Origin of the sequence: Anabaena lutea FACHB-196 (assembly GCF_014698305.1) — a bacterium.
Classification (GTDB): domain Bacteria; phylum Cyanobacteriota; class Cyanobacteriia; order Cyanobacteriales; family Nostocaceae; genus Anabaena; species Anabaena lutea.
In genome coordinates this window covers 115343-230685 of the sequence record NZ_JACJST010000005.1, presented here as the reverse complement: position 1 = coordinate 230685, position 115343 = coordinate 115343, and the positions used below count along the sequence as shown (strand labels likewise).

General features: G+C 39.7%; 105 protein-coding genes, 2 tRNA genes, 3 pseudogenes and 1 other annotated feature (2 of these 111 running past the window's edge). Of the genes and pseudogenes, 59 read left to right on the top strand and 51 right to left on the bottom strand.

Going from position 1 to position 115343, the window contains the following annotated elements; all coding sequences use genetic code 11:
- From H6G59_RS08060 to H6G59_RS08035, 6 genes are all read left to right on the top strand, one after another.
- A protein-coding gene (locus H6G59_RS08060) for an ATP-binding protein (protein WP_190713189.1) crosses the window boundary here: on the top strand, positions 1 to 563 show its end. Its footprint begins 2572 nt before the window's first position; only the last 563 of its 3135 coding nucleotides appear in the window; its start codon lies off the left edge, out of view; it ends in the stop codon at positions 561 to 563.
- Positions 564 to 696: 133 nt separating this feature from the next.
- Complete coding sequence (locus tag H6G59_RS08055; RefSeq protein ID WP_190713187.1) at positions 697 to 1074, top strand: hypothetical protein; 378 nt, start codon at positions 697 to 699, stop codon at positions 1072 to 1074.
- 15 nt (positions 1075 to 1089) lie between these two features.
- Positions 1090 to 1635, top strand: a complete 546-nt coding sequence (locus H6G59_RS08050) for a hypothetical protein (RefSeq protein WP_242038817.1) — start codon at positions 1090 to 1092, stop codon at positions 1633 to 1635.
- A 143-nt stretch (positions 1636 to 1778) separates the two neighbouring features.
- Entirely contained in the window at positions 1779 to 3056 is a 1278-nt protein-coding gene (locus H6G59_RS08045; protein WP_190713185.1) for a M16 family metallopeptidase, read from the top strand.
- A 100-nt stretch (positions 3057 to 3156) separates the two neighbouring features.
- Positions 3157 to 4026: a fructosamine kinase family protein gene (locus tag H6G59_RS08040; RefSeq protein ID WP_190713184.1), complete on the top strand. Its 870-nt coding sequence runs from the start codon at positions 3157 to 3159 to the stop codon at positions 4024 to 4026.
- Between the two features lie 51 nt (positions 4027 to 4077).
- Positions 4078 to 4698, top strand: coding sequence for a 2OG-Fe(II) oxygenase (locus H6G59_RS08035; protein ID WP_190713182.1), 621 nt, complete (start codon positions 4078 to 4080; stop codon positions 4696 to 4698).
- A 130-nt stretch (positions 4699 to 4828) separates the two neighbouring features.
- Here H6G59_RS08035 and H6G59_RS08030 read toward each other — a convergent pair whose 3' ends face one another.
- A complete protein-coding gene (locus H6G59_RS08030; RefSeq protein ID WP_190713180.1) occupies positions 4829 to 5674 on the bottom strand; it encodes a LolA family protein in 846 nt (281 codons plus the stop codon).
- Between the two features lie 281 nt (positions 5675 to 5955).
- On the opposite strand from H6G59_RS08030, the gene H6G59_RS08025 reads away from it, so the two are divergent.
- Positions 5956 to 7818 carry a serine/threonine-protein kinase gene (locus tag H6G59_RS08025; protein WP_190713178.1) on the top strand — a complete coding sequence of 621 codons (1863 nt, stop codon included), beginning with the start codon at positions 5956 to 5958 and terminating at the stop codon, positions 7816 to 7818.
- A gap of 414 nt (positions 7819 to 8232) precedes the next feature.
- Here H6G59_RS08025 and rplL read toward each other — a convergent pair whose 3' ends face one another.
- From rplL to rplS, 8 genes are all read right to left on the bottom strand, one after another.
- Complete coding sequence (gene rplL / locus H6G59_RS08020; RefSeq protein ID WP_190713176.1) at positions 8233 to 8622, bottom strand: 50S ribosomal protein L7/L12; 390 nt, start codon at positions 8620 to 8622, stop codon at positions 8233 to 8235.
- Between the two features lie 97 nt (positions 8623 to 8719).
- Positions 8720 to 9298 (bottom strand): 50S ribosomal protein L10, encoded by a 579-nt coding sequence (rplJ, locus tag H6G59_RS08015; RefSeq protein ID WP_190713174.1) that lies wholly within the window; start codon positions 9296 to 9298, stop codon positions 8720 to 8722.
- 97 nt (positions 9299 to 9395) lie between these two features.
- Positions 9396 to 9565, bottom strand: a sequence feature (ribosomal protein L10 leader region).
- A gap of 108 nt (positions 9566 to 9673) precedes the next feature.
- On the bottom strand, positions 9674 to 10390 hold the full coding sequence (rplA, locus tag H6G59_RS08010) for a 50S ribosomal protein L1 (protein ID WP_190713172.1): 717 nt from the start codon (positions 10388 to 10390) through the stop codon (positions 9674 to 9676).
- Between the two features lie 108 nt (positions 10391 to 10498).
- Positions 10499 to 10924: a 50S ribosomal protein L11 gene (gene rplK, locus H6G59_RS08005; RefSeq protein WP_016950740.1), complete on the bottom strand. Its 426-nt coding sequence runs from the start codon at positions 10922 to 10924 to the stop codon at positions 10499 to 10501.
- Positions 10925 to 10930: 6 nt separating this feature from the next.
- The gene (nusG, locus tag H6G59_RS08000) at positions 10931 to 11581 is read right to left on the bottom strand and encodes a transcription termination/antitermination protein NusG (protein ID WP_190713170.1); all 651 of its coding nucleotides are present in this window, start codon (positions 11579 to 11581) and stop codon (positions 10931 to 10933) included.
- Positions 11581 to 11802: a preprotein translocase subunit SecE gene (gene secE / locus H6G59_RS07995; RefSeq protein WP_127053427.1), complete on the bottom strand. Its 222-nt coding sequence runs from the start codon at positions 11800 to 11802 to the stop codon at positions 11581 to 11583. Before secE ends, nusG begins: the two co-directional genes overlap by 1 nt.
- Before the next feature lie 186 nt (positions 11803 to 11988).
- A tRNA-Trp gene (locus tag H6G59_RS07990) sits at positions 11989 to 12061 on the bottom strand.
- A 150-nt stretch (positions 12062 to 12211) separates the two neighbouring features.
- Complete coding sequence (rplS, locus tag H6G59_RS07985; protein ID WP_190713168.1) at positions 12212 to 12574, bottom strand: 50S ribosomal protein L19; 363 nt, start codon at positions 12572 to 12574, stop codon at positions 12212 to 12214.
- A 1084-nt stretch (positions 12575 to 13658) separates the two neighbouring features.
- Here rplS and H6G59_RS07980 point away from each other — a divergent pair.
- Positions 13659 to 14714 carry a glycosyltransferase family 4 protein gene (locus tag H6G59_RS07980; RefSeq protein ID WP_190713166.1) on the top strand — a complete coding sequence of 352 codons (1056 nt, stop codon included), beginning with the start codon at positions 13659 to 13661 and terminating at the stop codon, positions 14712 to 14714.
- A gap of 26 nt (positions 14715 to 14740) precedes the next feature.
- Here H6G59_RS07980 and H6G59_RS07975 read toward each other — a convergent pair whose 3' ends face one another.
- Positions 14741 to 17956 carry an efflux RND transporter permease subunit gene (locus tag H6G59_RS07975; protein WP_190713164.1) on the bottom strand — a complete coding sequence of 1072 codons (3216 nt, stop codon included), beginning with the start codon at positions 17954 to 17956 and terminating at the stop codon, positions 14741 to 14743.
- 15 nt (positions 17957 to 17971) lie between these two features.
- Complete coding sequence (locus tag H6G59_RS07970) at positions 17972 to 19318, bottom strand: efflux RND transporter periplasmic adaptor subunit (protein WP_190713162.1); 1347 nt, start codon at positions 19316 to 19318, stop codon at positions 17972 to 17974.
- Between the two features lie 445 nt (positions 19319 to 19763).
- Here H6G59_RS07970 and H6G59_RS07965 point away from each other — a divergent pair, with 445 nt between their 5' ends.
- The 3 genes from H6G59_RS07965 (at position 19764) to H6G59_RS07955 (ending at position 22502) form a co-directional block, all read left to right on the top strand.
- Entirely contained in the window at positions 19764 to 20300 is a 537-nt protein-coding gene (locus tag H6G59_RS07965; RefSeq protein ID WP_190713160.1) for a phycobiliprotein lyase, read from the top strand.
- Between the two features lie 412 nt (positions 20301 to 20712).
- Complete coding sequence (locus tag H6G59_RS07960) at positions 20713 to 21045, top strand: RNA recognition motif domain-containing protein (protein ID WP_190713159.1); 333 nt, start codon at positions 20713 to 20715, stop codon at positions 21043 to 21045.
- A gap of 341 nt (positions 21046 to 21386) precedes the next feature.
- A complete protein-coding gene (locus H6G59_RS07955) occupies positions 21387 to 22502 on the top strand; it encodes a radical SAM protein (RefSeq protein ID WP_190713157.1) in 1116 nt (371 codons plus the stop codon).
- Positions 22503 to 22568: 66 nt separating this feature from the next.
- Here the strand turns inward: H6G59_RS07955 and hpnI are convergent, their stop codons facing one another.
- Entirely contained in the window at positions 22569 to 23729 is a 1161-nt protein-coding gene (gene hpnI / locus H6G59_RS07950) for a bacteriohopanetetrol glucosamine biosynthesis glycosyltransferase HpnI (RefSeq protein ID WP_190713155.1), read from the bottom strand.
- Here hpnI and H6G59_RS07945 point away from each other — a divergent pair, their 5' ends adjacent.
- Positions 23730 to 25358: a cyclic peptide export ABC transporter gene (locus H6G59_RS07945; RefSeq protein WP_190713143.1), complete on the top strand. Its 1629-nt coding sequence runs from the start codon at positions 23730 to 23732 to the stop codon at positions 25356 to 25358.
- Between the two features lie 34 nt (positions 25359 to 25392).
- A complete protein-coding gene (locus H6G59_RS07940; RefSeq protein ID WP_190713140.1) occupies positions 25393 to 25764 on the top strand; it encodes a DUF2237 family protein in 372 nt (123 codons plus the stop codon).
- Between the two features lie 5 nt (positions 25765 to 25769).
- On the opposite strand, the gene hpnK is transcribed toward H6G59_RS07940, so the two are convergent.
- The 3 genes from hpnK to H6G59_RS07925 form a co-directional block, all read right to left on the bottom strand.
- The gene (gene hpnK / locus H6G59_RS07935) at positions 25770 to 26675 is read right to left on the bottom strand and encodes a hopanoid biosynthesis-associated protein HpnK (protein ID WP_190713115.1); all 906 of its coding nucleotides are present in this window, start codon (positions 26673 to 26675) and stop codon (positions 25770 to 25772) included.
- 181 nt (positions 26676 to 26856) lie between these two features.
- A complete protein-coding gene (hpnJ, locus tag H6G59_RS07930) occupies positions 26857 to 28317 on the bottom strand; it encodes a hopanoid biosynthesis associated radical SAM protein HpnJ (RefSeq protein WP_190713113.1) in 1461 nt (486 codons plus the stop codon).
- A gap of 115 nt (positions 28318 to 28432) precedes the next feature.
- On the bottom strand, positions 28433 to 28996 hold the full coding sequence (locus tag H6G59_RS07925) for a Uma2 family endonuclease (protein ID WP_190713110.1): 564 nt from the start codon (positions 28994 to 28996) through the stop codon (positions 28433 to 28435).
- Positions 28997 to 29165: 169 nt separating this feature from the next.
- Between H6G59_RS07925 and H6G59_RS07920 the strand changes: the two genes are divergently transcribed.
- Together H6G59_RS07920 and H6G59_RS27570 are read left to right on the top strand one after the other, a co-directional pair.
- The gene (locus tag H6G59_RS07920; RefSeq protein WP_190713108.1) at positions 29166 to 29306 is read left to right on the top strand and encodes a hypothetical protein; all 141 of its coding nucleotides are present in this window, start codon (positions 29166 to 29168) and stop codon (positions 29304 to 29306) included.
- Positions 29307 to 29751: 445 nt separating this feature from the next.
- Positions 29752 to 29883 (top strand): hypothetical protein, encoded by a 132-nt coding sequence (locus H6G59_RS27570; RefSeq protein ID WP_277924621.1) that lies wholly within the window; start codon positions 29752 to 29754, stop codon positions 29881 to 29883.
- Between the two features lie 117 nt (positions 29884 to 30000).
- Here H6G59_RS27570 and H6G59_RS07915 read toward each other — a convergent pair whose 3' ends face one another.
- The 4 genes from H6G59_RS07915 to H6G59_RS07900 form a co-directional block, all read right to left on the bottom strand.
- Positions 30001 to 30339 (bottom strand): type II toxin-antitoxin system PemK/MazF family toxin, encoded by a 339-nt coding sequence (locus tag H6G59_RS07915; protein ID WP_190713106.1) that lies wholly within the window; start codon positions 30337 to 30339, stop codon positions 30001 to 30003.
- Positions 30326 to 30550 carry a ribbon-helix-helix domain-containing protein gene (locus H6G59_RS07910; RefSeq protein ID WP_190713104.1) on the bottom strand — a complete coding sequence of 75 codons (225 nt, stop codon included), beginning with the start codon at positions 30548 to 30550 and terminating at the stop codon, positions 30326 to 30328. Before H6G59_RS07910 ends, H6G59_RS07915 begins: the two co-directional genes overlap by 14 nt.
- Positions 30551 to 30824: 274 nt before the next feature.
- Positions 30825 to 32534, bottom strand: coding sequence for a diflavin flavoprotein (locus tag H6G59_RS07905; protein ID WP_190713102.1), 1710 nt, complete (start codon positions 32532 to 32534; stop codon positions 30825 to 30827).
- 197 nt (positions 32535 to 32731) lie between these two features.
- Positions 32732 to 34480 (bottom strand): diflavin flavoprotein, encoded by a 1749-nt coding sequence (locus H6G59_RS07900; protein ID WP_190713100.1) that lies wholly within the window; start codon positions 34478 to 34480, stop codon positions 32732 to 32734.
- A gap of 161 nt (positions 34481 to 34641) precedes the next feature.
- Here H6G59_RS07900 and H6G59_RS07895 point away from each other — a divergent pair, with 161 nt between their 5' ends.
- The gene (locus H6G59_RS07895) at positions 34642 to 35403 is read left to right on the top strand and encodes a pantothenate kinase (protein WP_199331987.1); all 762 of its coding nucleotides are present in this window, start codon (positions 34642 to 34644) and stop codon (positions 35401 to 35403) included.
- Positions 35404 to 35495: 92 nt separating this feature from the next.
- Here the strand turns inward: H6G59_RS07895 and H6G59_RS07890 are convergent, their stop codons facing one another.
- Entirely contained in the window at positions 35496 to 35990 is a 495-nt protein-coding gene (locus H6G59_RS07890) for an NUDIX hydrolase (RefSeq protein WP_190713096.1), read from the bottom strand.
- Between the two features lie 969 nt (positions 35991 to 36959).
- On the opposite strand from H6G59_RS07890, the gene H6G59_RS07885 reads away from it, so the two are divergent.
- Positions 36960 to 37124, top strand: coding sequence for a hypothetical protein (locus H6G59_RS07885; protein WP_016860072.1), 165 nt, complete (start codon positions 36960 to 36962; stop codon positions 37122 to 37124).
- Positions 37125 to 37227: 103 nt separating this feature from the next.
- Here the strand turns inward: H6G59_RS07885 and argH are convergent, their stop codons facing one another.
- The 8 genes from argH to trmD all read right to left on the bottom strand — a co-directional run bounded on the left by argH (position 37228) and on the right by trmD (position 44186).
- The gene (argH, locus tag H6G59_RS07880) at positions 37228 to 38613 is read right to left on the bottom strand and encodes an argininosuccinate lyase (protein ID WP_190713094.1); all 1386 of its coding nucleotides are present in this window, start codon (positions 38611 to 38613) and stop codon (positions 37228 to 37230) included.
- Positions 38614 to 38690: 77 nt separating this feature from the next.
- Positions 38691 to 38897: a hypothetical protein gene (locus H6G59_RS07875; RefSeq protein ID WP_190713265.1), complete on the bottom strand. Its 207-nt coding sequence runs from the start codon at positions 38895 to 38897 to the stop codon at positions 38691 to 38693.
- Positions 38898 to 38999: 102 nt separating this feature from the next.
- A complete protein-coding gene (gene larB, locus H6G59_RS07870; RefSeq protein WP_190713091.1) occupies positions 39000 to 39788 on the bottom strand; it encodes a nickel pincer cofactor biosynthesis protein LarB in 789 nt (262 codons plus the stop codon).
- 104 nt (positions 39789 to 39892) lie between these two features.
- Positions 39893 to 41680, bottom strand: a complete 1788-nt coding sequence (locus tag H6G59_RS07865) for an ABC transporter substrate-binding protein (protein WP_190713089.1) — start codon at positions 41678 to 41680, stop codon at positions 39893 to 39895.
- A gap of 20 nt (positions 41681 to 41700) precedes the next feature.
- Complete coding sequence (locus tag H6G59_RS07860) at positions 41701 to 42327, bottom strand: PIN domain-containing protein (RefSeq protein ID WP_190713086.1); 627 nt, start codon at positions 42325 to 42327, stop codon at positions 41701 to 41703.
- A gap of 51 nt (positions 42328 to 42378) precedes the next feature.
- Positions 42379 to 42855: a hypothetical protein gene (locus H6G59_RS07855; RefSeq protein ID WP_190713083.1), complete on the bottom strand. Its 477-nt coding sequence runs from the start codon at positions 42853 to 42855 to the stop codon at positions 42379 to 42381.
- A gap of 34 nt (positions 42856 to 42889) precedes the next feature.
- Entirely contained in the window at positions 42890 to 43372 is a 483-nt protein-coding gene (ispF, locus tag H6G59_RS07850) for a 2-C-methyl-D-erythritol 2,4-cyclodiphosphate synthase (protein ID WP_190713263.1), read from the bottom strand.
- 55 nt (positions 43373 to 43427) lie between these two features.
- Complete coding sequence (gene trmD / locus H6G59_RS07845) at positions 43428 to 44186, bottom strand: tRNA (guanosine(37)-N1)-methyltransferase TrmD (protein ID WP_190713081.1); 759 nt, start codon at positions 44184 to 44186, stop codon at positions 43428 to 43430.
- 746 nt (positions 44187 to 44932) lie between these two features.
- Here trmD and H6G59_RS07840 point away from each other — a divergent pair.
- Complete coding sequence (locus tag H6G59_RS07840) at positions 44933 to 45796, top strand: cyanophycinase (RefSeq protein ID WP_016950702.1); 864 nt, start codon at positions 44933 to 44935, stop codon at positions 45794 to 45796.
- 173 nt (positions 45797 to 45969) lie between these two features.
- A complete protein-coding gene (gene cphA, locus H6G59_RS07835; RefSeq protein ID WP_190713261.1) occupies positions 45970 to 48672 on the top strand; it encodes a cyanophycin synthetase in 2703 nt (900 codons plus the stop codon).
- Positions 48673 to 48727: 55 nt separating this feature from the next.
- Here the strand turns inward: cphA and tatA are convergent, their stop codons facing one another.
- The 3 genes from tatA to H6G59_RS07820 all read right to left on the bottom strand — a co-directional run bounded on the left by tatA (position 48728) and on the right by H6G59_RS07820 (position 51940).
- A complete protein-coding gene (tatA, locus tag H6G59_RS07830; protein WP_190713079.1) occupies positions 48728 to 48886 on the bottom strand; it encodes a twin-arginine translocase TatA/TatE family subunit in 159 nt (52 codons plus the stop codon).
- Positions 48887 to 48925: 39 nt separating this feature from the next.
- Positions 48926 to 50323, bottom strand: a complete 1398-nt coding sequence (locus H6G59_RS07825; RefSeq protein WP_190713076.1) for a serine/threonine protein kinase — start codon at positions 50321 to 50323, stop codon at positions 48926 to 48928.
- Positions 50324 to 50548: 225 nt separating this feature from the next.
- On the bottom strand, positions 50549 to 51940 hold the full coding sequence (locus H6G59_RS07820) for a serine/threonine protein kinase (protein WP_190713259.1): 1392 nt from the start codon (positions 51938 to 51940) through the stop codon (positions 50549 to 50551).
- Positions 51941 to 52120: 180 nt separating this feature from the next.
- Between H6G59_RS07820 and cbiT the strand changes: the two genes are divergently transcribed.
- Together cbiT and H6G59_RS07810 are read left to right on the top strand one after the other, a co-directional pair.
- A complete protein-coding gene (gene cbiT / locus H6G59_RS07815) occupies positions 52121 to 52723 on the top strand; it encodes a precorrin-6Y C5,15-methyltransferase subunit CbiT (RefSeq protein ID WP_190713074.1) in 603 nt (200 codons plus the stop codon).
- Positions 52724 to 52787: 64 nt separating this feature from the next.
- Positions 52788 to 53663 (top strand): phosphatidate cytidylyltransferase, encoded by an 876-nt coding sequence (locus tag H6G59_RS07810; protein ID WP_190713072.1) that lies wholly within the window; start codon positions 52788 to 52790, stop codon positions 53661 to 53663.
- 39 nt (positions 53664 to 53702) lie between these two features.
- On the opposite strand, the gene H6G59_RS07805 is transcribed toward H6G59_RS07810, so the two are convergent.
- Positions 53703 to 54416 (bottom strand): LmeA family phospholipid-binding protein, encoded by a 714-nt coding sequence (locus H6G59_RS07805; RefSeq protein ID WP_190713069.1) that lies wholly within the window; start codon positions 54414 to 54416, stop codon positions 53703 to 53705.
- Positions 54417 to 54548: 132 nt separating this feature from the next.
- On the opposite strand from H6G59_RS07805, the gene H6G59_RS07800 reads away from it, so the two are divergent.
- Together H6G59_RS07800 and H6G59_RS07795 are read left to right on the top strand one after the other, a co-directional pair.
- Positions 54549 to 55343: a pseudouridine synthase gene (locus H6G59_RS07800; protein WP_190713068.1), complete on the top strand. Its 795-nt coding sequence runs from the start codon at positions 54549 to 54551 to the stop codon at positions 55341 to 55343.
- Complete coding sequence (locus H6G59_RS07795) at positions 55340 to 56152, top strand: helix-turn-helix domain-containing protein (protein WP_190713065.1); 813 nt, start codon at positions 55340 to 55342, stop codon at positions 56150 to 56152. The genes H6G59_RS07800 and H6G59_RS07795 overlap by 4 nt, the downstream gene beginning before the upstream one ends.
- A gap of 213 nt (positions 56153 to 56365) precedes the next feature.
- Here H6G59_RS07795 and malQ read toward each other — a convergent pair whose 3' ends face one another.
- Positions 56366 to 57874 (bottom strand): 4-alpha-glucanotransferase, encoded by a 1509-nt coding sequence (malQ, locus tag H6G59_RS07790; protein ID WP_190713063.1) that lies wholly within the window; start codon positions 57872 to 57874, stop codon positions 56366 to 56368.
- 140 nt (positions 57875 to 58014) lie between these two features.
- Between malQ and H6G59_RS07785 the strand changes: the two genes are divergently transcribed.
- Both H6G59_RS07785 and H6G59_RS07780 read left to right on the top strand, forming a co-directional pair.
- The gene (locus H6G59_RS07785) at positions 58015 to 58446 is read left to right on the top strand and encodes an NUDIX domain-containing protein (protein WP_190713061.1); all 432 of its coding nucleotides are present in this window, start codon (positions 58015 to 58017) and stop codon (positions 58444 to 58446) included.
- Positions 58447 to 58581: 135 nt separating this feature from the next.
- On the top strand, positions 58582 to 59706 hold the full coding sequence (locus H6G59_RS07780) for a Rid family detoxifying hydrolase (RefSeq protein WP_190713059.1): 1125 nt from the start codon (positions 58582 to 58584) through the stop codon (positions 59704 to 59706).
- Between the two features lie 78 nt (positions 59707 to 59784).
- Here the strand turns inward: H6G59_RS07780 and H6G59_RS07775 are convergent, their stop codons facing one another.
- Positions 59785 to 60402 (bottom strand): (2Fe-2S) ferredoxin domain-containing protein, encoded by a 618-nt coding sequence (locus H6G59_RS07775; RefSeq protein WP_190713057.1) that lies wholly within the window; start codon positions 60400 to 60402, stop codon positions 59785 to 59787.
- A 40-nt stretch (positions 60403 to 60442) separates the two neighbouring features.
- Positions 60443 to 60700 (bottom strand): Asr1405/Asl0597 family protein, encoded by a 258-nt coding sequence (locus tag H6G59_RS07770; protein ID WP_190713055.1) that lies wholly within the window; start codon positions 60698 to 60700, stop codon positions 60443 to 60445.
- Positions 60701 to 61098: 398 nt separating this feature from the next.
- On the opposite strand from H6G59_RS07770, the gene dpsA reads away from it, so the two are divergent.
- The 7 genes and pseudogenes from dpsA to H6G59_RS07735 form a co-directional block, all read left to right on the top strand.
- Complete coding sequence (gene dpsA / locus H6G59_RS07765) at positions 61099 to 61653, top strand: DNA starvation/stress protection protein DpsA (protein ID WP_071188235.1); 555 nt, start codon at positions 61099 to 61101, stop codon at positions 61651 to 61653.
- A gap of 635 nt (positions 61654 to 62288) precedes the next feature.
- On the top strand, positions 62289 to 65588 hold the full coding sequence (gene carB / locus H6G59_RS07760) for a carbamoyl-phosphate synthase large subunit (protein WP_190713052.1): 3300 nt from the start codon (positions 62289 to 62291) through the stop codon (positions 65586 to 65588).
- A gap of 653 nt (positions 65589 to 66241) precedes the next feature.
- Positions 66242 to 67198 carry an RNA polymerase sigma factor, RpoD/SigA family gene (locus H6G59_RS07755; RefSeq protein WP_190713049.1) on the top strand — a complete coding sequence of 319 codons (957 nt, stop codon included), beginning with the start codon at positions 66242 to 66244 and terminating at the stop codon, positions 67196 to 67198.
- 27 nt (positions 67199 to 67225) lie between these two features.
- Positions 67226 to 67438 (top strand): hypothetical protein, encoded by a 213-nt coding sequence (locus tag H6G59_RS07750; protein ID WP_190713047.1) that lies wholly within the window; start codon positions 67226 to 67228, stop codon positions 67436 to 67438.
- Between the two features lie 87 nt (positions 67439 to 67525).
- A complete protein-coding gene (locus H6G59_RS07745) occupies positions 67526 to 67873 on the top strand; it encodes a DUF760 domain-containing protein (protein ID WP_190713044.1) in 348 nt (115 codons plus the stop codon).
- 204 nt (positions 67874 to 68077) lie between these two features.
- Positions 68078 to 68500: an 8-oxo-dGTP diphosphatase MutT gene (gene mutT / locus H6G59_RS07740; protein ID WP_190713041.1), complete on the top strand. Its 423-nt coding sequence runs from the start codon at positions 68078 to 68080 to the stop codon at positions 68498 to 68500.
- Between the two features lie 81 nt (positions 68501 to 68581).
- Positions 68582 to 68710 (top strand): annotated as a pseudogene (locus H6G59_RS07735) (Uma2 family endonuclease); the annotation flags it as partial.
- 153 nt (positions 68711 to 68863) lie between these two features.
- On the opposite strand, the gene H6G59_RS07730 reads toward H6G59_RS07735, so the two are convergent.
- Together H6G59_RS07730 and H6G59_RS07725 are read right to left on the bottom strand one after the other, a co-directional pair.
- Positions 68864 to 69442: a hypothetical protein gene (locus H6G59_RS07730; protein WP_190713039.1), complete on the bottom strand. Its 579-nt coding sequence runs from the start codon at positions 69440 to 69442 to the stop codon at positions 68864 to 68866.
- A 95-nt stretch (positions 69443 to 69537) separates the two neighbouring features.
- Complete coding sequence (locus tag H6G59_RS07725) at positions 69538 to 70335, bottom strand: SH3 domain-containing protein (protein ID WP_190713037.1); 798 nt, start codon at positions 70333 to 70335, stop codon at positions 69538 to 69540.
- Positions 70336 to 70589: 254 nt separating this feature from the next.
- Between H6G59_RS07725 and H6G59_RS07720 the strand changes: the two genes are divergently transcribed.
- Positions 70590 to 72893 carry an NB-ARC domain-containing protein gene (locus tag H6G59_RS07720; protein WP_190713034.1) on the top strand — a complete coding sequence of 768 codons (2304 nt, stop codon included), beginning with the start codon at positions 70590 to 70592 and terminating at the stop codon, positions 72891 to 72893.
- 73 nt (positions 72894 to 72966) lie between these two features.
- Here the strand turns inward: H6G59_RS07720 and H6G59_RS07715 are convergent, their stop codons facing one another.
- A complete protein-coding gene (locus H6G59_RS07715; RefSeq protein WP_190713032.1) occupies positions 72967 to 73728 on the bottom strand; it encodes a glycine-rich domain-containing protein in 762 nt (253 codons plus the stop codon).
- 205 nt (positions 73729 to 73933) lie between these two features.
- Between H6G59_RS07715 and H6G59_RS07710 the strand changes: the two genes are divergently transcribed.
- The 7 genes from H6G59_RS07710 (at position 73934) to H6G59_RS07680 (ending at position 83338) form a co-directional block, all read left to right on the top strand.
- Entirely contained in the window at positions 73934 to 74476 is a 543-nt protein-coding gene (locus H6G59_RS07710) for a hypothetical protein (protein ID WP_190713030.1), read from the top strand.
- Positions 74469 to 75182: a hypothetical protein gene (locus H6G59_RS07705; RefSeq protein ID WP_190713028.1), complete on the top strand. Its 714-nt coding sequence runs from the start codon at positions 74469 to 74471 to the stop codon at positions 75180 to 75182. Before H6G59_RS07710 ends, H6G59_RS07705 begins: the two co-directional genes overlap by 8 nt.
- A gap of 217 nt (positions 75183 to 75399) precedes the next feature.
- Entirely contained in the window at positions 75400 to 79899 is a 4500-nt protein-coding gene (locus H6G59_RS07700; protein WP_190713026.1) for an IMS domain-containing protein, read from the top strand.
- A 101-nt stretch (positions 79900 to 80000) separates the two neighbouring features.
- A complete protein-coding gene (locus tag H6G59_RS07695) occupies positions 80001 to 80720 on the top strand; it encodes a M15 family metallopeptidase (protein WP_242038816.1) in 720 nt (239 codons plus the stop codon).
- 282 nt (positions 80721 to 81002) lie between these two features.
- On the top strand, positions 81003 to 81461 hold the full coding sequence (locus H6G59_RS07690; RefSeq protein ID WP_190713024.1) for a CBS domain-containing protein: 459 nt from the start codon (positions 81003 to 81005) through the stop codon (positions 81459 to 81461).
- Positions 81462 to 81534: 73 nt separating this feature from the next.
- Positions 81535 to 82188: a phycobilisome degradation protein NblB gene (gene nblB / locus H6G59_RS07685; RefSeq protein ID WP_190713023.1), complete on the top strand. Its 654-nt coding sequence runs from the start codon at positions 81535 to 81537 to the stop codon at positions 82186 to 82188.
- A gap of 424 nt (positions 82189 to 82612) precedes the next feature.
- The gene (locus H6G59_RS07680) at positions 82613 to 83338 is read left to right on the top strand and encodes an LEVG family PEP-CTERM protein (protein ID WP_190713020.1); all 726 of its coding nucleotides are present in this window, start codon (positions 82613 to 82615) and stop codon (positions 83336 to 83338) included.
- Positions 83339 to 83504: 166 nt separating this feature from the next.
- Here H6G59_RS07680 and H6G59_RS07675 read toward each other — a convergent pair whose 3' ends face one another.
- The 4 genes from H6G59_RS07675 to rpaB all read right to left on the bottom strand — a co-directional run bounded on the left by H6G59_RS07675 (position 83505) and on the right by rpaB (position 85742).
- A complete protein-coding gene (locus tag H6G59_RS07675) occupies positions 83505 to 84023 on the bottom strand; it encodes a DUF456 domain-containing protein (protein ID WP_190713018.1) in 519 nt (172 codons plus the stop codon).
- 87 nt (positions 84024 to 84110) lie between these two features.
- Entirely contained in the window at positions 84111 to 84749 is a 639-nt protein-coding gene (locus tag H6G59_RS07670; RefSeq protein ID WP_190713016.1) for a cofactor assembly of complex C subunit B, read from the bottom strand.
- Between the two features lie 115 nt (positions 84750 to 84864).
- Positions 84865 to 85008: a hypothetical protein gene (locus H6G59_RS07665; protein WP_190713014.1), complete on the bottom strand. Its 144-nt coding sequence runs from the start codon at positions 85006 to 85008 to the stop codon at positions 84865 to 84867.
- Positions 85009 to 85013: 5 nt separating this feature from the next.
- Positions 85014 to 85742 carry a response regulator transcription factor RpaB gene (gene rpaB / locus H6G59_RS07660; protein WP_071188248.1) on the bottom strand — a complete coding sequence of 243 codons (729 nt, stop codon included), beginning with the start codon at positions 85740 to 85742 and terminating at the stop codon, positions 85014 to 85016.
- A gap of 170 nt (positions 85743 to 85912) precedes the next feature.
- On the opposite strand from rpaB, the gene radA reads away from it, so the two are divergent.
- Positions 85913 to 87481 carry a DNA repair protein RadA gene (gene radA / locus H6G59_RS07655; protein WP_190713012.1) on the top strand — a complete coding sequence of 523 codons (1569 nt, stop codon included), beginning with the start codon at positions 85913 to 85915 and terminating at the stop codon, positions 87479 to 87481.
- Positions 87482 to 87705: 224 nt separating this feature from the next.
- Positions 87706 to 88698 carry a glycosyltransferase family 10 domain-containing protein gene (locus H6G59_RS07650; RefSeq protein WP_190713010.1) on the top strand — a complete coding sequence of 331 codons (993 nt, stop codon included), beginning with the start codon at positions 87706 to 87708 and terminating at the stop codon, positions 88696 to 88698.
- A gap of 188 nt (positions 88699 to 88886) precedes the next feature.
- On the opposite strand, the gene H6G59_RS07645 is transcribed toward H6G59_RS07650, so the two are convergent.
- Positions 88887 to 89546 (bottom strand): peptidoglycan-binding domain-containing protein, encoded by a 660-nt coding sequence (locus H6G59_RS07645; protein WP_190713009.1) that lies wholly within the window; start codon positions 89544 to 89546, stop codon positions 88887 to 88889.
- Positions 89547 to 89775: 229 nt separating this feature from the next.
- On the opposite strand from H6G59_RS07645, the gene H6G59_RS07640 reads away from it, so the two are divergent.
- The 8 genes and pseudogenes from H6G59_RS07640 to H6G59_RS07610 all read left to right on the top strand — a co-directional run bounded on the left by H6G59_RS07640 (position 89776) and on the right by H6G59_RS07610 (position 100431).
- Entirely contained in the window at positions 89776 to 91173 is a 1398-nt protein-coding gene (locus tag H6G59_RS07640) for a hypothetical protein (RefSeq protein WP_190713007.1), read from the top strand.
- 167 nt (positions 91174 to 91340) lie between these two features.
- Positions 91341 to 91802, top strand: coding sequence for a ribosome maturation factor RimP (gene rimP, locus H6G59_RS07635; protein WP_127053479.1), 462 nt, complete (start codon positions 91341 to 91343; stop codon positions 91800 to 91802).
- Between the two features lie 267 nt (positions 91803 to 92069).
- Positions 92070 to 93347, top strand: coding sequence for a transcription termination factor NusA (gene nusA / locus H6G59_RS07630; protein WP_190713005.1), 1278 nt, complete (start codon positions 92070 to 92072; stop codon positions 93345 to 93347).
- Positions 93348 to 93488: 141 nt separating this feature from the next.
- Positions 93489 to 93758, top strand: coding sequence for a YlxR family protein (locus tag H6G59_RS07625; protein WP_127053480.1), 270 nt, complete (start codon positions 93489 to 93491; stop codon positions 93756 to 93758).
- Positions 93759 to 94245: 487 nt separating this feature from the next.
- Positions 94246 to 97383 (top strand): translation initiation factor IF-2, encoded by a 3138-nt coding sequence (gene infB / locus H6G59_RS07620; protein ID WP_190713003.1) that lies wholly within the window; start codon positions 94246 to 94248, stop codon positions 97381 to 97383.
- A 243-nt stretch (positions 97384 to 97626) separates the two neighbouring features.
- A pseudogene (locus H6G59_RS27280) lies at positions 97627 to 97722 on the top strand (low-complexity tail membrane protein); the annotation flags it as partial.
- 271 nt (positions 97723 to 97993) lie between these two features.
- Positions 97994 to 98191, top strand: a complete 198-nt coding sequence (locus H6G59_RS07615; RefSeq protein ID WP_190713001.1) for a hypothetical protein — start codon at positions 97994 to 97996, stop codon at positions 98189 to 98191.
- Between the two features lie 608 nt (positions 98192 to 98799).
- Complete coding sequence (locus H6G59_RS07610; RefSeq protein ID WP_190712999.1) at positions 98800 to 100431, top strand: DUF1565 domain-containing protein; 1632 nt, start codon at positions 98800 to 98802, stop codon at positions 100429 to 100431.
- 89 nt (positions 100432 to 100520) lie between these two features.
- Here the strand turns inward: H6G59_RS07610 and H6G59_RS07605 are convergent, their stop codons facing one another.
- A complete protein-coding gene (locus H6G59_RS07605; RefSeq protein WP_190712997.1) occupies positions 100521 to 100790 on the bottom strand; it encodes a DUF3493 domain-containing protein in 270 nt (89 codons plus the stop codon).
- A gap of 33 nt (positions 100791 to 100823) precedes the next feature.
- Here H6G59_RS07605 and H6G59_RS07600 point away from each other — a divergent pair.
- From H6G59_RS07600 to H6G59_RS07580, 5 genes and pseudogenes are all read left to right on the top strand, one after another.
- Positions 100824 to 100895 (top strand) — tRNA-Thr (locus tag H6G59_RS07600).
- Between the two features lie 221 nt (positions 100896 to 101116).
- Positions 101117 to 101311 (top strand): annotated as a pseudogene (locus H6G59_RS27810) (type I restriction-modification enzyme R subunit C-terminal domain-containing protein); the annotation flags it as partial.
- Positions 101312 to 101353: 42 nt separating this feature from the next.
- Positions 101354 to 102541, top strand: a complete 1188-nt coding sequence (locus H6G59_RS07590; RefSeq protein ID WP_190712994.1) for a hypothetical protein — start codon at positions 101354 to 101356, stop codon at positions 102539 to 102541.
- A gap of 278 nt (positions 102542 to 102819) precedes the next feature.
- A complete protein-coding gene (locus H6G59_RS27275) occupies positions 102820 to 102990 on the top strand; it encodes a hypothetical protein (RefSeq protein ID WP_242038814.1) in 171 nt (56 codons plus the stop codon).
- 598 nt (positions 102991 to 103588) lie between these two features.
- Positions 103589 to 104356 (top strand): class II aldolase/adducin family protein, encoded by a 768-nt coding sequence (locus H6G59_RS07580; RefSeq protein ID WP_190712992.1) that lies wholly within the window; start codon positions 103589 to 103591, stop codon positions 104354 to 104356.
- On the opposite strand, the gene H6G59_RS07575 is transcribed toward H6G59_RS07580, so the two are convergent.
- The 4 genes from H6G59_RS07575 to H6G59_RS07560 all read right to left on the bottom strand — a co-directional run bounded on the left by H6G59_RS07575 (position 104298) and on the right by H6G59_RS07560 (position 109946).
- Entirely contained in the window at positions 104298 to 105395 is a 1098-nt protein-coding gene (locus H6G59_RS07575; RefSeq protein WP_190712990.1) for an SGNH/GDSL hydrolase family protein, read from the bottom strand. The two genes, H6G59_RS07580 and H6G59_RS07575, sit on opposite strands and share 59 nt — an antisense overlap.
- Before the next feature lie 515 nt (positions 105396 to 105910).
- Positions 105911 to 107257: an S-layer homology domain-containing protein gene (locus H6G59_RS07570; protein ID WP_190712987.1), complete on the bottom strand. Its 1347-nt coding sequence runs from the start codon at positions 107255 to 107257 to the stop codon at positions 105911 to 105913.
- A gap of 64 nt (positions 107258 to 107321) precedes the next feature.
- Positions 107322 to 108179 carry an LPS biosynthesis glycosyltransferase gene (locus tag H6G59_RS07565; RefSeq protein ID WP_190712986.1) on the bottom strand — a complete coding sequence of 286 codons (858 nt, stop codon included), beginning with the start codon at positions 108177 to 108179 and terminating at the stop codon, positions 107322 to 107324.
- Positions 108180 to 108431: 252 nt separating this feature from the next.
- Positions 108432 to 109946: a hypothetical protein gene (locus H6G59_RS07560; RefSeq protein WP_190712983.1), complete on the bottom strand. Its 1515-nt coding sequence runs from the start codon at positions 109944 to 109946 to the stop codon at positions 108432 to 108434.
- A 126-nt stretch (positions 109947 to 110072) separates the two neighbouring features.
- On the opposite strand from H6G59_RS07560, the gene H6G59_RS07555 reads away from it, so the two are divergent.
- Genes H6G59_RS07555 through H6G59_RS07545 form a run of 3 tightly spaced genes read left to right on the top strand, consistent with a single transcriptional unit; the run spans position 110073 to position 111724 of the window.
- Positions 110073 to 111278 (top strand): histidine kinase, encoded by a 1206-nt coding sequence (locus tag H6G59_RS07555; protein ID WP_190712981.1) that lies wholly within the window; start codon positions 110073 to 110075, stop codon positions 111276 to 111278.
- A gap of 42 nt (positions 111279 to 111320) precedes the next feature.
- Positions 111321 to 111581 carry a CRR7 family NDH-1 assembly protein gene (locus H6G59_RS07550; protein WP_190712979.1) on the top strand — a complete coding sequence of 87 codons (261 nt, stop codon included), beginning with the start codon at positions 111321 to 111323 and terminating at the stop codon, positions 111579 to 111581.
- Positions 111578 to 111724 carry a hypothetical protein gene (locus H6G59_RS07545; RefSeq protein ID WP_199331970.1) on the top strand — a complete coding sequence of 49 codons (147 nt, stop codon included), beginning with the start codon at positions 111578 to 111580 and terminating at the stop codon, positions 111722 to 111724. The genes H6G59_RS07550 and H6G59_RS07545 overlap by 4 nt, the downstream gene beginning before the upstream one ends.
- 59 nt (positions 111725 to 111783) lie before the next feature.
- Here the strand turns inward: H6G59_RS07545 and H6G59_RS07540 are convergent, their stop codons facing one another.
- On the bottom strand, positions 111784 to 112332 hold the full coding sequence (locus H6G59_RS07540; RefSeq protein ID WP_190712977.1) for a DUF2854 domain-containing protein: 549 nt from the start codon (positions 112330 to 112332) through the stop codon (positions 111784 to 111786).
- A 144-nt stretch (positions 112333 to 112476) separates the two neighbouring features.
- Between H6G59_RS07540 and H6G59_RS07535 the strand changes: the two genes are divergently transcribed.
- Entirely contained in the window at positions 112477 to 112659 is a 183-nt protein-coding gene (locus tag H6G59_RS07535) for a hypothetical protein (RefSeq protein WP_190712976.1), read from the top strand.
- 284 nt (positions 112660 to 112943) lie between these two features.
- On the opposite strand, the gene H6G59_RS07530 is transcribed toward H6G59_RS07535, so the two are convergent.
- Together H6G59_RS07530 and ppk1 are read right to left on the bottom strand one after the other, a co-directional pair.
- Positions 112944 to 113360, bottom strand: a complete 417-nt coding sequence (locus tag H6G59_RS07530) for a response regulator (RefSeq protein WP_190712974.1) — start codon at positions 113358 to 113360, stop codon at positions 112944 to 112946.
- 201 nt (positions 113361 to 113561) lie between these two features.
- Positions 113562 to 115343, bottom strand: the 3' portion of a protein-coding gene (ppk1, locus tag H6G59_RS07525; protein WP_190712973.1) for a polyphosphate kinase 1. It continues 384 nt past the right edge of the window; 1782 of the gene's 2166 nt are visible here — the last part of the coding sequence; the start codon falls outside the window, past its right edge; its stop codon occupies positions 113562 to 113564.

The following is a 115343-nucleotide window of genomic DNA, read 5'->3' as shown; positions in this document are numbered from 1 at the left end:
TATTATCAAATTTAAAACAGGAAATCTTTCATCGGTTAGCTGGAGAGTTACGTTTTGATTTAAACCCTGTTCCCGATGAGTTATCACTGCAAATAGATAGAAGAATTGATGCGAATAATATTCGCAGTTTTAAATATTTACAACTTGCTGCTGATTTAACTTTAACAGATTTGGTAGACTTAGAATCTTTGGTAAATCAAAGGTTGGATATATTTGACAAATCTTATCAAGAAGTATTGGATAAGAATAATAAAATTCGTCGCAGTCATTATAAACAACTTTGGCAAAAAACATCTCGTCAGATGCAAACTATTCAGCAACAGATTATAAATTTAGCCCAGATTTTAGGTAGAGAATCACAGGTTGCAGATATTCAAAAACTAAAAGACAATCTTGATTATGAACAAAGACGTATTACTGATGTTGAAGATTTCTCTTTAAAAGAGATTCTAAAGCGTTTGCAAAATGAGAAACGAGAATTACAAGATAAGTTAACGGAAGTATTGAGTTTAGCTATTCAGCAAGCAAAAATTAATAAGGTTAAACGTGATTTACAAATATGAGAAAATAGTACATTTGTAGGTTGGGTTGACGTAAGGAAACCCAACGTTTCAAGAAGTTTTATACAATGTTGGGTTTCGCTATCGCTCTACCCAACCTACAATTTATGAAATTTATAAATAGGAGAAAATCATTTTGGATATAGCAGTTAAAAATCTAGTTTTATCTTACGAAACTTTAGCAAATCAGGCTATAAGGTTCAATCATGCTTATTTACAATTGTTAAAAATATATGAAGAACTAATTTTTACTCCTGGCTGGATTTCTGAATTAGAAAAATCTGGAAGTTCACCATTAAAAACTGTTGTTTCAATGCAGCAAGAACAGCAGATAATAATATCTAAATTTCAGGAATTATCACAGTTACTTGCTAAAGCACAATTACATTTTACCACTAATACTGAAGCGGAAGAATTGAGAAATATTGCTCATGATTGCCAAGTAATGATAGATTTTCTGAATAGCATAGATTTAATGGATTTGCAAGATATGTTTAGGGAAATTAAGAAATAATTGATATTAAGAATTATGTCACAAATGGAATATAATGATCGCCAAGATTTAGAAAGTGAAATTAAAGATAATAGTCAACAAATTGAAACCTTGGGAGAATCACAAAAAGAGTATCAGGAAGATATGGAAAGTCTTCAGGAAAAACTGAAGATGCTGAAAAGTAGTAAAGGAGTTTATGCAAATTCAGATAATAACTTAATTGCTAGTGTAGAAGCAGCAATTCAAACTCGTGAAACTAATGTAGAGGAGTGTAAAGAAAAAATTGGTGAAGTCAAAACTCAGATAGATAGTAAGTTAGAAAATCTCAAAAAACGTATCTCTACACAAGAGCAACATATTAAAAAAATGGAGAATTTAGTTGATTCTCTAAATCACAAAGATAATCATATAGTTATTGAAATTAAAAATCAAAAAGATGATTTAGATGATGCAAAATATAAGTCAAGTGGGTTGCTAAAAATTATTGAAATTGCATCTGCTTTAGCTGTTGGTGTTGGACTAGCTGCACAAGGTATTGCTGAGTTAGTTAGCAGTTTGCAATCAATAGGATTATTTAGATAAATAAGATTTTAACGATGAACAACAATATCCCCCACTTTTTAAAGAAGTGGCTAGTCTAAATTGAAACTTCTCTACAGGGTTTACACCATCGAGGGGGTTGTAAGATATAAGAAGTAACCTAGCTCTTCACCTCACCACTACCAATGACATCCACTTTACTGAAATTTCCTCGCCTGAATGCGCCAACGCTACATCATTTACCTAATGGTTTAACAATTATCGCCGAACAAATGCCCGTGGAAGCAGTGAACCTCAGCTTATGGGTAAAAATTGGCTCTGCTGTAGAGTCAGACGCTATTAACGGAATGGCTCACTTTTTAGAGCATATGATTTTTAAAGGAACACAGCAATTAGTTAGTGGTGAATTTGAACGGCGAATTGAAGAACGGGGTGCGGTGACTAATGCGGCTACGAGCCAAGATTACACTCATTACTATATAAATACCGCTCCTCAGGACTTTGCGGAACTCGCTCCGTTACAAATGGACGTTGTATTTAATGCAAGTATTCCTGATGATGCTTTTGAACGGGAACGTTTGGTAGTTCTGGAAGAAATCAGGCGTTCAGAAGATAATCCCCGTCGTCGTACTTTTCGCCGAGTAATGGAAACTGCTTTTGATTCTTTACCCTACCGTCGTCCGGTACTGGGGCCAGAAGAGGTAATTTCTCAAGTTAAACCGCAACAAATGCGGGATTTTCATGCTCATTGGTACCAACCGCAATCAATTACTGCGGTAGCTGTGGGTAATTTACCTGTAGAAGAATTAGTAGAAATTGTAGCTGAGGGATTGGGTAAAAATAGGGAATTTTCAACTGTGAAGGGGGAACGGGAAACAGTTATTCCTGAACCAGCCTTTACAGAAATTGTCCGTGGGGAATTTATTGATGAAAGTCTCCAGCAAGCCAGGTTGGTGATGATTTGGCGAGTACCTGGTTTGATGGAGTTAAATGAAACTTATGCACTTGACGTTGTCGCGGGAATTTTAGGACATGGACGCACATCAAGGTTAGTCCAGGATTTACGAGAAGAACGGGGATTGGTATCTTCAATTTCTGTGAGTAATATGAGTAATTTGTTGCAAGGTGTATTTACTATTTCAGCAAAGTGTGATGTAGAAAATTTAGTAGTAGTAGAGGAAGCGATCGCACAACATCTGCATATACTACAAACAGAGATGGTAAAAGAGTCGGAAATTGCCCGTGTGCGGCGACGTGTAGCCAATAGATTTGTGTTTGGGAATGAAACCCCAAGCGATCGCGCTGGCTTATATGGTTATTATCAATCTTTAATTGGTGATTTAGAACCTGCATTTAACTACCCAGATTATATTCAAGCCCAGGATGCAAATCATCTTCTACAAGCAGCACAACAATATCTTTCCCCCAATGCTTATGGTGTAGTTGTCATCAAACCAGCGTAGGGTAAACCCCGTCCTTAATTTTACAATATCCATTGGTAATCTCTTCTTAACAACTGACAAGTAAGGGCGAGTTTTAATTCGCCTCCATAACTAACAAACTATGATTTGGCAAGAAATTGATACTCATATTAGCCAAGTGACTGGCCAAAAATTCCACACTCAGCAACATTTATCCGTAAGCGGTGGGTGTATTAATCAAGGTTATGCTGTGAGTGATGGTAAGCTGACTTACTTTGTTAAGCTTAACCAAGCATCCCAAGTGAGGATGTTTGAAGCCGAAATGCTGGGTTTACAGCAAATGTATCATACCAATACAATCCTTGTTCCTCAACCTTTATGTTGGGGAACTGCGAGCAATTCTAGTTATATTGTGTTGGAATGGCTAGAAATGCGAGATAGTGATAGCAAATCTTGGCAAGAAATGGGGCGTAAATTAGCAGCAATGCACAAAGTTACCAGTCAAAAGGGTTTTGGCTGGGATATGAATAATACTATTGGTTCAACACCACAAATTAATACTTGGACTGATGATTGGGCAGAATTTTATACTAAACATCGCTTAGGTTATCAATTTCAGTTAGCAACGCGACGTGGTGGAAGTTTCCCTCTCAAAGATAAGTTATTAGCCGCTATCCCAGAATTATTGGCAGATCATCATCTCCAACCATCTTTAGTACATGGTGATTTATGGGGAGGAAATGTAGGTTGTACAGTTGATGGTGAACCAGTGATTTTTGATCCGGCAACTTATTTTGGTGATAGAGAAGTTGATATAGCAATGACAGAACTTTTTGGTGGGTTTCCACCGACTTTTTATCAAGGTTATAAAGAGGTGTTTCCCTTAAATTCAGGATACGAAAAACGAAAAACTATCTATAATCTTTATCACGTTTTAAATCATTTTAATTTGTTTGGTGGTGGTTATTCTTCTCAAGCAAATCAGATGATTGAACGAATTTTGCGTGGTTGATAACAAATTTATTGATCTCACTAAATACTGGAATATTTTCTTCTATTCATCGTGAAATATTATCAACTACAAACAAGCGTTTTACCTAATAATTACCTTAATGACTTGTGGGGAGAAATCCAAGCTAGTCCTTATTTTGCTATCAACAACCTCAACCGCGATTTTATCAACACCAAAGGCTTTTCTGTAGTGTTTCAGCGTCAGGGATTAAAAACAGTTGAACAAAAATTTCCTTTTTTTAAGCCTTATTTGGATTTAGCAATCCAGCCTAACTGTAATGCTTTTTATCTCAATCCGTTGCTGCTAAAAGAAGGCTCTCGTGTTGATCCGCACATAGATCGTTCTTTGCGTTCTTACTGCAAAACCATTGAACCACCTCACCTTGTCAGTGTTCTCTATGTGCGTGTACCAGAAAACATGGAGGGAGGAGAATTGGTGCTAAAATCCCCTAAACGCCAAATTGGACAAATTAAACCGCAAACTAACACCTTGGTTTACTTTCAAGGTGATTTAACCCACTCTGTTAATGCTGTGAAAACTCCTGGAAATCGCTTAAGTTTAGTTTGTGAACAGTATAATTTAAGTGAAGCTGAACTTGAAGAAATTCCAGAATTTACCTTAGAATCAAGGGCTACTCAATCTGCAAATAAGAAACGAAAGTATGGCTATTAGAGATATCAGATATAAATAGACTATATCGCCTATCAAGACTGTTATAACCTGAGATATTTGAGGAAATAAGGTTGTTTATCAATAACAAATAATGCTCTGATGATCTTTCCTATTCCCTCTTGTTACATCTTTAAAATGGTGAGATAGAAATAGAGCTTACTTTTTTTACCCCTTCTGGTGGTGTAAAAGTGAAAGTTTGAGCGTCTATAGCTGGAGCGGTTGTTCTTGCCAAGATTTTTTCTGTTATCATAATGTCTAACCCTTCGCTGTTACCCCTCATTTCTAGTTGCTTGAGGTTTGCAGTTTGTGGTTGAATGAAACCACTAAAGGTCAAGCCATCTTTTGAATTTTTATAAGTATAGATAGATAACTCCTCACCAACAACTGTACGTTTTTCCTGTTGTAATTCCTTTAGGTTAGTCAAGCCAAATCCTTGTACAATGGATTGGCTGTTCTCAGCTTGAGCAATTTCTTCTCTAGCATCTTCTGGAATTTCTACAAACATTAAGGATGAAAGACCTATAAAAAATGATTCATTGAAAGCAGCATAGGAAGTTACAGCATATTGTTTCAAATCAGGTTTGTAAATCCAAACTTTTTTCCCATCAGAAATTACTAAATAGTTGATCTGTTTTGATTCTCCCTGTTGTCTCAAAGTAATTTCCGAGCGAAATTTTTTACCTGACTGGGCGATAGTTTTAGTTTTAATCTTAAATATGATATCAAAACCGTTCGTCTTAGCAGTTAAAAGGGATTCAGATTCAGTGAGATAGCGATCGCTCTGGAAAAAGTCCCTTATAGTTTTAGCTAGTAAGTCAAGATCCGGTTTTGTCTCAGTTTGAGCAATGGTTGTAGCTGGGTAATTAGCAATCTGTAAAGGTGGTTCTGTGATAGCAGCCACTTTCCCCGCTAGTAGGGTGATTAAGCTAACAGATGAGATGATAGTTAGTGTAAGTTTGATGGGGTAAATTTTCATTTAGGTTTGGTTTGGTTAGATGCTTGGAGAAAAAATACTATCTACTCTCATCCCGCCTTGATATTGCTGTTTGAGCAGGGGAAAATAAATCACTACAGTGATTATACAGTTAATGGATGGTTTTAATACAAACCATACTCAGCAAGTTTAGACTAAATCTTTCTTCTCGGTACAGTTAATAAGCGACAATTTTTCCAAATGTCTCGTATCGGATACATCTCATCTCTACATCATCAAAGTATCTGGTATACATTGGGAAGGGTTGTCGTTTGTAACCGAGCATGACACAAACACTGCTAAACAATCGCTATCAAGTTATTCAGGTACTCGGTGCTGGTGGGTTTGGTGAAACCTTTCTAGCCGAAGATACCCATATGCCTTCTCTTCGTCGGTGCGTTATCAAGCAACTCAAACCGATTAGCAATGATGCAAAAACCTATCAAATAATTCAAGACAGGTTTAAACGAGAAGCTGCTACTTTGGAACATCTAGGTGAAGCTAGTGACCAAATTCCTAAACTCTACGCTTACTTTCCTGAAAATGGGCAGTTTTACCTCGTTCAAGAATGGATTCAAGGTCAAACGCTAACGCAAATGGTTGAAGCTAAAGGATATATAGCTGAAACAACTGTTCGGGAAATTCTTTTAAGCTTGCTGTCAGTTTTAGATTATGTCCACAGTAAAGGCATTATTCATCGAGATATCAAGCCTGATAATATTATCCTTCGCCATCAAGATAACAAACCAGTTTTAATTGATTTTGGTGCAGTTAAGGAAACTATCCGTACTGTCATTAATCCTTCAGGACAGCCCCTGCAATCCCTAGTCATAGGGACACCAGGGTATATGCCGAGTGAGCAAGCCATTGGTCGTCCAGTTTATGCTACTGATATCTATAGCTTAGGCTTAACGGCGATTTATCTACTCACTGGTAAACAACCCCAAGAATTAGAAACTCACCCCCAGACGGGGCAAATACTGTGGCAACAATACGCTTCTGGTATATCCCCAGAATTATTTAGGGTACTCTCTCAAGCAATTGAACCACGTCCGAGCGATCGCTATAGCACTGCCAGTAAAATGCTATACGCTTTACAATCTCCCAGTGTTATCCCCTCACAGTCTCCCACTACTAGGGCTACAATCAGCCTCAGCCCACCCCCTGCTACCATTCAGCCCACTCAGCCAATATCTTCATCTCCCAAAATTCCCGTCATCAAAACAGCTAACAATTCTGAAAACTGGCAAAAACCAGCTTTGATTGTTGGTAGTTTGTTAGTGATAAGTTTAGTCACGAATGCAGCTATTTCTAGCATTAACCGTCAGCAAGAACCCGCTGTCCCCATTGCTACTAATCCGACTGTCTCACCGGAACTGCCAACTCCTAGTGTTTTACCCACAAATTCTCCTGTTTTTGAGCAACCTTCCCCAAGTCCAGTTGCACCTAGACCCTCAACGCAACAGCAAATTATTTCTAATCCTGCACCGGAGGACACTGCTTCAGAGGCATTGACACCAAGACCAGTCGAAGAACCTGTTAGTCAAGCTACTCCTACTCCGACAGTCATATCAACACTACCACCCGAAACAGAAGATAATCAGGTTCAACCGGAAGCAGTCCCCACAGTAGATGTATCTACCGCTTCCCAGAAAAAGCCAGATCAGAAAAAACAAGATTTAAGTAATCAATTAAATGCTAATAATATCAGTCAAACTGTGCCAGCATTTCCTACAGGTACATCAAGAAGCACCGTAGAAGCAACACTTGGAAAGAAAAAAGATTTAAGAGGCTTGTGGAGTAATACTCGTGCTGTCACTTATAAGGTAGTACCAAACCAAATTGATTTAGGTTACTTATTTGACCGTAAATCTGGAGTTTTGCGGCAAACTGAGGCAGCTTTTGCCCAAACAGTAAACCCCCAACTCATGCAGTCAACATTGAATGGAATGTTAGGTGGACAAGCGACAGGAGAAATTCAGCAAGGACTAAAACAGGTACAACAGCGTCAGTTAGATAATTTCCAGTTTAGTAAAGGTTCTGTTAAAGGTCAGATAGTCCGGCAAAACTGTGATTTTATTTACATTAGTATTTGGGATGCAGATTTACATGATTTTGTGAATCCGGCGAACGCAAAACAATGTTAAATTCTAAATCAAGATTTACAGGATTTAATGTAGTTATCTTCACTGGATTTTTTTCATCTTTATCCTCTGAATCAGGATTCACAAGAATAGAGGATTTACAGGATTAAATGTAGTTATCTTCACTGGTTTTTTTCATCCTGTACATCCTTAAATCCTAAGCATCCTGATTCAGACATTTGTCGAGGATGTAATGTAGTTATCTTCACTGGATTTTTTTCATCCTGTACATCCTTAAATCCTGATCATCCTGATTCAGACATTTGTCGAGGATGTAATGTAGTTATCTTCACTGGATTTTTTTCATCCTGTACATCCTTAAATTCTGAGTATCCTGATTCAGACATTTATCAATAAAAAAAGGAGCCTGAATCAGACTCCTCACTCAAAAAAGATCAAGTAATTTATAATTACAAATTACTTAATGGTGACTTTACCGCCAGCTTCTTCGATACGTTTCTTGATATCTTCAGCAGCTTCCTTAGCTACAGCTTCCTTAACTGGCTTAGGAGCAGCTTCTACCAAGTCTTTAGCTTCTTTCAGACCCAAACCTGTGATTTCACGGACAATCTTCAGGACAGCAATCTTCTTATCAGCTGGAACTGACTCTAAAATTGCATCAAACTCGGTTTTTTCTTCTACTACTTCAGCAGCAGCAGCACCAGGAGCAGCCATCATCATCATTCCACCAGCAGCTGGAGCAGCACTTACTCCAAAAGCTTCTTCAATTTGCTTAACTAATTCAGAAGCTTCGAGCAAGGTCAATGTTTTCAGTTGTTCTAAAATTTGTTCGGTTGCAGCAGACATTGATTATGACTCCTAAATAATTTTGAATTTTTTGTTGATGATTGGTTGTTGATGATTGGTAATTTGTCATTAGAAAATAACTATTACCCACTACCAATTACTCACTAGCGCTTTCAGCACTGTCAGCACTTTCTGTACTTTCTGTGCTACCACCTTGTTCTTTCTCAGCCACAGCCTGCAAGGCACGAGCCAAAGAACTGGGAACTTCGTTGATACCCACAGCAACTTTGGTAGCCAAAGCGTTGATAGCTCCAGCAATTTGCGCCATGAGTTGTTCCTTAGATGGCAAGTCTCCTAAAGCCTTGACATCAGTTTCTTTCAGCAGGCGACCGTCCATAACGCCACCACGAAGTTCTGTCTTCTTGGTAACTTTTTGGAACTCTTGGTAACTTTTAATTGCAGATGAGAAATCTTCTTTGACTAGCAAAAAAGCGGAAGAACCTTTGAGCAATTCCGACAATGGCTGCCATTTTTCTTGATCTTGAATGGCAATGCCCATAAAGGTGTTTTTCGTCACCTTACAAACTGTGCCACTAGGACGTAAACGCCGCCGTAAGTCACTAATTTCAGCAACTGTTAAACCCTGATAATCAATTACCAGTGCTAAAGTTGATTCACTCAAAGTCTCTTTGAGATCAGCGACAATCTCTTTTTTGTTTTCTAAAGTTCGACCCATACTTTTTTCACCTCCAAGGGCAAAATTTTATCAGTTATCAGTTATCAGTTATTATTATTTACTGTTCACTGTTCACTGTTTAACTGTTTACTGACTAACCGAAAACAATTAACCCCAGCTATCTTAGCCGGGGTTTCACAGTAGTACTTTTAATGCCGCAGTTATCATACATATATGTTGATAAAAAGTCAGGCAATCAAAGCATCAACCTAGGCAGGATATTAAGCTGTTAGCACCTGCTGTCTCCGGCTCTATTAAATTTTGGATTTTGGATTTTGGATTTTGGATTTGAAATTAAAGGTTGATAATGAAGCAAAAAATTCAGTTGCCTATTTACCAACGCTCAATCTAAAATCTCAACTCTCAAATCTAAAATTATGCAGCTTCAGTCAGTTTTAAATCTCGTAGGGCGCTAATGTCGATCTTAATCGATGGACCCATAGTAGCAGAAACGTAAAATGTGCGCCAATAACGACCTTTGGCTCCTGAAGGACGGTTACGGTCAATTGTCTCTTGCAAAGCTTTGAGGTTGACTAACAAATCTTCAGGGGTAAAGGATGCCTTACCAAACATAACATGGACAATCCCAGTTCGATCAGCACGGAATTCTAATTTACCTGCTTTGAATTCTGCGATCGCACTTGCTACGTCAAATGTCACAGTTCCACCTTTGGGTGAGGGCATCAAACCACGGGGACCTAGTAACTTACCAAGCTTTGCTACTTGTGGCATCACATCTGGTGTAGCAATCAGCTTGTCAAAATCCATCCGCCCTTTTTGGATTTCGTCAATTAATTCTTCTGAACCAGCGATATCAGCACCAGCATTTGTAGCTTCGTTGACTTTTTCACCTCTAGCAATCACTGCTACCCGGATGATTTGTCCAGTACCCTTAGGCAATGCTACTGTTGTCCGCAACTGTTGGTCTGTATATTTCGGGTCAATTCCTAGCCGGATATGTGCTTCTGCGGCTTCGGGGAATTTAGCTGTTGCTGTCTCTTTTAACAGAGCTAAAGCCTCTATAGGTGTATAGTCTCTGTCTTCTACTTTATCTTGCAACGCCTCTAATCGGCGTGATATTTTCTTTGCCATTTTCTGCTCCTGGGGTGATATCGAAGTTGCGCTTCTCCCCCAATTAAATTTTGGATTTTAGATTTTGGATTGAAACTGAGTTTTTAACTCCCAATGCCAAATTCAAAATTAGTCTGCTACAGTCACGCCCATATTTTTGGCGGTTCCTTCCACAATATTCATTGCCGCGTCGATATCGTTGGCATTGAGGTCAGGAAGTTTGGTTTGAGCAATTTCTCTCAATTGCGCTCTGGTAATGCTCCCAACTTTCTTTTTGTTAGGTTCATTAGATCCGCGCTCAATTTTCGCTGCCTTGCGAATCAATACTGATGCTGGAGGTGTTTTGAGTACAAATGTAAAACTCCGATCTTCAAAAACCGAAATTTCTACAGGTATTACCATCCCAGCTTGGTCTGCTGTTTTGGCATTGTACTCTTTGCAGAACATCATGATGTTAACGCCATGTTGACCCAATGCTGGGCCTACTGGCGGTGCTGGGTTGGCTTTTCCAGCATTCAGGGCCAGTTTAATGACCGCTACTACTTTCTTCGCCATTTGGATTTAGCTCTGTTTTTCTACCTGATTAAATTCCAATTCTACTGGTGTATCTCGTCCGAAAATCGAGAGTAGAGCTTTTAGCTTACTTCGTTCTGGCGAAACTTCAATCACCTCGCCTTCAAAGTCCTTAAATGGACCAGAAAGTACAATGATTTTATCACCTGTAGCCATGTCAATTTTGACTAATGGCTCTTGTTCACTGGTTTGTTTGAATATACGTTCTACTTCTGAATTGCTCAGTGGTACTGGTTTCACGTGTCCGCGACCCTTGCCGGTACCACGTTTTTGTTCTGCTCCCACAAAATTGATTACGTGAGAGGTATTTCGTACCACCTGCCAAGTATCATCGGGAATTTGCTTAGTTGCCGGATCTAAGATTAACCGCACTAGCACGTAACCAGGAAAAACCTTTTCTTCTGTGTGCTGGCGGCTACCATCTTTTCGGATTTTCACCGCTGGCGTGTGTGGAATTTCCACCTGAATGATTTTGTCAGCGACATCAAAGGTTTGGATGCGCTGCTCTAAGTTGGTCTTCACGCGCTTCTCACAGCCTGAGGCTACTTGCACTGCATACCAGCGTGCTTCCTTGATCGCTGTTTCTAGTGCTTCCTCTGACTGCAACGTATCCAGTGGTTCGTCTGTTGCAAAAGTCATCAGAATACCTGTTTTGCTGCCCAAGCAAACAATCCATCGACCAAATATATCAAAGATGCGGAGAGTGTCACCATTAACAACACAGCTGCTGATTCACTCACCAACTGCTGCCGACTGGGCCAAACTACTTTTTCAAGTTCTTCTTTTGTTCCTTGGAAGAAATTGTTCAAGCTGAACCCATTTCCGGTTTCTGGCATTTCTGCTTCATTTTTTTTGGCCACGGTTGTTATCCCCCCCGTTTCTTACATAGCTACACCTTGCTAGTTTTCGTCAAGGTTTACAGCTTCGACCCCATTTAATGGAAACAAATAAGCTGCAAGCAAAAATAATTATACCCGAAATTATCAACACTAACTGCCATTTTGGCAGATGCGTTTTCGTTTCGGGCTATATTTTTTGCTTTTAAGCGCGCCCTGGAGGACTTGAACCCCCGACATCAGGTTTTGGAGACCTGCGTTCTACCAACTGAACTAAGAGCGCACAAGCTGTCTTTGTTCCAGTCATTGCGCTGAACTTTTTTAGTTTAACGCAATTTCGACTTTGATTATAACTTAATTTTCTTGGGAAAGCAAGTGAGCGGCAGATGCCGCTTGGAGGCTGAGATTTCTCTCCTCGCTTTGGCGGATTGAATCACAAAGAGCGGTCAAACCGTTGTTTAATCCGGGTGGCTTTGCCGACGCGATCGCGCAGGTAATATAGTTTAGCACGTCGCACTTTACCACGTCGCAATACTTTGATACTGTCAATCCGAGGAGAATGCAACAAAAATACGCGCTCAACGCCGACACCTTGGAAAACCTTGCGGACGGTGATGGTTTCATTAATTCCGCCGTTGCGTCTAGCGATTACCACTCCTTCATAAGGTTGGACGCGGTATTTATCGCCTTCTTTAATTTTTACTCCTACCTTGACTGTGTCGCCCACATAAATTACGGGCAAATCTGACCTTAGTTGTTCCGCTTCAATCGAGCGAATAATTTCTTGAGCGTTCATAGTTTCTCCAATTTTCTGAAAAAAACTCACGATCATCAATCATAAATCCATAACTGCCTGACAGTCCAGCTATTTTCAATTATTGATGTTGGTTGTTGAAAATGCCGAACAACGTCTTCTGAGGACATCAACGTAAGTGGCTAGTTTAAGAAGAGGAGTCAGGAATCAATTTTGACCCTTGAAACCGTGAATTTCGAGTTTATTTTCCCTAAACTCGTCATTTTCTCGTCCTTATTATAGACAGGATTTACGCAAAACCGAACGAACGTAGTGGTAATTCATGAACTACTACTACGCAAGAATCAGGTTTTCAGTTATATTTTGCGTAAGTCCTAATAGAGGTCTTTTGGTAAGGTTTATGGCTTTCTAAACATTTTCTCAAACTTAGGTTAGATATAAACACGCGGATATAACTGCACTATAGCAAGTTTCAACCCATCTTTGTTATCCGGATAAAGAGTCGGTTACGAAACAACATGAGCAAATTTTGATGTTTGTTATCTTATTTTGTGCGCCTAACCCACCCTATCAAGCTGTAGCAATCTCCGTCCGCAATATATCTAAATTTTTCTCAGTTATGACACCAAAATAGTTTTCACTGATTGCACTATCAGAGAATATGGGGATGAGTTCAATTACATTTATAAAAATATAAAAAATAAAATCAGGCTGTATATAATCGAGCAGAAATAAAGATTGCAATAACCTAAAACTGATGAATAACATTAACTTTGGCAGAAGAAGAAAATAAGGATACTTGTTTTCTTTTCGATTGTGCTTATTTAGTTCAGATCAGCGGATGTAATGAATTACGTCCAAATGTTTAGGCTACAGATTTGAAAAAATTTTGTAGCTTGATTTTCCACTAGTACAACACGGCGTAAGTTAAGCAACAATTAAAAATACTGAAAAAGCCTGTTTAATCTACTTTTTTCATTTTTAATTGTTAATTCCGAGAAAGCGGTACTAGAAGTATGGTGGGTTTATTTCCTGCATGACATATAATCTCATATTAAATTACATAGTTATCTTTATTTGTGCCTTTCTACTTAATTAAAAATTTTCAACACCAATTTCCAAGATTATGAGAATTATCCATATATTGAATCATGTTCAAGAAATCGGTAATGGCATTGTCAATGTAGCTGTAGACATTGCCTGTTTACAAGCCAAAAATGGTCATGATGTCGCTGTAATTTCCGGTGGGGGAGAATATGAAACATTATTATATAAATATGGTGTCAAACACTACGAAATAGACCAAAGTCGAAACCCAATAAATATTATTAAAGCAGCGAGGGCTTATGGGAAAATTGTACAACAGTTTCAGCCCGATATTGTTCATGCTCATATGATGACTGGGATAGTTTTAGCAAGTATCTTGAGACTAAGAAATAGGTATGCTTTAATTTCCACAGTCCACAATGAATTCCAGCGTTCTAGTTTGTTAATGGGTTTAGCAGATAGGGTAATTGCTGTTAGTCAGGCTGTGCAAACTTCAATGGTGCGACGTGGTATTCCTGAGAATAAGTTACGGGTAGTACGCAATGGTACGTTGGGGAGTCCTCGCACTCGACAAATATCAGATTATCAACCTTTAAATTTACAACATCCTGCGATCGCAACTGTAGCGGGAATGTATAAACGTAAAGGTATCACCGAATTAATCGCTGCTTTTGAGCAAATTGCCCAGGATTTCCCCACAGCGCATCTTTATCTAGTGGGAAATGGTCCCGATATAGAAATGTTTGCAGCACAAGCACAAGCCACTTCTGTGAGCGATCGCATCCATTTTGAAGGATTTCAACCAGAACCGCAAGGCTATTTACTCTCTTGTGATATTTTTGTTCTTGCTTCTCACCGTGACCCATGTCCTCTTGTGCTTTCAGAAGCCAGGGAAGCCGGGACTGCTATTATTGCTACAGAGGTAGATGGCATCCCCGAAGCCTTAGATCATGGTCAAGCTGGCGTTTTAGTACCGGCTCAAAATAGTCAAGCTTTAGCTGAAGCCTTAGTTAAGCTATTAAGTAACCCAGATATTCTCCAAGATTGGAAACATCGGTCACAGGAAAATTTAGAGTCGCTCAGTATTGCCCGTGTAAATCAAGAAACAATGGCAGTTTATAGGGAATTGGTGTAGGGGCGTATTGCAATACGCCCCTACTTTTACTGATACTTCTTTTTCCAAATCCGCAGCCTAATGTATATGGGTTTTGCCCAACGTCCACCGATTACATCGTGTAGCAAAGTATAAAAACAGGGAATTATAAACAGCGTTAGCAACGTTGCTAAAGACAAACCAGAAAATACGACCACACCCAATGGTTGGAGAAATTCTGAACCTTCTCCAATTCCCAAAGCGAGAGGGAACATACCTAAAACAGTCGTAATGGTTGTCATTAAAATCGGGCGTAAACGTTGGGGTGCGGCTTTTAAAATTGCGGTTTTGCGGTCAATGTGTTCTCGTTCCCGAAGTTGATTAGCTAGTTCCACCATAATAATGGCGTTGTTAACCACAATACCTACTAACAAGACCGCACCAACAACTACTGTTGCGCCAATGGCAGTTTCAGTAATATAAAGCCCAAAAATACCTCCAGCTAATGCTAGAGGAATAGTAAACAAAATTACCAAAGGGTCTACGAGGGAATTGTACTGCACAGCCATGACGACAAAGACTAAGAAGATAGCTAATCCTCCTAACACTTGCAGCGAGTTTTGTAGTTCTTGATTAGATTCAGCTGTCGCACTGGGTAAAAGACTCACCCCTTGGGGGAAATTTGTACTGCTGAGGACTTGATCTACCTGTTCTAATGCTTTAGTTAGGCTTGCTCCTTCTGCCAAATTACCCGCAATTAGGAAGACTTGACGCTGATTAATCCGTTGAATTTCTCCTGGTGCTTGGGCTTCGGCTATTTTTGCTACATCACTCAAACGGATTTGTTGATTACCTTCCACAAATAAAGGTAATCTCTCTAACTGAGAAGTTGATTGTACGGAAGCTTCGTTTAACTGTACTCGGACATCAACTAAACGGTTATTGCGTTGTAGCTGGGTGGGTATACTACCTTCAATTGCGGTCTGGATTGTGTCTCCAATATCTTTGGTGTTTAAACCAACTTTTGCAACTCGTTCCCAGTCGGGTAATATCTGAATTTCTGGTTGACGCGCATCTGCCTCAGGACGGAATCGGACTGCGGTGGCTTTTTGTTCTAAATTTGCTAATAATTCCCGACCGGCTTGTTCCAAAGTGTTGGAGTCATTCCCTTGGAGAATGATGTCAACATCAGCGTTACGGACAGGAGAGTTGTTGAGAATTAAACCCCGCACTTGACCAGGGGTGATACGGAGACGAATATCTACTAAGTTAAGCTTGCTAAACTCTTTGGTGACACGTTCAACATAAGTCTCTACGTTTGAGCCTGGTTTGAGGGTAATGTTGCTGGAACTTCGCAGAGGGTTAGCACTGCTATTGTTACCAAAGAGAAAACCACCAACTGTAGAAAATACATATTCTGTTTCTGGCTGTTGACGGAGAATGTCATCTACAGCTTTCATGACTTTTTGGTTAGTTTCTAAGGGTATACCGGGGGGAAACTGGGCAATTAAGTTGACTTGTCCGGTATTGATACGGGGGAGAATTTCTTGGGGAAGTTGAGGCGCTATCCACCAACTACCACCACCTAATAAGATAATTGTGATCGCAATTGTCAACAATCTCCACCGCAATATCCCACTTAAAAAACTGCTATAAGCTCTTGTCGCGGCCTCAAAACGGCTATTAAATACCCGCAGTGGCCAAAAATTATTGAGGGAACTGGAAAAGGGTAAACTTAATAAACGCGATGTCAGCATAGGAACAACGGTAACGGCGATTAAAATTGAAGCCGCTACGGAAAAGCTGATGGTGAGAATTAACTCGTTGAAGAGTAATGAGATAAAACCACCGATTAATAAAAATGGCAATACTGCAACTAAATTAGTACTAGTGGAAGCGACTAAAGCTGATTCTACTTCTCGGCTGCTGTCTTCAGATTGTTGAATAATTGATGCAGCTGATAATTTTGAGTCTTGATTGCGAATTTTTACTTGACTAATTCCCTCAGCTATGTTTTCTAACATGACGATGGAATTATCAACCACAATTCCCACGCCTAATGCTAAACCACCTAAGCTAAAAACGTTAAGTGACAAGCCAAATAACCCCATTAAGATAATTGCTGTCAAAGATGCTAGGGGAATGGCGACAACAATAATAAAGGTTTGACGTAAAGAACCCAAAAAGAGTAAAACTGCGATCGCTGCTAAACCTGAGCCAATTAACCCCGAAGTGGTCACATTAGCTATAGAATCACGGATAAATTTGGATTCATCTAAGGTAGCCGTGAGAGTTGCTTCTTGAGGAATCACACCCCCTTTTTGCAGTTCTGCTAAACGTTTTTTCACGCCATCGACAACGTTGATGGTGTTAGCATCTGGTTGTTTTTGAACGCTGACTTTTACCGCTTCTTCGCCATTGAGAAAAACATAGACTCGCTGTTTTTCTGACCCATCAATAACTTCAGCAAAGTCTCGCAAGTAAACACGGTTTTTGATATCAGAATTTGGCGCGGATACTTCAAAGGAAAGATTATTAAGTTCATCAGCACTTTGGAAGCGTCCCACAGTCCGGGTTAAAGCTTCTGAATTTGTTCCTAAAATCCGACCACCGGAAATATCTTGGTTGCGGTTTTGGAGTTCATTGAGTACATCCGTCAAACCCACACCAACGGCTTGGAGACGGTCTAAATCAATATTTACCCTGACTTCTTCTTTCACTCCTCCCGATACACTGACCCCAGCAACTCCCTCTACCACACCCAATTCACGGGCTAGTTCTTCTTCGGCAAAAACTCGTAAATCAACACCTTTAAGGGTGGGTGAAGTGATCGCAAATTCATAAACAGGTAATTGGGAAGGATCTATTTTAAATACCCGTGCTTCTTGAATATTATCTGGTAATCGGTTTCTAGATCGGTTAAAGGCCGCTGTGGCATCATTGAGGGCTTGGTCAATATTTCCTCCCGGTCGAAAGTATAAATCCAAACTAATTTGACCTTCACGGGTTTGGGAAAACACCTGAATTACACCTTCAGTCGCGGAAAAGGCTTCTTCTAAACGTTTGGTGACTTCATCAACTGCTACTTCTGGTGAAATTCCTGGGGCTTCTATCCGCACCCCAATCCGGGGATAGGTAATAGATGGTAACAAATCTACAGGTAAACGAATGATGAAAAATACGCCCATGACGATCACAGCCAAGGTGAGCATGAGTGTACCAATGTGTTGGCGGATAGAAGTTGCACTGATACTAAAACCGCTGTTAGTGTTTGTTGTTTGCATTTTTCAAGCTTGTTGTTATTTTTGTGACAAAATTGATAACTTCACAACTGCGCCATCTTTTAATGGCTGACTACTGCGAACAACATAACTTTCTCCTGGTTGTAAGCCAGACATAATTTCCACTTTACCGTTTGCTGTTTTCCCTAAAGTTACGGTTCTTTCTTTGACCTTGGGTTTACCATCTTTTTCATCCACGACAAATACTGTGCCATTGTTGTCTTCTCGTTGTGTTTGTCTTTGGAAATCATTAATTGCTGTTTCTGGAACCACTACTCGCTGTGGTGTTTCGGTGTCAAAATTGACTCGTGCTAGTAGTCCACTGCCAATTTTTCCTCCGCTGTTGGGAATCACTACTTCTATCGGTACTAAACGGGCTGTACTATCAGCTGTTGGAGAAATGCGAGTAACTCTACCCATGATATTTGTCTCCGGAAAAGCATCTAATCGCACTTGTACAGATTGTCCAACCTGAATTTTTCCTAGTTCTAATTCAGAAACTTGAACTACGACTTTAATCCGACTGAAGTCACCTATTTTTAAGACTTCGTTACCTGGTTGGAGGAGATTACCTGGTTCTGTAACTTTTTCTGTGACTATACCAGTAATGGGGGAGATTAAGCGGGAGTATGAACGGCGTTCTTTAGCACCAGAAACTGCTGCTTGCTGGGCAAATACTATACCTTGGGCTGCGGCTACAGCTTGCTTTGCGGTTCTGACTTGTTCAATGGTGGCTTGTAGGGCTTGGGCTGCGGTTTGAGCTTTGGTTTGAGCTTGTTGGGCAGCTTGTTCGGAAATTGCGCCTTCTTTCAATAATTTTTGTTGTCTTTGGGAATCTGCTTTGGCTTGTACTACTTCTAAACGCGCTTTTTCAACTTCGGCGTTTGCATTACTTACCTGGGTCATGGCCCTTGCGACTTCTGATTGACGGGCGGCTAGTTCTGCTTCTGCTTGCTGTAATCCGGTTTTGAGGAGAACATCATCTAATTGGCTGATGATTTGTCCTCGTTGGACTGTATCTCCAACATCTAGATTTAATGCTAGTAGTCGCCCTTCTACTTGCGATCGCACTGAAACTATCCGATATGCTGTGGTGTTACCTATATATTCCGGTGAGGGGCTTAATGAGTTTGTCTGTGCGATCGCTACATCTACAGCAGTCTCACTGTTACCTCTTTCTCTACCTCCGGGCTGTCTAGATTGAGCTTCGGCTGATTCTTTTGGTAGTGACCCACAACTCCCTGTCAACATTGCCAGTCCCAACATACAAGTCATTAATAATGTTTGTCTGTTCATGACTGGGGTGGCAATTAAGGTCGTTGGTATTTTCACCTGTTTTTGCAGCTTTTTTCCATCCAAAATCATGAATTTTTCTCCTATTTGGGAGTTTTTACAGTTAAACAACCGTTTATGAGCAAACTATTTTGCATAAAATAAATCACAGAAAAACAGACGATATTTAATCTTTTTTTCCGCAATTTTTGTAGTTAAAATCACTATTTTTGCTCAACAAAAGTTTCAAAATCCTAATCTATATGAAATCATAAAATTAGTATAAATATTTTTCGGGAAATGGGTAATAGGAAATTAGTCATGGTTAAAAGCGGTCAAAAGGCAGATAATTCTTAATTCTTTCCCTTTTTCGTATTTCCTCAATCCAAAAATTTGTCTCTAAGGCTAGTATTTCTATGATTTTGACTATATATTAAGAATATTAAACAAAGATTGATTTTTGAGCCATTGTACTCATAGCCAGATTGGTGAGCAGATTGACACTACAGCGACTCTATCTATGTAAGGAAGGTAAAGAGTGACATCATCCCTGAAAATTGTCCAAACTACCAATGAACAGCAGATTGCGGAATTTTTCCAAGCATCAGTAGGTGAGTGGCGATCTGAACGGCGATATTACACCCTACCCCAGGGAGAAACCAAAGAGGTGGAGAGTCTAATCACCATCCGGTTTTTAGAACAGGGTTGTGAGGAATTGCACAACCTGGCTCAGTTACATGATTTGTCCAAGTTAGAAATTTTGACCTGTGGTGCCCAAGTGAGTTGGGAAAGTACCGATGTACTAAAACCCGGAAAAGAATCGCAGGGCTGCACGCTGTTTGGTGCTTTGGGAAATATCTTGTACCGCGATCGCGGTTTCGCTACAACCAAACCAGTTACGGCTCAATATTATTTCTCCAATTTCCAAACCCTGTCTTTGCGAACTGAGTACAACAGTTCCGTCTTTGAGGAAGAAATCAAGCTTATTGGCAGCAAATACCGCACCAGACAGAGTATCATTTCCCGTGCTGGTGAGCAGTTGATGATTGGTCAATATTTGGAAAAGCGAGTATAACTCTATATCAATTCACTTAATTAAAGCTACAAATGAATCTCCGCGTCTATCTGTCTCAACCTGAAAGTGAAACGGGATTAGTTGTTGCTGTCGTTAGAGTTGAACTTAATACTGTGTTGCTCTCCAACACATTACTTTTAGTCAGCAGGGGAGAGCAATAGGTCGGTTTTGCCTAAAATAATGATGCAATTTGTAGGCTGGAGAGCTTCTCAAGAGGGGAAATAATTTTTTACAAAAAATTTACAAAAATTTCCCCCAAAATTCTGGCTGGTGTGTCATTATAAAAAGGTGAGACTTGATTTGGCGGCAGTGTGTGTTGTTAGTATTGATAGGTTTTTCCCTTTTGGTATTTACAGACTTCTCTCCAAAATCTAAATCTCTACACCCGATGGTTTTGGACACAAAGTAATCTATGTCAGTTTACGTAGGCAATCTTTCTTACGAAGTTACACAGGACGCTCTATCAGCTGTATTCGCAGAATACGGTACTGTTAAGCGCGTGCAGATTCCCACCGATCGGGAAACTGGCCGTGTTCGCGGTTTTGCTTTCGTGGAAATGGGTACAGATGCAGAAGAAACAGCAGCTATCGAAGCTCTTGATGGTGCTGAATGGATGGGACGTGATTTGAAAGTTAATAAAGCCAAGCCCAAGGAAGACCGTGGTGGTTCCTTCGGTGGTGGTGGCGGCGGCGGACGCGGCGGCTACGGCGGTGGCGGTGGTGGTGGCGGTCGTGGTCGCTACTAAGTAGCCTCCACTCAGCTAAATCACCTAACCCCCTAAATTACATAAAAAAGTAACCTATTCCGGCAGTGGAGTGGGTTACTTTTTTTATAGCGATCTCTTAGGGAACTCTTCACAGGGTTGAAACTCTTGTTTTATATGGCTTTGTTCTTAAATTTTGTACCTCCTGGAACCTGAAATCTGCTGTAAATTATTCGATTTCACCGAATCAAAACGACTTTTCCTCGCTCTGCACCCTTAATGTGCAAACTAGATGTGTAACAGCTTAATATTGATTTTTAGGCTCAAAACTATAGGTATTAGTACATTTACTCAATAAATTATCAAATTACGAGAAAAATTTTATGTCAAAAAGTAGCCCGGTTTTAGGTGCAAAACGGCGTTCATTTTGGGAACTTGCTCGACAAGGATTACTGGATGGGGGGCCTTCGACTTGTCAATTTGCTATTACCAGTGTGTGTAATGCCCGTTGTGGGTTCTGTAGTTTTGCTGTGGATAAGATGCCGATAGATGAGCGGCATTCTGTCACATTGGCACAGGCAAAACAAGCGGCGGAAATTCTTTACCGGAATGGAGTCTATTTTCTTATATATGTGGGTGGTGAACCAATGGCTCATCCAGATTTAAATGAGATGATTGCTCATGCTTCTAGCCTTGGTATGGCAACGATGTTGGTAACAAATGGCTCACTGCTGACACCAAAACGGATTGATGAGTTAGCTGATGCTGGGTTGATGAGTGTGATTATTTCTATTGATGCGGCTGAAGCCCAGAAACATGAGCAAAACCGGGGACTTAGAGGAGTATGCGATCGCATTCAAGAAGCTAATACTCATTTCCAACGACGCAATATCAGTACTACAGCTTCTGTCACTATGAGTAGATTGATAGAAGATTATAATCAACTACCACCTTTTTTGAAGTCTTTAGGGTTTGACAGTGTCACTTTCTCCTATCCTCTAACCACCCTTGGCTCATCCTATCTTGGTTATGCCGAATCGGACTTAGTCAACTACACTGCGGAGGAATTAAATCAACTTTTTGAAACTGTCAAAGCCCTAAAACGCGACTTTGCGGTTGTCAATCCTACCGCCTCTATTGAAGATATGCAGCGTCATTTACGGGGAGAACCAGAGCAATTTGGGTGTCTTGGTGGCTGGAAATTATTTTATCTAGACTGGCATCTTAACCTTTATCGTTGCCACAACTGGGAGAAACCCATGTGTCATATCACAGAGTTTGATGGTTCCCAACGGGTGCGCGATGGTTGTACAGCTTGTATGATTGATTGCTACCGCGACTCTAGCGTCATGCAACATATTGGTGTGGCTGTTAGTGATGGGGTGCAAGCAGCAGCCAAGGGAAATCTGAAAGCGGCTTGGAAACATTGGTTTAATCGCCAAAATCTTGTTTCCCTGCAAGCTGTTTGGGAACAATCTACCTGGTTACGTCGCCTGTAAAAGCCTTGACGATGAAAATCGTCGTTCATATTCTATGTAGGGGCGGGGTTTCCTTGCCTTTACTCCCTATATAGAAATTACCACCAACTTACCCTCTGGAGTCAACTTCATTCGCTGTCCGCGCCATTCAATGGTGTTACCAAAAAAGCTGTAGCACCAGATGAAGAAATGCAGCAAGTCGCGTAGAGGGATTAGCCATAAAAACTTTTTGGCGATGGGATCATGCAAAACATTGACTCCCACAACCCAACCCATAACTAACCGCATTCCCCAGATAATAATTAACGCAGTCCAGCCGAGTATAGAACCACCGCTAGTTATCAACAACAACAAACTAGAAACTGTTCCGTAGGTAAAGACGAGTCCTAAATAACCCCAAGGACGAGAAACACGGATACACCTAGCCCAGCGGATTTGGCGTTTGATGGTATCGCTCAGGTTGCTAGTACCTAAAACATGATCAACTATATAATTAGATAATATGACTTTATAACCTGCTTGGGCTGGGAGGTAGCCAAGTTGAAAATCGTCAGCAAGATAATCTGCGATCGCTTTAAAGCCACCAATTGTTTCCAGCACTTGTTTACGAATGACTATCGTAGAACCGAGAGCAAATTTTATTCCTTCTAATTGATTGCTGACTAAAACGCCTGTATGAAAGTCTGTAGCAGTACCGATTCCGTCTAATGCGGCTACCCATCCCCTGGCTAAGGAACGATATAAGCAAGTGACAACACCAACACCTTGATCAGTTAGCGGTTGGATAATCTGTTGTAAATAATCTTTGTCAACACGAATATCACTATCAGCGATAACTAATATGTCATGTTTGGCTGTGGTGAAAGCATGGGCTAAGTTACTTACTTTCAAGTTTGTGCCAATAATTTCATCCTTGACAACTAAGCTAATATCCACATGGGGAAATTGCTGAATTAGCCTTTCTACAATTTCTATACTGGGGTCGATCAAATCCCTTACCCCGAAGACAATCTGGTATTCTGGGTAATACTGCTGACAAAATGAGGCTAGATTGGTGTAAGTCTCTTCATCTATTCCACAAAGTGGTTTGAGAATGGTTAAAGGTGGATGAAATTCGGGATTGACGGGAGAGGGAAAACGCCGAAATGCGATCGCCGCATAAATCCCGTAACAGTAGAATAAAACTGCTGATAAACAAAAGGAGGCAGTAACTAAAATGGCTGACAACTGATAACTGACAATTCGCACATGAATGTAATTTACTTTCTTCTACGTTCTTCTTGGGTGATGGTAGCGATCGCCATCTTTACCGGTTTTTTGAGTGGTGCTAGTAGTGCTGGACTAATTGCCCTCATTAGCAGTGGCGCAAATCAAGAATATACTTTACCTTTAATATCCATCGCTTGGGGATTTTTGGCTTTAGTAATTATCGCTCTGATTACCAGCATCATTACACAAGTAATGCTAATTCGCCTCTCTCAAAATGCAATTTTACAATTAAGAATGCGCTTGAGTCGGCAAATACTTGCTTCTGAGTTAAGTCATCTGGAACAAATCGGAAATTCTCGACTATTAGCAACTTTAACAGAAGATGTCCAAGCTGTTGCCAATGCTGTATATATAGTACCTTTTATGTGCATTGATTTAGCAACTGTTTTGGGTTGTTTGGTTTATATCACCTGCCTATCTTGGTTAGTATTATTAATGCTAGTTATTTTAATGGTAGTGGGTATCGGTAGCTGCCAATGGTTGTTAAATAGAGGAGCGCAATTATTAGCCCTTGCCCGTGAAGATCAAGATTTACTATTTAAGCATTTAGCAACTATTACAGATGGCATCAAAGAACTTAAACTTAACTATCAACGCCGTCAAGTTTTTTTAACAAAAAATTTACAATCAACTGCCAGCCAATTTCGCCGTCATAATATTGATGGTTTGACTTTATTTGCGGCAACTACTAGTTGGGGTAAGCTGCTGTTTTTTTTCGCAATGGGTTTTTTATTATTTGCATTACCTAAATTTTTGCCTATCAGTCCTCAAACCCTTTCCAGCTATATTCTAACTTTCACTTATTTGATGTTGCCGATGGATAATATTGTTAGTAATCTTCCTCAAATTAGCAAAGCCGATATAGCCTTACAAAAAATAGAATCTCTAGGTTTATCTCTAGGTAATCGGGCAGAAATCTCAACATTACCGCATCCTATTCAATATTTCTGGCAAAGTTTACAACTTCATGGTATTACCCACACTTATTACAGAGAACAAGAAGATAACAACTTTATTCTTGGTTCAATTGATTTGACGATCTATCCTCAAGAAATAATATTCATTGTTGGTGGAAACGGTAGCGGTAAATCTACCCTAGCTAAATTAATTACTGGATTATACATTCCTGAAAATGGAGAAATTGTCTTTGATGGAGAATTAATTAATGATCAAAATCGTGAATGGTATCGCCAACATTTTGCCGTTGTTTTCTCCGACTTCTATTTATTTGAAGAACTTTTGGGTTTAGAAAATAGCGCTCTAGATTTTGAAGCGAGAGAATATATTAAAAAATTACAATTAGACCATAAAGTAAAAATTGAAAACGGGCAACTTTCTACCACAGCACTTTCTCAAGGACAGCGAAAGAGATTAGCTTTGCTAACAGCTTATTTAGAAGATAGACCAATTTATTTATTTGATGAATGGGCAGCAGACCAAGATCCCATATTTAAAGAAATATTCTATACTCAGTTATTACCAGAATTGCGAAAAAAAGGTAAAACCATCCTAGTAATTAGCCATGATGATCGCTATTTTCATCTAGCCGACCGCATCATTAAACTAGACTACGGTAAAATTGAGTATAACAAGGAATATTGCCTTTAAAATTTATAGTTATAGGATAACATTAGGATTAAATATGGCAGACGCTAAAAACGTATTAGGAACAAACTTAGAAATTTGCTGCACTTCTCCCATGACAGGGTTTTACCGCGACGGGTTTTGTACAACAGGTGGCCAAGATATGGGAATGCACGTGGTTTGCGCTCAAGTGACAGCAGAATTTTTAGAATTTACCAAATCTCTAGGAAACGACTTGAGTACCCCTTTTCCTGAATATAATTTTCCCGGTTTGAAACCTGGTGATTGTTGGTGTTTGTGTGCAGCCCGTTGGCAAGAAGCTCTTGAGGCTGGGGTTGCACCTCCAGTTGTCCTCTCAGCTACCCATGCTAGGGCTGTGGAGGTGTGTAATTTGGAAGATTTGCAAAAACACGCCGTCACTAAGAAATGAAGATTTTAGTTGTATTTGAGTGCAGATGACGCAGCTACTGAATTCAACTTTACATAATTCGTCAACTCAAACCCATTCACCACCAACGCCTCACGCACACGTTCACTCAATAACGCCCCAAGTTCGATTTCACCTCCTGGAGTATTTAACGGTTCTCCAGCGTTAACTATTGCGGGGTGAGAATAAATTTCTATGAAATCGGCTTGAATTTGCGGTATCAAACCTAGTAAATATTCTTCTGTAACATTGCTAGTTTGTAATAAGCCATAAACTCGGTTAGCAAATTCAATATTATGAGCTTTTAATAAATTCTCACCATAACGGCGCAATTGTCCAAACACTACAGACCAAACTATTTTAATTAGTAAATTACGTTGATCAAGTTTAAGACTTTTTGCCAATTCTTCAGATGGTAAACGCATTAATTTAATATTAAATTCATTGGCTAAATCAACTAAAATCCCTAAAATCACAGGATGAACATGAAGGTGTAAATGTCCGTCTACATGAGAAAGCTGTAAACCTGAATCGCGGAATTTTTCTAATTGGGCGCGGATTTCTTGACGAAGTTCCTCACGGGTAGCTTGGTTAAATTGATAATTTAAACCTGCTTGGGTAGGATTATCAGAAAAGTTTCCATCTGAATCTACTAAATGGGGAATTTGTGAAGGTGGTAAAACTGATTTACCGCAAACCAACACCAGGTGTAAACCGACTGCTAAATCAGGATAATTTTTGGCCAGTGCGATCGCATCTTCGGCCGCATCACCACTTACCATTAAACTAGTACTAGTCAGCACGCCTTGGCTATGTGCTTGGATAATTGCTTGATTAACACCTTGAGAAAAGCCGAAATCATCACCATTGATAATGGCGAAACGACGATGTTTTTGTTCTTTTTCCTCAACCATTAATATCCATATTTGTCAATTTAATCTTGAATATCTACTCAAAACGGCTAAAAACCTTACTTTTTCATAAGACAAAAACCAAGTTTTAAAGCCTCTCCCCGCCACGGGGAGAGGTTTGGAGAGGGGTTCTTTCGATAAACTTTAAAACTTTTTAAACCTTCTCTGAAACGCCTCCACACTATTACACAACAGCTGTCTGATTTGCTTTAGCGTTAGCGACAGACTGGGTGCGACGTTCTTTCAAGTAAGAGAAAAACTCTCCACCTTCTCGCAGACGACGTACCAACATCTGTCTATCAGTCAACATTTCCCGAACAATGGGAATAATTGCTTTGGGACGGAAGTAGAATTTGCGATACATTTGCTCAACAGCATCTTCAATTTCTGCACTGGAAAGAGTAGGATATTGCAAAGTTGAGGTTTGAATCCCGGAAGTTGCGACTAATGATTCGTTCGCAAACCAACCGTTAGCCCTAGCTTGTTCATACAGTTCTGTACCGGGATAAGGTGCAGCTATAGAAACTTGAATTGTATGGGGACTGAGTTCGCAAGCAAAGCGAATTGTTTCTTCTACAGTTTCTTTGGTTTCAATCGGTAAACCAATGATAAAAGTACCGTGGACGGTGATACCGAGTTTGTGGCAATTTTTCATAAATTCCCGCGCCACTTCTAGCTTGATACCTTTTTTGATGCGGTTGAGAGTTTCTTGATTTCCTGATTCAAAACCCACAAGCAATAAGCGTAAGCCGTTATCCCGTAAAGTTTTTAAAGTATCGTAGTCTAAATTAGCGCGGGCGTTGCAACTCCAAGTCAGTTTTAGCCGCTTCATGTGTTCGCTAATTGCGATCGCTCGATGTTTATCAATAGTAAATGTGTCATCATCAAACATATACTCCCGCACCTTGTCCCCAAACAAGGCTTTGGCTTCTTCCATTTCCCTTCCTACCGCTTCTGGAGTTTTATGACGGTAAAGGTGTCCACCAATGGTTTGCGGCCACAAACAAAAAGTACATTTCGCTGGACAACCGCGCCCAGTGTAAAAAGAAATATAAGGATGCAGCAAATAGCCAATGAAATATTTGCTAATATCTAAATCACGAGCATAAACTGGCAGTACACTGGGCATAGCATCCCAGTCATGAATCAAAGCCCGCTCTTCATTATGGCGAATCTGGGAATTTTGGTCACGGTAGCTTAAACCCGTGATTTCTGACAAAGATTTACCTTCTGCGACTTCTTTACAAGTATAGTCAAACTCATTCCGACAGACAAAGTCGATAACTGGATTTTCCCGCAGTGTCTCTTCTGGTAATACCGCAACGTGCGCCCCCACAAAACCAATCTGCACATTTGGGTTTTGGGCTTTTATGGCTTCAGCACACTTGACATCATTAGCGAGGGAAGGAGTACTAGTGTGCATAATTACCAATTCATAATCTTTGGCAATTTTCAGCACATCTTCTACAGTTTGATTATGGGGTGGCGCATCTACCAGTTTACTACCTGGAACCAAAGCAGCGGGTTGGGCTAACCATGTGGGATACCAAAAGGAAGTAATTTCTCGTTTAGCCTGGTATCGTGAACCAGCACCACCGTCAAAGCCATCAAAGGAAGGTGGGCTGAGGAATAGGGTTTTTTTCATATACAATTTTTTAGTCAGGAACTGTATTTATATTTTCACAAGTCCTGCACAGCAAACTTTTCTAATTGGTACATTTTAAATTTATACTAAATAAGGCTAAAAACTCTCATGTTGTTTAAAGCTGTAATTCAAATCCATGTAAAACGTCTTCTCCAGAAAGTAGCGCGGGAAGTTGAACGATTTCTACAGGTTTTCCGAGTCGGTAAATTTCTGTTTGTTTGTCTTGGGGGTTAATTAACCAACCTAAACGCAAACCATTATCTATATATTCCTGCATCTTTTCTTGCAGGGTTTTCAATCTGTCTGATTTTGATCTCAGTTCAATTATAAAATCTGGTGTAAGTGGGGGAAATTTTTCCCGTTCTTCGTCTGTTAGTGCTTCCCAGCGTTCTAATTTTATCCAAGCTACATCAGGTGAACGTTTTGCGCCATTGGGAAGTCGGAATATTGTTGAGGAACTAAATACAATTCCTAATTGGGTTTGGTGATTCCAATTACCTACACTAGCATTTAAGTTTGCTTCTTGAATACCTTTTTCTCCTCCTGAACCTGGGAGAATAATCAGTTGTCCTGTTGCGGTGAGTTCTAGGTTTAAGTCTTTATTCGCCATACAGAGTTTGTAAAACTGCTCATCTGTAAGGTGAATTATTGGCGCTAGGTTTATTACATAGGTAGTCATAAATATGTATTTCGTTTACTGCTGTAAAAAAAACGAAATTTTTTTTCAAACCTTAGAAAGAGTGCTATACTGAAAAATACATATAAACAGCCAAAGCGCGCCTTGAATGCTATCGAGGCGCTGGTCGAAGTTATGGTTTATGTATAGCTCACCATCGAGGAAAACTAAAGTGATTAAACACTACGCTTTCGCCTTGGCAGCTTTGGCTTTAGTTAGCTATATCACTTTTAACTTAGCTACTACCGCCAAATATACAGATTCTACCTTCCAAAGAGTGGAATCTGTTGTTACGATTATCAAACAGAAGTAAAATCAGAACATACAATTACACAACAGTTCGATGTTTGTGCAAAAAACATCTGTATTATGTTGTTCGCTGTATCAGTCTTATTTAGTACGGGTGGGCTACTTGAATGAGTATTCTACCCGTTTTTTATTGACATATTTAATATAACACATACTTGACGATGATAGAGATAAAATTTTTTTCTCGTTACAGGATTTGTTGAATTATCGTAAGGTTCTTACAGGATTTTTTTCTCGTTCCTAGTCTCTGACTAGGAATGCAGTTGATGAGTCTCTGCCTCAACTACCACGACAAAATCGGGTAAAATGGCTTGTATGCTGGGTTTGAAGGCAGAGCCTTCTGGTAGACATTCCCAGCCGGAGTCTGGGAACGAGCAATTTACCAACGGTTTAATTATTTTATTTTTTTTACAAGCAAGGTTAGTAAGAATAACATAAAAATAAAATTTATGAAATATCTTTTTTATTTTCCTGCATATCGCATTTACATCACCTTTAGACATCTCCAAAAATGCGATGCTTGGGGGGAGGAAAGCGATCGCTATAATCTTAGGACTTACGAAAAAACTCTCAAACTCTGATTACTCCGTGTCCTCTGCGGTTCGTTTTTCGATTATTTGTGCGATCGCAATAAGTTTTTCGATAAAATGAGCTTTTTAAAGTAACAGTATTCATAGTTCATCTCACAAAATCGTAATTTACTCTAAAGAGAGATGTAATTTGAGCGCAGCATTCACTAATGCTATTAATTCTGTATTCAAACTACCCATAGCATCTCCTAAAATTCGCTGTTTAGAAATTGTGCGTACTTGCTGGGCTTGAACTTTAGAAGGTTTAGATAAACCACTATCTTCTGGATTTAGCAAAACCTCGAAGGGATAAACACGGCTAACGTTGGAAGTAATAGGTAAAATTGTGACTACACTAGCAGCATTATTATTAGCATCATTACTGACTATTAGAACCGGACGGCGTTTATCCATTTCAGAACCTACGGCTGGATTCAGATTAGCAAAGTAAATTTCACCACGTTTCATCTGTCAAGCCTTCCCCTGTGGTTAATTCCCAAGCTTCGTCAATTTCTGTTGATGCTTCTCTATATGCTTGTTCTAAGTCTTGATATCGCAGTAAATCTAGTGCTAACTCAATTACTTGAGAACGAGATTTACACCCTTTGGTAATTTTGTAATTCTCAACAAACTGTACTAATGGGGATGGTAAGGAAATTGAGATTTTTTCCGTTTGCATGGTATTGCCATCTGGTAATCTTATTTTTCTTACTTTAAAGTAGCATAAATAGTATTCTCAGGAACATCAAGAGATTTGTAGATATTTTTTCTCGTTCCCAGTCTCTGACTAGGAATGCAGTTGATGAGGCTCTGCCTCAACTACCACCACAAAATGGGATAAAATGACTTGTATTCTGGGATTGGAGGCAGAGCCTCCTGGTAGGCAATTAGTCCAAATGGGTAAATAAATTACCCCTCCTCGCTGTTTCGTGGAGGGGCTAGGGGTGGGGTTCTTAATAATAACTTGCGGATTTCCGATGATGTACAGCAGTCACTGCATCTTGATTTAACACTTTCCCATCATTAACAGTTGCATAAACCAACCAATGATCACCGGCTTCCATACGACTTTGGACAGAACATTCCAGGTAAGCTAAAGCACCGTTGAGAATAATACCGCCATTACTAGCTTCTTCCGTTGCTAAACCCGCAAATCTATCTTGTCCGGGAGTGTAAACCTTCATAAAATGCTTGCGTATCTCCCGACCTTCAGCCAAGATATTGACGACAAATTCATTACCAGTATGTGTGAGAGTTTCCATTGCTCGTTCTTTAGCTACCGCAATAGTTAAACCAGGAGGACTGAAACTAGCTTGTGTCACCCAAGATGCTAACATCCCTGTTTTCACTTCTCCTTGAGTAGCAGTAACTACACACAGAGAACCGACTATCCGACCAACTGCTTGTTCTACATTAGTTGCAGGTTGTTTAGCCACAACGGCTCTTTTTGCAGCGCGTTTTAGTGCTTGGGCGAAATCGGTTCCGGCTTCTTCGCAGGTTTGTAGGGTGACTTCGTTGGGTTTGAATTTAACGCGAATGGTGTCAAAACCAAATCTGTAACCTGCGTCTTTGAGTTTCCCTTCAATTAAATCAACTGCTTCCCCACTCCAACCAAAGGAACCGAAAACCCCAGCTAATTTATTATTTGTAGCGGTAGAAAGAACAATTCCTAAAGCTGTTTGGACTGGTGTGGGTGCGTGTCCACCTAATGTGGGAGAACCAATTACAAAACCGGCGCATTTTTCGATTGCGGCTTTGATTTCTTCGGGTTCGGTAAATTCGCAGTTAATTGATTCGACACTCACACCTGCTTTGGTTATACCACGTGCGATCGCACCAGCTAAAGTCGCAGTGTTCCCATAAGCAGAAGCATAAATCAAAGCTACCTTCATATCAGCATTGGTTTGCTGTTGAATCCATTCCCGATAAGAGTGGGTAAGTTCCTGTAAAGCGTACCTAACTAAAGGCCCGTGTCCAGTAGCGTATAATCTAATCGGCAAATCTGCCAATTTATCCAAAGCTGTTTCTACTTGTCTGGCGTGGGGAGCCATGAGACAATCGAAATAATAACGCCTATCTTCGTTAAAGACTTCCCAACCTTCATCAAATACTTGATCACCACAAATATGCGCCCCAAATAACTTATCAGAAAATAAGATTTCTGTTTGGGGATCATAAGTGCAAAGTTCATCAGCATAGCGGGGATTAGGTGTAGGAATAAATTGCAGATGATGACCTTTCCCTAAATCTAAAGTTTCATCTCCCCGCATTACCAGAATCGGTAACTCCTCATTTTCTAAAGCGGCACGTAAATTTTTTGCGCCTGGATTTGAACAGACAAAAGTAATTTGCGGGGCAATTTCCCGTAAAGCTTTTAGTGTCGCAGCCCGGTTAGGATTGACGTGACCAAGAATTACATAATCAACTGCTTTAATATCAATCCGTTGTTGTAAAGCTTGGAGATAAATTTCGGTGAAAGTTTCCCCCGGTGGGTCAATAATGGCAATTTTATCACCTTGAATGATAAAAGAATTTGCGGTTGTACCCTTAGCTAAAGCATATTCAATTTCAAATCTTAACCTAGCCCAACTGCGCGATCGCAATATTGTTGTATCTGTACCAATGGGCAATATTTGTACATCACGGGGTTTAGTATTTTGCATAATTTACTGATATTCGATTGATAATTCGTAATTTTTCTGGCTGTCTTAAATGATTTGTCAAAAATCTACTTTTCAGTGGTCGGAATTATAGCAATGGTGGGCAATGCCCACCCTACTGGGTAATTAATAATTGATAATTCGTAATTGGCTATTTTAAATTTCTCTTCAATTACGAATTACGAATTACGCATTACGAATTAATAATGGTTTCCGACTTTGCGGTGGTGAACTGCTGTCAGTGCATCGGGTTTTGATACTCTTCCGGCGTAAACGGTGCTGAATACTGCCCAGTGGTCGCCGCAGTCCATTCTGCTGACTACTTCACATTCCATGTAAGCTAGTGCATCACCTAAAATTGGCGCACCATTTTCTGCTGGTTGGGTTCTGACTCCTTCAAAACGATCTGCACCGGGAGGGAACCGTTTTAAGAAGTGTTTCATCAATGGCTGATAATTGCCTTCTTCGAGTACGTTGAGAACAAAGCGATCGCCTACTTGCATGAGTGATTCAATTGCTCGATCTTTGGCTACAGCGATGGAAAACCCTAATGGTTTAAAGCTGGCCTGACTTACCCAAGAAGCTAACATGGCGCTGGATACATCACCTTTTTTAGCTGTGATGATATATAAACCGCCGCTAATTCTCCCCAAGGCTTTATCTAAGTCAGCAGCGAGGGATTTCATGGCTTTGATGCTTTTGTCCCTTGTAACCCACTGTCCTAAGTCGGTTCCTGCTTCTTCGCATTTTTTGAAAGTGTTCTCTGTCGGTGTTTCCCGAATTTCAATTACGGGGAAAGCTACATTCAAACCCGCAGCCCGGAATTGATTTAATAGTGGATAAGTTGGTTCATCATTTCCACCACCGGTTTCAAAAATACCGATCGCTTGTTTTTCTTTGGCAGAACCTAAAACCGTACTCAAGGCAGCTTGAATTGTGGCATTACCAGATGCTGGAGGCATTCCCACAACGATACCTGTACAGCGTCCTACAAGCTCCCTTAACTCTTGTAAATCGACTGTTCCACCCAAATCGACCATTTCCACGGCTACGCCTGTTTTAACGATACCATTGGTGATGGATTGTGCCAGGTGATCGCTATACCCATACTCAGAAACGTAAAATACTCCAACTGTGGTTTCTGCTTTGGTTTGGCTTTGACTCCAATTGCGGTAACGTCCAGTTAATTCTTCAACATTGTGGGATAATAAGGGTCCATGTCCAGTAGCAATCATCTTGATTGCTTTTAATTCTGCCATCCGCTTCAAGGCAGACAAGACCGAACGGGAATTTGGCCCCATCAAGCAGTCGTAGTAATATCGAAAATCTTTTTCAATCGCTGCTAAATCATCATCAAAGGTGTTTTCTGTGCAGTAATGCAAGCCAAAGGCATCGCAGGTAAAGAGAATTTGGGTTTTGTGGTCAAAGCTGAAAATGGTGTCAGGCCAGTGTAAATTCGGGGCAATGACGAACTCAAATTCGTGTCCGTTTCCTAGATCAAGGCGATCGCCATTTTTGACAATTCGGCGTTTAAAGGGTCGATGTACCAAATCTTCTAAAAACTGAATTGCCACTTTAGAACCGACTACAGTAATCTCAGGAGCCATAAACAGCAAATCTTTCACTAAACCGCTGTGATCTGGCTCCGTGTGGCTGATAATTAAATAATTTATTTCCTCAGGATTGATTAAACCCGTGAGTGTATCAAAATAAAGCTGACGAAATTTTTCGTGAGACGTATCAACTAGGGCAGTTTGCTCACCACGGATGAGAAATGAGTTATAAGTTGTACCGTTTTGCAAACCAAACTCGATATCAAAGCGATCGCGATCCCAGTCCAAAGACCTAATCGCTGTCGTATCTTCAGCAATCTCTACAGTCTGTATGGTGAGCCGTTTTTGTGGGGCTGGGTTTTCCTGTCCTTCATGTTTATCGGTGAGCAATACCATAACTCCCCTCCTTGACAAAATGAGTATTTGTTCCTCTCACTTTATTGTGACACGGGTTGAATGTTAGTTTTTCTTAAAAAACCTATGGCTGACTTAAGAAAGTTAAAACTGTGAAACAGAATACCCACCAACAACGCACAGATAATCCTTGGCTAGGATTAATGATTGGTAATTCCCGCTTACATTGGGCGTTATTTGTTGACAATACCCTCAACTCAGCTTGGGATACAGACCATCTATCAGAATCTGATATGCAACAATTAGCTAAAACAAATACTATTCCTCTCTCACCATCTTCTTCTCGTCCCATCTTCCTCTCCCCCAACCTCCCCATCACTCTCGTTTTAGCTTCCGTCGTTCCTAGTCAAACAAAACTTTGGCAAACTTACCCAAATGTGCGCTTAATTACCTTAAACAACATCCCTCTCAAAGGTATGTATCCCACACTAGGAATTGACCGCGCTATTGCTTTATATGGTGCAGGAAAAACTTATGGATTTCCCATTTTAGTAATTGATGCCGGCACAGCACTGACTTTTACAGGTGCAGATGCTAATCAGTGTTTAGTCGGTGGGGCAATTTTGCCAGGACTAAGTTTACAGTTTACCAGTTTGGGGCAGAATACAGGACAATTACCATTATTAGAAACTCGTTTAATCACATCTTTACCTCCACGTTTTGCCATGAATACAACCGAAGCAATTCAAAGTGGAGTAATTTACACATTATTAGCGGGAATTAAAGATTTTATTCAGGCTTGGTTATCCTTATTTCCTGAAAGTAAAATTGCCATTACTGGCGGGGATGGTAATTTCTTTAAAAACTTTCTCCAAACTTATATTCCAGAGATTACAGAAAAATTAATATTAGAAAATAATTTGATTTTTTTGGGTATGGAAAAAATCCTAATTGGAAATAATTAATTAGGAATATGAATTTTAAATATAAGTAAACATCAAAATTTACAAAAGCATAGATTTTAGATTTAGTCTTAAATCCAAAATCCAAAATCTTATTATGCTAATGTTGTTAAGCCATTGAGGTAGTCTTGTAACTGCCGAGAGTGATCATGAGACATATGTGGTTGAGGTAGAGAAGTAGAAGGGAACGCTTGAATTTCCAGAACTTCTAAAGTATCCTTAACCTGCATGATTCCTTGTACTTCAGCTTCAACCACAACACAAATTGAATGAATTCGAGGATCTCGATCTGGTGCGGAGTAAACTCCAACTAAACGCTGAATTTTCACTAATTCTAGTCCAGTTTCTTCCATCAACTCCCGCCGGACTGCATTGGGAATATCCTCTCCCCAGTCAACCATACCACCGGGCAAAGACCAGCAACCATCATCGCTCCGTCGAATTAGCACAATTCGACCATCAGGTAAAATCGGGATAATACTAGTACCAGTAATGGGATGGCGAAAAATAATACCCAATACTGTTTGTCCAACGTGCCATAAGCTACGTGTAGATTTGATGACAGGCGTAAAGAAATCTAAAATTTTCAATCTTCAAATGTTTATGTTGTAGTGTAGAATTCCCTAGCACTTACATCAACTCAAATAATAAAATATTGTTCGAGTTTTGTTTTATACAGAAATGTTTAGTATTAGGGGCTGTAATTCTCGCGAATATACATTGAATAAATCAATTTTAACATCTGCTTTCAGTAAATGCATGACTTTGATCAGTATGGTGGATTGATAAACTGAATCAATATTTATAGTTTTGTCTTAGCATTATTAGCACAGAGCCAAAACCTAATTATAAACTCTAATAAATACGAGGTTGGTAAAGTCAATTCAGGACATTTTGCTTAATAACATGAATTGATGAACTGTCTTCTTGATGAAATTCTTAACTACTTATCTAAAAAAAGTATTTATAATATAGGAATCCGATTTGATTATTGAAAAAATCTCAGTATCTGGAGATGCTGGGCAATGCCCACCAAAATCTGGAGATGCTGCTGGGCATTGCCCACAAAACCATTGCTGCGGTGGGCATATCCCTATCTACCAGACTTAAAATTTTATGGCTACGCCACGCAAGCTATCAGATATCATTGATGATTACTATAATGATCAATTTTTTGTTTAAATCCAGAAAACACGTATAATCTCACAATACCTTCGCCATTTTTGGTAGGTTGGGTTAAGCGACAGCGCAACCCAACGCATTTGTTGGGTTTCATGCTGATTTCTCCGCAACGCTAACGCGAACAACCCAACCTACGAATCAAGACTTTTTTGAATTTGGCTAAGGTAGTGATCTCAAAAATAGATTATTTACGTACAAAGTTGAAATTTTGGGTAAATGATTCTAATTTTTGCTTGACATCACCTATTTTAATACGATAGGATGGTATGCTGTTTCTAATGTATTGATTTTTTGCACTAGGCTAAAAGTATATCAATAATATCGGTAGCTGATATTGCCTAGATGCCAATTTTTTGTTGTTTATTCATGAGGTGAATATGGCCAAGCGCCGTAACCCCAAAAAAGAAAAGGCGCTACGGAACCAGGCATATGCCAGAAAGTTTCGTAAACGGACTACGACAGGAAGAATGCAAAGAAGGTTCCAACAAAGACCTCCTAAGAGTGAAGAAGATGAAGGAGCAGCAGCAGTTGATGCTGAGTAATATGCCTATTTATTTCTCTACTCTTTGAGTCTTTGCACTTTTAGGGTGTACAAAAGTACACCCTAAATTTTGCAATCTGAATTTAATTCTGAGTTACAAATACTCAGTTACTGATATTTGTACGGGCAGTGACGAGCGCTTGTCTAACTTGGGCAAAGCCAGTACCACCGTAACTGTTGCGGGCAGAAACTACTTGACGGGGAGATATTGCTTCATAAATATCAGCGGCAAATACTGGATGCAATTGTTGCCATTCTTCTAACTGCAAATCTTTGAGCAGTTTACCAGCTGCCATGCTGGTTTTTACGACTTTGCCGACGAGGTTGTAAGCTTCCCGGAAAGGTACACCCCGTGCCGCTAGATAATCTGCCACATCAGTAGCATTGGAAAAGTCCTCTGTTACTGCTTCTGCCAAGCGCTGAGTGCGAAATTCTAAACCTTCCCGTAATAAAATAGTCATTGCTTCTAAACAGGCTTTTACGGTATTAACGCTGTCAAAAATACCTTCTTTATCTTCTTGTAAGTCTTTATTATATGCCAGGGGTAGCCCCTTCATAATCACCAACATGGCCTGGAGATGACCAAAGACACGCCCTGTTTTACCACGTACTAATTCTGGTACGTCGGGATTTTTCTTTTGGGGCATGATGCTGGAACCTGTGGCACAGCTATCTTTGAGGGTGACGAAACGAAATTCTTCTGATGACCATAGAATGACTTCTTCGGAAAGTCGGCTGAGGTGAACCATAATCAGACTTGCCGCACAGAGGAATTCGATCGCAAAATCGCGATCGCTCACTCCATCCAAACTGTTAGCATAAACCCTATCAAACTTTAATAATTCCGCTGTGTAATGGCGGTCAATGGGGAAAGTAGTTCCCGCTAAAGCGCCACACCCCAAAGGAGAGATATTCACTCGGCTATAAACATCTTCCAAGCGTTCCCAGTCCCGTTGCGCCATTTGAAAATATGCCAGGAGATGGTGAGCTAAACTCACCGGTTGGGCGCGTTGCAGGTGAGTATAGCCAGGAATCAGGGTTTCAACGTGCTGTTCAGCTATATCGAGTAAAACAGTTTGAAATTCCCGTAAATATTGGCGGATTTGTTGAATTTGATCGCGGAGGTAGAGTCTGGTATCAGTTCCTACTTGGTCGTTGCGAGAGCGTGCTGTATGTAGCTTTTTACCCACATCACCGACAATTTCTGTTAGTCGCTTTTCAACAGCAAAATGTACATCTTCGGCATCGATACCAGGCTGAAATTTTCTTTGGCGGTATTCTTGGCGGACTTGTTCTAAGCCTGTAACTAGTTGCTCTCCTTCTTCTGGGGAAATAATCCCCGTGTGAGCCAGCATTTTGGCATGAGCTTGGGAACCAGTGATGTCATATTCGATTAATTCGATATCAAAACTTATACTGGCATTAAAACGAGCGATAGCTGGATGCAGTGCGGATTCAAATCGCTGGCTCCAAGTTTGTTTTTCGGTCATAAATCTGAAGAAAGAGGAAAAAACAATTTTAGATTTCGGATTGATGATAAATCCAAAATCTAAAATCTCAAATCAATTTAACCGTAACTAGTTAAACTCTTAAGCATATAGCCAATAATCAAACCAGTCAATAAAGCCCAAATTTGTCCGCTTTGGACGAAATGTCCCCAATTTCGTTGAATTTGACCCATAAGATCGGCATCACGAACTTGTTGAGCTAGGAAAGTGATGTCTACAGGCAAATGCCAAATTAGCTGAGATATGGAATCACTCAAGTAGGTCATATTTTCTTTGGGCTGCGTGTTTGAGTTAACAGTAGCAGATGACATCTAAAGTTTAAGCGATAATACCCAATTTTTTACCCTGAATAGTTTAATGTCATAACTTTAAGATGTTTGTGATGCCAAGCGTAATTTCTCTGAAGTCCGCAAAATTTGTCCCGCTAGAACTGCTGCACCAAAGCCATTATCGATATTGACTACACCTATACCAGCAGCACAAGAGTTGAGCATTGTCAATAGAGGTGCTAAACCGGAAAAGCTCGCACCATAACCAATGCTGGTGGGAACAGCAATTACGGGACAATCTGCCAAACCTGCAACCACACTAGGTAAAGCGCCTTCCATACCTGCAACAACTATTAATACTGATGCTGAATCAATCAGGTGACGGTTGTTGAGTAAGCGGTGAATCCCCGCTACACCAACATCCCAAAGACGCTGGACAAGAAAACCAGAAAGTTCAGCTGTGACTGCGGCTTCTTCAGCTACTGGTAAATCAGCAGTACCAGCCGAAAGAATCGTAATTTTGCCAGAAAATCTAGGTTCAATTACGGAGGGAGTTATGGCACAAATTCGCGCTAATTCAAAGTATTGCAGTTCCCGCACCTTTTTTTGCAGTGCGGCATAAACGTCAGGGGAAATCCGGGTGGCCATGACGACAGAACCACGCTGACGCATGACTTCCATAATTTGAGCAATTTGATCAGGTGTTTTACCAGGCCCCCAAATCACTTCTGGGAAACCAGTTCTTAGCTGACGATGGTGATCGATTTTGGCAAAGTCACCTACAGATTCATAGGTTAAGTCTTTGAGTGAGTTTAATGCCATCTCTGGGCTTACTTTACCATTGGCGACGGCTTCTAAGAGCGATCGCAAAGCTTCAGGTTGAGTCACAGCAATTTTTGGTAATGGGTAATGGGTAATCGGTAATTGGTGATTGGTAAAATTCTCACTTGCTGTTCGCTATTTACTCTTAACTTTCACCTGTAACCTATCACCTATTTAGTAATTTTAATTTCATGAATGTTCCAAAAAGCACCACCAAGGGACGAGAATTTTATCCCTTCAAAGCGATCGCGTACAGCTACCAATGAATAAGGATTTACTAAATAAATCGTGGGCAAATATTCTTGGGTAATCTGCTGACTTTTGCTATAAATTACCTTCCGTTTTGCTTCATCTAACTCCTTTGCACCTTGAATATAGAGTTGACCAATTTCTGCTTCCCAAGGAGAAACCTCCCAACCTTGAATTGGTTTTTGTCCAGCTTGTGGTTTCTGATTAAATAAATGCGATCCACCTTCAGGAGACCAAAGATTTGCACTATCATTTGGTTCTAAACCAGCACCAAATCCGATTAAACCAGCATCCCAGTCAAGGGTGTTGGAAATCTTATCTACATATGTATTCCATGCCATTGGTGTAAAATCAACTTGAATGCCAATTTTGCCCAAATTTTGTTTAATTTGTGATCCCATCGCTTCACGAATTTTGTTTCCAGCATTTGTAATTAAAGTGAAGCGAACAACGTTACCCTCAGCATCTAATACTTGACCTTGTTCATTATATTTAAATCCTCCTTTAATCAGCAGTTGCTTGGCTTTTTTTGGATTGTAGTCATAAACTTTCAGTCCTTCTTGAGGCGATAAATAATAGGGACTTTTTTCATAAATAGGTGAATTTTGTAATTTGCCTAAACCTCTAAAAGTATTATTAATCATTGTTTGCCTGTCAATGGCATAGGCTACAGCTTGCCGAAATTCTACCGTATTAAACCAACGTGACTTAACTGGATCAATGAGTGGCTTACCATTCCTTTGCCCTTTATTCAAATTGAAGAACAAAAATGTAGTACTAGAACTAGGCCCACCATTATATATTTTGAAATTACCTTGTTTTTCTTGAACTTTCAGCAAAGAAAAATAATCAGGAGACACCCCTACACTATCTAAACCACCAGAACGAAATTGCAGCAAAGAGGTATCTGTTGATTCGACAATTTGCCAAACTATCCTTTCAATATAAGGTAAAGGTTTACCTTGAGCATCTTTGCGCCAATAGTAAGGATTTCGGCGGAAAATTACACGTTGACTAGTATCATAGCGTTCTAGTTTATAAGGTCCATTGACAATGATTTGTTCTGGTGGAGTATCAACACCCCATTTAGTTAGAAATTTTGGTTTACCCTCATTATCTTTTGTTTTAATTGATTCTTTTAAAGCATGGGCTGGTAAAATACCATATGCTGTAGCACTACGCAAAAATGGTGCAAATGGTTCTGGAACAGTAAACTCAACTCGTCGATTATCAACTTTCCGTACAGCAATCAGCTTGCGATTTTCACCAATTTTAAGCGTGTCTCTTATATCAGTAGGAATATCTTCATTGAGATAAATATCCTTATAAGTAAACACTACATCATCAACTGTCAGCGGTTTTCCATCAGACCATTTTAGATTCTCTCGCAAAGTAAAGACAATTTTTAACTTATCATCAGAAATTTGCCATGATTCTGCTAAAGCTGGCTCAATTTGACCAGTTTCATAGTTTTCGTTAGTTAATCCTTCATAAGTCAAACCAAAAATGTTGGGAGATTCCGCATTTAGCGCATAGTTAAATGTTTTAGGATCACTGAGAATGCTAGTTACTAATTGCGGTATTTGAGCAGCCTGACTTTTCAGCTTTGTTGGATTACAAGCAGTAATTGATATTGCTGTAAATGACAGGAGAGTTATGAGTAATAAAAAGCGTTTTGTGTGATTAAATATCTTTTTAATTAATGTCATAATTTATTCGCAGTAATTAATTAGGATGATTGAGAATTTAGCCAACCTAGAAAGTTTTTAGTATTGCCAAAGTATTCTATACCTGCACTATTTAAAATTTGTTTCACATTCTCTTTCCCAAAGTCCTTAGTGTTACCACTTATGAAGACTTTTCGCTTGTTATGATGCTGATTTGCATGACTCAAAATACACTGTAATATTAAGTTATCCATCAGATCATTCTTGATTAATAATGTTTCTTTCTCTAGGAAAATCTGCTCTGAAATTGCCTTAATTATACTGCCATTAAAATTTATATTTTCTGCATTTTCAATTAGTAAATTTATGATTTCAGAGAAACGGTTTTGAATATTATTTAATAATAGTGTGTTTTCAATTGATGCTTTTTGTAAATGCCGAGAAAAAGATTTAGCGTGAATAGATGTTTGATCACGTATTGATTCGTTAATTTGTTTATCCATTTCTGCTTGAAATTTTAATTGATATTCCTTATCCTTCCTGTATGTATTAATTGCTTCTATATAACAAATAGCAGGTATGGCTATACGCATTGATGGAGGAGGATAACGCAGTAACTTTTCTGCTTCTAAGTCTCTTCCTTTGGCGACAGCCATGATAATATTAGTCTCTATGTATAGTATCAGCACCTAAATTTTCCTAATAACCTAATCAAAAGTATGTAAGTGTAAATATGTTACTCAATTTCTGATTATGTAAGTATGTTCTTCTCCTTCTATTAATGACAACAACCCAATTTTGGCTACTTCATCATACGCTGGTGGCCTATCTGAATTCCAATGATATGCTAAATCTCTTAGCCAAGATTGAACAAGAGTTTCTAGATGAAAATTAAATATTCTTTTTTGACTAAATTCCGGATCGTAGATGCTGAGTATATCATTTGTTTTCAGAGATATTGAATCTTTGATATTTTGCTCTTCAGTCAATGAGAAAATATTAATTTCTTCCAAATCAACTAACATACCGAAAGGAATATCTTTTTTGATATCCTGTTTAATATTCTGCAAGTAGTATGTTTTCAATTGAGAAATAGCATTTTGCTTAAAAACATTTTCTAGGTTTTCGGCTTTTATTTCAACTAATAAAACAATATTTCCATTCCTATTCCTAAAAGGGAGATATTGTGAAATATTATCAGAAAATTTGATGTCCATATCATTGTTTCCTCTAATTCAGTAAATAATTTAACTAATCACCCGCTACCAACAAAACCACAGCGTATGCACAAATACCTTCTTCTCTACCAGTTGGTCCTAATTTTTCATTAGTAGTAGCTTTAACACCAATTTGATTTGGTTCTACTTCTAAAACTGCTGCTAACTTATCCCGCATTTTAGAAATATGAGGTTTCAATTTCGGACGTTCAGCCACAACAACAGAATCAATATTTCCTATTTTCCAACCTTGGTCACGAATGAGTTGATGAACTTGAGTTAATAATACTAAACTATCAGCCCCAGCCCATTGGGGATCAGTAGGGGGGAAATAATGACCAATATCCCCCAAAGATAAAGCGCCTAGCATCGCGTCCATGATGGCATGAGTGAGGACATCAGCATCACTGTGTCCCAATAAACCTAGTTCATGGGGAATGTGAATACCGCCTAAAATTAAATTGCGATCGCTTACCAATCTGTGAATATCGTAGCCGTTACCAATTCTTATGTTCATAGTCGTCATTAGTCATTAGTCATTGGTCATTGGTCATTGGAAATAGGTAATTAAGTTATTCTTCATTTTCCCCGCGTCCCCGCGTCTCCCCATCTCCGCGTCTCCCCATCTCCCCATCTCCCTGCTCCCTCTCTTTTTGCCATTTTGAGAGCAAATCGGGACGACGGGAAGCAGTGCGTTGAATTTGTTGTTGGAAACGCCACTTAGCAATTTCCGCATGATTACCACTCAATAACACATCTGGAACTTTCCAGCCGCGAAAATCAGCAGGACGAGTGTATTGGGGAAAATCCAATAACCCTTCTTCAAAACTTTCTGCTTTGAGAGATTCCACCTTCCCCACAGTTCCTGGCAGCAGACGCACTACCCCATTAATTAAAGCCATAGAAGGGATTTCTCCACCAGTGAGAATAAAATCGCCCAAAGACACCTCACGAGTGACTAAATTTAGCACCCTGTCATCCACCCCTTCATAATGACCACAAATCACAATCAATTGGTCGTAATTTGTCACTAATTCGCGCAGCAAGGGCTGATTAATTGTTTGACCTTGGGGACTCATCAAAATCACTTCTCGGCGCGGTAGAATCGGCAGCGACTCCACAGCCGCAAAAATAGGTTCAGGCTTCATCAGCATCCCCACACCGCCGCCATAAGGTTCATCATCCACCTTTCGATGCTTATCAGTGGTAAAATCCCTGGGGTTGACCAGATGCACTTGGGCAATCTGTTTGGCTAGGGCTTTACCCAAAAGACCGGAACTCAGAACCGAGTGAAAACAGTCAGGAAAAAGCGTAACTATATCAAAACGCACAGTAATTCGTATTCAAGGACACTAATCTTAGATTGGAACATTTAACGTAAATTGCTAAATTATCCGTGTTCGGGCTGGTAATGGGGAATAAGTGAGTGGTGATAAGTAGAATTTTCACCTGTTCACAGATCCATATTTCCTGTTCCCTTAAGTCGAAGAGAGGTAAAACTAGAGTTAAACTTCATCAATAGTATCTAAAAGTACCAGAAGTCTTGGTTTTTTGGTGGGATCAAAAGTTTTTCTAATTACTTAATTTATGTTTAAATATTGTCACAACTAAATTTAAATTAATAATCCCACCAAAGTTAACAACTTCCAGGATGCATCGAGCCAGCCTCAGAATGAAGAGTGTCAAGACCTACTTGCCCCAATCCAGAGGGGAACCCTAGCCCCAAGCAATATCAAAGCCAGTCTGAAGCAAGTGGATAGGTGAAAAACAAGGCGGTGGCGATGAGGAACAGCAACGGACATGATTCGGCTGAGGTATCGTGTGCGTCAAGCAGTGTCCTCTCGAAGAATCAAAAGGCGAAAATCAACAGGCTACTAAACCTTGTTAAATTCACACGCCATTCGCCAAAAGCCGGGAAACCCCTTCGGGTTCGGCAGTCCACTCGGCGGCAAAGCCCTTACGGGTTCAGCAGTCCCTCTACTTGGGGAAACCCCAAGATCGGGCTGTTTCACCGCACGTGTGGCTGCACTCACCGTCCAAGGCGATGGCTCCTGAAGTTGTTGACAGGAGAAACACAATGCAGCAATTAAAAGCTAAATCGCTGGAAATGAGGACACCCCAAGCAACAAAAACCGCCGTTCTGGTTATCGGAGGCGCAGAAGACAAAGTTCACGGACGCGACATCCTACGAACTTTTTTTGGTCGTGCTGGCGCTAACAAGGCGTATATTACAATTATTCCATCAGCCTCCCGCGAACCCGCCATTATCGGTGGTCGGTATATTCGCATATTTGAAGAAATGGGTGCTGAAAAAGTTGAGATTTTAGACATTCGTGAACGGGAACAATGCGAAAATCCCCAAATTAAAGCAGCCCTTGAAGCCTGTACGGGAGTCTTCTTAACAGGAGGAGACCAATTGCGGCTCTGTGGAGTTCTGTCAGACACACCAGCAATGGAAATTATCCGGCAACGAGTCAGAGCAGGACAACTAACCCTAGCAGGAACTAGTGCGGGGGCAGCTGTAATGGGACATCATATGATTGCAGGCGGTGGTAGTGGTGAAACACCCAATCGTTCCCTAGTGGATATGGCAACAGGTTTGGGATTTATTCCTGAAGTGATAGTAGATCAACACTTTCACAACCGTAATCGTATGGGAAGATTAGTAAGTGCGATCGCTGCTCATCCTGATCGTCTAGGCATTGGCATTGACGAAGATACTTGTGCTGTATTTGAACGTGACGGTTGGCTCCAAGTCGTGGGCAAAGGCAGTGTTACCATTGTTGACCCCACAGAACTCACCCATACCAACGAACCCCATGTCAGCGCCAATGAACCTTTAACAGTACATAATTTACGTTTACATATCCTCAGTTACGGAGATCGATTCCATCTATACCAACGGACTGTATTACCTGCTGTGCATCGCATCTCCAGCTGACGGGATAGAGTATCTGAGGTTACACTGTGTTGACCGCACCTTTATTTGTTGCTGCAAAAATCAATTAGATGAATACTATCTAAAAAGAAAAAACTGTTCATGACAAACAGTTTAGCGGTCAATTCCAGTAAGAAACTAGAATTTTGGTTCCGAATCTCCATCTACCTATTCCCATGAGAATCCTCAAGATCCAGACCTTACGCGGCCCAAACTACTGGAGCATTCGACGCCACAAGCTGATCGTCATGCGCCTCGATCTAGAAAACCTTGCCGAGACGCCCTCGAATGAAATACCTGGCTTTTATGAAGGATTAGTTGAGGCGCTGCCAAGTCTGGAAGGTCACTATTGTTCACCAGGCTGTCGAGGTGGTTTTTTGATGCGCGTACGAGAAGGCACAATGATGGGCCATATCGTGGAACACGTAGCTCTAGAACTCCAAGAACTAGCTGGAATGCACGTAGGTTTTGGTCGCACTCGCGAAACTGCCACACCTGGGATTTTCCAGGTAGTAATTGAGTATCTGAACGAGGAAGCTGGACGCTATGCGGGACGTGCCGCAGTTCGGCTGTGCCAAAGTATTGTTGATCGAGGTCGTTATCCCAAGGCAGAACTAGAACAAGATATCCAAGACCTGAAAGACTTTTTGCGCGATGCTTCTTTAGGACCTTCAACAGAAGCAATTATCAAAGAAGCAGAAAAACGCGGCATTCCTTGGATGCCCTTAGCTGCACGCTTTCTGATTCAGTTAGGCTACGGCGTTAACCAGAAGCGAATGCAGGCCACAATGAGTGATAACACAGGCATTCTAGGAGTAGAACTAGCTTGCGATAAAGAAGCCACTAAGCGCATCCTCGCAGCTAATGGTGTACCAGTACCCAGAGGTACGGTCATCAACTTCTTGGATGATTTGGAAGAATCAATTGAGCAGGTTGGCGGTTATCCCATCGTCATTAAACCCCTAGATGGTAATCATGGGCGCGGCATCACCATTGATATCAGAAGTTGGGATGAAGCTGAAGCAGCCTACGAAGCAGCTAGACAGGTTTCCCGTTCTATCATTGTCGAGCGTTATTATGTCGGACGCGACCATCGGGTACTAGTAGTAGATGGCAAAGTAGTCGCAGTCGCTGAACGAGTTCCAGCCCATGTGGTTGGGAATGGTAGATCCACCATTGCTGAACTGATTGAAGAAACAAACCTTGACCCTAATCGCGGCGAAGGTCATGATAACGTTCTCACCAAAATTGAACTAGACCGCACCAGCTACCAGCTGCTAGAAAGACAAGGCTACAATCTCAACAGCGTGCCGCCCAAGGGAACAATTTGTTATTTACGGGCAACGGCAAATTTGAGTACAGGTGGTATTGCCGTAGACCGCACCGACGAAATCCACCCTGAAAATCGCTGGCTGGCACAACGAGTAGTCAAAATTATCGGTTTAGATATTGCTGGACTTGATATTGTCACTTCCGATATTAGCCGTCCCCTCAGAGAATTGGATGGCGTAATTGTAGAAGTTAACGCCGCCCCTGGTTTCCGAATGCACGTTGCCCCCAGTCAAGGCATCCCCCGCAACGTTGCTGGTGCAGTGATGAATATGCTGTTCCCTAATGAACAATCTAGCCGTATTCCCATCCTCAGTATCACAGGCACTAATGGCAAAACTACTACTACTCGCCTGTTAGCACATATCTACAAGCAAACAGGTAAGGTTGTAGGTTATACAACTACAGACGGAACCTACATCGGAGATTACTTAGTAGAGGCCGGAGACAATACAGGACCCCAAAGCGCCCATGTCATACTCCAAGACCCAACTGTGGAGGTCGCTGTATTAGAATCAGCCCGTGGCGGTATTCTCCGTTCGGGGTTGGGCTTTGAATCTGCCAATGTGGGTGTCGTCCTCAACGTAGCCGCAGATCATTTAGGTATCGGTGATATAGACACTATTGATCAATTAGCTAATCTCAAAAGTGTAGTTGCTGAAGCTGTATACCCTGATGGCTATGCGGTACTTAATGCCGATGATAACCGCGTGGCCACCATGTCAGAAAAGACGAAAGCGAATATTGCTTACTTCACCATGAACCCAAGTTCGGAACTGGTGCGAAAGCATATAGAAAAGGGAGGAGTAGCAGCAGTATATGAAAATGGCTATTTGTCAATTGTCAAAGGTGATTGGACACACCGCATAGAAAAAGCAGAAAATATACCCTTGACAATGGGTGGAAAAGCGCCATTTATGATTGCCAATGCTTTAGCAGCAAGTTTGGCAGCCTTCGTGCAGAACGTCACAATTGAACAAATTCGGGCTGGCTTAAAGACTTTCCGCGCTTCAGTTAGTCAAACGCCTGGACGAATGAATCTGTTTAATTTGGGTAAATACCACGCTTTGGTAGACTATGCCCATAATCCCGCTAGTTACGAAGCGTTGGGATCATTTGTTCGCAACTGGACAACTGGACAGAGAATTGGTGTAATTGGTGGCCCTGGCGATCGCCGTGACGAAGATTTTGTTACTCTGGGTAAATTAGCCGCAGATATCTTTGACTACATTATTATTAAAGAGGATGATGATACTAGAGGTCGTCTCCGTGGTTCAGCGTCTGATTTGATTACTCAAGGCATTACTCAAGCCAAGCCTAATTGCCGCTTTGAATCAATCCTTGATGAAACCCAAGCAATCAATAAAGCCTTAGATATGGCTCCTGATGGTAGTCTGGTGGTAATTTTGCCAGAAAGCGTTAATCGGGCTATTAAGTTAATTAAGGTGCGGGGTGTTCACGAAGAAATACAGCCACAAAGTTCAACTACTAATATCAATGATTCCCAAAATGGGGTAGCACCTTCTTCCGTGGTTAATACCCTACTCTAATTACCAGTAGAGACGCAAATCAACTCGTCTCTACTTGTGATTGTTTTTTTTCGTGTTATTGTTTCGTCTCGTCATCGGAATTTTTCATTTCTTCCTTAAAACCCCTGAGGCTTTTTCCCAAAACTCCCCCCAATTCAGGAATTTTCTTCGATCCAAAAATCAAAATAGCAACTATAGCAATAATCACTATTTCCGGCCATCCTAGTCCAAACATCTAACTTTCCTCTTGAGCTACTGTAATTAACTATAGAATTTATTCTGTTCTGATTGGCATATCTAACCACTCACTTAATTCATGTACCAGCCAATCAAGTTCTGATTCAGATATTAATTCGTTATCATTACCAAGAATGTATTGTTTATGTTTACCAGCCCAAATTATAATTTTAGCTTTAATTTCTACTGTACTAACTTGCAAATCTTTATATCCAGCCTTTCTGATTCTTTGGAGTAAACAAATATCTTCTTGTTTCTCTGGTCTGGTAAATTGTATTTTTGTCCCAAACAATTCATGAGTTAACGTAATTTGACGTTGATTGATCAGCAATCTAATTCTACCAAACAATCGAAAAAATAACTTGTACATTAATGTTAATGTTCCACTTAAAAACCCAATTAGTATTATTAAATTTAATTTACTATACAGTGCATATTGTATATAAAATGCAGCATATACCCAAGTTACGAAAGTTAGAGCGACACTGCCGATAAATAAGCCAAATGTAGACATTTTTAAGCCAACTGGCGGAATAATAATTTCTATAAAATCCTGATTTTTAGTCAGATTAATTTTACTATCAGTTGGTTTTTTTAAAGTTAAATTAGTATTTGTTGGTGTTGGTAACAAAGGTTTTTCTAAGGCTTTCAATGCTTCATCCGCAGAACTTAAACGATTTCCTAAACTAGGTGCAGTCATCAATTTTAACCAGTTAGTAAAATTTGGACTCAGATTAGCGAATTCTTCAAATTGAATCTGAAAATCTTTTTCTGGTAAATCTGCGGGATGAGAACCTGTAACTAAATAAATGATTGTGCATCCTAAACTATAAAGATCAGAAGCTGGAACTGTTCTACCTCCAAATTGTTCCTGTGGCATATAACCATAAGTACCCACAATAGTTCTTGTTCCTGTCCCTTCCGTTGCTAAAATTGTTTGTACTGAGCCAAAATCTATCAAATAAATTTCACCAACATTATTACCAGTCCTGTCTCCTAATAAAATATTACTAGGCTTAATATCACGGTGAATTACAAGTGGATTTAAGCTATGTAAATAAATGAGAATATTGAGTACAGATTTAGCAATTTGTTGAACTTCTGATTCTGTAAATTTCCTACTACTTTGTAAGTATTGCTCTAAGGTTTGAGCAGGAATATAAGTTTGAATGAGAGCAAAACCTTTAAATGTAGAGGAGTTGATTTCAAAATAGTTTAAATAGCGGGGTATGCAGGGATGGGATAAAGATTTTAATGTTTCTGCTTCTCGCTCAAATAACTTCAGATCATCCCATTGAAAATCACTATTAAAAGAAAGTAATTTAACAATTACCAGTTCTTCGGTTTTTAAGTCTTTTGCTAACAGCGTGCGTCGTCCGGCTTTTTTGCCTAACTGCTTCTGCACTGCATAGCGATTTGCTAAGATATTGCCCATAAATTTATGAGTTTACACCCTGGTTATTGTGCTAAATAAATCATGGCTTAGATAAGGGGCTATCGCCAAGTAGGTTAGTTAACAAATTTGGAATGCATTAGTCTAAGTAAGTCGGCACGAAAAAACCACAGCAAGTACAAAAATGTAAAATATACTAAAATCCTCTTCCCTCCAGCATAGCTGCCTCTTGCCTTGCCATAACGACAATTTTTAACGCCTACCTATTTAACTGGTGATTTCTATACCTAACCAATCACTTAATTCATTAGCCAACCATTCCAGTTCTGCTTCAGATTGAATAGTCACATTATTAACATCAAACTCAAATTTTTCCACTCCTGCCCAAATTACCAATTTGGCAGGTACTTGAGTTTTATCACCATCTGAGTCTTTAGTAAAATATTTCGGCGTATAAACCAGTTTGTTAATACTTTCTCTAAAAGCTGAACGACGACGGGGAATTTTCCATTTTCCCAACTGATGATTAAGAGAAATTTGTTGGTAATCTATACTAATTTTTAAACTACCAAATAAACCATACAATATACCGTATATCATCGAAAAACCTACGCACCAAAAAGGTAGGGAGAACAAAGCAAAGGGGATATTGCCAGGAAAAGGTGCAGAAAGAGCGCCAATAGTCCAAATTAAGATAAATGAATTCCAAGATGTGGCAAAGAAACCTATAAATATCATCGACGATTGAAAGCCGACAGGGGGAATTGTAATTTCTAAAGTATCTTCATTTTTGGTGAGTTGAATTTTACTACCTACTGGTTTACCAAAAGTTAAAGCTTTGATTTCAGTATATTCTGGCTGTTCTAATGCTGTCAGTGCTTCAGTTGCACTAGGAAAACGCTGTTCTAAATCTGGTTCCGTGATTCGCTGCAACCACTTAGTAAAACTGGTACTAAGATTAGCAACTTGTTCAAATTGAATGCGAAAATTCTTTTGGGGTAAATCTGCTGGGTTAGTACCCGTCACCAAATAAATCAGAGTTGCGCCTAAACTATAAAGGTCAGAAGCTCTAACAGTGCGCCCTCCAAATTGTTCCTGTGGCATATAGCCATAAGTCCCAACAATAGTTCTTGTTCCTATTTCTGCGGCTAAGACGGTTTGGACTGAACCAAAATCTACTAAATACACTTGACCTACACTATTACCTGATCGCTCTCCTAACAAAATATTGCTAGGCTTAATATCACGGTGGATAACTGGTGGATTTAACCGATGTAAATATATGAGAATCTCTAAAACTGATGAAGCAATTTCTTTGACTTCAATTTCTGTAAATTTCCTACCAGCTTGTAAATATTGTTCTAAGGTTTGGGCTGGGATATAAGTTTGAATGAGGGCAAATCCTTTATATGTGGGGGAATTAACCTCAAAATAGTCTAAGTAGCGAGGAATATGGGGATGTGATAAAGATTTTAAGGTTTCTGCTTCCCGCTCAAAAAGTTTGAGATCATCCCACTCAAAGTCACTACTAAAAGCAAGCAACTTGACAATTACCAAGTCACCAGTTACCAAGTCACGCGCTAATAAAGTTCGTCGTCCTGACTTTTTGCCTAACTGCTGTTGAACTTCGTAGCGATTTGCCAATATTTCCCTATTCATCATGATTACTTATAGGGCTATGTAGTTAAACTTTCTCTAGTTTATTACTGAATTCAATAAGTTCAGTCAGTATCCTTATTCAAGGATACCACATCTAAATTTTAGACAGCCTGTAGCCAGAATGCTTACTAAAACTAGGTTTTCCATTTTTAATTTCTAACTTTTAATTTTTAATTGCTTATGCCTTCTCAACTTTGGCCTTACATTACTCCCGGTATTCCTGACGAATTATTTGAGAATTTACCAGGTATTCCCCTGAGTCAGCGAGAACTAAGATTGTTGTTAATCTCCCAACTGCGACTAAAACCAGATTCAGTGTTGTGGGATATTGGTGCGGGTACAGGTACAATTCCTGTAGAAGTGGGGTTGCTTTGTCCACAGGGACGGGTAATTGCTGTGGAAAGAGATGGAGAAGTGGCTAATTTAATTAAACGCAATTGCGATCGCTTTGAGGTGAAAAATGTGGAAGTAATAGAAGGTAGCGCCCCAGAGTGTTTGCACGATATTAAAGTTCCCCCTCACCGCATCTGTATTGAAGGAGGACGTACTATCCAAGAAATTTTACAAGTGATATGGCGTTATTTGCCCCCATCCGGCCGAGTTGTAGCTACAGCTGCTAATCTAGAAAGTCTGTATGCTATTTCCCAGAGCTTTTCTCAGTTAAGAGCTAGAAATATTGAAGTTGTGCAGTCATCGGTTAACCGCTTAGAGACACGCGGCTTTTCGCAAACCTTTGTAGCGGCTGATCCCATTTTTATTCTCAGTGGTGAGAAGCTAGATTAAATTTGTTCGGTTTTCGGTTTTGGATTCAATCCAAAATCTAAAATCCAAAATCCAAAATACTATTATGCCTTGGTCTCGAATTATTAGTGGAGTTATTGCGATCGCTATGGCGCTGTCATCAACTTTGTTAGGAGGTTGGTACTTTACTATTGCGATCGCTATTGTTGTTTTTTTAGGTCAACAGGAATATTTTAATTTGGTGCGAGCCAGAGGCATAGCTCCTGCGGCAAAAACTACAATGTTTGTTAGTCAAGTTTTATTAGCCATTTGTACTCTTGATAGTAGTTTAGCTGATGCGGTTATGCCCATAGCTGGCACACTTATTTGTTTTTATCTGCTGTTTCAACCTCAATTAGCCACAATTGCAGATATTTCAGCCTCGATTATGGGGCTATTTTATGTAGGTTACTTGCCGAGTTACTGGGTGCGGTTGCGGGATATCGATAGCGCAACTATCAGCAATCTCCCCTTAGGGGGCTACTGGCCTACCAACTGGAACGATGTTTTAGCACAGGGAAATTTTGCCTCTTTACCACAGGGTTTAACGGCTACAGTCCTAACTTTCTTGTGTATTTGGGCAGCAGATATCGGCGCGTACATTATTGGTAAGTTCTTCGGTAAAACTCCCTTGTCTGACATCAGCCCTAAAAAAACTGTAGAAGGCGCAGTTTTCGGCATTACCGCCAGTGTAACAGTGGGTATCGCCGGAGCCTACGTTCTGGATTTACCGCACTCCTTAGTGACAGGTTCTGCACTAGGTTTGCTCATCGGGATTGCTAGTCTTTTGGGTGATTTAACCGAATCTCTGCTTAAACGTGATGCGGGAGTCAAAGATTCAGGACAGTTGATCCCCGGACATGGGGGTATTTTAGACCGTACTGATAGTTATATTTTTACGGCTCCCTTGGTTTATTATTTCGTCACACTCCTGTTACCGTAAGTGAGTTAACAGTCAAAAAAATGACACCTGATAACTGACTTAAGGATTGACGTTAATTCGCCCACGACATACTAGTTGCCGGGGAACCACCGTTACTTCTTGAAGATCCACATCTGAACCTAGGTAGAAATTGTATCCAGAATTATTTTCTAAGAGTACTTCTTGATCATGCTCGATTTTAATCTCTGTTAACTGTAATTCTTGTCCGTTAAGTAGCTCTAGACCTACACACATTTCCAACAAGGTGGGTTTGTTTTCGGAAGCTAAGAGACCCTTCAGTATTAAGCGCTGATTGTCAAGGGTAATTTCCTGCCAAGAAATCGGCTTGGATTTTTGGCACTGTTCTGGTAATAATTTAACCAGTAGATCATTTAAAGTAGTCGATAATAATTCCGATGAGAGTGAGTTATTAAGATTCTGTTCTTCCACAATCAGTTCAGCTACCACTGGTACTATTTCTAATAGTCGCAGTGGCTGTCCTTTAAGTACAGAGCCAATGTTTATCTGTATATTCTCTGCCCAAAGTTGAACACTTGTAACATGAATTCCTTGATAAATTGCATTACTAGCAAAAATAGAAACCGCAGGAATCTTCCCAGAAAGAATCTGGCGATCGCTTGCTTTAATCTCTACATCAAGCTGGCATACTTGACTTAATTGGGTTTTGAGCCATAGCTTAATCGCTGTTGTCAAAACTTGTGAGATTATGCGGATTTTCTGGCCATTTGTTACCGAGGAACTAAGATTTCTCATTTAACAACTATATCGGGTATTTTTGCTCAAAATTTGAGAAAACTTAAACAAGTCTTAAATGTAACACTTATGGCTATTAACTACAAAATGCAAATATTAGAGTTTAAGTATTAAAAAAGAAGTGATAGTCACATGGAGGCACGGGTACAAAAAATTATTGCTCAATGGGGTATTGCCTCACGTCGTGAAGCTGAAGAGATGATCAAGCAGTCACGAGTGCATATCAATGGAATCTTGGCACATTTAGGACAAAAAGTCGATCCCCAAGTAGATATTATTTCCATTGATGGTAAACTTGTGTCCCAAAAGCAGCGTCCAGCTTTAATTTATCTGTTGCTTCATAAACCAGCTGGAGTTGTTTCTACCTGCTACGACCCTCAGGGAAGACCTACCGTCCTGGATTTATTACCAAAAGAATTACGAGATGGTTTAGGTATTCACCCTGTTGGCCGTTTAGATGCAGAATCTACAGGAGCGTTAATTCTCACCAATGATGGAGACTTGACATTTGGCCTCACACATCCTAGTCATAGTATCTCTAAGACCTATCGTGTTTTGGTCAATGGACATCCCCCAGAAGCAGTTTTAGAGAAGTGGAGACAAGGTGTAGTCCTAGAAGGAAGAAAAACACGACCCGCCCAGGTACGTTTGATTAAACGTCTTCCTGATCAAAGCTATCTAGAAATTATTTTACAGGAGGGAAGAAACCGCCAGATTCGCCGCATAGCTGAACAATTAGGATATCCAGTTATCCAACTACAACGTACTGCTATAGGTTCAATTCAATTACAAAAGCCAAGAGCGCCATCTTTGGAGGCAGGTAACTACCGTGATCTCACACCAGACGAGATTAATTTTTTAAAACAGCAGTTAAATCACACACCTATTAAAAAGTCGGCTGAGTTAAGGAGTGCAGAAAAATCATGAAATGGCTAAAAAGGAATAGTAAACAGCTTATTAAACCTTCCATAGAGGAAAAACAATCCGAAAAATTGCAACAATTAGGCGCTCAACTTGCCTCATTGCGTCAAGAACAGGGTTTATCTCTAGACGAATTGGTAGTATTGACTAAAATTCCTCGGCGACTATTGCAGGCTATTGAAACAGGTGATTTGAAAGATTTACCAGAACCCATTTATATTCAAGGATTAATTAGGCAATTTGCTGATGCGTTGGGGATGAAGGGCGCGGAATTTGCTAGTACTTTTCCGATTGGTTACCCATCATTTAGTTTGCCAGGGACTTGGAAAGCTAAACCCATTGAACAATTGCGTCCTGTTCATCTTTATTTACTTTACATTTTTCTAATTATCTGTTCAGTGAAAAGCCTGTCTCAGCTATTAAATAATGAAGCTCTCCAAGCAAATAATAACCAACTAGAGATCCAGTCCCAAACGGAATCGGGCTTAATACCACAACAGATCCAATCCAAAGAGTTACAAGAAATTCAACTTGTTAGTGATACTTTTAGCCCTAGGACAGATATTCAAACAGTGGAAATTGGGGTCACATTGAAGTCTTCGTCTTGGATTCGTGTCATCGCTGATGGTAGAACCGAGTTTGAGGGAGTTCTACCGCAAGGATCTCACCGCAATTGGAAAGCTACTCAGCAACTCACTATTAAAACTGATAATGCTGGTGGTGTACTCATGAGTGTCAATCAACAACAAGCAAAGGAAATGGGTAAACCAGGGAAAGCAGGAGAAGTCAGGATTGCTGCTAAAGCCAAGTCCTGAGGAGTGTTGACCAAAAAGGAAGGAGGCAAAAAGGGAAAACAATCTATTTATAATTACCGCGTAAATTTGTTTTCAGCCCCTACCTTAGGGTAGGGAGTTCTCTCTTCTTCTAGACAACCCCCTTTCCTTTTGATGCACTGCTGGGCGTTGAGTATGGAGTTTTGAGAGCTAACAATTGATGACTCTTTATACTCCTTTTTCAGAACCCGTTGATCAGGAATTTCTAGGAGCGCGTCCGTAAAGTTTGGTAAGATTTCTCAAGCGATCGCACAATTCCCCACTCAAAACCCCACCCTGATAACGCCAATCCCAATTACCCTCAGCCGTACTGGGATAATTCATTCGGGCTTGATTTCCCAATCCTAAAACATCCTGTAAAGGAATAATAGCTTGATTGGCAATGGAACTCAAAGCTAATCTAATCAAATCCCAGTGTATGCCGTCAGGACTGATAGAACCCAAATAAAGCAACAAATTTTGCTTTTCGTAATCATTCGCACTATTAAACCAGCCTACAGTCGTGTCATTGTCGTGAGTGCCAGTATAAACTACAGCATTACGTGGATAATTAAACGGTAAAAACGGATTCCCAGGATCAGAACCAAAAGCAAATTGCAACACCTTCATACCGGGAAATTCAAATTGATCCCGCAGGGCTTCCACTGGTGGCGTAATAATCCCCAAATCTTCCGCCAAAATTGGTAATTTACCCAACTTCTGTTTAATAACTTCAAAAAAAGCTACCCCAGGCGCTTCAATCCATTCACCATTGATAGCTGTTTCTTCACCTTGGGGTACAGCCCAATAAGCCTCAAATCCCCGGAAGTGATCAATGCGAATTATATCCACATAATCCAGCATTGCTTCAAAGCGTTGCACCCACCACTTAAAGTCTTGTTTTTGCAACTCTTCCCATTTATAAACCGGGTTGCCCCACAATTGACCAGTAGCGCTAAAGTAATCTGGTGGGACACCAGCCATTAAAGCCGCTTTGCCAGTTTCTTCATCTAGAGCAAAAATATCAGGATTAGCCCACACATCAGCGCTATCATGAGCTACATAAATGGGGATATCACCAATAATATCTATCCCATTTTCGTTAGCATAACTTTTGAGTTCTGACCACTGACGGAAAAACTCGTATTGGATAAACTTGTAATAAAAAATCTCCTGTTCTAGCTTTTGTGTAATCTGGTCTAATGCTGCGGGTTCACGCTGCGCTAGTTCTGGTTCCCAAGTATTCCAGCTTGCACCATTGTGGGCATCTTTCAGCGCCATAAACAAGGCATAATTATCTAGCCAATAGCCTTTGGTGCGACAAAAATCAGCAAATCCTTTCTTTTGGAAATCAGTCGCATGATTTTTAAAATTATTGCAAGCTTTGATGAGCAGATTTACCTTAATGGGTATAACTTGCTCAAAATTTACCTTATCTGCCGGAAAATTTGGTAAATTACCAAAATCATCTTCAGTTAATAACCCCTCATCTACTAGCTTTTCTGGACTAATTAAAAAGTAATTTCCCGCCATTGCTGAGTAGCACATATAAGGAGAATTACCATACCCAGTCGGTCCCAAGGGTAAAACTTGCCAATATTGCTGGTAGCTATTTTTGAGAAAATCAATAAAATGATAAGCTTCTAAACCTAAATCCCCAATACCAAAGCGACTGGGGAAAGAACTGGGATGCAGCAAAATACCGCTGGATCTGGGAAAAGGCATAATTAACCTGAAATATAGGAGTCTGTAAAACACCCATCGAATTTATCACGTCATAGTCAGCGTTTACAGTTGCTGTTTATGAAGAAATAGGAACAACAGTTAAGAAATGGGAAGATTAGTAAAAATAACCATTAACAAATATGACTTACAGAAATCCTGCACCAACCGTTGATATTATTATCGAATTAATTGATAGACCTCATCGACCGATTATCTTAATTGAGCGCCATAATGAGCCTTTAGGTTGGGCGTTACCCGGTGGGTTTGTTGATTATGGGGAACCGGTGGAAGTAGCTGCACGACGGGAAGCTAAGGAAGAAATAGGCTTACAGGTGGAGTTGGTAGAGCAGTTGTTGGTATATTCTGACCCTAGTCGTGATCCTCGTCAGCATACAATTAGTATTGTGTTTTTGGCTACAGCTACGGGTGAGCCTTTAGCGGGTGATGATGCTAAGGGTGTAGGAATTTTTGAGCCTTGGTGTGTTCCTGGCAATTTGTGTTTTGATCATGACCGGATTTTGCGCGATTATTGGCAATATCGGCATTATGGGATTCGTCCGAGGTTGGGATAAGAGAAATGAACCGCAAAGGCGCGAAGGGCGCGAAGTGTCCCGTAGGGATAGGGCGCGAAGGAAGAGGGAAGAAGGAAAGAGAGTTTATACAAACCTTTGCGTTTATACTTGGTTCAGGGTATTGAATGGTGCTTTATGGACGCTGAGGAACTTTTAAAAAAATACGCGGCTGGGGAACGTAATTTTCAAAATCAAAATCTTAGAGGTGTAAACCTCAAAGGTGTGAATTTAAGTGAAACAGACCTACGTCAAGCCAACTTCAATGGAGCAGACTTAAGTGAAGCAAAACTCACAAAAGCCTATGTTGGGAAAACAAGTTTTTCCAGGGCATCTCTAATAGATGCTGATTTAACACATTTGTCTGGTGATTCAATGAATCTTAGTTGGGCAGATATCAGTGGTGCAAACTTAAGTTATGCAAATTTGAAAAATGCAAATTTGACTAGGGCAGACTTTACAAAAGCAAACTTAACTCAGGTAGAATTAACTGGTGCAGAGCTTCAAGGTGTAATTCTTCAAAAAGCTATACTTCGAGGAGCATCGTTGAGTCAATGCAATCTGTCAGATATAAATTTAGTTGAAGCTGATTTAGTTGGGGTTTATCTAGCAGAAACAAATCTCATAAACGCTAGTTTACAAGGTGCAAATTTAGAAAGAGCCTGTCTTGAAAACGCAAACTTGATGAATGCAAATCTGGACGATGCCAATCTGAAAAAGGTAAATCTAACCGGCGCGAATATTTACGGTGCAACCTTTAAAAATGCAGACCTCACAGGTGCGATAATGCCAGATGGAGAAGTTTACCAAACATCTACTGATTTAGAATTCGGTAAACAACAAGCACCATTAGAAAAAGTGATATCTATGACTCGTAAAGTAATCCGTACTGATAAAGCACCAGCACCAGTTGGACCATATAATCAAGCCATCGTCGCATCTGGACAAATGTTGTTTGTAGCTGGACAAATTGCCATTGACCCTCGACTCGGTGATGTTGTTTACACAGATGATGTAGTTAAGCAAACTGAACAGGTAATGGCTAATCTGGAAGCCATTCTGACAGCAGCTGGCGCTACTTTCCAAGATGTGGTTAAAACTGGTGTATTTTTAGCTGATATGAATGATTTTGCCGCAGTAAATGCGGTTTATGCAAAATATTTTTCCGAAGATACAGCCCCAGCGCGTGCTTGTGTTGAGGTGTCGCGTTTACCTAAAAATGTGCTGGTAGAAATTGACTGTATCGCGGTGATTAGTGGTTAAAAATGTAGAGACGTTCCATGTAACGTCTCTACAAGAGTTTCAGATCACGCATATTTAATTTTCGGAGATATCTATTCGCTAAACTTTAGCAAACCGAGGTACAGCTATATTTTCTGACTGTTCCTGAATTTCAGCACCAAAGTGCTTATCTATCAACGCCGACACTTGTGCAGCTTGAATTTTACTATAGCGAGTTTTATCTGGCATCACTAAATTTGGCCCTGCTTTACAGTTTTTCATGCAGCCGGTACCTTTAATAATTACATTATCTTCTAAACCATTATTTCTCAACTCAGATTCTAAAGCATGACACATAGCCTTACCACCGCGCTTCATACAATCTGACTTTTGACAAACTAAAATTGTTTGTGTCTTAGCTGGTTTTGGTTGGTTCTGATTCTTTAATGCAGGTTGTTTACTCATCTCCTCACGCGCAGCCATTACACGTTCTGCTTTCAGTGTCAGCTTATCCTTTTTTGCGTCATACTGTTTTGTTCCCACAACTTGCAGCCAAGTCCCTTTAGGTAAACGCAAATCAAAAGTACTCCGTAAATGCTTGGCTAACTTTACATAACATTCACCTTCAGAAGTCCACAATAATAAGGCTTTAAGCTTATATCCGTCTTTGATCACAAAATCTAAAAACCGACCTTCCAGGCAAAATTCTGTTACTTGTGTCTGAGTATATATATGCATTTTTTTGACCTCCGGTGAATGAAGAAAAGTTATTAGCCAATTAAAACTGTTGGTGACGAATACGCCAGCAATGTTCAAGAGTGCAAATCAGTTCTTGACGAGAAGCCGTGAATTGTCGAATCACGCTCCAAAGTTGAATAGCTGCTGTGGTACTGGCTATTTCTACCTGTAATGGCTGGTTAATTTCACAACCACAAGTAATATCCAACTCACGCAGACGTTGATATACTTGCCAACGATCTGCCCAATTCACCTCAACAACCTGTATTATTCCTGTTTCTGAGCTAAAAAATTTCAAGCGAATTGCCCTCAAAGTGCAACAAACTTGCAGTAAACACAACAAGTAAACTCCCTGTGCATAGGAGTTTGTAGAATTTAATTCTCTTCAATTTATAACATACTAGTGAAAATAATTTGCATTAATTTTGCAAAAATATCTCACTTCTATAATGGAGAGATATTCCTCAGGATATATGCATATTTAGCGGTATAAGTCAATGATGGTTTAGATGTATGCACCTAAATTAACCTAAATTAAATCGATTCTTAGTAGTTGACTAGAATCAAAATTGATACTCACAGCCTTGAAAATGCCAAAATCTGCAAGATTGAATAGGCTTGCCGAGATTTTTTTAAGTGTTAATATATAAAGACTTAACAGTTGAAAAATATAACTGTTTAAAAGCGAGGAGAACAATGTCTGATACTCAAATTTTGTTACAAGATTTTGGTCAAGTATATGACAATCCTGTATTACTGGATCGGAGTGTTACAACTCCAGTAGTTGAAGGATTCAATGTTGTATTAGCTAGTTTTCAAGCGCTCTACCTACAATATCAAAAACACCATTTTGTAGTTGAAGGTGCAGAATTTTACTCGCTGCATGAGTTTTTTAATACCAGCTATAAAGAAGTACAAGACCACATCCATGAAATTGGTGAACGGTTAAATGGGTTAGGTGGTGTACCTGCTGCAAGTTTTAGCAAATTAGCTGAATTATGCTGCTTTGAGCCTGAAACGGATGGCGCGTATGCAGCCCGGAAGATGCTAGAAAATGATCTAGTAGCAGAACAAGCAATAATTAGCGTAATTCGCCGTCAAGCTTCTCAGGCAGAGAGTTTAGGTGATCGTGGTACACGCTATCTTTACGAAAAAATCCTGTTAAAAACTGAAGAAAGAGCTTATCATTTGGCTCATTTCTTAGCTAAGGATAGTTTAACTTTAGGTTTTGTCCAACCTGCTCAAAACTAAAATCCACATCATCTCGATTATTATCACTTAGCATGAAGCCTAAATTAGCTTCTCAGACGATTTAATGATCAATGATGGCAGAGAGGGAAATATAGACCTTTCTGCCATTTTGATTGAATATCTGTATAAAAAATGAGATTATTTTTAGGTTAAGTTCTTTTTAAGATCAAGTAGTAATTAATAAATATTGTTATTAGCATTATCAATATTATTTTGTGGCTAAAAATGCACATAATAACAGGAGTAAATTTATTCTGGAGTTATTGAAAATTTATCTTATTAATACTTCCCCAGTATTAAGATTACTTATTTTCGTCCTTCTTCCTTTTCAGGTATGATCAGGTGTTTGGAGCTTAAGTACACAGATTTATTTATAGTAGCCTCGACTTCTAGTACCCAAAGGTGTAAGTCAACCAACCATGAAAAATTCCTGAGAAGCTTGTGGAATAAGCTTTTTTAATTTTTAATTTTTAATTTTTAATTTTTTTTAATTCAGCCCTGCGGTACTAGTCATGAGGTATTACATGACTTCTGGGACATAAAAACCTGGAAACCTTGATAATAAATGACATGATGAGGGTTAAAGACCCTTAAAATAGTCAAGATTTGTATTCTTGTCATCTAAGGTAAAAACTATGCCCCGTCGTGAAGACCTCCGAAAAATTCTCCTGTTAGGTTCAGGTCCAATTGTAATTGGCCAAGCCTGTGAATTTGACTATTCTGGAACTCAAGCCTGTAAAGCATTGCGAGAAGAAGGCTATGAAGTGGTGTTGGTTAATTCCAACCCTGCAACCATTATGACTGACCCGGAAACAGCCGATCGCACTTATATTGAGCCGCTGACACCGGAAATAGTAGAAAAAGTTATCGCTAAAGAACGTCCAGATGCCCTGTTACCAACGATGGGAGGACAAACAGCGCTCAACCTGGCTGTAGCTTTGGCGAAAAATGGCGTTTTAGATAAATACAATGTTGAGTTAATTGGTGCAAAATTACCAGCGATTGAAAAAGCCGAAGACAGAAAACTGTTTAACGAAGCAATGGCTAAGATTGGGGTGAATGTTTGTCCCAGTGGTACAGCTTCATCTTTAGAAGAATCGAAAGCGATCGCTCGCCAAATCGGTACATATCCCCTAATCATCCGTCCAGCCTTTACAATGGGTGGTACGGGTGGCGGTATCGCCTATAACAAAGAAGAATTTGAAGAAATGGCACAAGTAGGTATTGATGCCAGTCCCGTTTCTCAAATTCTCATTGACCAATCTCTACTCGGCTGGAAAGAATATGAACTAGAAGTCATGCGTGACTTAGCAGATAACGTGGTGATTATCTGTTCTATCGAAAACATTGACCCTATGGGTATTCACACTGGGGATTCAATTACCGTCGCCCCCGCCCAAACCCTCACCGATAAAGAATATCAACGCTTGCGGGATATGGCAATTAAAATTATCCGCGAGATTGGTGTAGAAACTGGCGGTTCTAATATCCAGTTTGCCGTTAATCCCGTTGATGGGGATGTGGTTGTCATTGAAATGAACCCTCGTGTATCCCGCAGTTCTGCATTGTCTTCTAAAGCTACCGGGTTTCCCATTGCCAAAATAGCGGCTAAGTTAGCTGTGGGTTACACCTTGAATGAACTGCAAAACGATATCACCAAAAAAACTCCCGCTTCCTTTGAACCGACAATTGATTATGTGGTGACAAAAGTCCCCCGTTTTGCTTTTGAAAAGTTTCCCGGTTCAGATCCTGTACTGACTACACAAATGAAGTCTGTTGGGGAAGCAATGGCTATTGGTAGAACATTTAATGAATCTTTTCAAAAAGCCTTACGTTCTCTAGAAACCGGTCGGGCTGGTTGGGGTTGTGACAAAGCCGAAAAATTACCCAGTGGAGAACAAATTCGCGCCCAGTTACGGACACCGAACCCAGATAGAATTTTCTCTGTGCGTCATGCCATGCAGCTAGGGATGACTAATGAGGAAATCTATGAACTAACGGCTATTGACCCTTGGTTTTTAGATAAATTGCAACAACTGCTAGAAGTAGAAAAATTTCTGAAGCGTACTCCCCTAAAGCAGTTGACAAAAGAGAAGATGTATGCAATTAAAAGAGATGGGTTTAGCGATCGCCAAATTGCTTATGCTACCAAAACTAATGAAGATGAAGTTCGGGCATATCGCAAACAGCTGGGGGTGATTCCTGTTTACAAAACGGTGGATACCTGCGCGGCTGAGTTTGAAGCATTAACCCCATATTACTATTCCACCTACGAAGAAGAAACGGAAGTTTTACCCACCGAAAAACCCAAGGTGATAATTTTGGGTGGTGGACCAAACCGAATTGGCCAAGGAATTGAATTTGATTATTGTTGTTGTCATGCTGCCTATGCTTTACATGGTGCGGGCTATGAGACAATTATGGTCAACTCTAACCCAGAGACAGTTTCTACAGATTACGATACAAGCGATCGCTTGTATTTTGAACCCTTAACCAAAGAAGATGTTCTCAACATCATTGATACGGAAAATCCGGTGGGGATAATTGTCCAGTTTGGGGGACAAACACCATTAAAATTAGCAGTTCCGTTGCAGCAATATTTAGAGCAACTAGCGAGTGGTGATATTTACCAATGTCCTGTTCCTAGTCCTGATTTCCCCATTCCCAAAATTTGGGGTACATCTCCTGATTCTATCGACATGGCAGAAAACCGCGAACGGTTTGAAAAAATTCTCAATAAATTGAATATTGCTCAACCGCCTAATGGTATGGCCAGAAGTTACGAAGATGCGTTGATTGTTGCTAAACGTATTGGTTATCCTGTGGTTGTGCGTCCTAGCTATGTGTTAGGGGGAAGGGCGATGGAAATCGTCTATTCTGATGCAGAGTTAGAACGTTACATGACTTTTGCGGTGTTGGTAGAACCAGAACATCCAATTTTGATTGATAAGTTCTTAGAAAATGCCATTGAAGTAGATGTAGATGCGATCGCTGACCATACTGGCAGAGTCGTAATTGGTGGCATCATGGAACACATCGAACAAGCGGGTATTCACTCAGGCGATTCGGCTTGTTCCTTACCTTCTATTTCTCTATCTCCAGCAGTGCTAAATCAAATTCGCACTTGGACGGTGCAACTGGCACAGGAGTTATCTGTTGTCGGTTTGATGAATATTCAATTTGCGGTCGTGGGTGCAAATAGTTATTCTCCCCAAGTTTACATTTTGGAAGCTAACCCCAGAGCATCCCGTACAGTTCCTTTTGTTTCTAAAGCAACGGGGATACAACTGGCAAAACTTGCATCCTTAATTATGTCGGGTAAAACCTTAGAGGAGTTGAACTTTACCCAAGAAGTTATTCCCTCTCATATTGCGGTTAAAGAAGCCGTATTGCCTTTTAATAAATTCCCTGGTACAGATACCATTTTGGGGCCGGAAATGCGCTCAACTGGTGAAGTGATGGGCATCGATAGCGACTTTGGCCGCGCCTTTGCTAAGGCAGAATTAGCTGCTGGTGAACGCTTACCTCTCAAAGGTACTGTATTTGTGTCCATGAGCGATCGCGACAAATCCGCAGCGGTAGATGTAGTCAGAGAGTTTATAACTTTAGGCTTTACCGTTATGGCTACTCAAGGTACACGCCAAGTCCTTCAAGAACAAGGGTTAGAAATTCAGTCAGTACTCAAACTCCATGAAGGTCGTCCCAATGTCCTCGATGCTATCAAAAACCAAAAAATCCAACTGATCATCAATACGCCTTCTGGAGAAGAAGCCCATACTGATGCGAGATTAATTCGCCGCACAGCTTTAGCTTACAAAATTCCCATCATTACCACAATCGCCGGGGCAAAAGCCACAGTTGCAGCTATCCGTTCTCTGCAAAATACCACTTTAGACGTAAAAGTCATTCAGGAATACTGCCCCATTAGTCAGTAGATAGGGTGATGAGATGATGGGATGATGGGGAGACACGGGGACGCGGAGACAGGGGGACGCAGGGACGCGGAGACACGGGGACGCGGGGACACGGAGAAAATGAAGAATAACTTAATAATCCCCAATTTCCAATACCCAATTCCTAATCCCCAATACCCAATTCCTAATCCCCAATTCCCAATCCCAAAACATTAAGCAATTATTATGGGAGAACAATTATAGTTATCATTGAGATATTTTAACAAATATGAGAAAGCAACTTTATGGGGTAGAAAATTGCTGCAAGTGCCTTCAAATCTAGGCTTTTGAGTAAAATTACTGCAATAAGCGACTTTAAAAAGCCACGAAATTACTGGTTTCTCGGTAGTCAAATTCTTCTCATAAATGTTACAATTGTTAATAATCTAAATAAAACCAAAAATGTTCTACTTGTTACCTTATATCTAACTCCAGGTACTTGTGATTACGAGGAAGTAACTGTAACGTCTAGCAGTTAATGGCCTCATTTGACTCAATATGAGCAGCCGAGTTTATCGAGCGTGTAAGTCGCAAACCTTAGCATGGTTTCCCAGCTTGACTGGATAGCACCCTAAGAAGGCATTTATAAATCAATGACCCTACTAGCAAACCCGTCATCACCAAAGAGTAGCGCCATGAAGACCGCTCAGACAGCCACAGACCTTGTGCGGACTTACCTGCGGGAGATTGGCCGTGTGCCACTTCTCACCCACGAAGAAGAGATTTGTTATGGTAAACAGGTGCAACGATCTACCAGCTTAAATGAAGTAAGAGAAAACCTTGCTCTCCAGTTAGATCGTGAACCGACTTTAGAAGAATGGGCTCAAGCAACAAAACTAGAACCAGCAGAGTTAAACGAATTAATCGCTGATGGTGAAATCGCCAAGCGTAAGATGGTAGAAGCCAATTTGCGGCTGGTTGTGTCTGTTGCCAAAAAGTACATTAAGCGCAATGTCGATTTACTCGACTTGATTCAAGAAGGCAGCATTGGGATGCAACGTGGGGTAGAAAAATTTGACCCTACCAAAGGTTATAGATTTTCTACTTATGCCTATTGGTGGATACGTCAAGCCATAACTCGTGCGATCGCCGAAAAAGCACGCACTATTCGCTTGCCTATTCATATTACTGAAAAATTAAATAAAATTAAAAAAGCTCAACGCCAATTGTCACAAAAACTGGGACGTGCGCCTACAGCTACAGAATTAGCTCAAGAATTAGAACTGACACCTAAACAGGTGCGAGAGTGCCTAGAAAAAGCTCGTCTACCTTTATCTCTAGATTTGCGACTAGGGGATAATTACGACACCGAACTCGGAGAAATGTTAGAAGATACAGGCGCATCTCCAGAAGATTTTGTCATGCAATCTTCCTTATCTTATGACTTAGAGCGTTTAATGGCAGAACTCACCCCACAACAGAAGGAAGTGATTAAGCTGCGCTTTGGGTTAATCGACGGACAAGCCTTGACTCTCGCCAAAATAGGTGAACTTCTCAATATCAGCAGAGAAAGAGTTCGGCAAATTGAACGCGAAGCCTTAACAAAACTTCGCAAGTCTAAAACCAATATCAATGAGTATCTTGCTAGTTAGGGGATTGGGGACTGGGGAGATGGGGAGATGGAAAGATGGGGAGATCGGGAGAATCATCTTCTAACTCTTGCCTATTCACTGTTCCCTATTACCTATTCCCTATTAACTCTTGCCTATTACCTAACGGCAGGCTACCGCCAACACCCATCACCTATTCGCAAAATTACCACGCTTTTGGTACGGTTAAACCGACTCCCTGGAAAGGAAAAACCTGTTAGATTGGTTGACATGAATATATAATTGTCAGTTAAATCCAATACAACATAGTTTATTGATTATTCCAGTCACAAATACCGCAATTAATAGTGGTAATCAAGGAGATAAATCGTGAATAACCAACCAAAACGAGTCTCAGAATTTTTTGATAGTGAGTCCGAAACCAGCAATTTACTATGGCAGTATGTTAAATCATTGAGTCCAGAAACAGTTAACCAACTATCTAAACCCACTTCCCCTGAAGTTTTTCAGGTGATGGAACGAAATATTATGGGACTTTTGGGCAACCTGCCTCCTGAACACTTTGGTGTCACTATTACCACCAGTCGGGAAAACTTAGGTCGGCTACTAGCCTCTGCTATGGTTAGCGGTTACTTTTTGCGTAACGCTGAACAGAGAATGAGTTTTGATACAGCTTTGCAAGGAACTGAAATCAATAGCAGTGATGTTGCTGACTAAAGTAATTAATTAACGCCAGTTAAATAAATTCTGTACCCAAATTTGTTATCTCAATAGCAGGATTTTATTAATTGGTGTTTTTTTTAATTTAATAAATGTTAAAATTTTGTATTGCAAATTTACTAAAAGTGCAAACTCGACATAAAGAAAATTAGTCTGTCGAGTTTTTTATTAGTTATTAATTATTTAATTTTACTGAATTCCATGAATGAAATATCTACAGTACCTCATAAAATTATTGGTGTTGCTGTTATTTGGAACAACCAAGAGCAAATTTTAATTGATCGTCGTCGTCCTGGAGGGACAATGGGTGGTTTATGGGAATTTCCTGGGGGCAAAATTGAGCTTGGTGAAACTATCGAAGAGTGTATTCAAAGAGAAATTTATGAAGAACTGGGTATAGAAATTAAAGTTGGAGAACATCTTATTACTATTGATCATACTTATAAAGATTTGCGAGTTACTTTGACTGTGCATCACTGTTACCATTTAACAGGCATTCCCCAAGCTATAGAATGTGATGAAATCCGTTGGGTAAGTTTAGATGAGTTAGATAGTTTTACTTTTCCGGAAGCGAATGTAGAAATTATTGCTGCTTTGCAAAAGAGTCAAAATTATACTTTTTAGAATATTTGTTAAACTAAGGCTTAAAATAAATATATTCCCAACAGGTAAAAATTGATTCACCTGACTAAAGGAAAACCCATCATGATCACCACTGCCCAAGACTATCAGATCACTTGGGAAAAGCTACCCAATGATTATATTCTCCCAGATGAACCAGTGGACAACATCAATCAACCAAGCCTAGCAGCAGCACTCACAGAAAGTCTGGAGAATTTGGTGAAAATACATAGGAAGAAATCAGCTAATTTATGGGAATGGTTAGGGTTGATTAAAAATTTGGGATTTGATGGGATGATGGCATTATTTAAAGTTTTGATTCAGGAAAGAAGACGGTTGTTTATGAGATAAAAAATAAATTAAATATTATAAACCTGAATTGCATTTACGAGGTTGTTTATAAGCATAAGATAACAATTGTTCAGGAGTCATACCCAAACTTTTAGCTGCGGAAATTGCTAGAAGATTAGCACGGGAATCTTGGCAATTTTCTACTGCATCGGCAATTTTACTTAATATAGATACTTCGCTTTCTTGGTTGATGCGATCGCTCTGAGCTTTAGCCAAATCTCTTTGTGCTTGAGCATAGGTTTTTTCTGGTGAATCAAATTGTACTACTACACCCATCACTGCTTCTGGATTCAGACTACCATTATTATTAGGAGTTAGTCTGACAATACCAAAAGCACATACTCCTCCACAATTAGGATAAGTAAGAGTGCTAGAACCAGAGTTATTAAATTGTACAATTCCTGTTTGTTGAGGAACTGAAATTGATGATGTGGGTGAAATTTCCGAGTTATTTACAGGAGTAGAATTATTGACGGTTCCAGTATTGCCATCTGTAGGATTAACGTCATCACCACCAGCCAAAACTATTTGAGGCAATAAGGAAAATATGATAAAAGTAAATGAAAAAATAGGAGTGTAAAATAAATACCTCATCAGATATTCTCCTTAATATTATTAAACTAGATAAAACCCCGCTATGAGTAAAAAAGCGGGGTAGATATTAAAATCAAGATGCTAATTGATAAAAATTATGGTTGAGATCCAGGTGCATTACCATTAACAACTGCACTTGCTACCCAGTTATTAGTTCCTGCAATACGATACCAGCGACGATCAGGTCTACCTAACCAAATATCTGTAACAGCATCACCATAAGTCCAAGCATCAAAGTTGATCCTTTGGTTAGGTGCGATACGTCCAACGATACTCGCGGATAGAGAAGGAGCAGAACGAATATTCACACCTTGAGGAGCAGCAGTAGCAGTGAAGTTAACTAATCTGATATTGCTGCTGGGTGGAGGTGTTGCAGTTCTACCATTTTGTGAAGTAACTTGTTGATTAAGACGTAAATCACCTATTCTGTAACCATCTACAACTGAATTGACGCTAGGGAAACCAACATGAAGATGCTGACCATAAGATATTGCACAATTGGGATCTTTTGGTAGATCGGCAGCTACTACACCTATTTGTTCGCCTTTTTTAAAGGCTCTACCATTAAATATACCTGATGTTTTTACGTGTATCAATGAGTAATCACCTTGTGAAGAGCTAAAAAGAATAGCATGGTGGTCTCTATTTACTCCAGTTGCACAAACTCTTTTTACTGTAGAATCAATTGGTGCTAGTACGGGTTCACCTGCTCTCAAACCAAAATCCATAGCATTCGGTATCCATCCATCTTTATGTACCGTTTGAGTAACGGGAAAGGTTTTACCACCTCCCCAGGGCATACTCATTTGTGCCATAGCTGGTGCAGGTATAGTTGAAACAGCAGCAGTAGCAGAGATCAATCCTGCTATTAATTGTGATCCTGTGGGTCCCATTTTAAATGTCTCCAATAATTCCGTGGCTAGAGGTGTTTCCTTTTTGTCTTGGCTTGATTGCCTCAACAACACCATAAAAACACTAATGTCAGCATATTGGGACGCAATTAACGACACTAAGTAAAGTTCGTGAGTAATCGTGAGTAATAATTATGAAACCTATGTCACAATTAGTTTTGGCGATGTATTAAAAAAATCCGAACTTAAAGAGATCGCTCTTAACTTCGTTAAATTCGTCTGTTTCAGGTGACACTATGGGAACACAGAGAAAACGCGGCTGTAAATTGACAGAAATTGGATATTGTAAATTAATTACTACTCTGACTACCAAAGAAATTAAACGGCGTAATTGGGCAAGTTGGATACAAGAACAAACAGAAAAAATAGGGGAAGATATAGGAGATGATACAATTCGTAAAATTTTAAATAAGGAAAGTGTTGATGAAACTTCGATTAAATCTGTATTTAATGCGTTAGAACTATTATATCAGTCTAATACAGATATCATTTTGCCTGAAAAATGCTCAGATGTAACAATACCGCAATCTACAATAACATTATCAGTTTCTTACCAAAATCTTCCACGTCCTGACTATCAAAGTTTTATTGGCAGAGAAGCAGAAATTAAAGAATTATTAACATACCTAGCTATACCTAATAATATTATCGGTGTACACAGTATTAGTGGCACTGGTAAAACCACATTGGTATTAGAAGCTGCTTATCGTTGTTTAGAAGCTGCAAAATCTGGTACAAAAAATCAGGGTTTACCAATATTTGAGGCTATTATTTTTACTTCTGCTAAACAACAGCGTTTTCATGGTAAAGGTTTATCACAATGTTTACAACGAGCTAGTAAAAAAGAGGATATTGTTAAAAAAATTGCCGAAGTTATCAACGCTTCTGAAATTAATAATATTGTAGATTTTGAAGAAAAGGTATTTGAAGTTTACAAGAGATTAGAAAATCTCTCTACTTTATTAATTATAGATAATTTGGAAACTCTAGAAGATAAGGAAGATATTGATTCATTATTATATGAACTTCCTCCTTCTGTGACAATTGTTATTACTTCTCGTGAACAGACATTATTACAAAATGTGATTCATCTAAAACCTTTAAAAGAAAAAGATACTTCAGAATTCATTGAATCTAAAGCTAAAGAATTAAAAATTACACTTAGCGATCAAGAAAAAACAACAATTTATGAAACTACAGGAGGAATGCCAGGAGCTATTATGTATGCTCTAGGTTTAGTCAGATGTCATTATGATATAAATGTGGTATTAAGTCAATTAAAACAACCAGATCAAGATATTAATAAATTTTGGTTTGAAGCTCATTTACAACAAATCAGAAATCAACCAGCCTACTATTTATTAATGGCTTTAGCTATGTTTCCCAAATCTGCTAATTTCGCAGCAATTATTCATGTAGGTTTACCAGAAACAGACACATCTATTATATCAGATGGTTTAGCAATTTTGCAACAATTACTGTTAATAAATAAGGAAGATGAACGCTTTGTAATTTCTTTACCTTTAACTCGTAGTTATGTATTTGGAGAATTAGAAAATAATCCTGAATTTGAAACACAAGCTAGAGAAAGATGGATTAATTGGTATTTAGAATACTCTCATAAATATGGTAGACAAGATGAAAAAGAATGGAATGAATATAAATATTTAGAGGAAGAGTGGGAAAACCTACAAGATGTGATTGAATGGTGTATTGAGCAAGATAGGTATAACAAATTTTTACAATTGTGGAGAAATATTAATGGTTATTCCCATGCTAAAGGATATTATGAGAGCGATCGCACAACCGCTTGGCAAAATAGATTAAGTTGGATAAACTGGCTAATTGACACAGCTAGACAACAAAAAAAATGGGATGATTTAGCAGAATTGATATTTGATAAAGCTCGCACTGTAACCCTCATGGGTAATAATTTAAAACAAGCAAAATCCCTATTTGCGGAAGTTTGGAAATTGAGTAGAAATTTAGATAAAAATATAGACTTTCAACTACAAATAGTCAGTCATATAGTTTATTTACGATGGAAAGAATTAAAAGTATATCAAGCTAATTTATGGCTAAAATTGAGTGAAAAACTCATGCAAAATGCTAACTTTACAGAAACCACAGCTAACCGTCATCAGTTTTATATATTTTATTTTAGGGGTAAAATATCTGAATATCATCAAAATTATGATAGAGCAATTACATATTATCATCAAGCTCTAAATTTAGCGGAAGCTCTGAATTGGCAAAGAGCAATTAGCATAGTTAAAAATTGGTTAGGTGATGTTAAAGTTCAACAAGGTAATTTTTCAGAAGCCAAACTAATATTAGATGAATGTTTAGATATAGCTGAGAAAAATAATGATAAATGTCGTGCTGCCTTTTGTAAAGAATCTTTAGCTTTTTTAGCCGAGAAAAATGGTAATTTACCAGCAGCTAGAGAACTAGCAGAATTAGCTCATAAAGATTTTGTTAGTTTAGGAATGTTAACAGAAGCCGCAGAAACACAGGCTTTTATTCAAAGAATAAAATAACCTTTATCACCAAAATGGATAGGGGTTTAGCAATGCTAAACCCCTACGGAAATTAATAAAATTTAGGATTCAATCAACCGCATTTGAGCAAATGCCAAGGTAAAATATCTATGACATCTGCTTGAATATTAAGAGGGTGAATTTGTTTTTGTTTCTTAGGTAATTCACAACGAGCAGGGTTTGTGAATTCAAGATTAACTGCGGCTAAAAAATCTCTGCCAAAATGTTTTTCAAACAGTAGCTTGGTTTCCGCAAAAGCAGCTAACCAATTTTTTTCATCTGCTTCATCTAAAATACCAAAATAAGGATTATGATCCAGGAAGTGGCCAAATAGCATTTGACAGTCTTGACGATATTTAGCATTATCCGCAAAATGATGCTCCCAGACAAGATCAATTTCTTCTGTAGGTACGATGTTTTGATCTGGATAGAGATAATGTAATAAGAGGAACATCTTGTAGTGAGCGATCGCCTGAACAGTCTTTTCTTGTGTCCATCTGATAGCTTTTTTCGGATGTGTTAGCAAAAAAGCAGTTGGTTGTAAATCTAACAACCGTAATTTTTGGATCATGTCTAACTCTTGAGACTGTGCGGACATGATATAGTCAGCGATCGCTTCATTATGAATCACTTGCGCGTCAATCTCTGGTAAAATCGCTCTACATGAAACATTGGAGCGAATGTTTGGGGGGACAATTGGATCGTCGTCATCCTCACCACTGTTATCTATTGCAGTCTTAACACTAGGATTGTTTAAACCTAATACGGATGGTGTTGACGCAGACCGGATTGTGCCACCAAGTCCAGAAGGTAGAGTTTCTAATGTAGATTTCATATTTCGTTTCTCCATGAAATGAATTTGTCTAGAGGAGAAGCGAATTGGCCAATTGCTTGTCTCTGTACCTATATTGAGGTGTTTAAAAGGCAACATAAACCCAACAATCCCAACACAAGTTGGGGAATTTGGAAATATATCCCCACCCCCTTGACTCCCACTTATAAACTCCAGCTATTACTGAATCTGAAGACTGATTGCTAATATGACAAATACCTCAAACCAATTTTGCCCAGAGTGTCAAGATGCTGAAAATTCTCAGAAAATAGATATTAAGTGTATTTTAGACAAGCTAGAATCTGAAAAAAAATATACACTTTCACCAGGGGAACTTCGTTACCTCTGTTTATGTTTAACTTTGTGTAGTCGTTATGAAATAGCATTTAGACTTGAGAATGGTCGAAAACCAACAATTGAACAAATAAAGAATAAAGAGGAAAAAATTGTACAAAAAGCCAAAAATCTTAGTTCGGAAATGTCAAACAAAGTACATCTTTACATTAAACAATTCATGGGAATAAGCGAAGATAGAAAGCGCATACCTCCTTGGTCAAGTGTCCTCTCATTTTTTAAAAATAAGGGATGTGAATGTAATAAAAATAAGTCATTACATCAACCTCTATCAAACAAGTTTCTATTTATCATGGAGATCGAAGGTTTCAGGTCTAAAGAGGAAATCATTAATAGTTTAAACAAAATTGGTATTCGTTCAAATATCACAATGATTAGGAGAGTTGAAAATGAATGATAAAATAAGCAAAGAAGATTCAGAAAAAATGGCAGATAGTACCTTGTTTGTCTTTGAAGGATCTGAAGATGATTTTTATCAACTAATGAGTCTCTTTGAAGAAGAAAAGCTGAGTGAAAAACTTGGTGTTACAGTTTTAGATTTAGGAAGAATTACCGAATCACAACTGGTTACTCAGCCAACAGTCAATTTGAGTCAATCTATAGTTGAACCTCAACTGGTTGCTCAATCAATAGCAAATTCGCGTGAATCTATAAATTTACAGGAGAATACCATGAATTATAAAGACTCTATCATGCTACGCTTTGAATCTCCAGATGTATGGAAATTCGCTGATAGAAATCTGCAAAATTCATCTGAATTTGAATTATTTGGTCAGCTTTATAATGCTATATATGAGCAATTGCAAATTGCGGGTCTACATAAGTTACTAATAAAATTACAACAACAGCTATCGGAAAAAACCAAATCATCGTTTCTAGATGTTTTAGAATTACGAATTGAGGAAGATCAAGAATTTGCCAAGAAACTGATAGTATTATTTGACCAGCTTGAAGCAGTTGGCTTAATTCAGAAATTACCTTCAGCATCTACAACAGTTTATAATACGGAAGTCAATTTCCTGAAAAATACTACATTTGCGGGAGACAATGTTACTATTAGTGGTAATAATTTTATAGGTATAAAAAAGGATGATTATGAATAATCTCAATGTGATATAGTCATAAAAGGGTGTTTTAAAAGTCTAAATCCATACTTCTTGTGATTAAAAAGATACTTCCGGCTTTATTATATTCACTGATAGCGAAGCGTGGCGTTAGCCATAAACCTTTAAAACATCCTCCAATTCTATTTTGTGTCTAACAGGTAAATGATTCACTCCCTTTCATCTTCGTTTTTGCTAATTATTTTAAATAAAACTTATGACTAATTCGCCACCTTCTGAAAAGAAACAGCACACTGAATCGAATTTTTTGAAAGATAATACATTTAATGGTTCTGCAACAATTAGGGATAATACTTTCATAGGAAATCAGACCGTAATACAAAATGAACCCAAGTTTGTAGAGGCAAATCTTGAAGATTTCAATTCTAAAAATTTTCCTAGTCCTAACCATAATATCATTCGTAATTATTTAGAAACTATTTACAAAAAAAAGCTATTGATTCTAGGTGGAGGTGCTGATATTGACAAAGCAGATTTAGCTCGCCATGTAGCATGGATATTGAAGAAACGCGAAGAGAAATGTCCTGTATTAGAGTGGCAGCGTAGTTCAGATCCACAAAGTATTGATGTGAAACTGCAAAAAGCTGAAGAATCTACAATTTTTATTTTGACTGAAGTATCACCACAAAATGTTGGTTGTGCTTTATCCAAAATTCAAAAAGTTGCTGCTTCCAGAAAGCATTTTGTCTTAGTAACAACAGATATACCTTTAGCGAGTTGGAACTTATCAAAAGATATTGAAGATTGTTGGTCAGAAGTATCATCTGATGGGCTATATAATTCTGATGTATTGCTAAGGGTATTATTTCAAGAACTTCATAAACTACTAGAAGACTCTTACATAAAAAATCTACTAGAAGCTGAACCCAAACCACAGACAATAATGGCTGGGAATTTAACTTTTCTTGCAGTAGCGGAACAGTTAAAAACACCAAATATAATTGCCCGCTTTGTGCAGAGGTTAGAAAAAGAGATAGAAAATAATCCTATAGAACAAGAAATAATTGAAACGATAATTGATGAAGTTACAGATAACCAGAAAGCATTAAATCAGTGGTATTACTATATTCTTAATGAACGTGAACAGTTACTTGCTCTAGGCTTAAACTTCTTCGATGGTCTATATAATGACCAGTTATTTGCAGCATTAGAAAAAGTAGTAGAACAAGTTTGGCAAAAGCGCAATCCCTCGTTACGCGCTCTCGATTACTGCGACTTAGAGAACCTGCATAATTTTTTCAAAATTGATATAAATACTGAAGAAAGTATCATTGAAAGTGGTTCAGGAACACAACGGCGAATGTTGTTTAAAGTCGCGTGGAAAAGCCATCGTAGACAAATTATTGCTGCACTAATTGCGATCGCAGAATTAGTTAAAGATTCAGTAGCAAACAGGTCTTTTAAAAGTGAATTATACGGAAACCCAGATCGGCGCAAACTACTCCGCAGAGTTCTAGGTGAAGCAATTAGCGATATTGGTTGGATTTCTCCCGCTGCTGTTCAAGACACTTTACACCAATTAGCATCAGACGAAGAAATTGAGGTGCAGAATGTCGCGGCTTATGCGATGGCTAGATGGCGTAAACCGGAATATAAACACGACCAAAAATTGTTTGAAATACTTCATAAGTGGCAGAATGATCAACTTTTCATCAGCCAAATTAAAAATTTATTAACCAATAAAAGTGAGGCACAAAGTCATGAACCGCAAGACTATATTAGAGCAACAATAGCTCTGACAGTCGGTTACGCTGCCCTGTACGACCCTCCTAATGAACTAAACTCAAAACTTTACGATCTACTCAAAAAGCTATCAGAAGATCCAAATAATCTAGTCAGAAACCGCTTCTGCACCCATACTTTACCTATGGTAGTGTCACTGCATTTTCAGCAGCTACGCGATATGTTGCGCGAAATGACACACCATCCTGATTTAATCCAAGCTATTAGTTTCAGTTTAGCCCGTGCATATCGAAATTATCCCCCGCAAGTGCTGCATACTCTCCATTCATGGCAACAGGCTCAACCCCAGCCAGGACAGAAGGTAGGAAATACACCCCAACCCCCGCGAGAGAATTTATTAGCCACTGTAGCCCTAGCATACGGTGAAATTGAGTGTGATGAGAGAGTTCATCCCTTTACAGCCAATCAAGCTTTTGAGAATTTACAAAAAATTCTGAAACCAGAAAAGCATCCTCTAGTCCGCCAAGCAGTGATTATGGCAATGGGCAGTCAACTGCGACGGAATTTTGAGGAACTTAAGTCAAAGCTTCTGGAAGTGACAACTGAAATTACACTTAAAGAACGCGATGAAGTTGTCAGTATTTTAACTGACATATACCTTGACCAGAGAAGAAAACTGACGGGCGGCGATACGGAAATAGAAATTGAAAATTACTACTTTGAGGTTTGGCTTGAGACTACCAAGCGTCCTCAAACTGCTGTAGAAAAGACAATTCTCAATTGGGTAAAAGATGATAGTAAGCCTTTAGCTCAGGAAATCGCTACCCAAGCTTCTATCAGTTTTGCCTTAGCACTAGAACAGGCAGAAGCAGAACTAATCAAACAGATAAAAGAGGCACGTAACTCAGCAGATGAAAAAATCTTTAGTGAAGTATCTAGTGATCCTATCATTCGAGATAGACTTGCTCGTGGCTTGTATTTAGATATACTTGTTCCTTGGGTAGTCACAATCAAAAAAATCAGCTATAGATTATCTATCCGTAACCTGTTACCTGAAGGACTAAAACATCATCAAAAAAGTCAAGAATCCATGGATTTTGTGCTAGTTAAATGGAAGCAGGATAGGGATAAAAAAATCAGCCAAACCTCAGACTTGTTAAGAAGTGGATTTTTCTGGGCAAAAAACCTGAGTTGGTTATTAGCTTTAGGTAGCGGAACTTTATTAACTGTTGTGGGTATTGCAGCCGTTAATCTTAGTAAGCCTCAACCACCAATTATAAGTACAACTCCAACTCCTGGTAAGACATCAGAACCAATCAAGGAGATTGGTATTGCTCTTTTTTCAGATGTTGATGTCAATGATAAATCTCCCAATTTTAATACAGGTAAGCTAACAGTCAAATTACCAACTAATGCTACACCCGAAGATCGCCTGTTTATTCCTAATCAAGGCACAAACCCAGGCGAAATTGGGATTAATGGCAGTAATGTTACTTACGGCGGTACTGCGTTCGGTAACTTCTCAGGGGGAGACGGCACAACTCCACTATTAGTAACATTTAATGCTAATTCCACACTTGAAGCTGTTCAGGCTTTGTCACGAAATATTTCTTATCAACACACCTCAGAAAACTCAAATACTGGGACTAGGGCAGTGCAGATTCAGCTAACTGATAGCAGCGACGGTAAGCCGAGTAATACAATCAACAAGAACATACTTGTCACTACCAAAAACAAAGAGCCTATTGTTACCGTTCCCCAAACCCAAACTGTGAAAGAAAATACCATCCTAGCTATCAAAGGTATCAGTATTAGCGATGCCGATAGTCAAAAGCTAACCGTCACTCTCAGCGTGAATAATGGCATTTTGAAGATTAAACCCAATGTAGCTAAAGGTTTGACAGCAAATAACATTCCAAAAAACAATGCTAAAACAGTTATCCTCATTGGCTCAGTTGCCCAAATCAATACTATTCTAGCTGACCCAGCCGCTGTAATTTACCAAGGCGCTAAAGACTTTAATGGTAATGACTCTCTGACGGTTGCTGTCAATGATGGTGGTAAAGTAGGTAAAGTTGCTACAAACTTGGTCTGGCCACCCAATGCTCTCGAAGCTAAGACTAATCGCAGTATTGTTAATATTGCTGTTAAGCCAATTAATATTCCTCCGACAATCACAGTTCCCAATACGCAAACTGTTAAACAAAATACCAGTTCAGCCATCAAGGGTATCAATATTACTGACACTGATAGTCCAAAGCTCACTGTTACTATAAGCGTCAAAAATGGCACTTTGACTATTAAACCAAATGTACCCAACGGATTGAAAGCCAGCAACTTTAGTAACCAGAAAAATAATGCTAGTGTCGTTACTTTTAATGGCACGGTTGCTCAAATCAACTCTACCTTCGCAGATCCAACAGCTATCACCTACCTTAGCAAGAAAGATTCTAATAGTAACGATACCCTATCTATTACTGCCACTGATGGTGGTAAAAAGAAACCTAGCAATAGTGTCGCAATTACTATTCAACCTATCAATCTTCCTCCTGTTCTGAGTGTTTCTGAAGTCAAAACAATTAACAATGGTAATAGTACGATTAGTATCACTAAACAAGAAGCTGTAAATTTGATTAACAGATATCTAGAAGCAAAAGAGAGAATATTTGCACCTCCCTATAATCGTCAACTTGCTGCCAGCCTTCTTACAGGTAAAGCTTATGAAGAAAAGATAACTAAGCCAGGAGGAGGATCTCTTGAAGAGCTAAAAGCAAAAAATGGTTACTGGATATATGGGACAAGGAATGTTGAACCTCTTACCTACTTTTCTGTAACTAATGAGCAAGTCCAAATTGATGTAAAAATCAAAGAAGAGTTATCTTACTACGAGAATGGGATACGTCTACAAGATACACCTAATAATAATAATTACCGATTTACGTTGCAACCAGATAATGGCACTTGGAAAATAGCTAATATACAATCTACAAAGAATTTAGTAGATAGTGAGTGAGGCAAAATACAAAAATTACATGAATTCTGATGAAGTTCTTTTATAAGCTCTGGATTCAATGGCGTTTTACTCTACCAGTCCTCCTAATCCTACTAGGAATTATGCTTAATGGTTATGCAGTAATGCAGTTTGTGATGAGAAGCTTAACACACTCATTGCCAACTCCTTCTCCAAGCATTAGCCAGCCATTAAAGATTATTCCTTCTGCCAGTGTTGCCAACACTAATATTCAAGTAGCCTCACTCCAAAAACAGGAGCGAGTTACAGCATATCCACCCAAGTTCGGACACTTTCCTTATAGTGAGGGTGATACTGAAAAAATGATCATTATTGGCAGTTATGCTCAACATGAGTACCAAAGATTTGAGCAACTAGCGCCAGAAGCAGCATTAGCATTAATGAAGTTAATTTATGCAGCCCGAGATGAGGGAGTATGGATTATTCCAGTATCAGGGTTTCGTAGTATCGCTACCCAAGATAAACTGTTCCAATCTCAAATTCAACGGCGGGGTTCACCAGAAGCTGCTGCTAAATTGAGCGCTCCTCCGGGTTACAGTGAACACCATACTGGCTATGCTTTAGACTTGGCAGATGGTCATTTTCCTAAACAGGATGTCACTTACAATTTTGCTAATACTGATGCCTTTCGATGGTTAAGCCAACATGGTAAAGAGTTCGGTTTTGAGTTGTCATTTCCAGCCAACAATCTTCAAGGTGTTAGTTATGAACCTTGGCATTGGCGCTTTATCGGTTCACCTAATGCAGTCAGAATTTTTGCTCGTGCTAAACAAACATCCTCTGAAAATCAAACTTTAAATTAGTGGATTTATCCAAGTTGCAATATCCTGAATTTTTACGTAATATTTATCTGTTAATTTAGTGAGAATACATAGAAAAAGTCCAGGATATTTCGTTGAAGGGTTAAAATTAATTAAAAATTCAGGCTTTTATGGTATAATTGGGTTAATAAAATTGCTTGTTCAAGAAAAAAAATATTTATTTTTTAATCAATTAAAGTAACAATCTATTAACAACATTTATTTGTCATCCCTCGATTTCCTACAATAATTAAAAAGACTTTTATAAAAGGTGTAAGTAAAAAAATGTCTAAAACCGTTGCTGACGTGATGAGCAGTGATCCTATTGTCGTTCATCCCGAAACTCCTTTAAAAGAAGCTATTCAAATTTTGGCAGAAAACCGAATTAGTGGTTTACCTGTGATTGATGATGCAGGTAAATTGGTTGGTATCATATCAGAAACGGACTTGATGTGGCAAGAAACTGGTGTGACTCCGCCTGCATACATTATGTTTTTGGATAGTGTAATTTATTTACAAAACCCTGGTGCTTATGAACGAGATTTACATAAGGCTTTGGGACAAACTGTGGGAGAGGTAATGAGTAAAAATCCTGTGACTATTTCTCCTGATAAACCGCTCAAAGAAGCTGCAAAAAGAATCCAAGAACATAAAGTTCATCGACTCCCAGTGCTTGACAGTATAGGTAAAGTTATTGGTATTCTGACTCGTGGGGATATTATTCGCGCCATGGCCGCAGAGTAGGGACTGGGGAAATTTTCCTAATTACGAATTACCCATTACCAATCACGATTTTAACAATTTAGGATAATTAAAAATGAGTATTTCTGCTGAATCTGTAAAAGAATTACTGGGTTCTGAGAATTTAAGCGATCGCTTGCGTGCAGTCAATCAAATTCGGGAACTAGAACCAAAAGTTGCTTTGGAACTAATTAAAATTGGCGTAACTGATAGTAATTCTCGTGTCCGTTACTCGGCTGTAAGTCAAATGGATACCCTGGGAACCCAGGATTTAGATTTATCCTTGCATATGTTACGGGATTTACTCAATGATCCAGAGGCTGATGTCCAAGCAGCAGCAGCAGATTGTTTGGGTGCGCTAAAACTACAAGCTGCTTTTGAAGATTTACAGCAGCTTTACCATACCACCCCTGAATGGCTCGTACAATTTAGTATCATCGCTACTTTAGGAGAGTTGGGTGATCCTCGTAGCTTTGAACTCCTCAAAGAAGCACTTTCCTCAGATAATGGGTTAATTCAAACTGCTGCGATTAGTTCTCTTGGTGAATTAGGAGATGTAGAAGCCGTTCCCCTCTTGGTTCCTTATGTGATTAATCCAGATTGGCAAGTACGTTACAGAGTTGTCCAAGCTTTAGCGCGTTTAGGTGGTGCAGAAGCTAAATCTATTTTAGAAACTTTGGTAAATGATGAAGTAGAAGCGATAGCAAATGAAGCGAAAAGAGCTTTGTAATTAGCTTAATCGATATGCTCTACTGGCATATATAGGGTATCTACTGTTCATATTGGTTTTTAGGTCAGCCCAAAATACCGCTTATATTGTGGGGATACAGCCTTGCTGTATCCCTATTTTGTATAAAATTCCTACCAAACATTATTGAATTTACTAGCTCAATTTGACCTGATATATATAGGGATATTGGCTGAATCTCTTGCCTGAAGAGGTTTTTGCATATTTTCGCCGTGCCAAATATATAAGATGAACTATTTCTAGTATGAGGTTAATATAAATATCGGCATTGTTTTTTAAAGATTGTGTAAACTAAGTAATAAATCCTGTTTACTTAAGTAAATATCTCAGTATAATGTTTATTGTGTATGGTATGAAGCAAAAAATCTCTTGCCTCCAAAATCACACTTACAGAGCAATTAAATAAATGGCATCATTCAAATCTTTAGTAACAACAGTTGCTGTATCAACCTTGGGCTTAAGCTTATTCGGTGGTTTATCACAGGCTCAAGCTGCTTCCTTGGTTCCATCAACCGAAGGAGAAGTTGTTAATAGCATAGTAAATGGGTCTCCCCTTGGTTACACAATAACAAGTTTGGACTATGATGGACCAGGCGGTAACAAACCAAGCCTTTTGTTTGTCGATAATAGAACAACCGCAAATACATACAAAAGTGGTTCTATCAAATTTGAGAAAAAAGATGCCGGAACTAACCCCGATGGTTTTTGGTTCCGTCCTGTAGCTGTGAACAGTAACAACCAGTACCCTGAAAAAGGTCAATTGGAAGTTGGTAAATTCAACTTTAATTTCGGTGCTATCGCTAAAACACTGAAGCTAAGTTTCTTTGACGTAGAAGATAAAGGCACTATAATTGACAATCTAATTGAAAATATAGTCGGTCTTAATCCAAGCAGCATAGAACTTGCTCCAGGTGTTGACAGTAATATCCAGACAGTAATATTAAAGAACGTCACATCATTCGATGTTAAACTGGGTATAATCGGTGGTACTGCATTCCCTAAAACTGGTGATGGTGTTCGTCTGCAAATAGAATCCGTACCTGAACCTACAACTATTCTTGGACTAGGTGCATTAGGTTTAGCTGGTGCATTTGGTTTGCGTAAAGGAAAAAAAGCCTCACAAGTCGTTTAGTCTTAACTCGGTAACTCGGTTTTTAAATTTTTGAAGCTCGTAAGAAATGAAAATTGTACTGCAATGATTATACCTTTTGCCTGCCCGCGCAGGCTTTCTTTTTTTTATATGATTTATTTCCCACAACAGCATCCTTGGCTTCTTTAAGAAGCCGGGGATTTGAATTCTAACCACCGTATACCTGAGGCCATGTTGTCCACACAAAAACTATCACCGCACCAACCGCGAGAATACCTTGAATTAAATTCCCTATCAGCGTTCCTACTGTAATTCCTATACCAGCTTTCACTGCCAGTCCTAAGTCACGACAGTAAAGATACTCTCCAATAATTGCACCTAAAAGTGGCCCGAGTAGAATTCCTAATAATGGACCGCCAAAGGGTAATGCTGGTAATAATCCGAAGAATCCCAGTAACAATCCCACGACAGCGCCAATTTGCCCCCATTTACTAGCACCAGCTTGTTTTGCTCCCCAGTAGCCAGCTAAGAAGTCTACTCCCATACTCAAAAGTAGAACAATAATTGTCACTATGAGGGGAATCTTAATCGCTGCAAAGGAACTACTAACAATTCCCCAAATAATAATGGCAATTAAAATTAAGCTGCTTCCAGGTATAGCCGGAACTACAGCACCAATAATACCTACGATCATGACGGCTACTAATAGCCAGTAAATAATTTGCATAATTGGTAATTGAGTGTAGTCAGGACTTCAGTCTTTATTTTCTCAGTTCTCAGCACTTTAGTGCTGACCGCAAAACCTTAAAACTAACTACTCCCCAAGTGTAACAGCTAATTTATCAGCAATTCCCGCAATCCAGTTCTCATCTTGTTTAGTATAACTACGCGGGGCATTTGCACCTAAAATCAATACACCTTGAGCGCCGATAGGTTGACAAATTACACCTTGTGTGTTTTCAGGTAAATAATCAAATTCTATTTTGCCTGGATAGACATACAAAGCAACCAGATAAATTGGCTTTTGTGTTTCCAGGACTCTTTTTAAGATGGTTCCTGGGATAACTTCAGATTTAGGAGCCAGAATACCGCGACGTAACAAAACTTTACCTTGATAATAAACGATGAGCGATCGCGTCACTGTATTAGTTAATAATAAATGCGATGCCCACGCTAGTTCTGTTTTCACGGCTTCTGGTAAATCTGCCGCTAAGAAAAAACCTTCTTCTCCAATCAGTTCTACTGTATCAGGTGTGCGAGGTTGTACCTGTTGCCAAATTAAACCCGTTAAGATTAACACCGCACTCAGAATCACCCCCAGCACATCACCACGCGCTTGGGAATTAGTGAGTTCTGGTGTCAAAAACCGATTAATCAGCAAAAGTACAGCACCTAAACCCCCAACGACTAGGGGTAAACGCCGCAAAACTCGATTGGGATCAGATTTAGTCATTAGTCAATAGTCAATAGTCATTAGTCATTGGTCATTGGTCATTGGTCATTGGTCATTGGTCATTGGTCATTGGTCATTGGTCAATAGTCATTGGTCATTGGTCATTGGTCATTTGTCAATAGTCGTGAGTTATCTCTCTTTCCCCGCGTCCCCGCGTCTCCGTATCCCCGCGTCTCCGTATCCCCGCGTCTCCGTATCCCCGCGTCCCCGTGTCTCCGCGTCCCCGCGTTTCCGCGTCTCTCCATTGGTCACCTGTCACCTTCTTTACTCTTCTCCCGCTTCCAGTATGCGCTGAAAGAGATAACCAGTACCTCTGGCTGTGAGAATCAATTCTGGATTACTGGGATCATCTTCCAATTTTGCCCGTAACCGGGAGATATGCACATCTACCACGCGAGTATCTACGTGACGTTCGGGTGTGTATCCCCAAACTTCTTGCAAAATTTCTGAACGGGAAAAAGCTTCTCCAGAGCGACTTACTAACAACTCTAGTAAACTAAATTCCATACCAGTCAAGCGAATGCGCTCATCACCTTTGTAGACTTGGCGTTTATTGGTATCAATTCTGATATTCCCGACATGAATTACCCCAGAACTGGGAATACCAGTCGCACCGGTTTTGTCTACCCGTCGCAACACTGAACGAATTCGCGCTTCTAGCTCTTTAGGGGAGAATGGTTTAACTACATAGTCATCAGCACCTAATTCCAATCCCGTGATGCGATCGGCTACATCTCCCAAAGCTGTTAGCATGATGATGGGGACATCTGATTCTTTACGTAATTCTTGACAAACACCATAGCCATCCAGCTTTGGCATCATCACGTCCAATACTACTAAGTCTGGTTCAGTTTTGCGAAAGGTTTCTAAAGCTTCTTCTCCGTCGCCAGCAGTTACTACATCGTAGCCAATCATGGAAAGGCGCGTTTCCAAAATCCGGCGAATGCTGGCTTCGTCGTCTACTACCAGGATTTTTTCTTTATGACTTTCCAAGTTTCCCTAAGCTCCCTAACTAAAATCTTACATGATGAATTTTTAATACCATAATATTAAGATATCATTCCATCAACTGATTAGAAAAAAGCCGTAACTATTACTATGATTGGACTTCTGTTTTTTATAAAACTTAAGGAACAATTAAGATTTTTTAAGAAAAACTAAGCATGGCAAAGCCAAAAACCTTTTTTATTTGTAACGACTGTGGTGCAGAATCTTCCCAGTGGTTTGGCAAGTGTCCAGCTTGCGGCACATACAACTCTCTAGAAGAGCAGATATCCATCCAGTCATCTGTCGATATATCCAGTCGCGGGGGAGTAGGTAATTGGCACGCTGCTCAAACTAATGCTAAATCTGCTAACAAATCAGCTAAACCCGCTAAAGCAAGAGCTTCTCTTACGTTTGATCAAATTAGCGATCGCCAAATTGCTCGTTGGGAATCTGGTTATGGTGAACTAGATCGGGTACTTGGTGGTGGAGTTGTCCCTGGTTCAATGGTGCTAATTGGCGGTGATCCAGGTATTGGTAAATCAACTCTACTATTACAAGTATCCAATCAATTGGCGCAAAAATACCGCATTCTCTACGTCACTGGGGAAGAATCAGGACAACAGGTAAAGTTACGCGCTTCGCGTTTGGGAATGTCAAAACCCTTAACCGTGATTACTGAGGAGAAGGAAAGCGAAGAAGTAGAAGCAAAAGAAACTAAGGATTTACAGGAAATTATTGAAGTAGAAATCGATCCCGACAGTATCGGCGCAGATTTATATGTCTTGCCAGAAACGGATTTAGAAGAAATATTGCGAGAAATAGATTCCCTGAAACCGAATGTGGCAGTGATTGATAGTATACAAACAGTCTTTTTTCCAGCTTTGACATCTGCACCCGGTTCAGTAGCACAAGTCAGGGAATGTACAGCAGCCTTGATGAAGGTGGCAAAACATGAAGATGTCACCATGTTAATTGTCGGCCACGTCACCAAAGAAGGCGCGATCGCAGGGCCAAAAGTTTTAGAACATTTAGTTGATACAGTATTGTATTTTGAGGGCGATCGCTTTGCCTCCCATCGATTATTAAGAACAGTAAAAAACCGTTTCGGAGCAACACACGAAATTGGTATATTTGAAATGGTATCAGCCGGATTAAGGGAAGTTGACAACCCCTCAGAATTGTTTTTAGGCAATCGTGATGACCCCGCACCTGGTACAGCCATAGTCGTAGCTTGCGAAGGAACGCGGCCGATAGTTGTAGAATTGCAAGCTTTAGTCAGTCCTACCAGTTACCCTTCTCCCCGTCGTGCTGGAACTGGCATAGATTATAATCGCTTAGTGCAAATCCTCGCCGTGCTAGAAAAGCGAGTCGGGATACCAATGTCAAAATTAGATTCCTATGTAGCATCTGCTGGAGGTTTGAACGTAGAAGAACCGGCAGTAGACTTAGGAATAGCGATCGCTATTGTGGCTAGTTTCCGAGACAGAATAGTTGATCCCGGTACAGTTTTAATTGGAGAAGTAGGGTTAGGTGGACAAGTGAGATCGGTGTCCCAAATGGAACTGCGGTTGAAAGAAGCAGCAAAACTAGGCTTTAAAAGAGCGATCGTTCCCAAAGGAACAAAATTCCCCGACTTGAATATCGAGATTTTACCAGTATCGAAAGTAATAGATGCGATAATTGCTGCTATCCCCCATCAGGAACTGACAGAAGAAGATTTAGAACCAGATGAGGAGGATGAGTAACCGCAGCTGCATTCCCAGCGATCACCACCTAGAAAAAACACTAAGACCGTAAGGCTAGACTTGATAATCAATAAGGTAAAATAGGTAACAAGGCTAGGAACACAATCATAAAGAACATCACTGACAATCACTGTTGTTTTTTTACAACATTAGCAACAGTAATTTTTTTAACCTTTATTCGTGTTTACATTCTGATCTTGAGAGTTTAATAAAGGACTTGAGGCATGAAATTTTGTGAAAAGAACCCGGATGGAGTAGGAGCATTAAAGCAACTTCTTTCAGGGAAAGATATACATGGAAATTCAGGTTTATCCTATCTGGAATCTCAGGGATATTACTACACATCAAGTCCACAGGAAGCTGATTTGTTTATCTCCATGAATGGCAAATTTTTGCCACAGTTTTCTCTGCGGCGAACAATCCTCATAATTACAGAACCTTACTCTAGATACAGCAAAATGTATGGCACGAAATATAAAAAGCTGTTTGGTGGATTTTTAGGTATCAGCAGTTCCAGTAGTGTCTCTGAGGATGAATTTTATTTAGGACCTCAAGATTTTTCCTCAATTCAAGAATTCCAAGAAAAACCAGAGTACACGCTGGCTATGGTTCATCAGAGATATAAAAAAGAATGTAGAAATTTACAGGGTGATATTGAAAGAGAGAAAGCCGTCAGCTTTTTCGATAACGTATTTGGTGATGATTTTCACACCTATGGAAGAGTTTGGGATAAGACACTCCCTTGGAATAATATTGGCTGGAAGGGAGTACTTAAAGGTTCAATTATGGGAAATGATAAATTAGAAAAACTCAGAAATTACAAATTTCTCATTTGCTTTGAAAATAGTCGAGAAGATGGCTACATTACAGAAAAGATATTTTCAGCATTCTTTTCAGGAGCAATACCTATATATTTTGGCGCTCCTGATATCTCCACTCACATTCCCAAGGAATGTTATCTAGAATTCGATGGATCAGACTATGATGAATTATACAAAAGAATGATGAGTATAACACCCTCAGAATTTGAACGTATAAGAAATAATATCAAAACATTTTTATCATCTACAGATGGGGCAAAATTTACATCTATATCTTTGGCTAAAAAGCTGGAATTTCATTTCAACAGATTAAAAAATGTACCCAATTCTCCTTATTCACCTCAAGAATTATGGAGGAAATCAAGATTCATATTGCTCAAAAAGTTTGACATTTAAGTTACAGCAGAATTCAGGAGTCGGGAGACGCTTCGCAGATCTATGGCTTACGCCAAGCTGCGCTATCGGTTCAGGAGTCAGGAGTGAAAGACGGTTCACCATTTAGTATATTTTTATGCTTGATGATGACCGTCTTTCCTTTCTACCCAAGCCAAAAGACAGACCTTAAGAAGAAATAAATCAGCAGCTTAGGGGGTTGGTGTTGGTGTTGGTGTAGCGGTTGGTGATGGTGTAGCTGTTGGTTTAGCTGTTGGTGTTGGTGTAGCGGTTGGTGATGGTGTAGCTGTTGGTTTAGCAGTCGGTTTAACTGTTGGTTTAGCCGTCGGTGTAGCAGTTGGTTTAGCCATCGGTGTAGCAGTCGGTGTTGTTGGTAGGCCGATAACTGTCTTAGCCTCTTCATTCAATTTTTGACGAAGTGCTAAATCAGCAATACCAGTTTCCGTTAATTGATTTTTTTTCTGATACTCCTTCACTAATTCTTCCAACCGAGTGCTGTAAAATTGATCGCGGGGCAGAAGAGGATTAGGCTTGAGCACAGCATTTAAATTCCCTTGGAGAATTTGCACAATGTTAGCTGCAAAAGCCTGCGTTTTTGGGCCTGCTTGACCATCAACATTTAACCTGTAGCCTTTTTGAAACTCGCTAATTGCTTTTTTAGTTTCCTCATCAGTCAATGAATCATTTGTTACTGTGACCTTATAGCCCAAGCCACGCAGTACAGCCCTAAATTCTTGCGGCTTGTAATTACGCTGACGGGCAGCAAACGCTGTACCTGAAATCACAGTGCTAACTGTTAACACACAGATAACAGCAATAGTTGCCTTTGATTTTCCCAAATCACACCACATTCTTACAACTCCTTTGGATGAAATCAGCACAATAGAAATGCTAACAGAAGTATCTTAAATTTCTGTAAGCTGTTATTTTTCAAATATTCATGAATTTTGATTAATTAGAATCTGATTGATTATTAACCACTATGAATCAATTTTTGTTTGACATCTATCAATAGTCGGATATTTTATTGGCAGCGCTAAAAAATAAAGATCGTGAGTTGTCCATACTTAGTAAGTATAAATGCGTAAATTAAAATCCCCCAAGCAACGAAATCTATGGTTTGAAAGGTTAATGGCAATTACTGCCACGGTTAACCTAGGTTTAGTTTTGTTTGATATGAGCTACGTACAATGGAGAGATTTCTATTACCGAAGAATTCCCCAAATTACTTATATTTATGACCCTATTAAAGGTATTGAACCCCATCGAGACACGAAAAAATATCTAGAAACAGTAACTGAACTAGAACAACAGATTAGCCAAACAGGGCTAAACTCACCTGAGGTAAAAATCAAGCTAGAGGAAATGAAGCGTCTCAGTAACGAGATGATTGATAGTAATCCCTTTGTGGGTGCAGGTAAGAGTGGCTCTCTGGAAAAAATTAAAAACCGGATGCGGGAACACATTGGACAAGAATCGGCAAAACGCGCTTTTGCTACTTTTTGGAGTCAGATGTATTTATCTGAGCATGGTTGGATTCAAGAAATCAATTTTTTCAACCAGCAAATTCGCCCTGCGATTGCTACCAACTATTATCGCAAAATAGGTGAGAATGGGGAATTTTTGGATAATTTCTGGCTAATTGATTTACCGTTCTTAATCATATTTGGTTTAGATTTGCTAGGACGTACTTTCTATACCAAACGCCAAAAGCCCAATTTAAGCTGGTTAGAAGCGATATTGTGGCGTTGGTATGACTTATTCTTACTAATTCCGTTTTGGCGTTGGTTGCGGATATTACCAGTATTGGTGCGTCTAGATCAAGCAAAGTTCATTAGTCTACATTTAGTCAGACGACAAATTCATCAAGGTATAGTAGCCAATTTTGCCGAAGAAATCACAGAAATTGTAGTAGTGCGAGTAATCAACCAGGTGCAAGGATCGATTCAGCGAGGTGAGATCACGCGCTGGCTGTTGCAGCCAGAGAAAGAACGCAGCTATATAGATATTAATAATATAAATGAAGTAGAAGCGATCGCAGGACTATTGGTACAAACCATCGTCAATCAAGTACTACCCAAAATTCAGCCAGAAATTAATGCCATTTTGCGTCACAACATTGAAACAGCTTTCCAGCAAGTACCACTTTATCGTAATTTGCTGATGCTGCCAGGAGCGAAAGAGGCACAAATCCAGCTAAGTGAGCAACTAGCAACTCAAATCACCACTAATCTATATATTGCTTTGGTTAGCGCCATTAAAGATCCGGTAGCAGCCAAACTTTCAAGTCAACTATTAGAAAAATTTACTACTGTATTTAATTCCGAACTTCAACAAAAACACGTACTGAGAGAAATTCAAAGTTTACTCAATGACTTTTTAGAAGAAGTCAAAATTAACTACGTTCAACGCTTATCCCAAGAGGATATTGACCAGATTATCGAGCAAACACGACAAATGCGATCCCTGCGTCCTTAGCCTTGCGATCGCAAGCATATGTTCAGACAACTGATAACTGATAACTGAAAAAAATACGCTACACTCATGTTAGGGGCGAACCGACATTGGTTCGTCACAAGACTTCTTGGAAGATATCCCTATCGCAGGAAGTGGGTCGAAGCCCACTTTTTTTATTGAATTCTCGCATGACTCATCCCTTAGTTCCACAAATTATTGACTTGGCCACACCAGTAGCAGAAGAACTCGGATTGGAAATTGTAGGCGTAGTTTTTCACACAAATCAAAGTCCACCAGTTTTGCGGGTAGATATTCGTAATCCTCAACAGGATACTGGTCTCGATGATTGTGAGCGAATGAGCCGTGCTTTAGAAGCCGAATTAGATGTGGCAGAGATCATTCCAGATGCTTATATGTTAGAAGTATCTAGCCCTGGAATTTCGAGGGAACTGGTGACTGACAGGGAATTTATTTCCTTTAAGGGATTTCCTGTAGTTATCTCCACTTCTCCACCCCACAACGGACAACAAGAGTGGATTGGTCACTTAATTCGCAGGGATGAAACAACAGTTTACTTAAACCAAAAAGGTCGTGCAGTGGGAATTCCCCGTTCCCTAATTACCAGGGTGCAGATTGATGAGCGTCACTAATCAGGTTTAGATTTTAGATTTTAGCTTAGGGGTTTTAGATAAGAATGTAAGAGGATATTTTAAAAGTTATTGGTGATGTATCAAATACTTTTAACTTCCCTGAAATCCCTGTCAGAAGGGTAACAATGAGAAGATTATTTCCCCTTTTTTTAAGGGATATAGTGGGATATTGATACAACTTGATACTGTACAAACATCCTTATAAAAAGCAAAATCTAAAATCCAAAATTGTCCTGGGTGATTAAATGAAAATGAAGGAGCTTGCTTATGTCAATGGTCACTTTACCTGGATTAAAAGATTTAATTGAAAGTATCAGCCGTGAGCGGAACTTACCCCGATTAGCAGTTCAATCAGCTATTAGAGAAGCACTACTTAAAGGTTATGAACGCTATCGTCGCGCCCAAAATTTAGAGCGCAAACAATTCGATGAAGATTATTTTGATAATTTTGAAGTAGAACTTGATATTGATGGAGAAGGATTTCGCGTTCTTTCTACTAAAACCATCGTTGAAGCAGTTAACAACTCCGACCATCAAATTTCCCTAGACGAAGTGCAACAAGTAGCTCCAGAAGCTCAATCTGGAGACTCAGTAGTACTGGATGTCACCCCAGACCAAGGAGAATTTGGGCGCATGGCAGCCATGCAAACAAAGCAAGTATTGGCACAAAAATTGCGAGATCAACAGCGCCAAATGGTGCAAGAAGAGTTCCAAGATTTAGAAGGAACAGTTCTGCAAGCCAGAGTTCTGCGGTTTGAGCGTCAATCTGTGATTTTAGCAGTTGCCAGTGGTTTTGGTCAGCCAGAAGTAGAAGCTGAATTACCAAAGCGGGAACAATTACCTAACGATAATTATCGGGCGAATGCCACATTTAAGGTCTATCTCAAAAAAGTTTCCCAAGGTCAGCAACGTGGACCACAGTTGTTAGTGTCCCGTGCCGATGCTGGTTTGGTAGTTTATTTATTTGCCAACGAAGTACCCGAAATTGAAGATGAAGTAGTACGAATTGTGGCAGTAGCTAGAGAAGCTAATCCTCCCTCCCGTTACGTAGGTCCCCGGACTAAAATTGCAGTAGATACCCTAGATCGTGATGTAGACCCAGTTGGGGCTTGTATTGGCGCTAGGGGATCACGAATTCAAGTTGTAGTCAATGAATTGCGGGGAGAAAAAATAGATGTAATTCGCTGGTCTCCTGACCCAGCCACCTACATCGCCAACGCCTTAAGTCCAGCACGGGTCGATGAAGTGCGCCTGATGGACCCGGAAACACGCCAAACCCACGTCCTAGTTGCTGAAGATCAACTGAGTTTAGCTATTGGTAAAGAAGGACAAAATGTCCGATTAGCTGCCCGCTTAACAGGTTGGAAAATCGATATTAAAGATAAAGCTAAATATGACCATGTAGCAGAGGATGCTAAATTTATGGCTGTCAGGGCCAAATATCAACCGGAGGATGATGAAAATGATATGGAGGAACTAGAGGATGAAAATCAATACGAATTAGAATTAGAGGAAGATAATTTTGACACCAAAGAGGAAAATTAATTCTCAAGTGCTTTTGGAAGTTTGTTGTCTGTTAACTGTCAGCCATCAAACATAAACAGGAAAGCATTTGTCAGGTGTCAAAATAGACAAGAGCTAATTTTTGGCAACCATAAACACCTGACCTGACTGAACATAAGCCCGATGAAACCAAATTATCGGCGTTGCATTAGTTGTCGTCGAGTAGGATTAAAAGAAGAGTTTTGGCGGATAGTCCGCGTCTTTCCATCTGGAAAGGTACAATTAGATCAGGGCATGGGGCGTTCTGCCTATATTTGTCCCCAAACTAGCTGCCTACAAGCGGCTCAGAAGAAAAATAGATTAGGGCGATCGCTACATGGAACAGTGCCAGAAACACTGTATCAAACATTGTGGCTGCGTCTTACCCAAAACAATACCCAAAATCAAATTTAATTGGAACAACTTGACAACGATAATCTCTAGAGCAATTGTGACGAAAGCCGAACAATTCGCACTCTCATCACACCCTCTGGTATCGTTGGGGTTAGTACCAAAATAGTAAATGGGTGTAAAAAGCAAGCGCCGCTCCCAAACTAAAGAGGGACGACGAAGCAATACTCCCAAAAAGTTTTACTTGATTGTGTTGTGGAAGACTAAGAATCAGCAAAACAAGCACCATTAGCATGGCAACCTGGTAGCGCTAAAGCGCAGTTCGGCGTTGGGGTTCTTCACAAAATTTTCCTTGAAAAAACTTTTGTGGATGCCCATTAACCACCAGTCTAGGTGGTGATGCCAGCGGTAAACCGAAACATCTCTCTTTCCTAATTGGAGGCACCGGCAACATCACCAAGGGCAACCTAAAAAACAGTGATCAAAGGATGGAGATGTCACAAACCAGGCAACCATCCGCTAAAACTGTAAATTAAAGGGGAAAGAGTGGATGAACAACGGCAAAGTTAGAATCTACGAATTATCAAAGGAATTAAATTTGGATAACAAGGAGCTATTAGCAATTTGCGACCAGCTCGACATTGCGGTCAAAAGCCATAGCAGCACGATTTCAGAATCCGAAGCTGAACAAATTCGTCTGGCTGCGGAAAAACTGGCAACTACGAGTGTCACGCCAAAAAAGGAACAAGGTACAAATAGTCATAAACCAAATTCACCCCAACCTGGCGGACGTAACCGACCTGCTCCAGCAAATAAACAGCAAATTTTGGAAATTCGCAAACCCAAAATATTGAGAAACACTACCTCCAACGCCCCAGAGGCGTCAGTTGCTAACAATAACCAAGTTGCTTCGTCTGATAGCCTGAGTGGCGTATCCCTTCGGGAGCCGGAGGCATCAGACATGGTCAATTCTCCCTCACCTCCACGGCCTTTCGCTACACCAGTCTCACCCATGAAGCCGACGGCACCAACTCGACCTGTACCCCGGAATCAATCGGAGACCCCGCAGAAACCTAATATCGCGGAACCGGATCAGACACCTAATCCAAACCCGATACCGGAAAAAATAGCAGCGGAAAAACCAGAAAAAGTAGTTTCCCCAAGGCAAAAACCAGAAAAAGCACCAAAACCTCAACTGGTGAGTCCACCGACAAGACCTTTGGAGGAAACCGAATCTGCCGGTGAGCAGCTATCTCAGGCAGAAAAACCCATCCTTAAACGAGACCAACCTAAGCCAAAAGTCAGCAAGCCAACCACAGATCAGACCCCGCAGGCAGCACCACAAAGGCAGACTCGTTCAACTCCCTCACCGCTAAAACCGGAACAGAGGGGAAGTAGACCATCTGCACCTGGAACATCAACGGATGTCCAACGGCCAAGACCAGCACGTCCTGGTGAATCGCCTGTTGCGCCAATCGCTACTCCACCAAGACACATGGTGGGAGCAGGGGCAAAGAAAGAGGGGATGGATGATGCACCAATCGCACCTGATCTCCTCGATTTAAAACGTCCCACACCACCTCGCCTAGCTAAAGGTGGCAAAAAGTGGCAAGAAGAGGAAATAATTGACGAGATTAAAGAGAAGGCTAAGATTGGGACTAAAGGCAAGCGAGTCAAACCCATCCTCGATGATGATTTTGAAGAGGATGATTTACTGGATGAAGAGGGTCTGGAAATTCCAGCAACCGTCCAGGTCAGTCTTTCCATAGCCCGTCCTCCTAAGCCCAAGTCTACTCGTCCTGCACAGCAACCAACATTAGTTGCTGCCGCACCAACTACGAGAAATAAAAAATCTGGTTCTTACCGCGACCAAAACCGCCGTCAACAAGAAGTAGAGGTCAAACAAGAACGTCCAGCAAAACTGGTCGTCACAGGACCGCTGACAGTACAAGAGTTGGCTGAAGGCTTGGCCGTTGCCGATACAGAAATTGTGAAAATCCTGTTTATGAAAGGCATGGCCGTAAGTATCACCCAAAATCTGGATATTCCGACAATTACTCTGGTAGCCAAAGAACTAGAAGTCGAAGTCGAAATCACTGAACCAGAAGCCGAAGCCAGGAAAGTCACAGAAATGATTGACGTGGCAGACCTGGAACACTTGATTCGCCGTCCGCCTGTTGTGACAATTATGGGTCACGTAGACCACGGGAAAACCACTCTACTCGACTCAATTCGCAAAACTAAGGTGGCTGCTGGTGAAGCAGGCGGTATTACACAGCACATTGGTGCATACCATGTGGATGTGGAACATGAGGGGAAACCACAACAGATTGTCTTCCTAGATACTCCTGGACACGAAGCTTTCACAGCTATGCGAGCCAGAGGAGCGCGGGTGACAGATATTGCTGTACTGGTAGTTGCTGCCGATGATGGTGTCCGTCCCCAAACTATCGAAGCTATTAGTCATGCCCAAGCAGCGGGAGTTCCCATTGTTGTCGCAATCAACAAGATTGACAAGGAAGGCGCACAGCCTGAGCGTGTCAAACAAGAACTAACCAATTATGGTCTGACAGCAGAAGACTGGGGTGGTGAGACAATCATGGTTCCCGTCAGCGCGATCAAGGGCGAAAATCTGGATACCCTGCTGGAAATGATCTTGCTGGTAGCTGAGGTAGGAGAACTATCTGCTAACCCAAATCGTGTGGCTAAGGGAACAGTAATTGAAGCTCATTTGGATAAAGCCAAGGGTGCAGTTGCTACCTTGCTGATTCAGAACGGGACTCTCCATGTTGGAGATATGCTGGTAGCTGGCTCGGCATTTGGTAAAGTCCGGGCAATGGTTGATGACAGAGGCAAACGTGTAGAAATTGCTAGTCCTTCCTTTGCCGTTGAGGTACTGGGTTTAAGTGATGTCCCAGCGGCTGGAGATGACTTCGAGGTCTTCCAGAACGAAAAAGAAGCACGAGCTTTAGCAAGCGATCGCGCCGACAAACAACGCCAATCTCGCTTGTTACAAGGACGTGTAACCCTCACAACCCTATCGGCTCAAGCACAAGAAGGCGAGTTGAAAGAACTCAACTTGATCCTCAAGGGAGATGTTCAAGGTTCCGTAGAAGCCATTATCGGCTCTCTCAAGCAAATTCCCCAAAACGAAGTCCAAATTCGGATGCTGTTGGCTACTGCTGGAGAAATCACAGAAACAGATATCGACTTAGCTGCTGCTAGTAACGCCGTTATCATTGGCTTCAACACCACCTACGCCAGTGGCGCTAGGCAAGCCGCCGATGAAGCGGGTGTGGATGTGCGGGAATACAACATCATCTACAAACTCTTGGAAGATATCCAAGGGGCCCTTGAAGGTCTTCTTGAGCCAGAATTGGTGGAGGAATCCTTGGGACAAGCAGAAGTACGTGCCGTCATCCTCATCGGTCGTGGCGCAGTTGCAGGTTGCTATGTTCAATCTGGTAAGGTAGTTCGTAATTGCAAACTGCGAGTACGTCGTGGTAATAAAGTGATCTACGAAGGCGTTCTTGACTCCCTCAAACGGATTAAAGAAGATGCCCGCGAGGTTAACTCTGGTTATGAATGCGGTATCAACATTGATAAATTCCATGACTGGGCTGAAGGTGACATCATCGAAGCCTATCAGATGGTCACCAAGCGTCGTACTTTAACACTCACTAAGTAGTGTTGAGTAGAGAGTGCTGAGTGCTGAATGAATTTATGAGTGTTGGGTTGAAGCTATTTTTGGTTCAACACTCAAAAAAAGAAAACTCAGCACTCATGACTCATGACTCATATAATTTAAAAAAATTCTCTGTTTAATTAACAACAAGTTATACCAGTTTAGATTTGGGATTTTGGATTTGGCAAAAGTTGCTACATAAGCTTTCGCTCCTTCCATCAGTCTCAATCACTTTTTAAATTGGGATTATTTTTGCAAATTCCTCTGAGTGTAATACCAGTTTTAGTGACTAATGACACAGAATTTGCTGCTATAGAACCGTTATCTTTAGAAAAGATTAAGTAAAAATTGGCCATTTTCAGGCTATGCAAGAATCACATCTTGTTTTCTTAAATAGATTTTAGGTTTGGTTTGCACTGTTCATATCTTCCCCCTGATGGGTAAAACAAATCATCAATCCAAAATCCAAAATCTAAAATCTAAAACTGTTGGACTATAAAAGTTCAATCAGTGAAAAGTGAACTGTTAAGAGTGATAAAGCGAATGGTGGGGAACTTAAACCCAGTCATGAAACTGATAACTGATAACTCTTAAAAATGAGGAATGAGGGACTATGGCTCAAATTTCAGCTTCTAGCAACGGCCAATTTTCTCGTGATACTCAAATTTGGCACAACCTTAAATATGTAATCTCTGCTAGTTCGGGTTTCCAAAGCTGGCAACTAGAGTGTAACGCTCAATTACAGGGTCTGCGCCTAGAACAGCAAGTCCAAAAGTATTTACGAGAAACTTTAGAAACTTTAGCTTATTAAAAGCTCAGTCAATCATTGGAGACTTGTTAAAACCGCGTGGAGTGAATAAGAACCTATTTCTCACAAATTCACACGCAACTTTCCATAATAAAATTTCACAATAACCAGAAAATTACCTTTTTTCATCCCATACGGTTCAGATAAATCCCTAGTCTAAGGGTTGTGGCTAAGGTTAGACCAGAAAACTCTTCACAGCGTTGAAAGTGTATCTGTTTCTGAGTTACATGGACAGTGTATAAAAACTAACTGGATCTGTAACTGCCATAAGGGACTTCCAAATAGAAAAATCCCCAATTTGTAGGGTGGGTGTAGCCCTGCGGGCTAGGCTTGGCTAGGGCGAGCGTGTAACCCACCATTATCCCCTAAATTTATGGTGGGTTACGGACTACCGTCCTATAGCCTGCGTGGCGTAGCCATACCCACCCTACGATTTTTGGGTAATTTATTTTTTGGTGTTCCCTAACTGAACCGTATTGTTTTTTAATAATTATTTTCGCTGATGAAGTGCTGATCATTCGGTATAGTTTGGCATGGGTTTCACAGCTATACATCTGTTCCCTTAAACTGTGTTAAAAGTACCGTAATTAAGCAAATTCAGAAAAATAAAAATGAAATATAGAGGTTTTCACATCTCTACTCTATCCTTGCCCACAAGCTTCACAGCTTTGCTAGTTCTTGCGGCTGGTTCTCTACTACTGCCTACTCAGGTTAATGCTGGTGCTACCCCAACCTTAACGGCGCAGGTTCCAGCAAATGCAACAGTGATTTATGTTAACCCAATCAATGGTGCAAATACTTCTGGTGCTGGGACTACGACAACTGCACCCTACAAAACCATTACCTTTGCCCTCTCTCAAGCCAAACCCGGCACAATTATTCAACTAGCTCCGGGAAGTTACACCAAAGACTCTGGAGAAAGCTTCCCGCTGTTACTCAAACCAGGAGTCACGCTTCAAGGGAATGAGTCTACTAAAGGTCAAGGAACATTGATTATAGGCGGTGGTTATTACACTAGTCGTACCTTTGCTAGACAAGATATTACAATTCTGGCTGAGAATAACACTACTATTACGGGTGTTGCTGTTACCAACCCCAATCAAAGGGGTACTGCTGTGTGGGTAGAGTCAAGTAATCCCACTATCAAAAATAGTACTTTTGCTAACAGCGCGAGAGAGGGGATTTTTGTTACAGGTACAGGAAATCCCAAAATTGAAAACAACGTCTTTTTTAAAAATCAAGGCAATGGGATTTCAATAACTAAATCTGCCCAAGGATTAATTCGCAATAATTTATTTCAGGATACGGGTTTTGGTTTGGCTATTGGTGGTAATTCCACACCTCTAGTTACAGAAAATCAAATCGTCCAAAACAAAGACGGCATTTTTATCTCGGAATCGGCTCAACCCTCACTGAGTAAAAATGTAATTCAAAATAATACGCGAGATGGAATTGTAGCCACTGTCAATGCTCTCCCCAACCTCGGTACTAATGATAATCCGGGTAATAATCTCATCCGTGATAATGTTCGTTATGACTTGAACAATTCCACCAAATCGCAAAGGATTCTTGCCGTTGGCAACGACATCAATGAAAAGAAAATTTTCGGTGCAGTAGATTTTGTGGCTGTAACTGTTGAAGCACCACCTGGTCAACCTACTACTTTTAAGGATGTGCCTACCGGTTACTGGGCAAAAGCCTATATTGAAGCTTTAGCTTCCCAAAATATTATTGCAGGCTTCCCAGATGGCAGTTTTAAACCAAATGAGCCTGTAACTCGCGCTCAATTCGCCACCATTATCACTAAAGCTTTAACACCCATCTCTAAACGCCCTGCAATTAATTTCAAGGATGTAAAAAGCAATTTTTGGGCTTATGGGGCAATTCAATCAGCTTATGAAAGTCAATTTGTCTCTGGCTATCCCGATGGTAATTTTAGACCACAACAGGAAATTCCCAGAGTGCAGGCATTAGTGGCTCTAGCTAATGGTTTGAACTTCACTGCTAACAATAACACCGTACTCAGCTTTTACTCTGATGCTGCTCAAATCCCCAATTATGCCGCTGGACCAGTTGCTGCGGCTACTATACGGCAATTAGTGATTAACTATCCCACAGTTCAACAACTTGATCCTAATCGCCAAGCTACCAGAGCAGAAATTGCGGCCTTTGTTTACCAGGCACTCGTCAATGCTGGCAGGGCCCAACCAATTTCCTCTCCCTATTTAGTCACTGCTCAGTAAACTGAGTTGGAGAACCAAAAGCGCCAGACTACAAACCAAATTTTAGTCTGGTGCTGAATATATTTTGATTTTTATTTAATTTTTATCAGCTACAAAGGTGGTTGACGGCGTTTGTCCCATTTCCAAAGAAATATCATCAGAGTGACTATTCCCACTTGCAGTGCGAAGTTAGGTAAAGTACTGTCAATATTCCTACCCGCTAGTAGTTGGAAAAAGAATACAAATGCACCAATAAAACCGGAAGCGCCAACACCTACATAGATAAATTGCCGCAAACCACGATAAGGCGCTATCGATTCTGCTTTCAGGCGGGCATATTGTTGAGGTTTGAGATTTTTTGGAGAATTTTGTTCCATCATCAATAAATTATGTTATTATATTTTACTGTATATGCCGATGTGGCTCAGGGGTAGAGCAACTGATTCGTAATCAGTAGGTCGTGAGTTCAAATCTCATCATCGGCTTTAATTAAGCGAAAAATTTAAGTTTTGTGTCGATTGTCAAGTTATTTGACTGCGATATCATTTTATTTGCCCTTATTAAACCCTCTCCGGGAAGGGTGTTGAAACTGGTGCATTCCTTCTATTGTTTAAATATTCTTATTCTATTATCAAGGTTCGGTGTTTTGTCAATCAGGCTTTTCGAGATTGAGAGGCGTTTATCGCTAGTTCTTTTGCTTTCTCCTAGGACAATTTTAGAAATACTTTTGGATAAGTATGCAGAGAAGGGGGTTGAGGAGTTTAATATTCCCACGATTTTTAAGGCTAATCGGGAGTTTGATAATTATGGTAATGTAGTTGAAATTGCTGAACAATTTGGGGGTGTTCAGGAATTAAAGGAAGCTGTAAATCAATTGCAAAGTTTATTATATTCGGCGTAATTTATCAAAAAAAACCTTAAGTTTATTAATTAGGAGTTTATAGTGAATTATTCAGATAATGAAATAAAAATTCTTGCCTTAAAATCTTTTCAATCAAGGATAGTGTCATATTTACAAATAATTATCGATAAGAAGTATTACAAAGAAGAAAATAAAAAGAAATATTTAAAATGCTTATTAGGCAAGATCAATACTATTTCGAGTCAAATCCACTATTATCTTCTTGAAATGCAGGATGATGATTTATTATTTTGTTCCATAACTACTTCAATAGATAGTTTATTAGAAAGTGTTACGAAGTCCTCAGAATTAAGTAAAAAAGATGTTACAGAACAAGTAAAAGTAATTGTGCAAGAAGAATTTATAGAAGAAGGTGAATACAAATATTCTCAAAGGGAGATTTTTATACCTAAAAGAGATAATACGGAAAAAATATCTGGGGGACAACTAAGAGAATTTATACAACAAGATGAGAATTACAAATATTATGACATTGAAATTTCTAAGATTTGGCAAGAACTTCTTAAAATGAGTAATTCGATTGATTCTAATGTTATTAGAACCATTGAATATGCACTTACTCATAAAGATGTAAATAATGAAATTGTTGAAATTCCACCTATATGGATTTTACCCACTTCAAATTTTGAATGGAGAACTATTTTGAAAATTCATGATGGACAGGAAAAAGGTCTAACAAAGGATGAAATTTTCTTGAATAAATTAATGGTATCATCCAGAATTGAAGAAACTTTAGAATCTTGGATAGAGAAAGAAAATAGTAATGTTAACAAAAGAATTGGTATATTAAAGGAAGCAATTACAGCCCATTTAGAAAGAAAATATTATTTAAGTGTATCTACACTAATGCCACAAGTTGAAGGATTATTAAAAGATGCAGTAAAAGAGGCTAACATTAAAGTTAACTTAAGTCCCCTAGATCAAGACTGTATTCAAGATGCAGCAGATAAATTAGCAATAAAATGGAAAGAACAGAATAAAATTATGGGAAATTTTGTAGATTTACTCAATAATGAAAATTTCCCCAAGGTAATTGCTTATCTGTATGATGATTATCATTCAGAACGAGATGAAGAAAATCAACTTAATCGTCATGGAATATGCCACGGAATACAAACAAATTTTGGTACTGCTATAAGTTCCTTACGTTTAATTCTAATAATTGATAGAATTATCTTCTTTATGGCAGATGATAAAAATGATAAGTAATTATATCTAACAATAATGATGAAACAATCTTACTAGAAAGATGAAAAACTTACAACTAAGCCGATACAGGATGAAGATTTTGCTGAATGTGTATCATGGTGGCGGAATTGAGAAGAAAATCAAAATGCTTGTAATTATAATTTTAGGGAATTTTATCATCAAACTAGAGCAGATGCACAACCTTTTGGGGATGCTGGTAATAAAACTGATATCTTAGAGAAAGATAGGCGGGTTGCTGAGATCATATCTGAAACTAAAGCAAGTTTGGAGCAGTGACAATGTTAGGTTTACTAGAAAAATTTAGTCGCTGGGAAGAATTAACAAGTCAATCAGCATTAGATAATGTTGATTCTGTCCAAATTTTACTGATGAATGGGATTAACTGGAATATTATGAGACGCTGTTACAGCAATTTAAAAATACTTCTCATTATCGGTTTAAATATTTAGAAGGTACTTTAGAAATAATGTCTCTTAGTCGTCACGATGAGTTTGATAAAAAGCTAATTGCTTTATTATTAGAAACCTATTTTATAGAAAAAGATATTGATTTTTATCCTCTAGGATAAACTACTTTTAGAAAGGAAACTTCCGCTAGAGGTATTGAACCAGATGAGTGTTATTGTTTTGATTCTGAAAAATCTGTTCCTGACCTGGCTATTAAGGTAGTTGTCACCAGTGGAGGAATTGATGATTTATTAATTTATCAAGGTTTTGGTGTACCGGAAGTTTGGTTTTGGAAGAATCATCAATTTTCGTTATATTTTCTGCGGGGTGATAAGTATGAGAAAATATCAACAAGTGAAATTTTACCCGATTTAGATTTAACTCTGTTGGCAAGTTTGCTTTTGTCTGGTGAAAAACCAAAAGATTTAATATTAAAATTTTGTACAAGCATCTGTAAGGACAATTCCTAAGTTGCCTCTACAAATATACAAACAATATGAATCAAGTTTATCCTTTATTTACATGAGAATAAATACTAGTTGAATCTAAAAAATAGATAAATATTAACCCTACAGAAAAATATAAAAAAGTAACTGTCAAAATGCAAACTACAAAGCCCAACACACCTCAAATACCAACATTTACCACCGTTGAAGAAGAACGACTACATCGCCAACAACGCCTAGCAGCAGCATTCCGCCTATTTTCCCGTTTTGGGTTTGATGAAGGTGTTGCAGGTCATATTACTGCACGTGACCCAGAAAACCCAGAACACTTTTGGGTCAATCCCTTCGGAATGCACTTTGGTTTAATTAGAGTCAGCGACTTGATCTTAGTTAACCATGAAGGTGAAGTAATTCACGGCAACCGTCCCGTCAATCGAGCGGCCTTTGCTATTCATTCTCAGGTTCATGCTACTCGTCCCGACGTAGTAGCCGCAGCCCATGCCCATTCTATCTACGGCAAAAGCTGGTCTAGTCTCGGTCGTCTCCTTGACCCTATCACCCAAGATGCTTGTGCATTTTACCAAAACCATAGCCTGTTTGATGACTATACAGGCGTTGTCCTCGACCCAAAAGAAGGACGGCGGATTGCCCAAACTTTAGGTAATAATAAAGCCATTATTCTCAAAAACCACGGCTTACTGACAGTAGGTCACTCCATTGATGAAGCTGCTTGGTGGTTTATCACAATGGAGCGTTCTTGTCAAGCTCAATTATTAGCGGAATCTGCTGGAAAACCTAGCCCTATCAAACCAGAGTATGCTAGTTTGACCCAGAGCCAGGTGGGTTCCCATGAATTAGGTTGGTTTAGCTTTCAACCTTTGTATGAAATGATTGTCCGACAAGAACCTGATTTGTTGAATTAATCGCCTTTTTTTTGCGCTTCATCACTCCTGTCGCTCCCAAAGCCCCAAATGCCAACATTCCTAATGCTGCTGAAGGTTCAGGAACAGATTTATGTGAGATTGCTGAGAGTGCGGCATCTGCTATGAGATGATGGGCATTTGTTGTAGGATGTAAGCTGTCAAAAAATAGAAAATCATTTTGTTCATTGGTGTTACATACACTGTATATGTTAGTGAAATCACCGACAACACAAGAGTTAGTAACATTTGTAAAACCAAAGTTTCCAGGATTGTCTACAACTTGATTAAATAGCGAAAACACATCAACATTAATCAAATAAAGGTCGGATTTGTTGCTTTTGAATAAGCTCAGATTTTCCGCCAACTTATTGTTATGGTCAATTGTTAAAGCAGTCAAATTTTGGGATTGCTGCGTAGCCAATGCCAACGGAGTTTTACCCAAATCTGGTAAGTTAAATACCATGATATTTTTAGCCCCTGCTTTAGCTAAAGAATCTATAGCTGTTGATAAATTTTGGACTGTTTGATTAGTATTAGGAGCAGCCCCAAACACGTAATCATTGCCACCTCCCCACACAGCATATAGCGCATTGGGGTCAAGCTTTTGATTCGTTGTTAAGAATGGTTGGGTAAACAAAGCCACTTGCTCTAATACTCCCGGTAACGGTACATTAGGAAAAACTGCGTTACCTAAACCAGAACTAGCACCACCGACAGCGAAGTTGATACTCTGGTTGAGAATAGTAGTATTTAAAGGAGGACTACCCAGGGTTGTGAATGGAGTCGGTGTTAAATTTAGGCTATCTCCCAGGTAATCCACCCAAATTTTATTATTAGAAAAACGTCCATCAAAGTAAGGTGGATTTGGTGGTAAAACTGGTACTTGATTTCCTAAACTTTGAGTAAAATTAAAAGCGTTACCTGTATCAGAAAGACTATCGCCAAATACATAAAAATTGCTAAAATTTGCAGCAGAGGCTTTCAGCGGCAACATGAAAGAGAACAGAATAAACCCAGCCGCTATAACTTGTTTTTTCATGCTGATGGCATTCCTTGTATATTTTGTGAATCTCACACATTCGTAAATCTGTAGGGATTAGTAAACCTACAGGTGATTCCCTGAGTTGTGAAAAAACTCTTTAGAAAGTCGGAAAATGATATTGCAATTTAAGTGTTGTTACGGTTTTTAGACTCAGTTGCTTTTACCAGTTTGCGCTTAGTCAACCAAGACTGTCAATTTTACTTACGTAAGTATATTTATTTTCTATCGAAATCTTCCGTAAATTTCAGCCAAATTCCATGAAAATGCTGAAATTCACCTCAAATTTATAATTGAGGGTGTATTGTGAAGGAATTATGAAGCATAAAGAGCAATAACTGGTAAGTAAAGTAACGTAAGTAATTAAAGGTTTTTAGTGAGGGTTTCAGCCTCACTACGAGGAAATTTGGAAATTTGTTACCTTACCTAACATAGTTCGATTTCTTTTCGCCTACTTACTTAGCAGAAAGTTTTGTGGCGGTGTATAAATCATCTTTGAAAAACTTAATTACAAATTATTTTAATTTCAATGCTTCAGTCGCTGACATTCCCTCACCCTGAGTACCGAAATACCACAAAGCTGCACCAGCTTCAGCACGAGTTACCGGTTTCTTGGGTTGAAATAATGTTGTATAGCCAAATACTCGCCGAATATTAGCTTGTTCAGCATTTTGGAAATCAGCCAAAACGGCTCTTAACGCCTTGGGGTCAATTTTTTCTGTATCTTGAAATCCCCAACTTTGCTTGACTGCTTCTAAGTTGGCAGCAGGTAAAGCTTGACGAGTATCTAAAGGTACTTTCCACAGTAGCAACTGTTCCCGTGTTAAGGGTGCATCAGGACGAAATAAAATGGCTGTCGCATCTCCAGATAACGGACTAGGAATTAATCCAGCTTCTGCTAAACCCTGAATTGCCGGAAAATCAGGATCTTTAGGTAAAATATCTCTAAAAGCGGGTTGGTTGGTTTCTGATGCCAAACGAATTTGTTTAGCAGGATTATTACTATACAGGGCATTATTGGCAGCAACTAGCCAACGAGCGTATTCTCTGCGGGTAATAATTTTATTGGGTTCCAACTGGTTGGTTGTAGCGGTAGAGTTGCTTTTAGAAGTCTGGGAATCTATGGATAATACACCTAATAAGGCTAAATCTTGAATGTGTTGTCGCCATTCTGGTGGTACTTTATTCAAGTCAGTAAATTCTTGAGGTTCAGAGGTATCAGGTTGGCTTGTCGGCTGCTTGACTACATTGACATTGGGTGTTGTCGGACCAATAAATTGAGAATCTCCTGGTTGGGGAACTGCGCTGGAATTTGTATTTGGTTGAGTTTGTGTAGTAGCTGTATTATTAACGTATTCAATTAGTAATTCAGTTGCTGTTTGCGGTTGATTGGGTGCGGCGTTGGTAACTAATTTTGGTTGAATTGTTACCTTCAATAGTAAATTATTACGTTGTACTTCAAAAGCACCTTCGACATCATTTTTTGGCTGTTGTAAAATTTGCCAGCTATTCCCTTGAAACTGAGTACGGTAAAAGCTGGCGATAACATTGCTGGGATCAGAACTTTGCCAGCGAGTTAATATTTTATTTTCTGAACTACTCCCAGGTTTTACTTCTTCAAGTTTGGCATTGGGATAGATGGGAATATCTTTGGGAAAGTTAGCAGGTAACTGAACTGTTGATGCGGTGGGAACTTCCTTAGTCTTAGCTTCGCCAAAAACGGTAGGGTTACTTTGCAGCCGAGAATCTGCCGCCAAAGAATTCTCTAAATTTTTAGCGGCTGGGCTGTTAGCACAAGCTGTTAAGGAAGAGAGTACAATGGCTAAACTTAGAAAGACAACTGGACGTTTAGAAGGCAGCACAGGTAATCACAAATTGATTGTTAATTCCTACCCTAGCATTGTTGACTTATGATTAAAAATTAAACTACAGATGTAAAGTGAAATGTCGGAGAATTGCAAACTTGAGTAGCCTGAGAGGATAGCTTGAAGTTTGTACAACCTTAAGACGGAGAAAACGTCCAGTTAGCAGACGTGCAATTCCTTTGAGACGGGCTTGGCATCGCACCCACAGGAATGCTAATTTTTCGTTTTTTTTACCCACTGCATACAGAGGTATAAACGCAAGTTGATTGTAGAGAAGATCTGCACGATGAGTTTTACTGAGGTTATTTTGGTAATGTTCTAGATTAGGTAAACCACCGTGTTCTCCGTAGTTACGCCAAGGAATATAGTTTTTTAGTTTTTTTGCGCGCAAAAATGAATCGATACTGGAATCCCAAGTGGAGTAGTTAACGGCTCCGACTTTTTCTGTAATTTCATCTGATAGTTCTATGAGGTAGCGTGCAGCCTGCGGAGTCACAATATAAGCAACTGCGGAGGTAGAAAAGCCTTCAGCATGACCATCAGGGGAAACATAATACACTTGAGGCGCACAAGTATATAGCCAACTAATGCCAACATCGGTTTGATTGAGGTTAAAAGGTAATGGACACCTGCCAAAACCGAGAACTGGGACGAAATCTGCTTCAATAATGATAGTTGGTTGAGTTTGTTGAGTAGCTATTTCCCAAGCCCGACGATGGTTCATGAGGCAGAGATAACTGCGAGAAAAACCTTGATATTCTGGTTTGTGTTCTTGTCTGAGGACTTCGCATTCTAATCCTTCTGTAGTTAATGCTGCTTCCAACTGTTGAGTAGATTCTTTGTAAGCAATGATAAATACTTTACTGATGCAGTCAACTAGAAAATTTTCATTTAGGGATTTGACTATATTCAAGGTCATAGGAGCCTAAAATCTTGACACGGGGACACGGGGACGCGGAGATACGGAGAGATTTTAATAATGAGTGATTATTCCGGATGTGATATCACTCACTGGGTTTATACTAATTTTATGTCAGTTCGGGCTACATTAACTACATTAATCATCAGGATAGAATTCTAAGGCTACACAGACAAAACCTGTAGCGGCTTCCCTTTTGAAAGCCTAATTGGTCGAAAAGTTTCAAGAACTCAGAAAAAAACTTGGTTGATATCAGTTATTGATATAGTTCTCTAAATCTTCAATTTGCGGTGCAGGCAACTGATTGAGTACTCGCCACAGAATGGTGTAGCTGCCATCAGGACGGCGACGGACGGCACGGAAGGCGATAATAGTGTCACTGCTAGGCACTTGTCCTAATTGCTGCCTAATCCGACTATTAGGGCGAGAAATGGGTTGAGGATTCAAGAGAATTGGTGGAAGTTGGAATTGGAGCGATCGCACTAAATAAGTATGATTTAATTTGGCTGTAGCACCAGCTAACAATATTTGATTTTGCTGCCAATTCTGATCTTTACCTGTTAAAAACCTTTGTCTGTCTATTTGTAAGGCTTTTAACTGTTTGGGTGGCTGATAATTGAGTAAAAATTCTCCCGTAGACGAGGAAACAGCCTGTAGCCTGCCATCTAACTTTTCTAAGGGTACATCACCCACATCGATGATGAAGCCATAATTTATCCCTTGATGGACTAACTGGAAGTTATCACCAATCATCTTCAATGCTAAACTAGGAATAAAATCTTCCTTAACCTCACCCACAGAGGGAAAAGGATAACGCTCACTCACACTGGCTTGTAATCTATTCTGGGGAAGATTCAACGGCCGACGGTACGCTGAATCAGGTAATACCCGAAAGATTCCGGTGTTAGGCAGTTGTAAAAACTGAGCGTAGGTTTGTTTTTCTTGGGAATCAATGTCGTAAGCAAATCGGTCAAGTGTCGCAGCATCTTTCTGAGGATTGATAAATTTAATATTTTGCGGAAATGCTTTTTGGACTGCTGTCAAGATTTGATTAACGGTTTTGATAGTACTAATAGTTTCTTCCGGTACAGCAATAGCAGGTTGGATAGGCGCTACATAGTTGGCTATAGCTGTTTTTGCAGTGTTGCCAACTACTGGTAATGGGAATGAAGTTAAGTTTGGTTCCCGACTTGAAAAAGGTGTTGCTGGGTTGCCGAGATCAGGACGCTGCTTTGGTGCAATGGAAAGCACAGAATCTGAGTCATGTTCTCCCGAAACCAACGGTAACGGTTTAACTAAGGCTAACTCACCTCGTCGAGACAACAACCGATCTACAACTGGGTACAACTTCCCTAATTCCTGGCTAGAAGCGTACAAAGAGCAGTAAATTTGTGATTGGGACTCAGTTAACTGCACAACTACAGAAGACTGTGGAGACAACTCTCCTGTTGGGGTACACAATGTTTTCGGACTTGAGTACTGACCTGCGAGAAAAGTATCCACAGCATGAGTAAAAATGGTTAATTGTCCCCGCACGGATCTCATTTTGTTGGGATCTGGGCTGCTCAGTGATTGCTCAAGGCGAGCAGTTAAAAAAATTTGCTGCTGTACAAGGCGCGCAGCTGTGGTATAAAAGCTTTCAGATGCTGACTCTGAAGAAATATTTTGACTCAGGTCAGATGAGGGGTAGTATTCCATAGCTAAGGTGCTGTTAGGAATAGAAACGAACGTAAAAGGGAGCAAAATTCCTAAAAAGATTTTTCTCATGTCAAAAACGCAGATCAGATAGGAGTACGAAAAATCTAAAATAGATATTAAATTGAAAGAAAACAACGATCATTGACAACCGTCAGTCTATTTTACTTTCTGTAAAGCGTCGCCAGGTTGTTACCAGTGCTGAAACACGATTACATGCAAGTTTCCCAGGATCAGCCTATCTATTCTGAGGCTCCACTCCAACTGTTACTGTTTGTTGATGGACGACCACAATCCCGACAACAGGTGCAGCGAATCCGCGCCTACTTAAAAGAATTAGAAGCTGAGTATAGTTTTGAACTTCAAATCATTGATGTCGGGCAGCAACCATATTTGGCGGAACATTTTAAATTGGTAGCCACGCCCGCTTTAATCAAAATCCATCCCGAACCCCAGCAAACCCTTGCTGGAAGTAATATCATAGCTCAATTGAAAACCTGGTGGCCTCGCTGGCAAACTACTATAGACGCATTCTTAAAGTTACAAGAAGACTTACAAGAACGTATAGATGAGAATGTCCGGGGGATATCACCTAAATCTACAATCCGTTCTGTCGCCGTTTCTGCTGAACTGATCAAACTTTCAGACGAAATTTTTCACCTGAAACAGGAAAAAGAGAAACTGGAAGAACAGCTACAGTTTAAAGATCGAGTGATTGCAATTTTGGCACATGATCTCCGTAATCCTTTGACAGCTGTGGCGATCGCTATAGAAACTCTCCAATCCAACTACAATCCCGAAAAAGGTGATTTTCTGCGTCTAAAACCAGCCATGACGGCTTATTTATTAAAACAAGCCCGTAGTCAAACAAAGATTATTGATCGGATGATCGCGGATCTTTTAGAAGTTGGTCGTGGCGATGATACAGAATTTCCGATCACACCGCAAAAACTGGAACTGGGAAAACTTAGTTTAGATGTCTTGGAGGAATTGCGCGATCGCTACATCGCCAAATCGCAAAGAATAGAAACCGATATCCCCCAAGACTTACCCTGTGTGTATGCAGATCCAGAACGCATCCGTCAAGTTCTAGTAAATCTTTTGGATAATGCCATTAAATATACTCCTGCTGGGGGCTGTATTAGCTTTGCTGGGCTACACCGCACTACCCAAAAAGTACAGTTTAGTATTGGCGATACTGGCCCTGGTATTCCCCAAGAAAACCGCGATCGCATCTTTGAAAATCATTTCCGACTACAACGTGATCAAGGAACAGATGGGTATGGACTTGGTCTTTCTTTATGCCAACGCATTATCCGGGCGCACTATGGTCAAATTTGGGTAGACTCAGCCCCTAATGGTGGAGCATGGTTCCATTTTACTTTACCAGTTTATCCATCTTAGTTATTATTCATTAGTAACCAACTTAAATGAGTAAATTAATAAATGCCAAATCCATTGATGTATCAACAAGATCACTTTGTGGTTCTGGAAACTAACCAACCAGAACAATTTTTGACCACTTCCGAGTTATTAGAAAAGTTAGAAAATATTTTGCAACAACTTAAATTTGAGGACTTACCTCCCGATGTCCAAAAATTTAAGTTGCTATCAGAGCAAGCACAATATTTAATTGACACTAGTTGTGAGTTAGATATTGGCCCTGGAAAATATTTTCAGTGGTATGCAGTACGTTTGGAAAAGTGAATACAGCAGGAGTCAGAAGAGGACGCGGGGACATGGGAACGCGGAGACACGGGGACGCGGGGACACAGAGACGCGGTGACGCGGAGACACGGGGATACGGAGATGGGGAGATGGGGAGATGGGGAGATGGGGAGACGCGGTGACGCTCTTAAAGAGGGAAGCGGGGATACGGAGATGGGGAGATAACTCAGGACTTAGGCAATTAGGATTGAGTAGTAATTAAAGCTAGTTCAATTTTATCTTCAGCCGGCTGTGTAATTTTTACCTCGACGTTAGGAGCAAAATATTTGGTCATTTTTTCCTGTTTTTGATGCCAAATATCTACTGGGATCAGAGGCGAATCAAATTCTAAAATAATACAATAAGACCCATTAATTTCCGTTTCTCGTAAACCTGTGACTACTGGTCTTTCCTCATCGCTAGGACTCAGACCTAAGTAAGCAAGTGCTGTATCTAGGTGAGCTTCTTGACCGTAGCAATATCGCGTAATATCTTTGCGGATTTTGTTTTGAGTCACTGTTGCTTGTTGCTTCCGTAGTTCCAATACTGAAGGCGTGGTAGTTTGAGAGAAGGGTATTGGCTTCATTTCATTAGCTTTAAGCGCTAAACCTCCTAGAAATAGAGGAAAGCCATAGAAAAAGCCGATCAGATTGAGTGTGGCATTATCCACACCATAAGCGATAAAGCCTGTGATGATAAGTATGCCACCCACGGTTAAACCGAGTGATCCTAAAGAAAGATTGCCTAACATAATCTGAGATTATTATAATTCCTACATATATTAGTTTTATCATCATCCGTTATCAGTAATAAGTTACTGAAGGCATTAGATAAGAATTCAGCCCATTTTGCGTTAACTTTAAATTTGAAGATAGTTAAAGATTGGAAAAAAACAATGGATCTTCAGACGATAAAAGAACGAGTTGCATTAGTTCAAAGTAAGCGTGAGTACCTGCTGAGTCTACTAGAACAACCGAATCTAGGGACTTTGAGAGTTGACGTAAATCAAGCTTTGGAAGAATTAGATGATTTAATCGATGAATTTAGACGCAGTATTCCAGACACAGAAATGAATTAAGCTGAATTGAGGCTAAAATTAATCATTTTAATCTTTGCGTCGGCAATCCGTAAATTTACGGTTAAACCGACGCTATTTAGCGTTAAATAAATTATTTATTAACTAGAATTGCCTGATTTTCATACTGTCATATCATGTCCGCCTCATCACTTATCAAAAAAAATTCTCCGCGTCCCCGTGTCTCCGTGTCTCCGCGTCAGTCTAAATGACAAGTATATCTCTGACGAGACGCTACGCGAACAACTGGACATGATATCACCTGTCACCTGCTATGTTTGCACAGTTCATCCCGAAAGCGAACTATTACCAGCACGTTGGCCTAGCTGTCTGACCAAAGCAATGAGTTCGGTTGTAGAAGCTTCTTTTTTACAAACGTCATCAAAGCTAGACATTGCCTTTGTACATTGTAAATGGGCTTCTTCTATGGAAGAGTAAGCTAGGATTTGAGTTTTTGGAGAAATAGATTTAATATAATGAGACGCGCTCCAACCATCCATGACTGGCATATGTAAGTCTAGAACAATCACGTCAGGGTGGCAACACTCAAACATTTCAATAGCTTCTTGACCATTACTTGCTAAACCTACTACTTGAATATTCTCTTGGCAAGCAAGGGCTAACTTTAAGCTTATGCGGGTCAGTTCATGATCGTCAACGACTAAAACACGCAAATTAGGAGACGGACGAGACAACATTAACATTCCCTGCTATAAAAATTATGTACGGTAATCTCTATAGTTTATGGGAATCAGTGCCGACATCACTCTATCTTATGGTTGAATACATGGGGTTTTTATATAAAAAATCATCAAAGAATTGCTCAGAAAAATAAAGTTTTCCTAAAGCACTTAATTTAGTACCTTTTTAAGGTATATGCAATTTTTTTCCGAGGCAATTAGATTTTAAATCATGCCGACAGAACGTAAGACCATAGACATAAGAGTTTGTTGTGAATTAGTTTCGGGACAATCATCAAAAGCACGTCTTTGGATATAACTATCATTCGATTGTAAATCCCAAGCTTGACGATTATCTGCCAACATAATTCCCAAAACTTCTTGCAAATCCTTAGCAATATCTGGGTCTTTAATTGGGGTAATGACTTCTACTCGTCTGTCTAAATTGCGGCGCATCCAATCAGCACTACCAATATATATTTCTTCTTGACCATTATTATGGAAGTAAAAAATGCGGGAGTGTTCTAAAAATCGCCCAATGATGCTAATAACGCGAATATTTTCGCTGATGTCTTTGAGTCCTGGACGCAAACAACAAATACCACGGATAATTAAATCAATTTGGACTCCGGCGCGGGAAGCTGCATATAAAGTAGCGATGGTTTGCGGATCGACGAGGGCATTCATTTTAGCGACAATGCGACCAGAAAAGCCATTTTTGACATTTTCGATTTCTCGGTTAATTAGTTCGAGAAAGCGATCGCGCATATTCACAGGTGCTACTAATATTTCTCGATAAGACTTTTGGCGAGAATATCCTGTCAAAAAGTTAAACACATCTGTTAAATCAGCACCCAATTCTTCCCGACAACTAAACAATCCCAAATCTGTATACAGTCGAGCCGTTTTCGGGTTATAGTTACCCGTACCAATATGCACATAACGCCGTATCCGGTCTTTTTCGCGTCGCACTACGAGGACAATTTTACTATGGGTTTTCAGCCCCACTAATCCGTAGACAACATGGACACCAACTCTTTCTAAACGCCTTGCCCAGTAAATATTATTTTCTTCATCAAACCGCGCTTTTAATTCCACCAACACAGAAACTTGTTTACCATTTTCAGCAGCAGCAATTAAGGCGTTGACGATGGGTGAGTCGCCAGAAGTGCGGTAAAGAGTCATTTTGATGGCTAACACATTGGGATCATGGGCAGCACTAGTAATAAAGCGTTCCACTGTGCCGGAAAAAGATTGATAGGGATGATGTACCAGCAAATCTTTTTCCCGAATGATGGAAAAAAAGTCTTTTCCTTCTTCCAGTTCCAATACATTTGGATCTACGCTTGGTTCTCTGAGGCGTTGCAAGCGTGCAGGCACTACAGACTGCCGTGGTGTGTCTTTGAGTTCTGGAACCGGCAAGGCCATAAAATACATTAAGTCTCGCAATCCCAAAAGACCATCTACTTCGTAAATATCGTTTTCGGTTAATTCTAAATCTTGTAATAACCTGCAACGCACAGATTGTGGAGTTTGAGATTTAATTTCTAACCGTACCGGAGTTCCACCCATACGACGTTTGCGGAGTTCCTGTTCAATGGCCAATAACAGGTCTTCTGCTTCATCTTCTTCTAGTTCTAGGTCAGCATCACGAGTAATGCGGAAGGGGTGATATTCTTGAATATTCATCCCTGGAAATAGAGATTCTAAATTATGTGCGATCGCTTGTTCTAACGGTACACCTGTCCAATAAACAGTTTGTCCGTCTTGGCGAATTCCCAAATCTGGAGGTAAAGGCAAAAATCGCGGTAAGACTTTGGGGACTTTGACTCGTGCAAAAAATTCTTCTTCTGTATCTGGGTTTTTCAGGACTACTGCCAGATTTAAGCTGAGATTGGAAATGTAGGGAAAAGGATGACTAGGATCAACAGCCAGAGGAGTCAGAACCGGAAAAATTTGTTCTTCAAAATAGCTATCTAGATAATTCCGCTGTTTTTGATTCAGTTC

Excerpts from the sequence above, each read along its gene's own strand:
- cphA (WP_190713261.1), top strand. The coding sequence starts at position 45,970 with ATGAGAATCCTCAAGATCCAGACCTTACGCGGCCCAAACTACTGGAGC.
- H6G59_RS08030 (WP_190713180.1), bottom strand. The coding sequence starts at position 5,674 with ATGAAAATTTACCCCATCAAACTTACACTAACTATCATCTCATCTGTT.
- H6G59_RS07565 (WP_190712986.1), bottom strand. The coding sequence starts at position 108,179 with ATGACCTTGAATATAGTCAAATCCCTAAATGAAAATTTTCTAGTTGAC.
- H6G59_RS07910 (WP_190713104.1), bottom strand. The coding sequence starts at position 30,550 with ATGCAAACGGAAAAAATCTCAATTTCCTTACCATCCCCATTAGTACAG.
- H6G59_RS08025 (WP_190713178.1), top strand. The coding sequence starts at position 5,956 with ATGACACAAACACTGCTAAACAATCGCTATCAAGTTATTCAGGTACTC.
- H6G59_RS07900 (WP_190713100.1), bottom strand. The coding sequence starts at position 34,480 with ATGGTATTGCTCACCGATAAACATGAAGGACAGGAAAACCCAGCCCCA.
- H6G59_RS07530 (WP_190712974.1), bottom strand. The coding sequence starts at position 113,360 with ATGTTAATGTTGTCTCGTCCGTCTCCTAATTTGCGTGTTTTAGTCGTT.
- nusA (WP_190713005.1), top strand. The coding sequence starts at position 92,070 with ATGTCAATGGTCACTTTACCTGGATTAAAAGATTTAATTGAAAGTATC.
- H6G59_RS07780 (WP_190713059.1), top strand. The coding sequence starts at position 58,582 with ATGGACGCTGAGGAACTTTTAAAAAAATACGCGGCTGGGGAACGTAAT.
- mutT (WP_190713041.1), top strand. The coding sequence starts at position 68,078 with ATGAATGAAATATCTACAGTACCTCATAAAATTATTGGTGTTGCTGTT.
- H6G59_RS07825 (WP_190713076.1), bottom strand. The coding sequence starts at position 50,323 with ATGGGCAATATCTTAGCAAATCGCTATGCAGTGCAGAAGCAGTTAGGC.
- H6G59_RS07710 (WP_190713030.1), top strand. The coding sequence starts at position 73,934 with ATGACAAATACCTCAAACCAATTTTGCCCAGAGTGTCAAGATGCTGAA.
- H6G59_RS07720 (WP_190713034.1), top strand. The coding sequence starts at position 70,590 with ATGGGAACACAGAGAAAACGCGGCTGTAAATTGACAGAAATTGGATAT.
- H6G59_RS07925 (WP_190713110.1), bottom strand. The coding sequence starts at position 28,996 with ATGACTACCTATGTAATAAACCTAGCGCCAATAATTCACCTTACAGAT.
- rplK (WP_016950740.1), bottom strand. The coding sequence starts at position 10,924 with ATGGCGAAGAAAGTAGTAGCGGTCATTAAACTGGCCCTGAATGCTGGA.
- carB (WP_190713052.1), top strand. The coding sequence starts at position 62,289 with ATGCCCCGTCGTGAAGACCTCCGAAAAATTCTCCTGTTAGGTTCAGGT.
- H6G59_RS07715 (WP_190713032.1), bottom strand. The coding sequence starts at position 73,728 with ATGAAATCTACATTAGAAACTCTACCTTCTGGACTTGGTGGCACAATC.
- cbiT (WP_190713074.1), top strand. The coding sequence starts at position 52,121 with ATGCCTTCTCAACTTTGGCCTTACATTACTCCCGGTATTCCTGACGAA.
- H6G59_RS07670 (WP_190713016.1), bottom strand. The coding sequence starts at position 84,749 with ATGACTAAATCTGATCCCAATCGAGTTTTGCGGCGTTTACCCCTAGTC.
- H6G59_RS07690 (WP_190713024.1), top strand. The coding sequence starts at position 81,003 with ATGTCTAAAACCGTTGCTGACGTGATGAGCAGTGATCCTATTGTCGTT.
- H6G59_RS07575 (WP_190712990.1), bottom strand. The coding sequence starts at position 105,395 with ATGAAAAAACAAGTTATAGCGGCTGGGTTTATTCTGTTCTCTTTCATG.
- H6G59_RS08040 (WP_190713184.1), top strand. The coding sequence starts at position 3,157 with ATGATTTGGCAAGAAATTGATACTCATATTAGCCAAGTGACTGGCCAA.
- H6G59_RS07905 (WP_190713102.1), bottom strand. The coding sequence starts at position 32,534 with ATGCAAAATACTAAACCCCGTGATGTACAAATATTGCCCATTGGTACA.
- H6G59_RS07725 (WP_190713037.1), bottom strand. The coding sequence starts at position 70,335 with ATGGGACCCACAGGATCACAATTAATAGCAGGATTGATCTCTGCTACT.
- H6G59_RS07535 (WP_190712976.1), top strand. The coding sequence starts at position 112,477 with ATGGATCTTCAGACGATAAAAGAACGAGTTGCATTAGTTCAAAGTAAG.
- rplS (WP_190713168.1), bottom strand. The coding sequence starts at position 12,574 with ATGAACGCTCAAGAAATTATTCGCTCGATTGAAGCGGAACAACTAAGG.
- H6G59_RS07785 (WP_190713061.1), top strand. The coding sequence starts at position 58,015 with ATGACTTACAGAAATCCTGCACCAACCGTTGATATTATTATCGAATTA.
- H6G59_RS07960 (WP_190713159.1), top strand. The coding sequence starts at position 20,713 with ATGTCAGTTTACGTAGGCAATCTTTCTTACGAAGTTACACAGGACGCT.
- H6G59_RS07940 (WP_190713140.1), top strand. The coding sequence starts at position 25,393 with ATGGCAGACGCTAAAAACGTATTAGGAACAAACTTAGAAATTTGCTGC.
- tatA (WP_190713079.1), bottom strand. The coding sequence starts at position 48,886 with ATGTTTGGACTAGGATGGCCGGAAATAGTGATTATTGCTATAGTTGCT.
- H6G59_RS07610 (WP_190712999.1), top strand. The coding sequence starts at position 98,800 with ATGAAATATAGAGGTTTTCACATCTCTACTCTATCCTTGCCCACAAGC.
- hpnJ (WP_190713113.1), bottom strand. The coding sequence starts at position 28,317 with ATGAAAAAAACCCTATTCCTCAGCCCACCTTCCTTTGATGGCTTTGAC.
- H6G59_RS07895 (WP_199331987.1), top strand. The coding sequence starts at position 34,642 with ATGATTGGTAATTCCCGCTTACATTGGGCGTTATTTGTTGACAATACC.
- H6G59_RS07750 (WP_190713047.1), top strand. The coding sequence starts at position 67,226 with ATGGAAAGATGGGGAGATCGGGAGAATCATCTTCTAACTCTTGCCTAT.
- H6G59_RS07550 (WP_190712979.1), top strand. The coding sequence starts at position 111,321 with ATGCCAAATCCATTGATGTATCAACAAGATCACTTTGTGGTTCTGGAA.
- H6G59_RS07820 (WP_190713259.1), bottom strand. The coding sequence starts at position 51,940 with ATGAATAGGGAAATATTGGCAAATCGCTACGAAGTTCAACAGCAGTTA.
- H6G59_RS07560 (WP_190712983.1), bottom strand. The coding sequence starts at position 109,946 with ATGAGAAAAATCTTTTTAGGAATTTTGCTCCCTTTTACGTTCGTTTCT.
- H6G59_RS27275 (WP_242038814.1), top strand. The coding sequence starts at position 102,820 with ATGTTAGGTTTACTAGAAAAATTTAGTCGCTGGGAAGAATTAACAAGT.
- H6G59_RS07730 (WP_190713039.1), bottom strand. The coding sequence starts at position 69,442 with ATGAGGTATTTATTTTACACTCCTATTTTTTCATTTACTTTTATCATA.
- H6G59_RS07865 (WP_190713089.1), bottom strand. The coding sequence starts at position 41,680 with ATGACATTAATTAAAAAGATATTTAATCACACAAAACGCTTTTTATTA.
- H6G59_RS07805 (WP_190713069.1), bottom strand. The coding sequence starts at position 54,416 with ATGAGAAATCTTAGTTCCTCGGTAACAAATGGCCAGAAAATCCGCATA.
- H6G59_RS07640 (WP_190713007.1), top strand. The coding sequence starts at position 89,776 with ATGCGTAAATTAAAATCCCCCAAGCAACGAAATCTATGGTTTGAAAGG.
- nblB (WP_190713023.1), top strand. The coding sequence starts at position 81,535 with ATGAGTATTTCTGCTGAATCTGTAAAAGAATTACTGGGTTCTGAGAAT.
- H6G59_RS08045 (WP_190713185.1), top strand. The coding sequence starts at position 1,779 with ATGACATCCACTTTACTGAAATTTCCTCGCCTGAATGCGCCAACGCTA.
- H6G59_RS07970 (WP_190713162.1), bottom strand. The coding sequence starts at position 19,318 with ATGATTTTGGATGGAAAAAAGCTGCAAAAACAGGTGAAAATACCAACG.
- H6G59_RS07840 (WP_016950702.1), top strand. The coding sequence starts at position 44,933 with ATGCAGCAATTAAAAGCTAAATCGCTGGAAATGAGGACACCCCAAGCA.
- H6G59_RS07615 (WP_190713001.1), top strand. The coding sequence starts at position 97,994 with ATGGCTCAAATTTCAGCTTCTAGCAACGGCCAATTTTCTCGTGATACT.
- H6G59_RS07855 (WP_190713083.1), bottom strand. The coding sequence starts at position 42,855 with ATGGACATCAAATTTTCTGATAATATTTCACAATATCTCCCTTTTAGG.
- H6G59_RS07810 (WP_190713072.1), top strand. The coding sequence starts at position 52,788 with ATGCCTTGGTCTCGAATTATTAGTGGAGTTATTGCGATCGCTATGGCG.
- H6G59_RS07625 (WP_127053480.1), top strand. The coding sequence starts at position 93,489 with ATGAAACCAAATTATCGGCGTTGCATTAGTTGTCGTCGAGTAGGATTA.
- rplJ (WP_190713174.1), bottom strand. The coding sequence starts at position 9,298 with ATGGGTCGAACTTTAGAAAACAAAAAAGAGATTGTCGCTGATCTCAAA.
- malQ (WP_190713063.1), bottom strand. The coding sequence starts at position 57,874 with ATGCCTTTTCCCAGATCCAGCGGTATTTTGCTGCATCCCAGTTCTTTC.
- H6G59_RS07675 (WP_190713018.1), bottom strand. The coding sequence starts at position 84,023 with ATGCAAATTATTTACTGGCTATTAGTAGCCGTCATGATCGTAGGTATT.
- H6G59_RS07875 (WP_190713265.1), bottom strand. The coding sequence starts at position 38,897 with ATGACCTACTTGAGTGATTCCATATCTCAGCTAATTTGGCATTTGCCT.
- H6G59_RS08050 (WP_242038817.1), top strand. The coding sequence starts at position 1,090 with ATGTCACAAATGGAATATAATGATCGCCAAGATTTAGAAAGTGAAATT.
- H6G59_RS07975 (WP_190713164.1), bottom strand. The coding sequence starts at position 17,956 with ATGCAAACAACAAACACTAACAGCGGTTTTAGTATCAGTGCAACTTCT.
- H6G59_RS07980 (WP_190713166.1), top strand. The coding sequence starts at position 13,659 with ATGAGAATTATCCATATATTGAATCATGTTCAAGAAATCGGTAATGGC.
- H6G59_RS07915 (WP_190713106.1), bottom strand. The coding sequence starts at position 30,339 with ATGAAACGTGGTGAAATTTACTTTGCTAATCTGAATCCAGCCGTAGGT.
- H6G59_RS07645 (WP_190713009.1), bottom strand. The coding sequence starts at position 89,546 with ATGTGGTGTGATTTGGGAAAATCAAAGGCAACTATTGCTGTTATCTGT.
- H6G59_RS07775 (WP_190713057.1), bottom strand. The coding sequence starts at position 60,402 with ATGCATATATATACTCAGACACAAGTAACAGAATTTTGCCTGGAAGGT.
- H6G59_RS07945 (WP_190713143.1), top strand. The coding sequence starts at position 23,730 with ATGAATGTAATTTACTTTCTTCTACGTTCTTCTTGGGTGATGGTAGCG.
- rplA (WP_190713172.1), bottom strand. The coding sequence starts at position 10,390 with ATGGCAAAGAAAATATCACGCCGATTAGAGGCGTTGCAAGATAAAGTA.
- H6G59_RS07580 (WP_190712992.1), top strand. The coding sequence starts at position 103,589 with ATGCAAACTACAAAGCCCAACACACCTCAAATACCAACATTTACCACC.
- H6G59_RS07680 (WP_190713020.1), top strand. The coding sequence starts at position 82,613 with ATGGCATCATTCAAATCTTTAGTAACAACAGTTGCTGTATCAACCTTG.
- H6G59_RS07650 (WP_190713010.1), top strand. The coding sequence starts at position 87,706 with ATGAAATTTTGTGAAAAGAACCCGGATGGAGTAGGAGCATTAAAGCAA.
- rimP (WP_127053479.1), top strand. The coding sequence starts at position 91,341 with ATGACTCATCCCTTAGTTCCACAAATTATTGACTTGGCCACACCAGTA.
- H6G59_RS07705 (WP_190713028.1), top strand. The coding sequence starts at position 74,469 with ATGAATGATAAAATAAGCAAAGAAGATTCAGAAAAAATGGCAGATAGT.
- H6G59_RS07695 (WP_242038816.1), top strand. The coding sequence starts at position 80,001 with ATGCTTAATGGTTATGCAGTAATGCAGTTTGTGATGAGAAGCTTAACA.
- infB (WP_190713003.1), top strand. The coding sequence starts at position 94,246 with ATGAACAACGGCAAAGTTAGAATCTACGAATTATCAAAGGAATTAAAT.
- H6G59_RS27570 (WP_277924621.1), top strand. The coding sequence starts at position 29,752 with ATGAAATATCTTTTTTATTTTCCTGCATATCGCATTTACATCACCTTT.
- H6G59_RS07700 (WP_190713026.1), top strand. The coding sequence starts at position 75,400 with ATGACTAATTCGCCACCTTCTGAAAAGAAACAGCACACTGAATCGAAT.
- dpsA (WP_071188235.1), top strand. The coding sequence starts at position 61,099 with ATGTCTGATACTCAAATTTTGTTACAAGATTTTGGTCAAGTATATGAC.
- radA (WP_190713012.1), top strand. The coding sequence starts at position 85,913 with ATGGCAAAGCCAAAAACCTTTTTTATTTGTAACGACTGTGGTGCAGAA.
- nusG (WP_190713170.1), bottom strand. The coding sequence starts at position 11,581 with ATGACTTTTGCAACAGACGAACCACTGGATACGTTGCAGTCAGAGGAA.
- hpnK (WP_190713115.1), bottom strand. The coding sequence starts at position 26,675 with ATGGTTGAGGAAAAAGAACAAAAACATCGTCGTTTCGCCATTATCAAT.
- argH (WP_190713094.1), bottom strand. The coding sequence starts at position 38,613 with ATGACCGAAAAACAAACTTGGAGCCAGCGATTTGAATCCGCACTGCAT.
- ispF (WP_190713263.1), bottom strand. The coding sequence starts at position 43,372 with ATGAACATAAGAATTGGTAACGGCTACGATATTCACAGATTGGTAAGC.
- H6G59_RS07885 (WP_016860072.1), top strand. The coding sequence starts at position 36,960 with ATGGCCAAGCGCCGTAACCCCAAAAAAGAAAAGGCGCTACGGAACCAG.
- H6G59_RS07755 (WP_190713049.1), top strand. The coding sequence starts at position 66,242 with ATGAAGACCGCTCAGACAGCCACAGACCTTGTGCGGACTTACCTGCGG.
- rplL (WP_190713176.1), bottom strand. The coding sequence starts at position 8,622 with ATGTCTGCTGCAACCGAACAAATTTTAGAACAACTGAAAACATTGACC.
- H6G59_RS07540 (WP_190712977.1), bottom strand. The coding sequence starts at position 112,332 with ATGTTAGGCAATCTTTCTTTAGGATCACTCGGTTTAACCGTGGGTGGC.
- H6G59_RS07800 (WP_190713068.1), top strand. The coding sequence starts at position 54,549 with ATGGAGGCACGGGTACAAAAAATTATTGCTCAATGGGGTATTGCCTCA.
- H6G59_RS07955 (WP_190713157.1), top strand. The coding sequence starts at position 21,387 with ATGTCAAAAAGTAGCCCGGTTTTAGGTGCAAAACGGCGTTCATTTTGG.
- H6G59_RS07795 (WP_190713065.1), top strand. The coding sequence starts at position 55,340 with ATGAAATGGCTAAAAAGGAATAGTAAACAGCTTATTAAACCTTCCATA.
- H6G59_RS07605 (WP_190712997.1), bottom strand. The coding sequence starts at position 100,790 with ATGATGGAACAAAATTCTCCAAAAAATCTCAAACCTCAACAATATGCC.